Source organism: Halalkalibacter oceani, from assembly GCF_023715705.1.
Taxonomy (GTDB): Bacteria; Bacillota; Bacilli; order Bacillales; family Bacillaceae_D; genus Halalkalibacter; species Halalkalibacter oceani_A.
Genome location: NZ_JAMBOS010000001.1, coordinates 230,687 through 346,029, shown reverse-complemented (window position 1 = coordinate 346,029; position 115,343 = coordinate 230,687). Strand labels below are relative to the sequence as shown.

118 protein-coding genes (2 of these 118 running past the window's edge) are annotated in these 115,343 nt (G+C 48.7%); 2 read left to right on the top strand and 116 right to left on the bottom strand.

The window, feature by feature from the left end; translation table 11 throughout:
- The 92 genes from M3212_RS01765 to smc form a co-directional block, all read right to left on the bottom strand.
- Positions 1-1,238 carry the 5' portion of a DNA translocase FtsK gene (locus M3212_RS01765; RefSeq protein ID WP_251192201.1) on the bottom strand. 1,081 nt of this gene lie to the left of the window's left edge, so the window shows 1,238 of its 2,319 coding nt (coding positions 1-1,238); it begins with the start codon at positions 1,236-1,238; its stop codon lies off the left edge, out of view.
- A 118-nt stretch (positions 1,239-1,356) separates the two neighbouring features.
- Positions 1,357-1,578 carry a YlzJ-like family protein gene (locus M3212_RS01760; RefSeq protein WP_251192200.1) on the bottom strand — a complete coding sequence of 74 codons (222 nt, stop codon included), beginning with the start codon at positions 1,576-1,578 and terminating at the stop codon, positions 1,357-1,359.
- Positions 1,575-2,333 (bottom strand): ClpP family protease, encoded by a 759-nt coding sequence (locus M3212_RS01755; protein WP_434084029.1) that lies wholly within the window; start codon positions 2,331-2,333, stop codon positions 1,575-1,577. The genes M3212_RS01760 and M3212_RS01755 overlap by 4 nt, the downstream gene beginning before the upstream one ends.
- Positions 2,334-2,484: 151 nt before the next feature.
- A complete protein-coding gene (locus M3212_RS01750; RefSeq protein ID WP_251192199.1) occupies positions 2,485-4,152 on the bottom strand; it encodes a ribonuclease J in 1,668 nt (555 codons plus the stop codon).
- Positions 4,153-4,799: 647 nt separating this feature from the next.
- Complete coding sequence (gene dapA, locus M3212_RS01745; RefSeq protein ID WP_251192198.1) at positions 4,800-5,663, bottom strand: 4-hydroxy-tetrahydrodipicolinate synthase; 864 nt, start codon at positions 5,661-5,663, stop codon at positions 4,800-4,802.
- Between the two features lie 37 nt (positions 5,664-5,700).
- On the bottom strand, positions 5,701-6,921 hold the full coding sequence (gene dapG / locus M3212_RS01740; protein WP_251192197.1) for an aspartate kinase: 1,221 nt from the start codon (positions 6,919-6,921) through the stop codon (positions 5,701-5,703).
- Positions 6,922-7,014: 93 nt separating this feature from the next.
- On the bottom strand, positions 7,015-8,061 hold the full coding sequence (gene asd / locus M3212_RS01735; RefSeq protein ID WP_251192196.1) for an aspartate-semialdehyde dehydrogenase: 1,047 nt from the start codon (positions 8,059-8,061) through the stop codon (positions 7,015-7,017).
- Between the two features lie 145 nt (positions 8,062-8,206).
- Positions 8,207-8,800, bottom strand: a complete 594-nt coding sequence (gene dpaB, locus M3212_RS01730) for a dipicolinate synthase subunit B (RefSeq protein WP_251192195.1) — start codon at positions 8,798-8,800, stop codon at positions 8,207-8,209.
- A gap of 141 nt (positions 8,801-8,941) precedes the next feature.
- A complete protein-coding gene (dpaA, locus tag M3212_RS01725) occupies positions 8,942-9,814 on the bottom strand; it encodes a dipicolinic acid synthetase subunit A (RefSeq protein ID WP_251192194.1) in 873 nt (290 codons plus the stop codon).
- Between the two features lie 549 nt (positions 9,815-10,363).
- The gene (locus M3212_RS01720; RefSeq protein ID WP_251192193.1) at positions 10,364-10,603 is read right to left on the bottom strand and encodes a YlmC/YmxH family sporulation protein; all 240 of its coding nucleotides are present in this window, start codon (positions 10,601-10,603) and stop codon (positions 10,364-10,366) included.
- 107 nt (positions 10,604-10,710) lie between these two features.
- Positions 10,711-11,949 (bottom strand): M16 family metallopeptidase, encoded by a 1,239-nt coding sequence (locus M3212_RS01715; protein ID WP_251192192.1) that lies wholly within the window; start codon positions 11,947-11,949, stop codon positions 10,711-10,713.
- A 17-nt stretch (positions 11,950-11,966) separates the two neighbouring features.
- Positions 11,967-12,941 carry a polysaccharide deacetylase family protein gene (locus tag M3212_RS01710; protein WP_251192248.1) on the bottom strand — a complete coding sequence of 325 codons (975 nt, stop codon included), beginning with the start codon at positions 12,939-12,941 and terminating at the stop codon, positions 11,967-11,969.
- A gap of 211 nt (positions 12,942-13,152) precedes the next feature.
- Positions 13,153-15,267 carry a polyribonucleotide nucleotidyltransferase gene (gene pnp, locus M3212_RS01705; RefSeq protein ID WP_251192191.1) on the bottom strand — a complete coding sequence of 705 codons (2,115 nt, stop codon included), beginning with the start codon at positions 15,265-15,267 and terminating at the stop codon, positions 13,153-13,155.
- A gap of 195 nt (positions 15,268-15,462) precedes the next feature.
- Positions 15,463-15,732, bottom strand: coding sequence for a 30S ribosomal protein S15 (rpsO, locus tag M3212_RS01700; RefSeq protein ID WP_012959342.1), 270 nt, complete (start codon positions 15,730-15,732; stop codon positions 15,463-15,465).
- Positions 15,733-15,863: 131 nt separating this feature from the next.
- Positions 15,864-16,805, bottom strand: coding sequence for a bifunctional riboflavin kinase/FAD synthetase (ribF, locus tag M3212_RS01695; protein ID WP_251192190.1), 942 nt, complete (start codon positions 16,803-16,805; stop codon positions 15,864-15,866).
- A gap of 32 nt (positions 16,806-16,837) precedes the next feature.
- A complete protein-coding gene (gene truB, locus M3212_RS01690; RefSeq protein WP_251192189.1) occupies positions 16,838-17,755 on the bottom strand; it encodes a tRNA pseudouridine(55) synthase TruB in 918 nt (305 codons plus the stop codon).
- A gap of 113 nt (positions 17,756-17,868) precedes the next feature.
- Positions 17,869-18,219, bottom strand: coding sequence for a 30S ribosome-binding factor RbfA (rbfA, locus tag M3212_RS01685; RefSeq protein WP_251192188.1), 351 nt, complete (start codon positions 18,217-18,219; stop codon positions 17,869-17,871).
- Between the two features lie 24 nt (positions 18,220-18,243).
- Positions 18,244-18,522, bottom strand: coding sequence for a DUF503 domain-containing protein (locus tag M3212_RS01680; RefSeq protein WP_251192187.1), 279 nt, complete (start codon positions 18,520-18,522; stop codon positions 18,244-18,246).
- On the bottom strand, positions 18,522-20,621 hold the full coding sequence (gene infB / locus M3212_RS01675) for a translation initiation factor IF-2 (protein WP_251192186.1): 2,100 nt from the start codon (positions 20,619-20,621) through the stop codon (positions 18,522-18,524). The genes M3212_RS01680 and infB overlap by 1 nt, the downstream gene beginning before the upstream one ends.
- Before the next feature lie 18 nt (positions 20,622-20,639).
- Complete coding sequence (locus tag M3212_RS01670; protein WP_251192185.1) at positions 20,640-20,945, bottom strand: YlxQ family RNA-binding protein; 306 nt, start codon at positions 20,943-20,945, stop codon at positions 20,640-20,642.
- Positions 20,942-21,214 carry an RNase P modulator RnpM gene (gene rnpM, locus M3212_RS01665; protein WP_251192184.1) on the bottom strand — a complete coding sequence of 91 codons (273 nt, stop codon included), beginning with the start codon at positions 21,212-21,214 and terminating at the stop codon, positions 20,942-20,944. Before rnpM ends, M3212_RS01670 begins: the two co-directional genes overlap by 4 nt.
- Before the next feature lie 17 nt (positions 21,215-21,231).
- The gene (nusA, locus tag M3212_RS01660; protein ID WP_251192183.1) at positions 21,232-22,368 is read right to left on the bottom strand and encodes a transcription termination factor NusA; all 1,137 of its coding nucleotides are present in this window, start codon (positions 22,366-22,368) and stop codon (positions 21,232-21,234) included.
- 247 nt (positions 22,369-22,615) lie between these two features.
- A complete protein-coding gene (gene rimP / locus M3212_RS01655) occupies positions 22,616-23,086 on the bottom strand; it encodes a ribosome maturation factor RimP (protein ID WP_251192182.1) in 471 nt (156 codons plus the stop codon).
- A 191-nt stretch (positions 23,087-23,277) separates the two neighbouring features.
- The gene (locus tag M3212_RS01650; protein WP_251192181.1) at positions 23,278-27,579 is read right to left on the bottom strand and encodes a PolC-type DNA polymerase III; all 4,302 of its coding nucleotides are present in this window, start codon (positions 27,577-27,579) and stop codon (positions 23,278-23,280) included.
- A gap of 130 nt (positions 27,580-27,709) precedes the next feature.
- Complete coding sequence (locus tag M3212_RS01645; RefSeq protein ID WP_251192180.1) at positions 27,710-29,419, bottom strand: proline--tRNA ligase; 1,710 nt, start codon at positions 29,417-29,419, stop codon at positions 27,710-27,712.
- A 294-nt stretch (positions 29,420-29,713) separates the two neighbouring features.
- A complete protein-coding gene (rseP, locus tag M3212_RS01640; RefSeq protein WP_251192179.1) occupies positions 29,714-30,970 on the bottom strand; it encodes an RIP metalloprotease RseP in 1,257 nt (418 codons plus the stop codon).
- Positions 30,971-30,989: 19 nt separating this feature from the next.
- A complete protein-coding gene (gene dxr, locus M3212_RS01635) occupies positions 30,990-32,138 on the bottom strand; it encodes a 1-deoxy-D-xylulose-5-phosphate reductoisomerase (RefSeq protein WP_251192247.1) in 1,149 nt (382 codons plus the stop codon).
- 48 nt (positions 32,139-32,186) lie between these two features.
- Positions 32,187-32,984 carry a phosphatidate cytidylyltransferase gene (locus tag M3212_RS01630; RefSeq protein WP_251192178.1) on the bottom strand — a complete coding sequence of 266 codons (798 nt, stop codon included), beginning with the start codon at positions 32,982-32,984 and terminating at the stop codon, positions 32,187-32,189.
- Positions 32,985-32,999: 15 nt separating this feature from the next.
- Positions 33,000-33,767, bottom strand: a complete 768-nt coding sequence (locus tag M3212_RS01625) for an isoprenyl transferase (protein ID WP_251192177.1) — start codon at positions 33,765-33,767, stop codon at positions 33,000-33,002.
- Positions 33,768-33,882: 115 nt separating this feature from the next.
- Entirely contained in the window at positions 33,883-34,440 is a 558-nt protein-coding gene (gene frr / locus M3212_RS01620; protein ID WP_251192176.1) for a ribosome recycling factor, read from the bottom strand.
- The gene (pyrH, locus tag M3212_RS01615) at positions 34,440-35,159 is read right to left on the bottom strand and encodes a UMP kinase (RefSeq protein WP_251192175.1); all 720 of its coding nucleotides are present in this window, start codon (positions 35,157-35,159) and stop codon (positions 34,440-34,442) included. The genes frr and pyrH overlap by 1 nt, the downstream gene beginning before the upstream one ends.
- 374 nt (positions 35,160-35,533) lie before the next feature.
- Positions 35,534-36,415 (bottom strand): translation elongation factor Ts, encoded by an 882-nt coding sequence (tsf, locus tag M3212_RS01610; RefSeq protein WP_251192174.1) that lies wholly within the window; start codon positions 36,413-36,415, stop codon positions 35,534-35,536.
- A 385-nt stretch (positions 36,416-36,800) separates the two neighbouring features.
- A complete protein-coding gene (rpsB, locus tag M3212_RS01605; protein WP_251192173.1) occupies positions 36,801-37,535 on the bottom strand; it encodes a 30S ribosomal protein S2 in 735 nt (244 codons plus the stop codon).
- 164 nt (positions 37,536-37,699) lie between these two features.
- On the bottom strand, positions 37,700-38,188 hold the full coding sequence (locus M3212_RS01600; RefSeq protein ID WP_251192172.1) for a DUF6115 domain-containing protein: 489 nt from the start codon (positions 38,186-38,188) through the stop codon (positions 37,700-37,702).
- Positions 38,189-38,200: 12 nt separating this feature from the next.
- The gene (locus M3212_RS01595) at positions 38,201-38,509 is read right to left on the bottom strand and encodes a hypothetical protein (RefSeq protein WP_251192171.1); all 309 of its coding nucleotides are present in this window, start codon (positions 38,507-38,509) and stop codon (positions 38,201-38,203) included.
- Between the two features lie 34 nt (positions 38,510-38,543).
- A complete protein-coding gene (locus M3212_RS01590) occupies positions 38,544-39,926 on the bottom strand; it encodes a DUF342 domain-containing protein (RefSeq protein WP_251192170.1) in 1,383 nt (460 codons plus the stop codon).
- A gap of 17 nt (positions 39,927-39,943) precedes the next feature.
- A complete protein-coding gene (locus tag M3212_RS01585; RefSeq protein ID WP_251192169.1) occupies positions 39,944-40,735 on the bottom strand; it encodes a FliA/WhiG family RNA polymerase sigma factor in 792 nt (263 codons plus the stop codon).
- 15 nt (positions 40,736-40,750) lie between these two features.
- Positions 40,751-41,071, bottom strand: coding sequence for a hypothetical protein (locus M3212_RS01580; RefSeq protein WP_251192168.1), 321 nt, complete (start codon positions 41,069-41,071; stop codon positions 40,751-40,753).
- A gap of 2 nt (positions 41,072-41,073) precedes the next feature.
- Complete coding sequence (locus M3212_RS01575; RefSeq protein ID WP_251192167.1) at positions 41,074-41,562, bottom strand: chemotaxis protein CheD; 489 nt, start codon at positions 41,560-41,562, stop codon at positions 41,074-41,076.
- Positions 41,555-42,193: a chemotaxis protein CheC gene (locus tag M3212_RS01570; RefSeq protein ID WP_251192166.1), complete on the bottom strand. Its 639-nt coding sequence runs from the start codon at positions 42,191-42,193 to the stop codon at positions 41,555-41,557. The genes M3212_RS01575 and M3212_RS01570 overlap by 8 nt, the downstream gene beginning before the upstream one ends.
- 21 nt (positions 42,194-42,214) lie before the next feature.
- The gene (locus tag M3212_RS01565) at positions 42,215-43,276 is read right to left on the bottom strand and encodes a protein-glutamate methylesterase/protein-glutamine glutaminase (protein ID WP_349774161.1); all 1,062 of its coding nucleotides are present in this window, start codon (positions 43,274-43,276) and stop codon (positions 42,215-42,217) included.
- 108 nt (positions 43,277-43,384) lie between these two features.
- Entirely contained in the window at positions 43,385-44,245 is an 861-nt protein-coding gene (locus tag M3212_RS01560) for a MinD/ParA family protein (protein ID WP_251192165.1), read from the bottom strand.
- Entirely contained in the window at positions 44,238-45,383 is a 1,146-nt protein-coding gene (gene flhF, locus M3212_RS01555; RefSeq protein ID WP_251192164.1) for a flagellar biosynthesis protein FlhF, read from the bottom strand. The genes M3212_RS01560 and flhF overlap by 8 nt, the downstream gene beginning before the upstream one ends.
- The gene (gene flhA, locus M3212_RS01550) at positions 45,380-47,416 is read right to left on the bottom strand and encodes a flagellar biosynthesis protein FlhA (RefSeq protein WP_251192163.1); all 2,037 of its coding nucleotides are present in this window, start codon (positions 47,414-47,416) and stop codon (positions 45,380-45,382) included. Before flhA ends, flhF begins: the two co-directional genes overlap by 4 nt.
- A gap of 73 nt (positions 47,417-47,489) precedes the next feature.
- Positions 47,490-48,569: a flagellar biosynthesis protein FlhB gene (flhB, locus tag M3212_RS01545; RefSeq protein ID WP_285873910.1), complete on the bottom strand. Its 1,080-nt coding sequence runs from the start codon at positions 48,567-48,569 to the stop codon at positions 47,490-47,492.
- Between the two features lie 2 nt (positions 48,570-48,571).
- Positions 48,572-49,348, bottom strand: coding sequence for a flagellar biosynthetic protein FliR (fliR, locus tag M3212_RS01540; RefSeq protein ID WP_251192162.1), 777 nt, complete (start codon positions 49,346-49,348; stop codon positions 48,572-48,574).
- The gene (fliQ, locus tag M3212_RS01535) at positions 49,348-49,617 is read right to left on the bottom strand and encodes a flagellar biosynthesis protein FliQ (protein ID WP_251192161.1); all 270 of its coding nucleotides are present in this window, start codon (positions 49,615-49,617) and stop codon (positions 49,348-49,350) included. The genes fliR and fliQ overlap by 1 nt, the downstream gene beginning before the upstream one ends.
- Before the next feature lie 18 nt (positions 49,618-49,635).
- Entirely contained in the window at positions 49,636-50,331 is a 696-nt protein-coding gene (gene fliP, locus M3212_RS01530) for a flagellar type III secretion system pore protein FliP (protein WP_285873947.1), read from the bottom strand.
- Between the two features lie 8 nt (positions 50,332-50,339).
- Positions 50,340-51,026: a flagellar biosynthetic protein FliO gene (locus tag M3212_RS01525; RefSeq protein ID WP_251192159.1), complete on the bottom strand. Its 687-nt coding sequence runs from the start codon at positions 51,024-51,026 to the stop codon at positions 50,340-50,342.
- Between the two features lie 24 nt (positions 51,027-51,050).
- On the bottom strand, positions 51,051-51,413 hold the full coding sequence (locus M3212_RS01520; RefSeq protein WP_251192158.1) for a response regulator: 363 nt from the start codon (positions 51,411-51,413) through the stop codon (positions 51,051-51,053).
- Between the two features lie 16 nt (positions 51,414-51,429).
- The gene (gene fliY / locus M3212_RS01515; protein WP_251192157.1) at positions 51,430-52,638 is read right to left on the bottom strand and encodes a flagellar motor switch phosphatase FliY; all 1,209 of its coding nucleotides are present in this window, start codon (positions 52,636-52,638) and stop codon (positions 51,430-51,432) included.
- Complete coding sequence (gene fliM / locus M3212_RS01510; RefSeq protein WP_251192156.1) at positions 52,631-53,623, bottom strand: flagellar motor switch protein FliM; 993 nt, start codon at positions 53,621-53,623, stop codon at positions 52,631-52,633. The genes fliY and fliM overlap by 8 nt, the downstream gene beginning before the upstream one ends.
- A gap of 35 nt (positions 53,624-53,658) precedes the next feature.
- Positions 53,659-54,090, bottom strand: a complete 432-nt coding sequence (gene fliL, locus M3212_RS01505) for a flagellar basal body-associated protein FliL (protein ID WP_251192155.1) — start codon at positions 54,088-54,090, stop codon at positions 53,659-53,661.
- Positions 54,091-54,306 carry a flagellar FlbD family protein gene (locus M3212_RS01500; RefSeq protein WP_251192154.1) on the bottom strand — a complete coding sequence of 72 codons (216 nt, stop codon included), beginning with the start codon at positions 54,304-54,306 and terminating at the stop codon, positions 54,091-54,093.
- A gap of 67 nt (positions 54,307-54,373) precedes the next feature.
- Positions 54,374-55,222 (bottom strand): flagellar basal body rod protein FlgG, encoded by an 849-nt coding sequence (gene flgG / locus M3212_RS01495; RefSeq protein ID WP_251192153.1) that lies wholly within the window; start codon positions 55,220-55,222, stop codon positions 54,374-54,376.
- Positions 55,223-55,296: 74 nt separating this feature from the next.
- Positions 55,297-55,680, bottom strand: a complete 384-nt coding sequence (locus tag M3212_RS01490) for a TIGR02530 family flagellar biosynthesis protein (protein WP_251192152.1) — start codon at positions 55,678-55,680, stop codon at positions 55,297-55,299.
- Positions 55,681-55,695: 15 nt separating this feature from the next.
- Entirely contained in the window at positions 55,696-56,241 is a 546-nt protein-coding gene (gene flgD, locus M3212_RS01485) for a flagellar hook assembly protein FlgD (RefSeq protein ID WP_251192151.1), read from the bottom strand.
- Positions 56,242-56,250: 9 nt separating this feature from the next.
- Positions 56,251-57,531: a flagellar hook-length control protein FliK gene (locus M3212_RS01480; RefSeq protein WP_251192150.1), complete on the bottom strand. Its 1,281-nt coding sequence runs from the start codon at positions 57,529-57,531 to the stop codon at positions 56,251-56,253.
- Positions 57,532-57,561: 30 nt separating this feature from the next.
- Positions 57,562-58,122 (bottom strand): MotE family protein, encoded by a 561-nt coding sequence (locus M3212_RS01475; protein ID WP_251192149.1) that lies wholly within the window; start codon positions 58,120-58,122, stop codon positions 57,562-57,564.
- A 4-nt stretch (positions 58,123-58,126) separates the two neighbouring features.
- Complete coding sequence (gene fliJ, locus M3212_RS01470; RefSeq protein WP_251192148.1) at positions 58,127-58,573, bottom strand: flagellar export protein FliJ; 447 nt, start codon at positions 58,571-58,573, stop codon at positions 58,127-58,129.
- Positions 58,573-59,892 carry a flagellar protein export ATPase FliI gene (gene fliI, locus M3212_RS01465; RefSeq protein ID WP_251192147.1) on the bottom strand — a complete coding sequence of 440 codons (1,320 nt, stop codon included), beginning with the start codon at positions 59,890-59,892 and terminating at the stop codon, positions 58,573-58,575. The genes fliJ and fliI overlap by 1 nt, the downstream gene beginning before the upstream one ends.
- A complete protein-coding gene (gene fliH / locus M3212_RS01460) occupies positions 59,870-60,688 on the bottom strand; it encodes a flagellar assembly protein FliH (protein ID WP_251192146.1) in 819 nt (272 codons plus the stop codon). The genes fliI and fliH overlap by 23 nt, the downstream gene beginning before the upstream one ends.
- Positions 60,681-61,694, bottom strand: coding sequence for a flagellar motor switch protein FliG (gene fliG / locus M3212_RS01455; protein WP_251192145.1), 1,014 nt, complete (start codon positions 61,692-61,694; stop codon positions 60,681-60,683). Before fliG ends, fliH begins: the two co-directional genes overlap by 8 nt.
- Positions 61,695-61,712: 18 nt before the next feature.
- Entirely contained in the window at positions 61,713-63,293 is a 1,581-nt protein-coding gene (fliF, locus tag M3212_RS01450) for a flagellar basal-body MS-ring/collar protein FliF (RefSeq protein ID WP_251192144.1), read from the bottom strand.
- Between the two features lie 49 nt (positions 63,294-63,342).
- Positions 63,343-63,651 (bottom strand): flagellar hook-basal body complex protein FliE, encoded by a 309-nt coding sequence (gene fliE, locus M3212_RS01445; protein WP_251192143.1) that lies wholly within the window; start codon positions 63,649-63,651, stop codon positions 63,343-63,345.
- A gap of 12 nt (positions 63,652-63,663) precedes the next feature.
- Complete coding sequence (gene flgC, locus M3212_RS01440) at positions 63,664-64,125, bottom strand: flagellar basal body rod protein FlgC (RefSeq protein ID WP_251192142.1); 462 nt, start codon at positions 64,123-64,125, stop codon at positions 63,664-63,666.
- A 2-nt stretch (positions 64,126-64,127) separates the two neighbouring features.
- Positions 64,128-64,526 (bottom strand): flagellar basal body rod protein FlgB, encoded by a 399-nt coding sequence (gene flgB / locus M3212_RS01435; RefSeq protein ID WP_251192141.1) that lies wholly within the window; start codon positions 64,524-64,526, stop codon positions 64,128-64,130.
- A 707-nt stretch (positions 64,527-65,233) separates the two neighbouring features.
- On the bottom strand, positions 65,234-66,013 hold the full coding sequence (gene codY / locus M3212_RS01430; RefSeq protein WP_251192140.1) for a GTP-sensing pleiotropic transcriptional regulator CodY: 780 nt from the start codon (positions 66,011-66,013) through the stop codon (positions 65,234-65,236).
- A gap of 22 nt (positions 66,014-66,035) precedes the next feature.
- On the bottom strand, positions 66,036-67,430 hold the full coding sequence (hslU, locus tag M3212_RS01425) for an HslU--HslV peptidase ATPase subunit (protein WP_251192139.1): 1,395 nt from the start codon (positions 67,428-67,430) through the stop codon (positions 66,036-66,038).
- A gap of 37 nt (positions 67,431-67,467) precedes the next feature.
- Positions 67,468-68,010, bottom strand: a complete 543-nt coding sequence (gene hslV / locus M3212_RS01420) for an ATP-dependent protease subunit HslV (RefSeq protein ID WP_251192138.1) — start codon at positions 68,008-68,010, stop codon at positions 67,468-67,470.
- 24 nt (positions 68,011-68,034) lie between these two features.
- On the bottom strand, positions 68,035-68,928 hold the full coding sequence (xerC, locus tag M3212_RS01415) for a tyrosine recombinase XerC (protein ID WP_285873901.1): 894 nt from the start codon (positions 68,926-68,928) through the stop codon (positions 68,035-68,037).
- A gap of 69 nt (positions 68,929-68,997) precedes the next feature.
- Positions 68,998-70,305 (bottom strand): FADH(2)-oxidizing methylenetetrahydrofolate--tRNA-(uracil(54)-C(5))-methyltransferase TrmFO, encoded by a 1,308-nt coding sequence (gene trmFO, locus M3212_RS01410; RefSeq protein ID WP_251192137.1) that lies wholly within the window; start codon positions 70,303-70,305, stop codon positions 68,998-69,000.
- A gap of 186 nt (positions 70,306-70,491) precedes the next feature.
- The gene (topA, locus tag M3212_RS01405; RefSeq protein ID WP_251192136.1) at positions 70,492-72,567 is read right to left on the bottom strand and encodes a type I DNA topoisomerase; all 2,076 of its coding nucleotides are present in this window, start codon (positions 72,565-72,567) and stop codon (positions 70,492-70,494) included.
- A 122-nt stretch (positions 72,568-72,689) separates the two neighbouring features.
- Positions 72,690-73,580: a DNA-processing protein DprA gene (gene dprA / locus M3212_RS01400; RefSeq protein ID WP_251192135.1), complete on the bottom strand. Its 891-nt coding sequence runs from the start codon at positions 73,578-73,580 to the stop codon at positions 72,690-72,692.
- Positions 73,581-73,730: 150 nt separating this feature from the next.
- Positions 73,731-74,636, bottom strand: a complete 906-nt coding sequence (sucD, locus tag M3212_RS01395; RefSeq protein ID WP_251192134.1) for a succinate--CoA ligase subunit alpha — start codon at positions 74,634-74,636, stop codon at positions 73,731-73,733.
- 18 nt (positions 74,637-74,654) lie between these two features.
- Positions 74,655-75,815 carry an ADP-forming succinate--CoA ligase subunit beta gene (sucC, locus tag M3212_RS01390; protein ID WP_251192133.1) on the bottom strand — a complete coding sequence of 387 codons (1,161 nt, stop codon included), beginning with the start codon at positions 75,813-75,815 and terminating at the stop codon, positions 74,655-74,657.
- 295 nt (positions 75,816-76,110) lie between these two features.
- Entirely contained in the window at positions 76,111-76,299 is a 189-nt protein-coding gene (locus tag M3212_RS01385; RefSeq protein ID WP_251192132.1) for a small, acid-soluble spore protein, alpha/beta type, read from the bottom strand.
- 67 nt (positions 76,300-76,366) lie between these two features.
- Complete coding sequence (locus M3212_RS01380; RefSeq protein WP_251192131.1) at positions 76,367-76,636, bottom strand: EscU/YscU/HrcU family type III secretion system export apparatus switch protein; 270 nt, start codon at positions 76,634-76,636, stop codon at positions 76,367-76,369.
- A complete protein-coding gene (locus tag M3212_RS01375; protein WP_251192130.1) occupies positions 76,633-78,372 on the bottom strand; it encodes a hypothetical protein in 1,740 nt (579 codons plus the stop codon). The genes M3212_RS01380 and M3212_RS01375 overlap by 4 nt, the downstream gene beginning before the upstream one ends.
- Before the next feature lie 21 nt (positions 78,373-78,393).
- The gene (locus M3212_RS01370) at positions 78,394-79,155 is read right to left on the bottom strand and encodes a ribonuclease HII (RefSeq protein WP_251192129.1); all 762 of its coding nucleotides are present in this window, start codon (positions 79,153-79,155) and stop codon (positions 78,394-78,396) included.
- A gap of 174 nt (positions 79,156-79,329) precedes the next feature.
- Positions 79,330-80,181 (bottom strand): ribosome biogenesis GTPase YlqF, encoded by an 852-nt coding sequence (ylqF, locus tag M3212_RS01365; protein WP_251192128.1) that lies wholly within the window; start codon positions 80,179-80,181, stop codon positions 79,330-79,332.
- A gap of 10 nt (positions 80,182-80,191) precedes the next feature.
- On the bottom strand, positions 80,192-80,725 hold the full coding sequence (gene lepB / locus M3212_RS01360) for a signal peptidase I (RefSeq protein ID WP_251192127.1): 534 nt from the start codon (positions 80,723-80,725) through the stop codon (positions 80,192-80,194).
- Positions 80,726-80,959: 234 nt separating this feature from the next.
- Positions 80,960-81,304, bottom strand: a complete 345-nt coding sequence (gene rplS / locus M3212_RS01355) for a 50S ribosomal protein L19 (protein ID WP_251192126.1) — start codon at positions 81,302-81,304, stop codon at positions 80,960-80,962.
- Positions 81,305-81,427: 123 nt separating this feature from the next.
- Positions 81,428-82,162 carry a tRNA (guanosine(37)-N1)-methyltransferase TrmD gene (gene trmD / locus M3212_RS01350; RefSeq protein WP_251192125.1) on the bottom strand — a complete coding sequence of 245 codons (735 nt, stop codon included), beginning with the start codon at positions 82,160-82,162 and terminating at the stop codon, positions 81,428-81,430.
- On the bottom strand, positions 82,152-82,679 hold the full coding sequence (gene rimM / locus M3212_RS01345; RefSeq protein ID WP_251192124.1) for a ribosome maturation factor RimM: 528 nt from the start codon (positions 82,677-82,679) through the stop codon (positions 82,152-82,154). The genes trmD and rimM overlap by 11 nt, the downstream gene beginning before the upstream one ends.
- Positions 82,680-82,682: 3 nt before the next feature.
- Positions 82,683-83,081, bottom strand: a complete 399-nt coding sequence (locus M3212_RS01340) for a YlqD family protein (RefSeq protein ID WP_251192123.1) — start codon at positions 83,079-83,081, stop codon at positions 82,683-82,685.
- A 91-nt stretch (positions 83,082-83,172) separates the two neighbouring features.
- Positions 83,173-83,403 carry a KH domain-containing protein gene (locus M3212_RS01335; RefSeq protein ID WP_251192122.1) on the bottom strand — a complete coding sequence of 77 codons (231 nt, stop codon included), beginning with the start codon at positions 83,401-83,403 and terminating at the stop codon, positions 83,173-83,175.
- Between the two features lie 75 nt (positions 83,404-83,478).
- Positions 83,479-83,751, bottom strand: coding sequence for a 30S ribosomal protein S16 (gene rpsP / locus M3212_RS01330; RefSeq protein ID WP_251192121.1), 273 nt, complete (start codon positions 83,749-83,751; stop codon positions 83,479-83,481).
- Between the two features lie 131 nt (positions 83,752-83,882).
- On the bottom strand, positions 83,883-85,241 hold the full coding sequence (ffh, locus tag M3212_RS01325) for a signal recognition particle protein (protein ID WP_251192120.1): 1,359 nt from the start codon (positions 85,239-85,241) through the stop codon (positions 83,883-83,885).
- Positions 85,242-85,252: 11 nt separating this feature from the next.
- On the bottom strand, positions 85,253-85,582 hold the full coding sequence (locus M3212_RS01320; RefSeq protein ID WP_251192119.1) for a putative DNA-binding protein: 330 nt from the start codon (positions 85,580-85,582) through the stop codon (positions 85,253-85,255).
- Positions 85,583-85,679: 97 nt separating this feature from the next.
- Complete coding sequence (gene ftsY / locus M3212_RS01315; RefSeq protein WP_251192118.1) at positions 85,680-86,675, bottom strand: signal recognition particle-docking protein FtsY; 996 nt, start codon at positions 86,673-86,675, stop codon at positions 85,680-85,682.
- A 9-nt stretch (positions 86,676-86,684) separates the two neighbouring features.
- Positions 86,685-90,248, bottom strand: a complete 3,564-nt coding sequence (gene smc / locus M3212_RS01310) for a chromosome segregation protein SMC (protein WP_251192117.1) — start codon at positions 90,246-90,248, stop codon at positions 86,685-86,687.
- A 176-nt stretch (positions 90,249-90,424) separates the two neighbouring features.
- Here smc and M3212_RS01305 point away from each other — a divergent pair, with 176 nt between their 5' ends.
- Positions 90,425-90,646, top strand: a complete 222-nt coding sequence (locus M3212_RS01305; RefSeq protein ID WP_251192116.1) for a DUF1128 domain-containing protein — start codon at positions 90,425-90,427, stop codon at positions 90,644-90,646.
- A gap of 186 nt (positions 90,647-90,832) precedes the next feature.
- Here the strand turns inward: M3212_RS01305 and rnc are convergent, their stop codons facing one another.
- The 10 genes from rnc to M3212_RS01255 form a co-directional block, all read right to left on the bottom strand.
- Positions 90,833-91,555: a ribonuclease III gene (rnc, locus tag M3212_RS01300; RefSeq protein ID WP_251192243.1), complete on the bottom strand. Its 723-nt coding sequence runs from the start codon at positions 91,553-91,555 to the stop codon at positions 90,833-90,835.
- A gap of 168 nt (positions 91,556-91,723) precedes the next feature.
- Positions 91,724-91,957 (bottom strand): acyl carrier protein, encoded by a 234-nt coding sequence (locus tag M3212_RS01295; protein WP_251192115.1) that lies wholly within the window; start codon positions 91,955-91,957, stop codon positions 91,724-91,726.
- A gap of 98 nt (positions 91,958-92,055) precedes the next feature.
- Positions 92,056-92,799 carry a 3-oxoacyl-[acyl-carrier-protein] reductase gene (gene fabG / locus M3212_RS01290; RefSeq protein ID WP_251192114.1) on the bottom strand — a complete coding sequence of 248 codons (744 nt, stop codon included), beginning with the start codon at positions 92,797-92,799 and terminating at the stop codon, positions 92,056-92,058.
- The gene (gene fabD / locus M3212_RS01285; protein ID WP_251192113.1) at positions 92,799-93,749 is read right to left on the bottom strand and encodes an ACP S-malonyltransferase; all 951 of its coding nucleotides are present in this window, start codon (positions 93,747-93,749) and stop codon (positions 92,799-92,801) included. The genes fabG and fabD overlap by 1 nt, the downstream gene beginning before the upstream one ends.
- Complete coding sequence (gene plsX / locus M3212_RS01280) at positions 93,749-94,753, bottom strand: phosphate acyltransferase PlsX (RefSeq protein WP_251192112.1); 1,005 nt, start codon at positions 94,751-94,753, stop codon at positions 93,749-93,751. The genes fabD and plsX overlap by 1 nt, the downstream gene beginning before the upstream one ends.
- Positions 94,737-95,330 carry a transcription factor FapR gene (gene fapR, locus M3212_RS01275; RefSeq protein WP_251192111.1) on the bottom strand — a complete coding sequence of 198 codons (594 nt, stop codon included), beginning with the start codon at positions 95,328-95,330 and terminating at the stop codon, positions 94,737-94,739. The genes plsX and fapR overlap by 17 nt, the downstream gene beginning before the upstream one ends.
- Positions 95,331-95,490: 160 nt before the next feature.
- Positions 95,491-97,539 (bottom strand): ATP-dependent DNA helicase RecG, encoded by a 2,049-nt coding sequence (recG, locus tag M3212_RS01270; protein WP_251192242.1) that lies wholly within the window; start codon positions 97,537-97,539, stop codon positions 95,491-95,493.
- Between the two features lie 146 nt (positions 97,540-97,685).
- Positions 97,686-98,537, bottom strand: coding sequence for a DegV family protein (locus M3212_RS01265; protein WP_251192110.1), 852 nt, complete (start codon positions 98,535-98,537; stop codon positions 97,686-97,688).
- Positions 98,538-98,554: 17 nt separating this feature from the next.
- Complete coding sequence (locus M3212_RS01260; RefSeq protein WP_251192109.1) at positions 98,555-100,231, bottom strand: DAK2 domain-containing protein; 1,677 nt, start codon at positions 100,229-100,231, stop codon at positions 98,555-98,557.
- A 22-nt stretch (positions 100,232-100,253) separates the two neighbouring features.
- Positions 100,254-100,616, bottom strand: coding sequence for an Asp23/Gls24 family envelope stress response protein (locus M3212_RS01255; protein ID WP_251192108.1), 363 nt, complete (start codon positions 100,614-100,616; stop codon positions 100,254-100,256).
- A 221-nt stretch (positions 100,617-100,837) separates the two neighbouring features.
- On the opposite strand from M3212_RS01255, the gene rpmB reads away from it, so the two are divergent.
- Complete coding sequence (gene rpmB, locus M3212_RS01250; RefSeq protein ID WP_251192107.1) at positions 100,838-101,026, top strand: 50S ribosomal protein L28; 189 nt, start codon at positions 100,838-100,840, stop codon at positions 101,024-101,026.
- Positions 101,027-101,258: 232 nt separating this feature from the next.
- On the opposite strand, the gene spoVM is transcribed toward rpmB, so the two are convergent.
- From spoVM to M3212_RS01180, 14 genes are all read right to left on the bottom strand, one after another.
- Complete coding sequence (spoVM, locus tag M3212_RS01245; protein WP_010898652.1) at positions 101,259-101,339, bottom strand: stage V sporulation protein SpoVM; 81 nt, start codon at positions 101,337-101,339, stop codon at positions 101,259-101,261.
- Between the two features lie 639 nt (positions 101,340-101,978).
- Positions 101,979-102,623, bottom strand: a complete 645-nt coding sequence (rpe, locus tag M3212_RS01240; protein ID WP_251192106.1) for a ribulose-phosphate 3-epimerase — start codon at positions 102,621-102,623, stop codon at positions 101,979-101,981.
- Positions 102,620-103,507, bottom strand: coding sequence for a ribosome small subunit-dependent GTPase A (gene rsgA, locus M3212_RS01235; RefSeq protein ID WP_251192105.1), 888 nt, complete (start codon positions 103,505-103,507; stop codon positions 102,620-102,622). Before rsgA ends, rpe begins: the two co-directional genes overlap by 4 nt.
- A gap of 59 nt (positions 103,508-103,566) precedes the next feature.
- Entirely contained in the window at positions 103,567-105,573 is a 2,007-nt protein-coding gene (gene pknB / locus M3212_RS01230; protein ID WP_251192104.1) for a Stk1 family PASTA domain-containing Ser/Thr kinase, read from the bottom strand.
- Positions 105,570-106,325 carry a Stp1/IreP family PP2C-type Ser/Thr phosphatase gene (locus M3212_RS01225; RefSeq protein ID WP_251192103.1) on the bottom strand — a complete coding sequence of 252 codons (756 nt, stop codon included), beginning with the start codon at positions 106,323-106,325 and terminating at the stop codon, positions 105,570-105,572. Before M3212_RS01225 ends, pknB begins: the two co-directional genes overlap by 4 nt.
- 84 nt (positions 106,326-106,409) lie before the next feature.
- Positions 106,410-107,768, bottom strand: coding sequence for a 16S rRNA (cytosine(967)-C(5))-methyltransferase RsmB (gene rsmB / locus M3212_RS01220; protein ID WP_251192102.1), 1,359 nt, complete (start codon positions 107,766-107,768; stop codon positions 106,410-106,412).
- 1 nt (position 107,769) lies between these two features.
- Entirely contained in the window at positions 107,770-108,708 is a 939-nt protein-coding gene (gene fmt / locus M3212_RS01215; protein ID WP_251192101.1) for a methionyl-tRNA formyltransferase, read from the bottom strand.
- Positions 108,709-108,748: 40 nt separating this feature from the next.
- Complete coding sequence (gene priA, locus M3212_RS01210; protein ID WP_251192100.1) at positions 108,749-111,148, bottom strand: primosomal protein N'; 2,400 nt, start codon at positions 111,146-111,148, stop codon at positions 108,749-108,751.
- Positions 111,145-112,359, bottom strand: coding sequence for a bifunctional phosphopantothenoylcysteine decarboxylase/phosphopantothenate--cysteine ligase CoaBC (gene coaBC, locus M3212_RS01205; RefSeq protein WP_251192099.1), 1,215 nt, complete (start codon positions 112,357-112,359; stop codon positions 111,145-111,147). Before coaBC ends, priA begins: the two co-directional genes overlap by 4 nt.
- Positions 112,360-112,560: 201 nt before the next feature.
- Positions 112,561-112,779 (bottom strand): DNA-directed RNA polymerase subunit omega, encoded by a 219-nt coding sequence (gene rpoZ, locus M3212_RS01200; RefSeq protein WP_251192098.1) that lies wholly within the window; start codon positions 112,777-112,779, stop codon positions 112,561-112,563.
- Positions 112,780-113,394 carry a guanylate kinase gene (gene gmk / locus M3212_RS01195; RefSeq protein WP_251192097.1) on the bottom strand — a complete coding sequence of 205 codons (615 nt, stop codon included), beginning with the start codon at positions 113,392-113,394 and terminating at the stop codon, positions 112,780-112,782.
- 81 nt (positions 113,395-113,475) lie between these two features.
- On the bottom strand, positions 113,476-113,739 hold the full coding sequence (gene remA, locus M3212_RS01190) for an extracellular matrix/biofilm regulator RemA (protein WP_251192096.1): 264 nt from the start codon (positions 113,737-113,739) through the stop codon (positions 113,476-113,478).
- A 94-nt stretch (positions 113,740-113,833) separates the two neighbouring features.
- Positions 113,834-114,709 (bottom strand): YicC/YloC family endoribonuclease, encoded by an 876-nt coding sequence (locus M3212_RS01185; RefSeq protein ID WP_251192241.1) that lies wholly within the window; start codon positions 114,707-114,709, stop codon positions 113,834-113,836.
- 283 nt (positions 114,710-114,992) lie between these two features.
- On the bottom strand, positions 114,993-115,343 hold the 3' portion of the coding sequence (locus tag M3212_RS01180) for a calcium-translocating P-type ATPase, SERCA-type (RefSeq protein ID WP_251192095.1). 2,382 nt of this gene lie beyond the right edge of the window; the window shows 351 of its 2,733 coding nt (coding positions 2,383-2,733); its start codon lies beyond the right edge, outside the window; the stop codon is at positions 114,993-114,995.

Genomic DNA, 115,343 nt, shown 5'->3' with positions numbered 1-115,343 from the left:
GAATCAAGAACTTCGCGCAGGGTGACAATCGCCACTTCCTGATTGGGCACTTCAATGCCGATCGCCGACTTGCCTGGAATCGGCGCTTCGATTCTGATATCCTTTGCCGCGAGGGCCAGAGCCAGATCATCAGCGAGGTTGACAATTTTGCTTACTTTGACGCCGATGCTCGGGTTGACCTCATACTTCGTCACGGCCGGACCGAGATGTACCTTTGACACGCGGGCTTTCACGCCGAAGCTTTCTAATGTCTGTTCGAGCTTGCGCGCGTTTTCAGTCAGCTGGCGTTTTTCCCCGGATTGACTCGGATTATCGGGCAGCTTGAGCAGCTCGAAGCCTGGAAGCTGATACGCTTCATTCGTCTCCTCGGCTGTGACGAGCGCTTCCTGTACAGGCTCGTCCACTGCTCTGCTCTCTTCTTTCTTTTGTTCCACCTTTTGCTTCACTTCTGCCGGCGGATACAGTTTTTGGGTGAAATCGACAATTTCCGGCTCACCCTCGGGCTCCTCCTCCGTTGGGGTGATGACATCAGCCTCATCTGGCAGCGGCCGCTTTTTCTTTTTTTGCTCCTGGTTTTTCCGCTCTTCTTCCAGCTTTTCCTTCGTCCGCTCCTTCATCTGCTTTAGTTCAGCGCCGAATGAGCGAAAGCTGTCGCTTAAGAAAAGATAGCTGCGGCGGAACATTTTGCCGATCAGCTCCGAAAGCGACCGGCCGGTGATCAGAATTAAGCCGATCATAAACAGGACAAAGCATAAAAAATAAGTCCCTGCTTCGGCGAATAAAAAGTAGCTCATCGCAAAGGCCAATGAGCCGACCATTCCACCGCCCAAATCAGCCGGGGGGATCTCCCCTCTCATTTCCATCCAAAACAGATTCCACGTATTGCGAATGACCGACGTGTCTTGAAACCCTTCCTGACCGGCAAGCTGATTGAATAAACCAACATGGCTGAACAAGGCCATGGAAAGAAGAATCACATAGGCACCTGTCATTCGCCGTGTAAACAGCTTAGGCTGCTGACGCTTGACCATAATGTAGATGGAAATAGCCAATAAACCGAAGGCGAGCACGGCGAACCATTCCCCGAGAAAAAAACGGAATAATCGCACAAAGGTTTCGCCGACTGTTCCAAGGCGTGCTAATGTAACGACAGCAATGACAAGCAATCCGAGACCGATGAGCTCAAATGTTAGCTGGGATTTCCACTCGGTTTTTCTTTTTTTCTTTCGTCTTGCCATACGTTTCACCCTTTACTTCAATCACAATTTCCATTCAATACTTAAGAAGCAGCCTGCTGGCTGCTTCGACCATTCTTGGATGAAGTTAATTATAGCATAGACTATGCCTGTCTACATGCTAAAATTGCGGTTTTGCCTGGATGACTGTTCCGGGTGTATATTTTTCATTTAAATAATGCATTGGATCACCGCTCAGCAGCCGTACAATCCGGTATTCGGAGGCATTAAGCTGTTCGACGATCAGCTGACCGGCTTCACATGAAATCACTTGCTGGGACTTGTAACTTTGCTCCTCTTCCGGAAAAATGAATTCTGGTGGAACCATTGTATAGAGAATCATTGGATGACCTCATCCTTTCCGCCGGCCTGCTTCTGCCGATAATCATCAATCAGGCTGTTCAGCTTGCCGAGCGCCTGGCCGATTCCGCCAACTTCATTGATAAGGCCATATTTCACCGCATCCGTTCCGATCACATTCGTCCCGATATCCCTCGTCAAATTGCCTTTTGAAAGCATCAGCTCTTTAAATTTTTCTTCTGTAATCTGGGAGTGCTTCGTCACAAAGCTGATTACCCGCTCTTGCATCTTGTCCAAATACTCAAATGATTGTGGAACCCCGATCACTAATCCGGTCAGCCTTACCGGATGAATCGTCATCGTCGCCGTTTCAGCAATAAAGGAGTAGTCGGCTGCCACAGCAATCGGGACGCCGATTGAATGACCTCCTCCAAGCACCAGGGTAACAGAGGGCTTTGACATCGAGGCGACCATTTCAGAAATCGCCAGCCCGGCTTCCACATCCCCGCCGACCGTATTTAAAATCAGCAGCAACCCTTCAATTTTCGGGTTTTGCTCAATCGCGACAAGCTGGGGGATGAGATGCTCGTACTTCGTCGTTTTATTTTGAGGCGGGAGCTGCATATGTCCTTCAATTTGCCCGACGACCGTCATGCAGTGAATGTTCGATTGCGCCATATCAGGCACGTTCGTCTGACCTAACTCCTGAATCTTGTCCAAAATTCCCGATCCCTTCTCCTCTTTCGGAGCAGGTTGATTCGGCTGTGGCTGTTCGGCATAAGGTTGTTCCATTGTCATCGACCACACGCCTCCTTTCATCATCCTTCTTTTGCTAGTATGAACTTGTTTTTATCGTTTCATCCATCCTCCCTAAAACAAAGAAGAGATGCCGCAGCAGGTCTTTTACAACCTGATGCGGCATCTCTGAAATGGCGGTCATAGACCGCGCTTAAACTTCCATAATAATCGGCAGAATCATCGGCCGTCTTTTCGTTTTTTCAAACAGGAAGCGGCTTAATCCTTCACGGACATTGCTCTTCAGTGAAGACCATTCATTGACCTGTTCACTGACACATTTCTTCAAAATGACTTCCACAAGTGTATTCGCTTCTTCAAGCAGTTTTTCCGACTCACGCACATAGACAAAGCCGCGCGATATAATGTTCGGACCAGCAACAAATTCGCCTGTTTTCTTGTTTAACGTTACGACGACGACCAGAATACCGTCCTTTGACAATAAGCGGCGATCACGCAGGACAATGTTTCCGACATCGCCGACACCGAGACCATCGATTAATACGTTGCCGGATGGCACCTTGCCACTTTTGCGTGCCTGATTGTTCGTAAACTCAACGACCTCTCCTTTATCAACGAGGAAAATCGCTTCAGGCTTGATTCCGACTTGCAAAGCCAGCTTACGGTGGGCGTGCTGCATGCGAAATTCGCCGTGGATCGGGACAAAATATTTTGGCCGCATCAAGTTGAGCATCAATTTAAGCTCTTCTTGACTCCCGTGCCCCGAAGCGTGCACCTTGGCTTGTCCATAGACAACTTCCGCCCCGATTCGATGAAGCTGATCAATAATTCCCGAGACCGACTTTTCATTTCCCGGAATCGCCGATGCAGCGATGATGACCGTATCATGATTGGTGATTGTAATTTGTCGGTGAGCTCCTTTTGCCATCCGCGTTAGCGCCGACATCGGCTCTCCCTGACTTCCGGTCGTAATAATCACAAGCTGCTCGTCCCGGTATTTGCCAATTTCATCAATATCAATAAAAAGATCCTTTGGTGCTTCAAGATAGCCGAGCTTTGAGGCGATCGTGATGACGCGCACCATGCTTTTTCCGACAACCGCAAGCTTTCGTTTTGCTGCAATCGAGGCCTGGATCACCTGCTGAATCCGGTGGACATTCGAAGCGAATGTCGTGACGATGATTCGGCCTTCCGTCTTTTCGAATACTTCGGCGATCCCTTGTCCGACCTCAGTTTCGGACTTCGTCAGGCCGGGACGCTCTGCGTTCGTACTGTCAGAAAGCAGGCAAAGGACACCGCGCTGACCAAGGGCAGCCATCTTCCCGATATCGGCCTGCTTGCCGTCCACCGGGGTTTGATCAAATTTGAAGTCGCCGGTATGGACGACTGCTCCCTGCGAGGTTTCAATGGTAACCCCGACAGAATCTGGAATACTGTGATTTGTTCGGAAAAAAGAGACAGGGGTCGAACCAATTTTCAGGCGGCTGTTTGAATCAATCAACCGCAGCGTTGTTTGACGGAAAATCCCTGCTTCTTTCAGTTTCTCTTCAACTAGGCCAAGGGTAAGCTTCGTTCCATAAACCGGAACATTGATTTTCTTTAACACATATGATAAACCACCGATATGGTCCTCGTGACCATGGGTAAGAATGATTCCCCGTACACGTTCTTCATGCTCAACAAGATAGGATACATCAGGAATCACGATGTCGACTCCGAGCATATCATCATCCGGAAACATTAAACCGGCGTCGACGACGATGATGTCCTCATTCACCTCTACCACGTACATGTTTTTGCCGATTTCACCTACTCCACCGAGGGCAAATACACGCACTTTTTCATTATTTTCTTTTGACAATGGACGTTCCTCCTACTTTCATCAATCTCTATGTTGCTTTTTATCCGTTCTATCATCCTTGGCATAGATGATCTTCTATTCGTTTAAAATGGCAGAGCTGTCCCACTTACAGGAACAATGCCGCGTGACGCTTCAACCGTTGCCCACCTGAACAGGCCAACGGCTTTCTCCATGACGTCATAAAAAGGTGTCCCACCGGCAACTCCGGTCTTACTTGGGAACCTCGCTTAGTATGTGGAGCCGCCGCAAGATCGTCAAAGCCTGCTAACTGGCTTCTCCATTGCAGGTGGACAGCGCGCCCATCATCATTGCCCCGCTTTCGACACAGCCCCATTCTTTATCCGAACAAATCATTGCTTTCAGTATACCTTATTTATAATTTGAAACACAAGCTGAACTTCCTCATCTGTCAATATTACCTAAAGATATCCAATTTTTGAGATGAAACGACATCTCTCGCAGTCCGACTGAATCATCGCCAGAGTAAGAGCCTGTTGCTCACCTTTCTGTGAGCCCTAGATGATCTTTCCGCTTTTCTCCGAATCCGTTTTCACGTCTCTTAAATCGAATAAAAGCCTGCTTCAAAAGGACAGGTATACCTCCTTTTGAAACAGGCCTGGTTGCCTTCTGAAAGCTTTGGGCACCCTTCAGATTAATACGGCATCGATCGCTTTTTTCTGCTGTTCATCAAGCGGAACGAGCGGCAAGCGTACGCTGCCGACTTCAATTCCCTTGGCCTCAAGCGCATATTTGACGCACGTCGGGTTCGGCGCGGAAAACATCGCCTGCATCGTCGGCAATAGTCGGCGATGGAGCGCTGCCGCCTCGCTGACGTTTCCATCTAAAAAATGAGCGATCATCGTCTGCATCTCCGCCCCGATAATATGGGAAGCGACGGATACAACACCCCTCGCCCCGATCGCCATCGCCGGCAGCGTGTTACCATCATCCCCCGTATAGAGAATGAAGTCATCTGCCGTTTCGGTGATCAGCTTTGCCATATGTTCGAGGTCCCCGCTCGATTCTTTTACCGCTGTTATATTTTTTATGTTCGATAAGGCGATCACCGTTTCAGCCTCCATATGGAGGGCTGTGCGCCCGGGAACGTTGTAAAGCATAACCGGCAATGTCGTACGCGAAGCAATCGTTCTAAAATGCTCATACAGACCTTTTTGCGACGGCTTGTTGTAATAAGGCGTGACAAGCATGATGCCATCAACACCGAGCGCCGCCGCTTTTTCCGTTAGCTCCACAGATCCCTTTGTATCGTTGCTTCCCGTACCGGCGATCACCGGCACCCGCTTTTTCACATAATCCACACAATGCTGAAAAAGCTCAAGCTTCTCCGAAGGCGATAACGTTGGTGATTCTCCCGTCGTCCCGGCCACCACCAATGCATCCGTCCCGTTAGCAAGTAAATGATCGATCAGCTCCTCCAGCCGCTTAAGGTGAAGAGCCCCTTTTTCGTCAAAGGGCGTCACCATCGCTGTATACACATGACCAAACTCCATTTCTCCCAGCTCCTTCTTTAGGGAATTCTCCGACGTGTTATCCTTGCTGTTGCCCTAATTGATCAAGATGAAACATATGATGGAGTGCATTAACAGCTTTACTCATATCCTCTTCCTTCACGAGAACCCAAATCGTCGTATGAGAATCAGCTGATTGGAGAATTTGGATATTTTGCTGGGATAGAGCGCTAACGATTTTCGCCGTCACCCCCGGCACCCCTGTCATTCCTGCTCCGACCGCCGAAACTTTGGCGCAATGTCGGTTGACTTCCGGCTCAAAACCAAGGTCATTCAGTACTGCAATCGCTTTGTCGGCAACCTCTTCCATCACCGTGTAGACGACTGCGTTAGGATTGATATTAATAAAATCAACGCTGATTTTTTGCTGGGCCATCGCCTTGAAAACTTTCTCCTGCAGGTCGTATTGCCCTTCTTTCGCCGTGACTTTAATCTGCGTCACGTTGGCGACGTGGGCGATACCCGTGATCAGCCGTTCATGAACATCCTTCGTCTGCCCCGCTTCCATTGTCACCAATGTGCCGCGGCTGTCTGAATACGTTGAGCGGATATGAATCGGCAGCTTCGCCTGCATGGCGATTTCGACCGCGCGCGGATGAATGACTTTCGCGCCTTGATAAGCCATATTGCAAATCTCATTATAGGTCATCGTATCAAGAGGACGCGCCTCCTTGACAATTCGCGGATCCGCGGTCATGACGCCTTCGACATCGGTGAAGATATCGACCCATTCAGCCTGGAGAGCAGCCCCGAGCGCCGTTGCCGACGTGTCGCTGCCTCCCCGACCGAGCGTCGTAATTTCACCCGTTGCGGATTGGCCTTGAAAGCCGGCAACGACGACAACATCGTGGGTCGCCAACTCTTCCTTGACCCTATCACAGCTCATTTCGATAATTTTCGCCTGGGTAAAATCATCGTTTGTGCGAAAGCCGGCCTGCGCCCCTGTCAATGCGACAGCGGACAGACTCTGCTCATTAAGTAAATTAGAAAAGACCACTGCTGAAATAATCTCACCACTTGAGACGAGCAAATCCTGCTCACGCTTCGTCAGCTGCTTCGGCTCAATTAAGCCGAGTAACGTGTCAGTTGCGTAAGGTTCGCCGAGACGTCCCATCGCCGAGACGACAACGACCACCTTGTAGCCTTCCTTGACCGTCTTTTTGACATGTGCAGCTGCCTGCTGTCTGCTTTCGTGATTACGTACGGATGTACCACCGAATTTCTGTACAATAATTTTCATCGGACACCTTCTTTTTCTCCACACAGATTAAAAGGGTGCTCCACCCCTGTCTCCTGATCGGAGAAGGAGGGAGCTGATCCGCCTGTTAGGCGTTTATGACAGTAGACCTAACTTTACGAGGCTTTCCGCAATTTGTACGGAATTCCACGCCGCTCCCTTTAATAAGTTGTCGGACACAATCCACATATGATACCCGTTGTCGCGATTCAGATCATGACGAATCCGGCCGACGAACACGTCATTTTTGCCGACGCATTCTGAAGCGAGCGGATAGACCTGGTTAGCCGGATCATCCTGCAATGTGATGCCAGGCGCTTGCGCAAGCAGGTCTTTCAGCTCCTGGACGGACGCTCCGCCTTGCTCTGTCTCAATGTAAACAGATTCAGAATGACCTGTTTCAACAGGGAGACGCACGCATGTCGCGGCGACTTCAAGGTTGGCCATATGCATGATTTTCTTCGTTTCATTTATCATTTTCATTTCTTCAAATGTATAGCCGTTATCCTGGAATAAATCGATCTGCGGCACCGCGTTAAATGCAATCTGATAATGCTTTTTATCGCCGCTGACCGGCAGGATTTGCGGGGTGAATTCCTTCCCGTCAAGGATATCCCTAGTTTGCTGCTTCATTTCTTCAATCGCTTCAAGTCCCGCTCCGGATACTGCCTGATACGTGGAGACGATGACTTTTTTCAGTCCGTATTTTTCCCGGATCGGTTCAAGTGCGACAACCATTTGAATCGTTGAGCAGTTCGGATTGGCGATGATGCCGTTATGATCCTTTAGATCCGCTTCGTTGACTTCCGGTACGACAAGCGGTACAGTCGGATCCATCCGGAATGCACTCGTGTTGTCAACGACAATCGCCCCGCGCTTAACAGCTTCCGGCGCCAGCGCTTTGGAGACAGAGCCGCCCGCACTGAACAAGGCGACCTGCACCCCTTCAAACGCTTCAGGCGTTGCCTCTTCCACTGTATATTCTTCCCCTTTAAAGGTTACTTTCTTTCCTGCAGACCGTTTTGATGATAAAAGCTTTAAGCTCGCAATTGGAAATTGACGCTCCTCTAATGTTTTGAGCATTTGTTGTCCGACTGCGCCCGTTGCTCCTACAACGGCCACGTGATAATTCGCTGTTGTCATGATTCTCGTAATCTCCCTTCCAAATTCTCTACAGTTTAAGTGTTAACGATGAGTGGCTGGATTGATTATACCATATCCTGACCTGTTCGTTTCCTCTATTAAACTTTAAGGGAAATATTTCTTTTGTGCAACCGCGCCTATCGGGTTAATCCCTGAATTTTTCCACGAGGACTGGCTGAATTTGCTTGCCAGCTATAGCAGCCTCCACAGTGTCCACTAATGCTTCCATTCTGGCGACTAACGAGTTTGGCTTTTTGACCGGGTCATCCTGACCAAATGGAATGAAGTAAATGTTTTTCGTCGCCATCAGCTTCATCACGTTGACCCCGTTCAAGCCGAGCGCATCGTTGGTTGAAATACCGAGCACAACCGGACTGCCGGTACGCAGTGTGGCTTTCGCTCCCATTAAAACAGGCGAATCTGTCAACGCGTTGGCCAACTTGCTCGTTGAATTGCCGGTGATCGGTGCGATGACCATACAGTCAAGCGGTGTCGCCGGGCCAAAAGGCTCCGCCTTGACGATCGAATCAACAATCGGCTCGCTTGTAATTTCCTGAATCCGCTTCAGCCAATCGGCGCTGTCGCCAAACTTTGTATCCGTTGTTTGCACCGTATAGGAGACAAACGGCGTCACCTTCGCTCCGAGCTGAACCAACTTCTCCATTTCCGGCATGACCGCGTCATAGGTGCAGTGAGATCCCGTCAACCCAAAGCCGATATGTTTTCCTTTTAAGCTCATTCCTTCTCCTCCTCTATGAAGTTAAGAAAGCCGCGCAGCCGATCCCTTTGAAGCGACGTACGAAGCGGGCGCGGCCTTTTCTCAAATCCACGCGAAAAATTCTTTCCCTGTTTAAAACCGTGCCTGTGAAAATTGCCCTTCTTATTCTTCGAGCAGGACGGTCAGCACGTCAGCGAGAATTTGCCCGGCCGTTTTTGGGGCGACAATGCCAGGCAGCCCCGGTGCCAGCAATGCTTTCATTCCTCTTTTTTCGGCATAGCGAAAATCTGTGCCCCCGGGTTTACTTGCCAGATCAATGATTAAAGCATGCAGGGGCATCTCAGCCAGCACATTGGCCGTCAGTACGAGAGCTGGTATTGTATTTATACAAAGGTCAACATTGCGCAGCGCTTTTCCGATGTCCTCGATATAAAACGGTTTCAACCCCATTTCGGTAATCCGGGCGATATCCCGCGATTCCCGCGCTCCGACAGAGACCTTTGCTCCGAGGGCGTCAAACGTTCTGGCAACCGTCATCCCAATCCGACCGAGGCCGAGAACCGCCACTTCTGCACCGTGAATCGTAATCTCCATATGCTGAATTGCCATCATGATCGCGCCTTCGGCTGTAGGAATTGAATTATAAATAGCTATATCATCCCGGTCCATCAGGAGCACAAGTTCGCGCTTTGCCTCGTTAACACAGCTGTCGAGTCTGCTGTTTGTAATCCCTGAATAAACGACGCAATGATCAGGGGTTTCTTTCAATTGCTCTCCGGTCAGTTCAATCGTTTCATCTGAAAAAATCGTATCCACTTTGCCTTCCATGCTCATTCCGCTGATCGGCAGAAAAATCGCATCGACTGTACTCCAATCGACTTCATTGATCGTCTGCTTTGAGGCACCGATAAAACCGTCATTAAGCTGATCGAAGCCAACAAGCGTAATTTTGGCATCCAAGGCCGACAGCTTGCGGATAATCTCCAGCTGCCGGGCATCCCCGCCGATCACGACGATATGTTTGTCTGTTAGCATGTGCTCTTGTTCTCCTTTCTGCGACTCCCTTCCCTTTAGACCCCATTCGAACATTCAACCATAGTTTATGTGGTACGGCGGGGAAGGGTGAATATCTTTATGGCTGAAAGAACGTGCATCCCCGGCTGTGGCAAGGCTTGCGACGGCTTCGCGGCTCCCGCCCCATTTTCAAAAGATAAAAATACAAGTCAGGCTGCACTTTCCCCTTCTTTCCAGCACAAAAAGAGCCTGTCCAAAAAGGAGATGCTTCCTTTTCAGACAAGCTTGAGTCGTTTACACTGTTAGGATTGAATAGAGATGGTGTGTCAAATGGCAATGGACCCGTTGACACACCGGTGAAAGTCTCCGACCGGGCAGCAAATAAAGCCACCCTCACTTAAGAAGTTGCTAAAAAAATACGATTTTCACTTTTTCAGCAGCTTTTTCGTAATGAGCGTAGCCGTTGCCTGATTTTAAAAGCCTTGCTTCGAGTGGGTTTCTCGAAGCAACGCGCGGAGCCATTACTCTTCTTCGAGTTACGAAAAAGGAAGTTTTTCAGCGGCCTCTTGCTTAATACTCCTCTAAATCAATGATAATCATATCCTCGCCGATCTTTTTAATTTGCTGCCAATGCACCGTGACTTCGCGGTCCTTCTTACCCAGGCCGAACCATTTCATCGTCGGGATAATAAAGGCTTCGATTTCCCCCGTCTGTTCATTAATGAGTAAATCGGTCTGCCCTAAGATGCCAAGGCGCTCTCCTTTTTGGTAGTCAATGATTTCCTTACTGCTTATCTCACTTAATCGCATGCGACGCCCTCCCCTCGTACAGCTTTTTTACATAGGTATGTGGCAATTCGTAAAAAAAGAAGGGGCTGTGCCAAAATTTTGACACAACCCCTTCCTAGCTCTCCAGCCTATTGAAGATTGGCCGGCAGCGTTCCTGTGCTGTTAATTAAAGAAATTGACGGTTTCGCCTGCAGAATTTGTTCGGCGAGGGAATTAACCTGGCTGACTGTTACCCCGTTAATTTCTTCAAGCATATCATCGAGCGTACGATGCTTACGCAGCAGCAGCTCATTTTTGCCGTTGCGGCTCATGCGGCTGTTCGTGCTTTCAAGGCTCAGCATCAGACTGCCCTTCAGCTGTTCCTTGCCATTTTGCAATTCTTTTTCCGACATCCCCTCTTCGGCAAGCTGACCCGTCGTCTCAAGCAGGGCCGAAGTCAGATCCTCAAGCTGTTGATGAGCGGTTCCGGCGTAGACCGTCAGCATGCCACTGTCCTGATAAGAGGAATGATAAGAAAAGACGGAATAGCAAAGCCCGCGCTTCTCCCGTATCTCCTGAAACAGTCGGCTGCTCATGCTGCCGCCAAGCAGGTTGTTTAACAAAACGAGAGCATAAATATCGCTGTTGCCGACGGCCAGACCCGGATAGCCCAGACAGAGATGAGCTTGTTCCGTTTCTTTTTTGCGGACGATTGTTTCAGAAAAGAAGGCAGGTGCCTCAAGCTTGAACGAGCCCGTTGAAGGCTTTACTTTCGAAAACACGCTCTTTAATTGTTCAATTACCTCAGCTGTCACATTGCCGGCAATCGACACGACGACATTGCTCCCTGTGTAAAAGCGGTCAATATAATCACGCAGCGTATCACTGGTGAACGTTTGCAGCGTCTCGACCGTTCCTAAAATCGGCAGGCCGAGCGGGTGCTTCCCGTAGCTCGCTTCACTTAACAAGTCATGGACGATATCATCCGGGGTGTCATCGACCATTTTGATTTCTTCAAACACGACATTTTTTTCTTTCTTCAGCTCTTCTTCATCAAAAACCGAGTTGAAAAACATATCAGCGAGAATATCAACCGCATAACCGGCGTGTTCGTCGAGAACCTTTGCATAGTAGCACGTATATTCCTTTGAGGTGAAGGCATTCACCTGTCCGCCAATCCGGTCGAATGATTCGGCGATTTCCGCCGCGCTGCGGAAGGTCGTCCCTTTAAAAAACATATGCTCAAGGAAATGCGAGATGCCGTTTTCCTGCTTTTGTTCAAAACGAGAGCCTGTGCCGATCCAGATTCCGATCGAGATGGAACGGACAGTCGGAATTTGCTCTGCTAAAATGCGCACACCATTATCTAGTTCAATTCTGTTTATCAATCTTCATCCCCCTATATCTACTCAAGCGGTGTTTGTAAGGTCACCCGTTTTTCGGAAAGCAATTCAGAGACAGGACCAATGCGGTAGCCCTCGGCCTGAATGCCTTTAATCAACGCCTCCAGGCCGGCCGCGGTCGGCTCGGTCGGATGCATAAGAATCATCGCCCCATTATGGAGCTTTGAAAGAACACGGTTCACCATTTCATTTGGATCAGGCTTGCGCCAATCAACTGTATCGACAGACCACAGAATCGTTTTCATTCCATGTTTGGCCGCCTGCTCGACGACTGTCTGATTGTAGCTGCCGCTTGGCGGAGCGAACCATTCCGGCGTCAAATCAAGCGTCGCCTCTATCACTTCATTCGTCCTGCTTATTTCTTCCTCAATTCTTGCAACGGTTAATGTACTCATATCCGGATGAGAGTAGGCGTGATTGCCAATCTCATGTCCCTCTTCCACCAGCATCATCGCCAAGCTTGGATTCTTCTTGACCCATGAACCGTCGAGAAAAAAGGTCGTCTTCAGATCATACTTCTTTAACACTTTGACGATTTCCGGCAAATATTCATTCCCCCATGCCACATTGACTAAAAATGTGATCATCGGTTTTTGCTCGTTTCCTCTATAAATACCGGCTGGCGGTAAATCTTCTAAATGGACGCTTGGACTCGTTTCACGGAAGATTAGTCTTTCTTCGGCAAAGCTTCCCAGCTTCTTCATCTTATCAAATGAGGCGTCAATATCCACTTCACGTCCGTTATAGCCTGGTACGGCCTTCCACACTCTATCAATTCGCGCATCAATCGCCGCTTCTTTGTATTCCTCTGCCCGGGCAGCAATTTCTTCATAGAGGGGATCCTGCTGCTTTATGACCATTTGGCTGTCATCTTTCAATTCTCCAATATAGTGAAGCGAAAATGGGTTTTGGACGGCGCCGACTGATAGCACAACTATGAAAAAGAAGACACAAATATGAACGAGCTTTTTCTTCATCACTACAGCCCTCCTCTCATGCCAGTTTATGCATGAGTCGGACAGGTTAGAAGAAATTTATGTAAGATAAGTACTGTTGCAGGCGCTCCAGCTTTTAATGCCTAGGGGGCGCATCAAAAAGGAATCATTTCCCCTTTGATACACCCCCCGAAGCCATCGCCGGCACGATCGGGAGATTATGAAACCTCCTCTTCACAGCCAGCCTCAACCATTATTTTTGCGCTTGTTCCTGGCGCTCTTTCTCTTCCTTTAAAATGACCTTCCGTGACAGATTCACGCGGCCCTGGTTGTCGATTTCCGTGACGCGAACGAGAATTTCGTCGCCGATCTTCACCACATCTTCGACTTTGTTCACCCGCTCTTCCGCCAGCTGGGAAATATGGACGAGTCCGTCCTTCCCTTTAAAGAGCTCGACGAACGCACCGAACTTTTCAATCCGTTTTACTTTTCCAAGATATGTTTGCCCGACTTCCACTTCGCGGACAATATCCTCGATAATCGCGCGGGCCTTTTCGTTCATCTTCATATCAATCGAAGAAATATAGACGGTTCCGTCCTGCTCGATATCGATTTTCACGCCGGTTTCTTCAATAATTTTATTAATAATCTTACCACTTGGTCCAATGACATCGCGAATCTTGTCAGGGTTGATACGCATCGTCATAATCTTAGGAGCGTATTCAGACAGCTCCTTACGAGATTCCGCAATCGCTTCAAGCATATTATCGAGAATAATCATCCGGCCGCGCTTCGCCTGGGCAAGCGCTTCTTCTAAAATGTCGCGGTTAATACCGGCAATTTTTATATCCATTTGTAAGGCGGTTACCCCGTCTCGGGTTCCGGCCACTTTAAAGTCCATATCGCCGAGCGCATCTTCCATTCCCTGAATATCGGTTAGCACGGATACATGCTCACCTTGCTTGACAAGCCCCATCGCGATACCAGCAACCGGCGCTTTAATCGGCACACCGGCATCCATCATTGCCAGTGTACTCGCACAAATACTGGCCTGGGACGTTGATCCGTTTGACTCTAACACTTCAGAGACGAGACGGACGGTGTACGGAAATTCATTTTCATTCGGAATGACCGGCTCCAACGCCCGTTCTCCAAGGGCGCCATGTCCGATTTCCCGGCGACCCGGGGCGCGAATCGGACCAGTCTCCCCGACACTGAACTGCGGGAAATTGTAGTGATGCATGAAACGCTTCGATTCTTCGATTCCCAATCCGTCAAGAATTTGTACGTCACCTAATGCGCCTAATGTACAAATGCTGAGCGCCTGAGTTTGGCCGCGTGTGAACAGACCAGAACCGTGCGTCCGCGGCAGTAAGTGAACCTGTGAAGCCAGTGGACGAATTTCATCGACTTTTCGGCCGTCCGGGCGGATCTTTTCGACCGTAATTAAACGGCGGACCTCTTCTTTGACGATTTTATTCAACACTTCTTCAACGTCGCTCTTCTCGACGTCTTCGCGATCTTCAAATACCACAAGCGTTTCTTTCATTATCGCGTCAATCGCTTCAGCGCGCGCGTGCTTTTCGGCAACTTGAACCGCTTCCTTCAGCTTCGCTTCCGCCAGCTGACGAACCTCCTGATCAAGTTCAGCATCGACCTGCTTCAGCTTGATCTCGGATTTCTCCTTACCAACTGCCGCGATGATCTCTTCCTGGAAGGCGATAAGTTTCTTGATTTCCTCGTGTCCGTACATGATCGCTTCAAGCATCACTTCTTCGGGCACTTCATCGGCACCTGCTTCAACCATATTGATGGCGTCCTTCGTTCCTGCGACGACAAGATTGATATCGCTTTTATCAAGCTGCTCAGTCGTTGGGTTAATAACGAAATCTCCATCAAGACGTCCAACCGTCACGCCGGCAATCGGTCCTTCGAACGGAATATCAGAAATCGATAATGCCAATGATGAGCCGACCATTGCCGCCATTTCAGACGAACAATTTTGATCAACACTCATGACGATGCTGATTACCTGCACCTCATTACGGAAGCCGTCGGGAAATAACGGACGAATCGGCCGGTCGATTAGACGGCTCGCCAAAATCGCCTTTTCACTCGGGCGTCCTTCACGTTTAATAAAGCCTCCCGGAATTTTTCCGGCTGCGTACAAGCGTTCTTCATAATTCACTGTCAGCGGAAAGAACGGAAGGTCCTTTGGTTCCTTTGAAGCTGTCGCCGTTGACAACACGGCTGTATCACCATATCTGATAAGAACGGCGCCGTTTGCCTGCTTGGCTAGCTGACCCGTTTCTACTGTCAGCTCGCGACCAGCCCAATCCATTTTAAACTCGTGTTTCGTTTGTTCCATTACGCGTACTCCTCTCGTACACCAATATTCATTCATCTATCATGTATTATTCCCTATTTCAGACTAAAATAAAAGAAGAAATAGGCAATAACCGCCCTCTGCATTCAAAAACAGACATAATTTGGCTGAAATATGTTTGTTTGCCAATCTTTTGAAATCAAGAAAAAAGCGGGAAAACTCCCGCTTTCTTCATGATTATCGGCGTAAGCCAAGCTTATCAACAAGATTACGGTAACGAGTAACATCCTTATTACGTAAGTATGTTAGCAGGTTACGGCGTTGACCAACCATTTTAAGAAGACCACGACGTGAGTGATGATCCTTCTTGTGAGTACGTAAATGCTCATTTAATGTGTTGATTTGCTCAGTTAGGATAGCTACTTGAACCTCTGGAGAACCAGTGTCCGTATCATGCGTTTTGAACTCAGCAATCAGTTCGTTCTTACGCTCTTGTGTTAATGCCATCCAATCCACCTCCTTTATCATAATCTCCTCATCCCGAGCAAACGTCGGTGAATCGCTTTGCCAAGGACAGGATCTGTACATAGAAGTACAACTATCACTATACTCTTTTTTCGCGTCGAAATCAAGTGCTGTTATTGGCGGAAGTAATCCATTGCCTGCTGTTTGTCCTTTTCAATTTGCGAAACGAGCTCTTCGACCCCATTAAACCGTTGCTCCGGACGGATAAACGAATGAAATTCCACTTCGACCTCCGCTCCATAAAGATCCCCGGAAAAATCAAACAGATGGACTTCAATTGTCGGCTCTTCCGCCCCTTCCTGATGAAACGTCGGCTTAACGCCAATGTTGCACACTCCTTCAAGCAGCTGGTCCGCTGTCCGCATTGTCACGGTATAGACGCCATTTTTCGGCAGAAGGTACCGTTCGCCAAGCGCAACATTCGCCGTTGGAAAGCCTATCGTTCGGCCGCGTTTCTCCCCGTCGACAACCTCTCCTTTTACCGTGTAATGCGTCCCGAGATAGAGCGGCACATCCTGCACCCGCCCTTCAGCCAACAGATTTCGGATCACGGTTGAGCTTACCTTTTGCTGATTCCGTTCAAATTTGTCGACGACCGTATAGCTGAATCTGTCACGGGCATGAAAAGGCAATGTTTCCATCGTCCCTTTCCCCAATGAGCCGTAAGTAAAATCAAAGCCGGCGACAACATGAACAACATCAAGGGCGATTAAATAGTGATCGACAAACTGCTGTGGGGTCAAGCGGGCAAACTCCTCTGTGAACTGCACGACATAGAGCGTATCAATACCGAGGCTTTCAATCCGCTTTACTTTATCAGGTAAAGGCGTTATATACTTCAGCGGCGTTTGCGGCTTGCGCAGCACCTCTTTCGGATGGGGATGAAAGGTCATGACCGAAGTCGTGACGCCTAAATCGCGTGCGACCTCCTTAGCTTTCGCCATCACCTGCTGATGACCGCGGTGCACGCCGTCAAAATAACCTAACGCCATGACGGTTGGCCGCAGCTTCAAAGTGGACGCTTCAATTGGATGATGTAAATAGATGGTATCCATACGAATCCTCTTTTCCCTACACATTTCAAACGTTATGAGCCTGTCCAAAACATTTTCTCAGGCTTGATTAAGCCGGCCTTTGTCGGATGCTTCTGATAAACAGCTAAACATTCACCATCTTCATTATAAACGGTAAAGCGGTTTTGATCTAATCCTTTCTCTGCCGGAAGAACGGCACCATTTTTGATCTGCTGTTCGGTTTGACGGTCGACCGTGCAGACGGGAAACTGGGTCAGCGCCGACTCAAACGGCAAAAGAATCTCCTCAAGCTGATCGGTTTCCTGTTTTTGTTCAAGCTCGCTAAACGTCAGGCTCTGCTCCAGAGAATAGGGTCCGGCGGCGGTACGGACAAGTGCCGACATATGCGCCGGATAGCCAAGCCGCTCGCCGAGGTCGACCGCCAGCGTGCGGACATACGTCCCTTTGCTGCAGTGAACCCTGAAGGAAAACGCCGCTGTCGTTTCCGTGTAGCTTACCTCGGATATAAGGTCCAGTGAATGAATGGTGACCTCTCGCTTTGGTCGTTCGACCTGCTGATTCGCCCGGGCGTATTCATACAGCTTGCGTCCGTTGACCTTCACCGCGGAATACATCGGTGGCACCTGGGTAATCACTCCTTCGAACGACCGGAGAATGTCCTCAATCTGGGCCTTCGACCATCTTTCATTGACCGCCTTTTCAGCGACCGTCTCCCCGCTTTTGTCCTCCGTCGTCGTCGCGATGCCAAGCGTTACTTCCCCTTCGTACACTTTCGAATGATCGGACATATACTCGACAACCTTCGTCGCCGTGCCGATACAAATTGGCAGCACCCCGTTCACATCGGGATCGAGCGTCCCGGTGTGTCCGACTTTTTTCGTCTGGAACAGCCTTCTGATTTTTGCGACACAATCATGTGAAGTCATTCCTCTTGGCTTATGTAAAATTAAGATCCCACTTGGATCATTCATTGCATTTGTCCCCCTTTTCCTCTCTGCTTGTCCAACAAAAGGAGGGGCTGTACCAAAAGGGGTTTTCCCCTTCTGAAACAGCCCTGGTTTTCTTTCATCTCTTCCTGATTTTCTTACCGGTCACCTTTGTTTAAATCCTGCAGCAATGTTTCAATCCGGTTGCCATATTCAATCGATTCATCGAACTCGAAGGTCAGCTCAGGTGTTTTGCGTAAACGGATCCGTTTGCCGATTTCCGAGCGGATAAACCCTTTCGCTTTCGACAAGCCTTGAAGCGTTGCCGCTTTCTGCTCATCGCTCCCAAGAACCGTAATATAGACCTTTGCCTGCTGAAGGTCCCCGGTTACATCGACACCCGTCACCGTCACAAAGCTGACGCGAGGGTCTTTAAGCTCCCGCATAATAATATCACTTAATTCTTTTTTCATTTGTTCACCAACACGGTGTGCACGAACATTACTCATACCCTATCACCTCTGCTCTTTTCACTATAGCCATTCATATTCGGTAATCGTACGTTCTGCCTCTGGCTGACCATCAATGAGGGAAAGCGCCCGCTGCAGTTCCCGCTCACAGACAACCCGGTCATTCGCGACAGTTACCAGCGTCAACTCCGCACGCTGCCAACTGTCATAATAGGCTGTCTCAGCTACGGAAAGGTTATACCGCTGCTTTAATTTCGTCTGGATGCTTTTTAAGACCGAACGTTTTTGTTTGAGTGATTGGACGTCATAAATCAACAGTTCACAACGCACTGCACCAATCATTATTTACGTTCAATCTCTTCCATAACGTACGCTTCGATGATGTCGCCTTCTTTGACATCATTATAATTTTCGAGGGTAATTCCGCATTCATAGCCGGCGGAAACCTCTTTTGCATCGTCCTTAAAGCGTTTCAGTGCATTGATCGCTCCTTCATAAATGACGATGCCGTCACGAATCAAGCGCACGGTGGAATCCCTTGTGATTTTTCCATCTGTCACATAAGCACCGGCGATCGTTCCGACCTTCGAGACTTTAAAGGTTGTTCTTACTTCGACCTGCCCAATGACTTTTTCCTCGAATTCAGGATCAAGCAGACCTTTCATTGCCGCTTCAATTTCGTCAATCGCGTTATAGATGACGCGGTGCAGACGAATATCGACCTTTTCGGCGTCGGCTGTTCGTTTCGCGTTGACATCAGGACGGACATTGAAGCCGATCACAATCGCATTCGATGCTGAAGCAAGCATCACGTCATATTCGGTAATCGCGCCGACACCGGTATGAATGACGTTGATTTTCACGCCTTCGACCTCGATCTTTTCGAGGGAGCCGCGCATCGCTTCCACGGAACCTTGGACGTCCGCTTTAATGATGACGTTGATTTCTTTGACATCGCCTTGCTGGATTTGATCAAATAAATCATCCAGGCTCACGCGTGACGTTTTCGCCAAATTCGCTTCACGATGCTTCGACATCCGCGCTTCCCCGATGTGACGCGCTGTCTTTTCATCGGCAAAAGCCCGGAATTGGTCCCCAGCCTGAGGCACATCACTTAAGCCAGTAATTTCAACAGGTGTTGACGGCCCGACTTCTTTGACACGGCGGCCAAGGTCATTGACCATCGCCCGGACACGACCGAATGTCGCACCGACAACGATTGGATCGCCGACTTTAAGCGTTCCGCTTTGGACAAGCAACGTCGCGACCGCCCCGCGGCCTTTATCGAGCTCCGCTTCAATAACGGTTCCCGAAGCGAGCTTATCCGGATTCGCTTTTAATTCCTCGACTTCAGAAACAAGCTGAATCATTTCGATTAATTCGTCAATTCCCGTTCCATCGAGCGCCGAAACATTGACAAAAATCGTGTCGCCGCCCCATGCTTCCGGAACGAGTTCAAACTCGGTTAACTCCTGCATGACACGATCAGGATTCGCCGCTTCTTTATCAATTTTGTTGACGGCGACAATAATCGGTACACCGGCAGCCTTTGCATGGCTGATCGCTTCCTTCGTCTGTGGCATGACACCATCATCAGCAGCAACGACGAGAATCGTAATATCAGTTACTTGCGCCCCGCGTGCCCGCATCGTTGTGAAGGCGGCGTGCCCAGGTGTATCAAGGAAGGTGATTTTCTTTCCATTCGCTTCGATTTGATACGCCCCGATATGCTGGGTGATCCCACCGGCTTCTCCTTCCGTTACTTTCGTATGACGAATCGAGTCAAGCAACGTCGTTTTCCCGTGATCGACATGACCCATGATCGTCACAACAGGAGGACGCTCTTTTAAGTCTTCCTCTTTATCCTCGTCTACATAATTTTCAATATCTGTCTTATCAATAACAATTTCTTCCTCTACTTCAACCCCGTAATCCGTACCGATTAACTCAATCGTATCTTTATCCAGCTCCTGGTTGATCGTGGCCATCACGCCAAGTGCCATCAGCTTCTTAATAATTTCCGACGGTTCTCTATGAAGCTTTTTCGCCAATTCGCCAACCGTCAGCGATTCAACAAATGTGATTTTTTCCGGAAGCGGCTTCGCTTTAGGCGGTTCCTGACGCTGCGGTCTCTGCTGCTGCTTAGAACGGGATTGATTTGGCTTTTTCGGTCCTTTCCGGTTTTGCCCGCCTTGATGCTGCGGACGTGCGTTTTCTTTCTTCTTAGGTGGATTGGAAGGACGGTTCGCTTTTGCAGGCTCATTCGGTTTTTCTCCACCTGCTCCGTTTGAACCCTTTCCTTCCAGCACTTTGACCATCTGTTCATCAAGCACTGACATATGGTTTGAGACTTCAATTCCGGCCTGCTTTAACTTGTCGATAATTCCTTTGCTTGTTGCATTATGTTCTTTCGCATATTCATATATTCGCATCTTCCTCATATATACATTCCTCCAGAATCATTGGTCCAATAGCGCAGTCATCTTTTTCGCAAAGCCTTCATCCGTAAGAGCAATGACGACTCTTTCTGCTTTACCTATTGCTTGTCCTAACGTCTTACGGTCAGCGATCAGACGAACCGGGACATTGTAGTAACTGCATTTGTCCAATACTTTTTTCTTTGTCTGTTCTGCGGCATCAGCTGAGAGAAGAATCAATCGCGCTGACCCTCTCCTCACTTCTTTCAACACAAGCTCTTCCCCTGTTACGAGTTTACGCGCTCTGGCGGCAAGCCCGAGAAAGGAAACCCACGGCGGCTGGCTCATTTCGTTCCCCGCTTGCTTGCTTCTTTTAACTGATCGTAAATCTCCGGACTTACCTTTGTTTGCAAATGCCTTGAGAGGACATCTTTTTTCTTAGCCAGCTCAAACACTTCCTCACTGTTGCTAATATAGGCGCCACGGCCGTTCTTCTTCCCTGTAGGGTCGACGGATACGACTCCTTCAGGCGAGCGGACGATCCGGATAAGCTCTTGCTTTGGCTTCATTTCATTTGTTACAACACATTTTCGAAGAGGAACTTTGCGCTTGTTCAACGGCTCCATCTCCCTTCTTATTCTTGCTCGTCGCTTTCTATCGCGGTAAAGCTGTGATCTTGATTGGACGCTTCCTGCTCTTCGACGGTCACAAATCCTTCGTCATCAAAGATGCCTAGCTCTTTCGCATCCGATTCACTCTTAATGTCGATCTTCCAGCCGGAAAGCTTTGCTGCCAAGCGAGCGTTCTGACCGCGCTTGCCGATCGCGAGTGACAGCTGATAATCAGGTACGATCACCTGGGTCATTTTATCCTCTTCGTTCACTTTTACTTTCAGCACCTTTGACGGGCTTAACGAATTGGCGACATATTCAACCGGGTTCTCAGACCAGCGGACAATATCAATCTTTTCCCCTTTTAGTTCATTGACGATCGTCTGGACACGCTGACCGCGCGGCCCGACACAGGCGCCAACCGGATCAACCTCGGGATTATCGGCATGAACGGCAATCTTTGACCGGTCACCGGCTTCCCGTGATACCGACTTTATCTCAACGGTCCCATCGTAAATTTCCGGTACTTCAAGCTCAAATAAACGCTTTAACAAGCCTGGGTGCGTACGGGAGATTAAAATTTGCGGACCCTTCGTCGTTTTTTCGACTTTCGTAATATATGCTTTGATCCGGTCATTATGCTTGTAGGTTTCATTCGGCATTTGCTCATTTAACGGAAGTAATGCTTCCACCTTGCCAAGATCGACATAAATAAAGCGATGATCCTGTCTTTGAACAATTCCCGTCATAATATCCTCTTCACGATCAATAAAATCAGAATAAATAATTCCACGCTCCGCCTCACGGACCCGCTGCGTCACCACTTGCTTCGCTGTTTGCGCGGCAATCCGCCCAAAATCCTTCGGAGTGACTTCAATCTCGACGACATCATCGACCTCGTAATTCGGATTGATTTTTTTTGCTTCGTCAAGAGAAATTTCGAGTCTTGCATCGAACACTTCTTCGACGACGGTTTTCCGTGCAAATACGCGGATCGTGCCCGTATCGCGGTTCACGTCGACACGAACGTTTTGAACCTGATTAAAATTACGCTTATAGCCGGAAATTAGCGCCGCTTCGATCGCTTCGATAATAACCTCTTTTTGGATCCCCTTCTCCCTTTCTAAAGTTGCTAATGCATCCATAAAATCGCTGTTCATGGATTATGCTTCCCCCTTTCAAAATTGGCTCTTTTTATAAGAAAACCGCCGGGCGGTTTTTTAAAAGCAATGCGCGGAACCCGCTGCCTTGTGTTACGTTCATCATCACGTGCAGCGTGTTTGAGTCATTGCCCTCCTTGAATAAGCCTTACCCGCTCCTTTTAGACGTGCTAAAGAATGGCCTTATCGGCCTGTTTATCTTTTTAGGGAACGGTACAGCTGCTTTTAGTATAAAGACTTCCTTCCCCTATAAAATAACGGCTAATCTGGCCTTTGCCACTTTTTTATAAGGAATGGTGAATGTCTTTGTTCTTGTCTTGATTTTGACACTGATTTCAAGCTGTTCTCCATCAAAGCTCGTCAATGTGCCTTCAAACATTTTCTCACCGTCAACCGGTTCATAGGTAGTTACATGAACCGCCTTGCCGATCGCCTTCATGATGTCCTTTTCATTTTTTAGCGGTCGTTCAGCGCCGGGCGAAGAAACCTCAAGAAAATAAGCTTGATCGATCGGATCAAGCTCGTCAAGCTTTTCACTTAGTCGCTCACTCACCTGTCCGCAATCCTCTAGATCAACGCCTCTATCAGAATCGATAAAGACGCGCAGAAACCAGTTCGGTCCTTCTTTCTTGAATTCAACCTCGACAAGCTCTAAATTCAGCTCCTCGACAATCGGCAACGTCATCTCGCTTACTAGCTCAGTTACTTTCTTACTCAACCTGTACCCTCCTTGCTGCATCGATAATGGCTGTATACTGGAACATCTATTAGTGCTTTGATGAAACAACAACGAAAGAGTGGGTTTCCCCACTCTTTTAGCATCACGTATTCTAAGTATTACCATACATACAATACCATATTCTCACAGGCTTTGCAAATCCCCTTTCCAATCCAAAGCCGCTCGTTCTGTTAAAACAGCGACAGCTGATTGGACTCAGGCATACCCTCGAGGCAGCCGTGTTCGTCCAAGTGCTCCAACACGGTTTTTGTCAGCTTGCTGCGCTGCTGCAAATCTTCCTTCGAGAGAAATTCGCCATCTTCCCGTGCTTTGACGATGTTCAAGGCGGCGTTTGTACCGACGCCCGTCATCGCGTTAAATGGCGGCAACAACGTATCTCCCTCTACCTGGAACTCGGTCGCACTCGAACGGTAAAGGTCGACCTTTTGGAAGGAAAAGCCTCGCTCTGTCATTTCAAGCGCGAGCTCCAGCACGGTGAGAACCGCTTTTTCCTTCGGCGCCGCGTCGAGTCCCTTGGCGTTGATTTCTTCAATTTTCGCCCGGATTGCGGTTGACCCTTTGATCATTGTATCCAAATCAAAATCATCGGCGCGCACCGTGAAATAAGAGGCGTAATAAAGAATCGGATGATGCACCTTGAAATAGGCGATCCGCACGGCCATCAGTACGTAGGCGGCGGCATGCGCCTTTGGAAACATGTATTTGATTTTCAGGCAGGAACCGATGTACCAGTCAGGGACATCATGCTTCTTCATTTCTTCGATCCATTCAGGCTGGAGCCCTTTTCCTTTTCGGACAAATTCCATGATTTTAAAGGCGAGAGAAGGCTCAAGCCCTTTGTAAATCAAGTAAACCATAATATCATCACGGCAGCCGATTACATCCTTCAATTCACATGTACCGTTGTATATCAGCTCGTTGGCGTTATTCAGCCAGACGTCGGTGCCGTGTGACAGGCCGGAAATTTGCACGAGTTCGGAAAACGTGCTCGGCTTTGTCTCCTCAAGCATCTGGCGGACAAAGCGGGTTCCGAACTCAGGAATGCCGAGCGTCCCGGTTTTGCACATAATTTGCTCCTCGGTCACGCCAAGCACTTCAGGTCCGCTGAAAATTTTCATCACTTCCGGGTCATCGGTCGGAATCGTCTTCGGATCAATCCCGCTTAAATCCTGCAGCATCCGAATGACCGTCGGATCATCGTGCCCGAGAATATCGAGCTTCAGCAAATTATCGTGGATCGAATGGAAATCAAAGTGCGTCGTCTTCCACTCGGAGTTTTTGTCATCGGCCGGAAATTGAATCGGGCAGAAATCGTGAATATCCATATAGTCGGGCACTACGATAATCCCACCCGGATGCTGGCCGGTCGTCCGCTTCACGCCGGTACAGCCGGCGACAAGCCGGTCAATTTCGGCTCCGCGCATATGGAGATCATGATCTCCCTGATAGCCTTTGACATAGCCGTAGGCTGTTTTTTCGGCGACGGTACCGATCGTACCGGCACGATAAACAAAATCCTCTCCGAATAATTCCTTCGTATAATGGTGGGCGCGCGGTTGATATTCCCCGGAGAAATTCAAATCGATATCCGGTACCTTGTCTCCTTTGAAGCCGAGGAAGGTTTCAAACGGGATATCCTGCCCATCTTTAATGTAAAGTGTGCCGCATTCCGGGCATTCCTTATCCGGTAAATCGAAGCCGGAGCCGACTGAACCGTCATCAAAAAAGTGAGAATGATGGCAGTTCGGACAGACATAATGCGGCGGCAGCGGATTGACCTCGGTAATTTCCGTCATCGTCGCGACGAGCGACGAACCGACCGAGCCCCGCGACCCTACTAAGTAGCCGTCTATCAATGATTTCTTTACGAGTTTATGAGAAATGAGATAAATAACGGCAAACCCGTGACCGATAATGCTCTTCAGTTCTTTTTCGATTCTCGCCTCAACGATTTCCGGCAGGTTTTCGCCGTAGATGCGGCGCGCCCGTTCATAGCTCATCTGACGGATTTCTTCATCAGCGCCTTCGATTTTTGGCGTATAAAGCTCATCTGGGATCGGGTGAATTTCGTCGATTAAAGAAGCAATATGCTGCGTATTCGTCACGACGACTTCCTTGGCTGTTTCCTCACCCAAAAAGGCAAAGGCATCGAGCATCTCATTCGTCGTCCGGAAATGAACCGGCGGCAATGTTTGCTTATTTAACGGATTCGCCCCACCTTGGGAGGCGATCAGGATTTTGCGGTAAATATAATCCTCTTCTTGCAGGTAGTGAGCATTTCCTGTCGCTACGACCGGCTTTTCAAGCTTTTTGCCAAGCTCGACGATGTTTTTGACGATCTCCTGGAGCGCAGTTTCGCTTTTCACGAGCTCTTTTTCAATTAAATGCTGATAGGTTGCCAGCGGCTGAATCTCAAAATAGTCGTAGAATCGGGCGATTTGTTCGACCTCATCCGGCGACTTCTGCATCATCGCTTCAAATACCTCACCTTTGTCACAGCTTGAGCCTACGAGCAGCCCGTTGCGATGCTTTTGCAGCTGCGAGCGCGGGATCCGCGGCGTCCGGAAAAAGTAATCGACGTGAGACATGGAGACGAGCTTATATAGGTTTTTCAGCCCTTCCTGTGTTTGCGCGAGCAAAATGCAGTGAGACGGGCGCTGACGATGGAAGTTTCCCTGTCCCATGTTGTCATTTAGCTCGTCGTGGTAATTGATTTCCTTCGCGTGGGCATCCTTGACCATTTTCCAAAGCAGGTAACCAGTTGCTTCTGCATCGTAGATCGCGCGGTGATGGCTGACAAGCTCAATGTCGAATTTTTTACAAAGGGTGTTCAAGCGATGGTTTTTCAGCTCAGGATAGAGAAAGCGTCCTAATTCCAACGTATCAATGACTGGATTGGGTGCTTCGGACAGCCCGATCTTTTGATAGCCGACATTCAAAAAGCCCATATCAAAGCTGGCGTTGTGGGCTACAAGAATCGCGTCGCCGACGAATTCCCTGAACTTACGGAGCACCTCTTCCACTTCAGGCTGCCCCTTGACCATATCATCGGTGATCCCGGTTAATTCAATAATCGTGTTTGTCAGCGGCTCATGCGGGTCCGCAAACGATTCAAACCGGTCGATAATTTCCCCGTTTTTCACTTTGACCGCCGCCAGTTCGATGATCTGGTTGTAAACAGCGGACAGTCCCGTTGTTTCGACGTCAAAGACAACATATTCATCCTCCATTAACAAGCGATGGGCTTCGTTGTAGGCAATCGGGACCCCGTCATCAACAAGGTTCGCCTCAATGCCAAACAGCACTTTAATTCCGTGCTTCTTTCCGGCAGAATATGCTTCAGGAAACGCCTGAACGACTCCATGATCGGTGACTGCCACCGCCGGATGGCCCCACTTCGCAGCCTGTTCAACATAGCGTCCGGCACTGGTTACTCCGTCCATCTGACTCATCGTCGTATGAAGGTGAAGCTCGACTCGCTTTTCTTCAGGAGGTGCTGTATCCTGGCGCTCCTCCGGCGTCAGCTGATTGACATCATTGGCGATCATCACTAGATCGCGGACAAACGTATCATTCTGAATGCCGCCCCGGACTTTAAGCCACATCCCTTTTTTCACCGCCTGCAACAGCGGAACATCCTCTTTGTCACGCGAGAACATTTTGACGAGAATCGAATCGGTGTAATCGGTGATTTTAAATGTCAGCAATGTTCGACCGCTTCGTAATTCCCGTGTTTCGGCGGCGAAGACGTACCCTTGGACGGTGACTCTTCGTTCCTCGTCCACAATCGCTTCCAATGGAATCGGATCATCTTTAATCGGGTAACCAAGAACAAGGGCTTTCCCTTTGATTTCTTTTTCGGCCTGCTGTTCGAGCTTCTTCTTTTCTAGCATCGCTTCAACGACCTTCGAGTGATCCTCCTGCTCCCTTTGCTCGACAAATTTATCAAATTCCTGCTTTGATTCACGAATATCGGTTTCAAACTGCACGGCCGGCAAACTTAACAGCTGCGTGCTTTGCTGCAATGGCTCCGTCAGCTTGCGCTTGAGGGCGACCGCTTCCGTTTCGTTGCGAACCTGGATAATGAGCCGCTTGCCGTCATAGCCCGGCGTCTGCTGGGACAGCATTGAACGCAACCCATCTGAAATTGGTGAAAGCTTTGAAATGATCAGCGGCCAATAATCAACCCAGTGCGCCTCCTCCATCGCAATCGACTCGTAATGAAAGGTAAACGATACCGACGCAATATGTTCAAACGTATGCTTCATCCGCGACAGAAACAATTCATAAACAGCAGACGGAACAATCAGCGGTAAATTGATATGAAAATGCCAGGCGCGTTTTTCCTTAGAAATGACAAGCTTGCGAATCTGTCCTTCTTGAAAATGCGCTTGCTTCACTTCTTCAGGAATTTGCAGCTGTTCCAGCAATAATTGCAGCCGTTCCTTTCTCACCTGTTCGTCAAGTGACATCGATCTCCGTCCTTTCCTTCTCGTTCATTTCACCGGTAAGAAACCGTCCGGCTTTACTCTTAAGAAAAGACTGAATCTCGTCGTAGAAATAACTTCGAGTCAGTCTTTTGCTTTTTTATAAGGAAGCGGGCTAGTTGTTCAGCTTCGCGATCATTTCTTCAAGTACATGCGGAAGCTTTGCCACCTCTGCTTCAATCATTTCCCCTGTCTTACGGACCTTCACTTCAACGATGTCTTCGGCTGCTTTCTTTCCAACAGCAATCCGGATAGGCAAACCGATTAAATCGGAATCCTTGAATTTCACGCCGGCGCGTTCTGGACGGTCATCAAAAAGGACGTCGTAGCCAAGCTGCTTCAATGTTTGATAAAGCTGCTCGCCCAGCTCTTTTTGTGCCTCATCCTTCACGTTAATCGTCACGAGATGGAGATCAAACGGCGCGACTGCTGGCGGCCAGACAATTCCGTTTTCATCATGATGCTGCTCGACGATAGCCGCCACCGTTCGTGAAACACCTATCCCATAACAGCCCATAATCATCGACTGCGTTTTGCCATTTTCATCGAGGTACGTCGCTCCAAGCGCTTCACTATATTTCGTGCCGAGCTTAAAGACATGACCGACTTCAATTCCCATCGCAAACTGGATCGTCCCATTGCCACAAGGAGAAGGGTCGCCCTCCTGGATCAGGCGCAAATCGGCGTATGTCGCCGTAAAGTCACGGCCCGGGTTGACATTCTTGTAGTGCTTGTCCTTTTCATTTGCCCCGCAAATGCCGTTAACGACAGCCTCAACCGCGTGGTCGGCAATTACGGTAACTTCGGCAGGCAGGTTGATCGGCCCGATGTATCCTGTTTCACAGTTTAACAGGCGCACTGTTTCTTCTGCCGAAGCCAGCTCGACACTGTCTTTATCGAGGACATTTTTTACTTTTATTTCATTTACTTCATGATCACCGCGAACGAGAACGAGTACAGGCTCTTCATCGGCGATAAAAAGCAGCGATTTGATCGTTTGACCGGAGCTTACCTTGAAGAAGTCCGCCACTTCCTCAATCGTGCGGATGTTGACCGTATCGACAAGCTCCTTTTCCTTTACAGACTCGTTTGATTTCGCATATGTCGTCACGACCGGCGCGATTTCAATGTTGGCGGCAAAATCAGACTGATCGGAGTAGGCAATCGTATCCTCACCTATTTCACTTAACACCATAAACTCATGTGTATCGGTTCCACCGATTGCTCCTGAATCGGCCTCCACAGCGCGGAAATTGAGCGCGCAGCGGGTGAAAATGTTTTGATACGCTTTGTACATTGCCTGATAGCTCTCGTCAAGACCTTCCTTTGACGTGTCAAACGAATAGGCATCCTTCATAATAAATTCTCTTGAACGCAGTACGCCAAAGCGCGGGCGCCGTTCGTCGCGGTATTTCGTCTGAATCTGGTACAAGTTGACAGGCAGCTTCTTGTACGACTGAAGCTCATCGCGGACAAGAGCGGTAATGACTTCTTCATGTGTCGCGCCCAGTACAAAATCGCGCTCATGGCGATCCTTCAACCTCATCAATTCAGGACCGTATGCGTGCAAACGGCCGGACTCCTCCCATAATTCAGCTGGCTGAATTGCCGGAAGAAGCACCTCTTGCCCACCGGCTTCATTCATTTCTTCACGAATAATTTCTTCCACTTTTCGTAATACTTTTTTGCCTAATGGCAGATAAGAGTATATCCCTGATGCCGTTTGCCGGATTAAACCAGCACGTAACATAAGCTGGTGGCTCTTAATTTCCGCGTCAGCGGGTACATCCCGTAAGGTAGGTGCTAAAAAAGTACGTTGTCTCATTCGCTTAAATCCTTTCCCACTTCAATCTCAATTGTTTATATAGTAACACAGATCAGAAAAGCGTCATAGCATTTCCATTCCACCGCGGCTCCGTTCTACACAAAGTGAGTAGGAAAGAAAGTTCACTTTCCTACTCACTTTTAAACCAGCAATGGCTTCGCCCGCCACAAGTCCGTTGTGAGAAATCCACTCTCATCAGACTGTAAAAGATCGTGGCGGCTTTTAGCGGCGGTTCCGCTCTACACAAAGTGAGCAGGAAAGAAAGTTCGCTTTCCTGCTCACTTTTCAAACCTCTTACATAAAGAATTTGTTGATGTCGTTCCAGGTGACGACGATCATCAGGAGCATGAGCAAAGCGAAGCCGACGAAGTGGACGAGTCCTTCCTTTTGCGGATCAATCGGCTTGCCGCGTAATGCTTCCAGTCCGATAAAGATTAAACGCCCGCCATCCATGGCCGGGATCGGCAGCAGGTTAATAATACCCAAGTTGACACTTAAAGCAGCCGCCCACTGCATGAGAACAAAGATCCCCATCGCAGCTGCTTCCCCGGTATAATTGTAAATACCGACAGGACCGGCGACGTAATCCAGCGAAAACTGGCCGGTGACGATCATGCCGAGCACTTCAAAAATCATCGTCATAAATGTATAGGTTTGCGTAAAACCAAAGGCAATCGAACCGAGAAGATTGAATTCAGTCGGCCGGGCAATGCCGACAAATCCTTCCGCATCACCAAACTGTCCAACACGCTCCTGTGGCGTGACCGGCAGCGAAAGCAGCTCGCCATTTCGTTCCACTTCAAACGTAATCGCCTCGTTCGGATGCTGTTGAATAATTTCTGTCATTTCCACCCATGTATCAAGCGGCTGACCATCAATCGAGACAACCTGATCCCCTTCTTGCAGGCCGGCATCAGCTGCGGCGCTATTTTCCGTCACCTCGCCGATGCGCGGCTCGTCAATCGGCATTCCCTGTAGCAGGGCGAACGCAATTAAAATCCCAACAGCAAGGACAAAGTTCATCATCGGTCCGGCAAAGATCGCCAGCGCGCGCTGCCCCACTGTTTTCGAACCAAATTGACGATTCCATGGAGCGATTTGCGTCGCCTGTTCATCCTTGATCAGATGGGCTTTCGGATCAATTTGATACTGCATCCGCACCCCTTCATCGTTATAAGCTTCCACAATCAGGTCATGTTCTAAATCGATTTTTTCCACCTGAACGACATGGGCTTCGGGATGCTTTGATTTATTGTTAATAATCAGTTCACTTACGCGATTGGATCGGTTAAAAACAAGTCCAATTTCATAGCCTGGCTTAATCTCGACAATTTCAGGGTCCTCCCCCGCCATTCGGACGAACCCGCCAATCGGAAGGAGGCGGATCGTATAGACGGTTTCCCCTTTTTTAAACGAGTAGATTTTCGGCCCAAATCCAATTGCAAACTCACGGCACAGGATTCCGGCACGCTTGGCAAAATAGAGATGCCCCCATTCATGAATGAACACAAGCAGGCCAAATATAATAATGACAGATAGCAACGTATTCATGGCTGACGTTCCACCTTTCTTAATTTACGGTTGAGCGGATAAAAGCCCGTGTTTCCTCATCTACAGCTTTAATTTCTTCAAGAGTCGGTGCTGCGATGACATCGTGTCGTTCGAGTGCCTGTTCGATGACGGACTCAATCCCTAAAAAGGAAAGCTGCTTATCAAGGAATAAGGCAACAGCCACTTCATTAGCGGCGTTCAACACCGTCGGCATCGTCCCGCCGATGCGCCCCGCTTCGTAAGCAAGCGCCATACAGCGAAAGCGCTCCATATCCAACTGGGAAAAATGAAGCTTGCCAACCTCGGCCAGGTTTAAGCGTTCCTCCGATTGACCGGCAAGACGCTTCGGATACGTTAACGCATATTGAATCGGGACGCGCATATCCGGCGTTCCAAGCTGAGCTATCACACTATGATCAACAAATTCGACCATTGAATGAATGATGCTTTCTTTATGTAGAACAACTTCTATCCTCTCATAAGGGATGTCAAAAAGCCAATACGCTTCAATCACTTCCAGTCCCTTATTCATCATTGTAGCAGAATCAATTGTGATTTTGGCGCCCATCGACCAATTAGGATGGTTGAGAGCCTGCTCTACCGTTACTTCCTTGAGCTCGTCTCTTGATAGATCGCGGAAGCTGCCACCGGAAGCAGTTAAAATTAGCTTCTCGATCTCCCGTTTATTTTCTCCATTTAACGCCTGAAATATAGCCGAATGCTCACTGTCAACCGGTAGCAGGGAAACCTGATGTGCTTTCGCTGCGGCAGTAACAATGTGCCCGGCGGTGACGAGCGTTTCCTTATTGGCAATCGCAATCGTTTTACCGGCCTCGATCGCCGCCAGCGTTGGAACAAGTCCTACGCTGCCAAGCACCGCATTAACAAGGATCGCACTTTCAGGATACGTCGCGACTTCCAACAAACCTTCATCTCCGTAAACAACCTTCGTTTCTGCCGGGACGTTGTGGCGCGCCTTTTCGTAATCATCCTTTGACTGGACGGATAACAGCTTCGGCTTAAATTCACGGGCTTGCTCGCAGGCGAGGTCAATATTTTTTCCTGTCGACATCGCCACAATCTTGAATTCTTCACGATGATGCCGGACGACATCAAGCGTTTGCGTGCCGATTGAGCCGGTGGCCCCTAATAAACTTATTAATTTCAACATACTCACCTACTATTTGAATTATACTTGTCTTTTTTTGTTTTCGCGCTAGATTAGGTGAAGCAGATGCAAAATCGGCATCACATAAATCAAGCTGTCAAAACGATCAAGGATACCGCCATGTCCGGGGAGGACGTTGCCCGAATCTTTTACCGCATAATGCCTTTTCAGCGCCGACTCCACTAAATCACCAAGTTGTCCAAAAATCGAAGCAACGATAATGACAAACAAAGCAACGAGATAGCTTGAAAAGATCGGCACAACCGCATAAAATACCGAGCCGACAATAACGGCGGCAACCACACCACCGATGGAGCCTTCAATCGTTTTCTTCGGGCTGATATCCGGCCACAGCTTCTTTTTTCCCCATTTTCGTCCAACAAAGTAAGCCCCTGAATCAGTTGTCCAAATAATAAACAGCACATAAAAAACAAGCAGCATGCCATAATCCGGAATGTCTCTTGTCATGATTAAATAATGAAAGCCGAAGCCCACATAGACGGAGGAGAGAATGACAAAGCCGACTTGATCAAATGTAAATGAGTTTTTTGTAATAACCGTAAACATTAGCAAAACTAAAATCATAAAGACAAAGATTTCGACCTTTGTAAAGTAAGAAGGGATAATGACTTCGAACCAGTTTGTCGGCACAAGCAACAGCCACATGGAAAGTAAGCTCAGGACTCCCATTAAGGAAAGCGGAGCGATTTTCTTCATTTTCAGCAGCTCGATCATGGCGATGGAGGCGACGATTGAAATAAACAAAGCAAAGATCCAGCCCCCGATTAGAACCATACCAACAAAAAGGGCGCCCCCGATTAGACCCGTCACAATTCTTTCTCTCACATTCGTTGCCCCCTTTTAAACGCCCCCATACCTTCTTGCTCTTTTTTGATAGACGGCAATTGCTTCGGTAAAGTGCTGTTCGTTAAAGTCCGGCCAGAGTACATCCGTGAACCAGAATTCGCTGTAGGCAAGCTGCCATAGCATAAAGTTACTCAGCCGTATTTCCCCGCTCGTTCGAATCAGCAAATCCGGGTCGGATAATTCCGCCGTCATCAGGTGCTGCTCAAATAATTCATCGGTGATTTCTTCAGAGCGTAAGCTTCCTTCTTCTATCTGTTTTGTGATTTTCTTAATCGCTTCGATCATTTCGAAGCGGCTTCCATAATTCAAGGCAAAATTTAAAATAAGACCATTATTATGTTTTGTCTCTTCCACGGCATGATAAACCGCTTTTTTTGTATGGTCAGGTAAATCTTCCGGACTTCCCATTAAACGCACTTTCACATTTTCTTCCTTTAGCTTTGGCAGTTCCATGCCAAGAAATCGTTCTGGAAGCTTCATTAAATAATCGACTTCTGTTTTCGGGCGCTTCCAATTTTCCGTTGAAAATGCGTATAATGTTAAGACTTCGACACCAAGCTCATTTGCTCTGCGGACAATTTTATTAATAACCTTCATACCTTCTCGATGACCGGCAATTCGCGGCAAGCCTTTTTGCTGCGCCCACCGGCCATTTCCATCCATTATTATGGCGATATGCTTAGGGATATTGACCAATTCAATATTCTCCGTTCCTTCTTGCGAGGATAGAGAAGACTTCCATTTCGTAAATTTTTCAAGCATGTATACGCCCTCCATCTATGTAGCAGCAGGTCTTTCGCCTAACAAGTAAGAAAGTGTAAAAAACCCCCTATAATAAAGAGGGTCTTTTACTACGTCTATTTTACATGGTATTGGCTTACACTTCCATGATTTCTTTTTCTTTCTTCTCCGCTGCTACATCTGCTTGAGCAATCTGTTTATCAGTCAACTTCTGCACTTCATCAGTCAGGCGGCGCAGCTCATCTTCTGTCATCTCGCCGTCCTTTTGCTGTTTCTTCAATTCATCATTGGCGTCGCGGCGCACGTTGCGGATCGCGACTTTGGCATCTTCAGCAGCGCGCTTGACGAGCTTCGCCAGTTCTTTACGTCTTTCTTCCGTTAATGGCGGGATCGAAATTCGAATAACCGTGCCGTCATTTGATGGCGTAAGTCCGAGGTCAGCCTTTTGAATCGCCCGTTCAATATCATTGATCGACGACTTGTCAAACGGCTGAATCGACAATAATCTTGCTTCCGGTACCGTAATCGTTGCCAGCTGGTTCAACGGTGTCTCTGCTCCGTAATACTCCACGGTCACACGATCAAGCAGCGCCGGGTTTGCCCGTCCGGCACGAAGCTTTGCTAATTCACGATTTAACGCATCGATCGCTTTTTCCATTCTTTCCTGAGCGTCTTTCATCACTTCTGTTGACATTATGAATTCCCCCTTACAATTGTTCCGATTTCTTCGCCAAGGACGGCTCGCTTAATATTTCCTTCTTCCATGATTGAAAAGACAATCAGCGGAATGTCGTTATCCATACAAAGTGAAGAAGCGGTCGTATCCATGACAGCCAGCCCTTCTTTCAACACATCCATGTAAGAAATCGAACTGTATTTCTTCGCATTTTGATCAACCGATGGATCGGCGCTGTATACGCCATCGACATTGTTTTTCGCCATCAGAATGACCTCTGCTTCAATTTCAGCAGCGCGCAATGCCGCTGTCGTATCTGTTGAGAAATAAGGGTTACCTGTACCCGCTGCAAAGATAACAACACGTTTCTTTTCCAAATGACGAATCGCTTTGCGGCGGATATACGGTTCAGCAACCTGCCGCATTTCAATCGAAGATTGAACCCTTGTTTGAACACCTATGTCTTCCAGGCTATCCTGCAGTGCTAAGGAATTCATTACAGTCGCCAGCATCCCCATATAGTCCGCTGTTGCCCGGTCCATTCCCTTTGCACTTCCTGCCATTCCACGCCAAATGTTGCCTCCGCCTACGACTACAGCGACTTCTACCTCTAATTCTACGATTTCTTTCACTTGTCTCGCTACTGATTGAATCACAGTTGGATCAATTCCATACCCTTGCGCACCAGCTAGTGCTTCTCCGCTTAATTTAAGTACAACCCTTTTATATGTTTTCATGAAAACCTCCGTCATGGCATGAAGTTAGCAATAAGAAAACCGATACGCGGCTTTTCTTTAATAGTGAGGCGCGGAGCCGCTACGATCTTATCTGCTTGATTGAAAGCGGACTTTTTTCAGTCAAGCGTGTAACGCGCGGAGCCGTCGCCCTTCGAATTACCCGCACACATGTTTTACTTTCTTGACTTTTGAAAAAAGGGCTGTCCCAAAAGGTTGTTTTTTACCTTTTGAGCACAACCCTGAAGCAGTGAATGGAGCCTGCGCATAGTTTTACCGGCGAGAAGCAGAGTGGATTGCTTTTTAGCTGCCGTTCATCAGAACCATTGCCCAACTTCCATGTTATGTAAGGAGCGTTAATGCCGCTCCCCCACTCATTACTTCTTCACTTGAGACATTACTTCCTCAGCAAAGTTATCTTCACGCTTCTCCATTCCTTCTCCTACTTCATAACGGATAAAGCTTTTTACTTCTGCCCCTTTGCTTTGGACATACTTTCCAACTTTATGATCGCCATCTTTGACAAACGGCTGATCGAGAAGACATACTTGTTCAAAGAATTTGCTTAGACGGCCTTCCACCATTTTCTCAACGATATTTTCCGGCTTTCCTTCGTTAAGAGCCTGCTGCTTAAGAACTTCGCGCTCGCGCTCAACTTCTTCCGCTGCCACTTCATCACGGGAAACATAGGTGGGCTTGATCGCCGCCACATGCATCGCAATATCCTTCGCTAATTCTCCGTCCTGGGAGTTGCCAATCACTGTTAAGACGCCGATCCGTCCGCCCATGTGCAAGTACTCGCCAAATACATCGCCATCCTGCTTTTCAACGATTTCAAAACGGCGCAAAGAAATCTTCTCGCCGATTTTCGCGATAGAGGAGCTGATATAATCCTGAACTGTTTGGCCATCTTTGAAGCTTTGTCCAAGCGCTTCTTCAACGGAAGCCGGTGCATTTGTTAAAACATGGCCAGCTAGCTCGTCAACTAATTTTTGGAAGTTTTCATTTTTAGCAACGAAATCTGTTTCAGAGTTCACTTCAACGATTACCGCTTTGTTTCCTTCTGTCTTCACGAGAGCAAGACCCTCTGCCGCTACGCGATCTGCTTTCTTGGCCGCACTTGCCATTCCTTTTTCGCGCAGGAAGTCAACTGCCTTTTCCATATCTCCGCCGGTTTCAGTTAATGCCTTTTTACAATCCATCATACCAGCGCCAGTTTTTTCACGTAATTCTTTTACCATGCTTGCTGTTACAGCCATCAAAAACGCCTCCTTGAAATATCAGTATGTACGCATTATTCCGTACGCAAACGTCGCTACTGGGGCTTTGTCCCTTATTAGAGACAAATCGTTTCAAAAAAAGTGGATAGGGTCAAAAGTATTTACCTATACGACTATCCGAACAAATGAAAAGAGGGTAATCCGCCGCTCCTGAAATAGAACTCCGCTTTCTGCGGGAAGCTGGTGAGCCTCCTCGTCCTGCTGAAAAAGTATGGGTTCCCTTTTTAGCAGCCTTTAAGTAATGAGCGTGCCGTTGCCTATTTTTAAAGTTCGACATTCAGGTAAACATATTAGTTATGCCCAGCCCTGTTTCAAAAAAAGTGGTAAAGGGTAACCCCCTTTACCACCCTTTAAGTAAATGAAATTAAGCTGTTGTTGTTTCTTCCTCTTCTTCTTCCGCTGCTTGTACTTCCTCTTCAGCAGAAGTTGCTTCGATGACGGCATCCGCCATTTTGCCGGTTAAAAGCTTAACCGCACGGATCGCATCATCATTTCCAGGAATGACATAGTCAATTTCGTCCGGATCACAGTTCGTATCAACAATCGCTACGATCGGAATGTTCAGCTTGTGAGCTTCCGCAATCGCGATGCGCTCTTTGCGCGGATCGATGACAAACAGTGCATCTGGTACACCTTGCATATCTTTAATACCGCCCAAGAACTTTTCAAGACGATCCATTTCCTTCTTAAGAAGAATAACTTCTTTCTTAGGAAGAACATCGAATGTACCGTCTTCTTGCATTTTTTCCAAGCTCTTCAGACGATTAATACGCTTTTGAATCGTTTCGAAGTTTGTTAGCGTACCACCTAACCAGCGTTGGTTAATGAAGTACATGCCGCAACGCTCAGCTTCATCTTTAACTGAGTCCTGCGCCTGCTTTTTCGTACCGACGAATAGAATTTTCCCTCCGTCAGCAGCCAAGTCACGCACAAAGTTGTACGCTTCCTCAACTTTCTTTACCGTCTTTTGCAAGTCGATAATGTAAATACCGTTACGTTCTGTGAAGATGTAGCGATCCATTTTTGGGTTCCAGCGACGAGTCTGGTGACCGAAGTGTACCCCTGCTTCAAGCAATTGCTTCATGGAGATTACTGCCACATCAAACACCTCCTTCAATTTTGGTTTTTTTTCCTCCGCTTTCCTCATCTTTGTCCAACACTGATCAATCAATCAGCACCCTTGAACAAATTAGAAAACGTGTGTGATTAACACCGTTGATTAATATATCATATCACTTTATGCGTTGCAAGTAGTTTCCCCGATCAGCGGTAAAATTTTAACAACAGTTCAACTTCGCCCTTACCGACGTTCAATGTGCGGGCAATTTCTTCGGCGCTTTTCCCCTGTTTAGCGAGTAACAGCACCCTCGCCGTGTCGGATTGTTCAAAGGAGACCTCTTCACCGTCGTCAACCGGGGGCGGCTGATAATCCTCGTATCCGGATGGTGACGGCGGCTCTTTCTCAGTCTGGACGGTTTCTTTGGCGGCGTTCGCAACGGAAGCCTGGCTTTCGACAGCGCTTTCGTTTTTCGGCGCTTCAGTCTGCTTTTGCCGGAGTTGCGCCAGTAGCCGCTCATTTTCTTCCTTCATTTCGGCTGTATAGGCGAGCAAAATGTCTTCAATTTCCTGCTTGAGCTGTTCACTGTCTTCAATGGTGTGCTCGGCGATTGAATTACGTTTCATCAATGTTAAAATCCACAGAAACGTTACCCCGTGCAGGAGTAAACTAATGATTAATAACGTCGTCGTCATCTCTTCCCTCTCTTACCCTGAAAAATCAATAAATTTACCCTTGTAAGGGTGTTTCGCTTCAGGCTGTTTTTCCTCCTGCTTTTTCGACCGCTGCTGCGACTCCTGATCCTGCCCCCCGGCTTCGCCATCGTGATGAAACCTGGCTTGCTCGGAATCACTTGCCTCATTGACCTGTCGCCGCTTTTGCAGTTCCTCATCCTTTTGCTGCTGAGTCAGCAGTTCCTGGCTTACTTGGCCACGCTGCTGCAACTGGTCCTGGAGTTTGCCGGCTTTTTGTGATTGCGGAATCGAACCTTGCACTTCAATTGGACGGACACTCACCTTTTTCCCCTCACTTTCGCACGTTTTTCCGGAACTACTTAGTCGTTATCACGATTTCAGAGTCAACCAACGAAATATACGGGTAACGATAGATGGACATCAAATTTCGTTTATATTTGCCAAAATGAACATCGACGTTGGGATGAATTACGTTTTCCGCCTGAATAAAGCCGTCCTTTGACTGCGCCTCACTTAGCAGCTCCTGCTGCTTTTCTGTCAGCAGCTCAATCGACTGCTTCACTGTTTGAAAAGCATGGAGCGCCTTCAGCTTCGACAGCTTGTCCTTTCCGGTTAACGGACCGTTTACCCGTTCTTTTTCAAGGTAATTCTTGAGCAGCTTCGCCAGCTTGGTGAATTCATCCTGCGCTTTCTCTAACTCTCTCTCTGTCTTCTGCTGTTGCTGCAGGATCTTTTCATGAACGCCAATAAATAAGGAGGTTTTCGTTTGCATGCTATTGCCGATTTCTTTTGCCTGAATGCTTTTCAATGCGGAAAGGGAACCGCCGACAATTGTGCCTTTTCCCGTCAGGCAAATAATGCTTCCCGCTGCGGAGCAGGTGCTGTGAAGAATGGTCTGCTTGACGATAATGTCACCGCCGACCTCAACATGACCTTGATTGATAAAGGTGGTCTCAAGATCGCCTGCCGCCGAAATGAAGCTGCGATTTTGTCCGACTACACCGGCACCGATATAAATCGACCCGCCGGCTTCAAGCTTGGCTCCCTCTACGGTTCCGCCAATCCGGATGTCACCGCCTGCCTTCACTTCAAATCCGGCCGGGACACCGCCACGCACCGTTACATTCCCGACAAAGGAGATGTTTCCCGTCTTCATGCTAATATCGTCATTCACTTCGTAAGTCGGCAGGACATGAACCGTATACTTATCCATACTGATCTGACCATCAACAAGCGAGTAAAGCGTTTGATTCTTTTCATCAAGCCGCGTGTTCTTCCCTTTTCGTAAAGTGAAATCACGTCCTGGTTTAGCCGCTACCTTCTGACCAAGGACATTTGTTCCGTCCACCCCTTCAGTAGCAGCGACCTTTACTGCAATTTTGTCCCCGGCGCGGATCGTCGGAATATAAAGAATGTCCTTTAAATCCACCCTGTCGCTTTCCGGCTCCATCAGAGAAGGATCCACACTGGAATAGGCCACAAGATCCAAATAAGCATGACTGCCGTGCTCCGGCGGTTTCCCGGTCGCAATGACCTGTTGCTGCTTGCTGGAAAGCTTCACGACTTTCTCCACAGCTTTCTCATCAATTCCAAATGTAATTCCCTTTTCGTTAATAAACTGCTTTAGTTCCTCAACTGTAGGGTGCTCGTCATCGGGTAATTTTGATTGCTGAATAATAGAAGCTTCCATTTTATCTGGTGATATGACTACTTCATAGAACTCCCCTAATTCAATCATAACATCATTCCCTTAGTTTATTCGTCGAATGAGCGAGCCCGTTTCTCTCTTTCCGGTCTCATCGCCTGCTGCAGCCGAAAGATCGATTTGGAATGGATTTGTGAAATACGTGAGGTCGAGAGCTGTAAGATCTGCCCAATCTCCGTCAATGTCAATTCTTCAAAATAGAACAGGCTGATCACGAGCTGTTCCTTCTCTGATAGACCTTCGATCAGCCTCGCAAGCTCCTGCTTTGTCGCGAGCTCCATCGCATGCTCTTCAGGGGTTTTCGTTTGTTTATCCTCAATGACAGAAGCGTAGGTTTCATTTCGCTCGTCCTCCTGAGTCGGCTCATAAATCGAGAGGCGGTGGGAGGCAAGCTGTTCAGCAATCAGCTGTTCAACCTCCTGACTGTCCATCTCAAGCTCAGTCGCCACTTCTTCACTCGTCACATTCCGGCCGTAGCGTTGCTCTAGCATTTCGGTCGCGGCATCAATTTTCTTAATTTTTTCCCGCATCGTTCTCGAAAGCCAATCCTCTTTCCGCAATCCATCGATGATCGCTCCCCTGACCCGAAAGGAAGCGTATGTATCAAATTTCAGATCGCGTTCCGGATTAAATTTTTCAAGTGCGTCATACAGTCCCATCAACCCGTGACTGATCAAATCATCTTTTTGCACACTGCGCGGCAATCCGACTGAAATTCGCTGAACATGGTAATGAACAAGCGGCAAGTAGCGGCGGATCAGTTCATCGCAAGCATCATGACTTCGTTCCTCGAACCACTGTTTCCAAAGTCTTTTTTCTTCTGTTGAATCTCCTCCAGCCATCTCTTACCTCCTTCTCTATTCGGACCGCAGCAGGTCTTTTATCATTTGCGATGCCTGTTCAGTATCGATTTCTTCTACTGTCTGCTTTTCCTCCGGCTTTGCTGCTTGACGATCTTCCAGCGGCTCGCTTTCTTCCCCGGCTTCTTCTTCGCCAACGTCACGAGAGGCAAGCTGCCATAAAAAACGAAACACATATGTAAGGACCCAGCCGGCAACAAATGCAAGACAGAAACGGACAAACGAGGTCAAAAGCAGATTTGTCGTAAGAGAAGCAACAAAAACAAGTATTCCGGAAAAGCAGGCTACGATAAAATGAATAAGCAATGGATGAAACAAGATTATATCTCCTTTATTCCTTGGTTCACTGTACGAATGTGCAGCTTTTTCGATTGTGGGTCGAATTCGATTGTCCGGCCGCTACTTCCTCCTACATCTTCCGCTATAATAGGAATTCGCAATTGATTGAGTTTTTCCTTTATTGCTTCTACATTTCGCGGCCCGATACGCATCATGTCATTTCCCGTTGAGAAAGAAAACATTTGCGCGCCGCCGGCCAGCTTCGCTTTCAGGGAGAACGTCCTCGCTCCCTCGACTTCTAGGCAGTGTAGCAGCGCTGGAATAGCCGTGTCCGCATATTTCGCCGGATTAGGACGATCCTGCCGGCAAAGTGACGAGCTTGGCAGCATCACATGAGCCATGCCCGCCACGAGCCTTACTTCATCATATAAGACAAGTCCGACACACGAACCAAGCCCTGAGGTACGAATTGTATCCGGGGGGCATACCGTATTTAACTCCGCCATTCCAACTTTAATGACATTACTCATTTTCTCCCACCCCTAATACCGAAAAAATCACCTCAAATGAATCAGGATCTGGTAAAAGAAAGAAGTGACCCTTCATTTGCTCTTCGTCCCCATCAAGCTCTTTTATTTGTGTATCAATGACGATTGCAGAATCGCCAACCTGTGAAAGCTCAATCAAACCATAGCTTAAAATCGCCCCAGCCATGTCGACACTGAAGCCTGGTACAGACGGCTGCAAACTCAATTTCGTAAAATCTGAAAACGATGACAAATATGAGCCGGCCAAAATATTGCCGATCTCCTGAAAAGCCGAAATTCCAACTTCATGATAAGGGGGGGACTGCAGTTGAAAAGAGGTGATCCCCGTCAGCTGACGTACGATTTTTTCAATATCTTCAATTTTCGAGATGAAAAACAGACTTCCCGGAGCCTCTCCCTCAATTCTTAAAAAAATGGCCGCCACTTCAGTTTCAGCACCTCCGACCTGCTCTGGCAGCTCCTGAAAGGAAACGATCCGTACCGCAGGCACGCTCATTTCAATCGTTTTGTTCAAAAGCTGGGACAAAGCAGTCGCCGCATGACCTGCGCCAATGTTACCGATCTCTTTTAACACATCAAGATGATAAGGCTTGAGCCGTTGCAAAAAATCCATCGTCATCCCCCTTCCTTTTTCTTAGTGAACTTGACGTATAATCCGGCCGGCAATTTCCTGAATATGAACAACCTCATCAACTAATTTCGTACGGATTGCGACCTTCGGCATTCCGAAGACGACGCATGATTCCTCCGCCTCGGCAATCGCGTAACAGCTGCCGGATTGCTTCAGCTTCATTAATCCTTCAGAGCCGTCAGCGCCCATGCCCGTCATAATCACGGCAATCGTTTCAATGTCATCGATCGCCGCAAGCGATTCATACATCACATCAACCGCCGGGCGGTGCCCACGCCTCGGTTCCTCCAAATGAGTCTCGATCACATAGGAGGAATGCTGTTCCCTGACCGATAAATGATAGCCTCCCGGGGCAATATACGCGATTCCGTCTTGTAAAACATCACCATTCTCCGCTTCTTTTACCGTTATTTCTGACAGTGAATCAAGACGTTCCGCCAGCGAACGGGTAAAGCCGGCCGGCATGTGCTGGACGATTAAAACCGGCGCTTTCAACGAGCCCGGAAGCTTCGTAATAACATCCTTCAGCGCTTTCGGTCCTCCGGTTGACGTTCCAATGGCGATCATTTGCCGAGCCGGAGACGACGAGGCCCGTTTTTGCCTTGTCGCAAACTGGGTTTCGCGCGGCTGAATAATCGGCTTCGGTGAAGAGCGGCGGAGACGTGCCCTTGCCGCATACACCACCTTTTCAACGATTTCATTTTCAACGCGGTCAATATCAAGTGAAATCGCGCCGGAAGGCTTCGTGACAAAGTCAACCGCGCCATATTCCATTGCCAACAGCGTATTTTCTGCCCCTTGCTTCGTTGTGCTGCTGATCATCACGACCGGGCAAGGGTCGTCATTCATTACATGCTTTAATGTTTCCAATCCATTCATAATCGGCATTTCCACATCAAGAGTCATGACGTCAGGGCGAAGCTGCTTCCGTTTACGAAGTGCATCTTCCCCATTACGAGCGGTGCCAATAACGTGGATACGCGGATCCTGATTAAGCATATCTGAGATTACTTTCCGCATAAATGCAGAATCATCAACGACAAGTACTTGAATTTTCCTTTCCACGTTTATCCCTAACTTTCTCCAAAATTTTCTCGTCTGTACGTCGAGCTCTTTTTCGAATCGCCGCCAAACCCGGCAAGCTTTCAACCTTTGGCGCTGTTCCTTTGACGCTTAACCTTGCTTTTCCTTGAAAAGATGCTTAACCCTTGAAATTAATTGACTGAAACCGGCAGCTTTCTTCGTCGTTTCTCCTAAATAAAGCGCCGTCAGTTTATCCATTGCCAAACTGGCCTTGGCATCCTTTTTGTAAAGGACAAACGGAACCTGCGCTTTAACAGCTTTTTGCACGATCGGATCTGCCGGGATATAGCCTAAAGGGTTCAGCTCTTTTTGCAAAAATTGGCTGGCGACACGTTGAAAACTGGCCAGCGTTCGCTTTCCCTCTTTATCTGAATCGGCTCGATTGACAACAATATGAAGAGGCATCTTCCCCTCATTTAAGTAAATATACTTGACCATCGCATAAGCATCGGTCATCGCCGGCGGTTCCGGCGTCGTCACAACTAGCACGTCATCCGCCGCCAGAATAAACTGAATGCTGTCTTTCGTAGCCCCTGCTCCCATATCCAAAATAATATAATCAAAATGCTGTCCGATTATTTCAAATTGAGAGAAAAAGCGTTCCATTTTCCGATCGTCCAGCTCGACAAACTTTGAGAAACCCGAGCCGCCGCCAATATAGGCAATGCCTTCGGGTCCCTGCTCGATAATATCCCAGATCGACAGCTCGGAATCAAGTAGATTCATAATATGATAGCGCGGCGAAAGCCCCATCAGAATATCGACATTTGCCATCCCGATATCAAGGTCTATAATCGCCACACGCTGTCCCTTCTTCGCAAGCGAAATCGCGAAATTGAGACTAATATTGGACTTGCCAACGCCTCCTTTGCCGCTGACCACGGCGATCACCTTCGCCTCGGCATTCGGAGCATCCATCATCCTGCGTAAGCTTTCAGCCTGGTCATACATGCTTATCCACCCCTAGCACAGAGCGGATCACATAAGGAACCGTTGCTTCCATTATATCATCCGGTACGTTTTGCCCGTTCGTAATATAAGCAATTCCTTTCCCATGCTCCAATGGAATATTGAGCAGTGCTCCCAAGCTCGCTGTTTCATCCTGCTTTGTTAAAATCACCTTTTCGATCTGAAGTAAAGAAAACTGGTGGATGATCTCATTCATATCCTCATATTTTGCCGTTAATGAAAGAACGAGAAAAGTCTCTGCCTGCTGTTCAAAATCAATAACCTTCGCCAGCTCCTCGATATAAAGCGGGTTGCGAAAATTTCTCCCGGCTGAATCAACCAAAATATAATCGTACTGTTCAAATTGCGAGACCGCCCGTGAAAAGTCGTCAATCGAATAGGCTACCTCCAGCGGGATATTTAAGATCTTCGCATAGGTTTTAATTTGCTCAATCGCGGCAATCCGGTACGTGTCTGTCGTAATCAGCGCAACTTTCTTTTGCTTTTTAAGGAGGAGATGGGCAGCAAGCTTGGCAATCGTCGTCGTTTTTCCAACACCCGTCGGTCCAACGATGTTAATCATTTTCTTCGAAAAGGAAAGACCGCCAAACGGTACGCCGGCCAATTCATGCTCAAGGTAACGGCCAAGCTCCTTTTGCACGTCCAGCCCGGTCCGTTCTGCTTCGGGCTGCTCGTACCACTCTTTTAAGGCGTGCTTGAGCAGTTGCAGACGGATCTGCTTAGAAACACCCTGCTTTTTCAACTGATCCTCAACCGCCTGAAACGGGCGAGGATACTCATGACCCTCGCTCTGATTGGCCTGTTCTTTTGTCGCCAGCTCACCGATCATCGCTTTCAACTGATTCATTTCCTTAAGAAGACGTTCCTGCTCGGCCGGCTTAACCCGTGCGGGGGGAGGTGTGACCGGAGCGGCAGTCTTAATCCGTCCTTCCTTACGAATTTTCGCCGGACCCGGGTCCACCGCAGCGACTACCTCCAGCTGTTTCTTCGCAAACAGGCCGAACACTCCGCCTGTTTTCACTTCCTTGGAATGGAGGATAACAGCCTCATCGCCTAATTCACCGCGGATCCGTTTCATCGCTTCCGGCATCGTCGCTGCGAAATACTTCTTTACTTTCATTCAACATTCACCACCCCTACACTTTGCACCTCGACATCAGCCTCAAGCTCATTGTATGACAGGATCGGAACATGAGGCAAATACCGTTCAAACATCTGTCTAACATACATTCGTACAGCAGGAGAACAAAGGACAACAGGCGTTTGTCCCATTTGTGAGAGACGGTCGGTTTCCGTCGCGGCCGACTCAAGAATTTGCTGTGAAAGCGCCGGATCCATGGAAATAAAGTTGCCGTGCTCGGTTTGCTGGACCGCTTCAGCGACATTCTTCTCCACACTCCCGCTTAACGTAATCACATAGAGCGGTTCACCCGGAGTCGTCACCTGCTTCGAGATTTGACGGGATAATGACTGGCGCACATATTCAGTAACCAAATCCATATCCTTCGTCATTTGTCCATAATCAGCCAATGTTTCAAAGATAATCGGCAAATTCCGAATCGAAATATTCTCCTTCAGCAGGTTCGTTAATACTTTCTGGATGTCACCAATCGAGACCGTATTCGGCGTCACTTCCTCGACAAGAGCCGGATACGTTTCCTTCAGATGATCGACGAGCTGTTTCGTTTCCTGTCGTCCCAGAAGCTCATGAGCGTGGCGTTTAATCACTTCAGTCAAGTGAGTCGAAACAACCGACGGCGGATCAACGACCGTATAGCCCGCCAGTTCCGCCTGCTCCTTCATCTCTTCCCCGATCCACAATGCCGGAAGTCCAAACGCCGGCTCAATTGTCTCAATACCGACAATGGATTCATCTTCAATCCCAGGACTCATCGCCATATAATGGTCAAGCAGCAGCTCTCCCTTCGCGACTTCGTTTCCTTTTATTTTAATCGTATATTCGTTCGGCTGCAGCTGGATGTTGTCACGAATCCGGATCACAGGCACGATCATCCCGAGCTCAAGCGCCATTTGCCGCCGGATCATCACGACCCGGTCAAGTAAATCGCCGCCCTGATTCGCATCGGCTAGCGGGATTAATCCATAGCCGAACTCAAATTCAATCGGATCAATTTGCAAGAGGTTGACGACACTCTCCGGCGATTTCATATCGTCTGTCTCGTCTTCCTCCTCCTCACTCGCTTCTTCCGTCAACAGCTTCGTTTCCTGCTTCGAAAGCAGGTAGCCGCCAATTACTAAAATAAGGGCAATCGGCGTCGTCAGGAGCATGTTGATCGGCGTCAAGACTCCTAAGAGGAAGATCGTTCCCCCGGCAATATAGAGCATCTTCGGATACGCGAAAATCTGCTTCGTAATATCATGACCCAAGCTTCCTTCGGATGCCGCTCTTGTTACGACGATCCCGGTTGCCGTTGAAATTAACAGCGCCGGAATCTGACTGACAAGTCCGTCCCCGACCGTAAGCAGCGTGAACGTATTCGCCGAATCACCTAAACTCATCCCCATTTGCATCATTCCGATCACAAGACCGAAAATAAGATTAATAATCACGATGACGATACCGGCGATCGCATCCCCTTTAACGAATTTACTCGCCCCGTCCATCGCCCCGTAAAAATCAGCTTCCCGCTCGATCTTTTCCCGTCTTTCCTTCGCTTCAGCATCGGAAATCATCCCGGCGTTCAGATCGGCATCAATACTCATTTGCTTTCCTGGCATCGCATCTAGCGTGAAGCGCGCCCCAACCTCGGACACCCGCTCTGCCCCTTTAGTAATCACGACAAACTGGATGATGATCAAAATTAAAAAGACGACAAAGCCGACGAGCGCATTTCCCCCGACGACAAAGTTCCCGAACGTATCGATCACATTTCCAGCCTCGGCATTTCCTAGAATCGATCTTGTCGTCGATACGTTCAGACCTAATCGGAATAATGTAACGAGTAAAAGCAAGGTAGGAAAAATAGAAAATTGCAAAGGCTCGCGCGTATTCATCGCCACCAGAATAATAATAAGAGCAAGAGAGATATTGATGATGATTAACACATCCAGCATCGCCGGCGGCAATGGGATGATAAGCATGGCGACAATTAAAATAACACCTAATAATACAGATAGATCTCTTGCTCCCACGACGGTCTCTCCTTCATAAATAAATTCATTCCTGACTGGATGTCTCTCTTATCCAACGTTAAATATTCGCTTTTTATGCTTTTTTGTTTTTCAGACGGTACACATAGGCAAGCACTTCGGCAACAGCTTTAAACAGTTCTTCCGGAACTTGCTGACCGATGTCGGCCTGTTGGTAAAGCGCCCGCGCCAACGGCTTGTTTTCCACGGTGACAACCTCGTGCTTGGCCGCCACCCCTTTTATTTTTTGAGCGACAAAGTCAACACCCTTTGCCACGACGACCGGGGCATCTGATTTCGTCTCATCATAGCGCAACGCAACCGCAAAGTGAGTCGGATTTGTAATGACGACGTCAGCTTTAGGGACTTCCTGCATCATCCGCTGCATCGCCATCTCCATTTGCTTCTGCTTCCGCTTCGATTTGATTTTCGGATCGCCCTCCATATTTTTATGCTCATCCTTAATGTCCTTCTTCGACATTCTCATTTGCTTCTCATGATCGTAGCGCTGATACAGATAATCCGGCACCGACAGGATTAAGAGCAGAATCGCCACTGCGACCCCTAATGTAGCGGTTAACTGTGCCACGACATAGAAGCCGTCAGCAACACTTTTTTGCGATAAGAGCATGATATCTTCTAGGCTTGTCCAAATGATGACGAAAACCACGACGCCGACGAACGAGATTTTCAGCATTGATTTTAAAAATTCAACAAGCGCGCGCACGGAAAAAATCCGTTTTGCCCCTTGAATCGGGTCGAGTTTCGACAGCTTCATTTTGACCGCTTCCGGCGCAAAGAGGAAGCCAACCTGTATATAGCTCGCCGCCACTCCGGCAATCAGCGCAATCAGCATAATCGGCAATAAAACCATCGCTGATTCCATCGTCAATTCATAAAAGATGCTGCCGAAGCTCGATCCTGTTATATCCATCAGCAAATACGTTTGAAACGTATGCTTCAATAAATTAATCAGCGTTTGACCAAGCATGCCGCCAAATAGCCAAAGAAAGAGGAAAACCAAAAGCAGGATAATCGCCGTATTGACGTCTGTACTTTTGGCGACTTGTCCTTTCTTCCGCTGATCCATCCGCTTTTTCGGTGTTGCTTTTTCCGTTTTTTCTTCGGCAAAAAATTGCAGGTTCAGCCTAATCATGCTTATGCTCCTCCCAGCATGGCGAGCAATGTGCGCATTGCTACGATTACTTGATCAAACAATCCCCGGACGACCATCATAAATGCTCCCATATAAACCGTCAGCAGCAGCAGCCCGACGAGTATCTTCAATGGTAAACCGACGACAAAGACATTCATCTGTGGAACGGCTCTGGAAATCATCCCGAGCCCGACATCGACGAGAAAGAGCGAGCCGACGATCGGAAAAGCCATTTGAAAGGCGATGACAAACATCGCATTAAACGTCGACACGGCATGCCAGACGATGTTCTCCTGGCCAAGCGGCAGAAACGCCTGCTCCATCGGTACATATTGATAGCTGTAATAAATGCCGTCAAGCAGCAGATGATGACCGTTAACCGCAAGTAAAAATAATAAGGCAAATGTATATAAATACCCTCCGATAAGCGGACTTTGCGCTCCCGTCTGAGGGTCGACAATATTCGCAATTAAAAAGCCCATATTATAATCAATGAACCCCCCGGCCACCTGAATGGCATAGAGGAGGATCGTCGCCAGCAGACCGACAAGTAAGCCGACAAGAACTTCCTTAATAATAAGTAAGAAATAAGTGCCATCAAACACAAGCATCGGTGCGTCAATCGTAAAAATCATGATCCAGGCAAGAAACAAAGAAATGCCGACTTTGAACGTATTCGGTACTGTACGATGGGCATACAGCGGCAGGACGGTGAAAAAGGCCAGCACGCGGACAAACACAAGCAGAAAAGCAGGTAATAGTGATAAAAATTCAGTCATTAGCCAATATACCGATGCAGATTATTAAAAATCTGATACGCAAAATTTGTCATATACGACAGCATCCACGGGCCAAAAATCACCAAGGCGACAAGTACTCCGACAATTTTCGGGATAAACGCCAATGTCTGCTCTTGAATTTGCGTCGTGGCCTGGAAAATACTGACGAGCAAACCGAGTCCTAAAGCGATAATTAATAACGGTCCTGCCACGAGTAGAACAGTCCACACTCCACTTTCAGCCATGCTGATCACAAATTCAGAACTCATACCCTACACACCATCCCTCTAATTAAAACTAATCAGCAGTGATTGAACAATCAAATACCACCCATCCACTAACACAAATAAAAGTATTTTAAACGGTAACGCAATCATGACCGGAGGAAGCATCATCATTCCCATTGACATCAGCACGCTGGCGACGATCATATCAATCACGAGAAATGGCACAAAAATCAGGAAGCCGATTTGAAAGGCCGTTTTCAGCTCGCTGATCGCAAAAGCGGGAACGAGCGCCGTCAGCGGAATATCATCAAGCGTTTCCGGACGATCATAGCCGCCATATCCCATAAATAACGCCAAATCCTTCTCACGCGTGTGCTGCGCCATAAACTCCTTCATCGGTGCGGCGGCAAGATCAAATGCTTCTGCCTGGTCAATCTCACCATTAAAAAATGGAGTTAACGCCTGCTCATTCACTTCGGCAAAAACCGGCGCCATAATAAAAAAAGTTAAAAAGAGTGCAATGCCGATCAACACCTGGTTCGGCGGCATCGATTGCGTTGCCAGTCCCTGCCGGACAAACGACAGCACAATCACGATTCTCGTAAAGCTTGTCATTAAAATCAAAATCGATGGAGCCAGTGACAAAACTGTTAAAACGAGCAGCAATTGGAGCGTTGTCGCCACATTGGCCGGATCATCAGAAAGAAAGTTGCCAAAATCGATGCCCGGAATGTTGGTGATTGCCGGTATGATCATAGTATCTATCACGTTTTGTCACGCTCCCTTACAGCATCGTGCAGCTTATCCTGTGAGTGCGAAACATCTTGCAGCTGCTTGGCAAGCAGTTGTTTGAACGCGTCCCGATTCGTTTCCGCAGTTGCCGGAGCTTGTTTACCACGCCCCTTAATTGTGGAGACGAGACGGTTAAACGGCTGATTCAACTGGGCAAACTGTTCCTCTCTCTGCATAAGAAGCTGCTTCATTTCATCTTCATTGTCAATTTCTTTTAAAAGCTGGATCGTCTCACCCACCCCGACAACAAGCAGGCGATTTCCGACCTTGACGACTTGTACGGAGCGATTGGCTCCAAGCGGGACGCCGCCGATATTTTGCAGCATCTGATTTGATTGAAATGCCTGGGAACGCTTTGAGAAAAAGCGCAGCAGCACATACATCAACAAAACAACAAAAGAAAGCGCCGCGATCATCTGAACGAACATGAGAAACGTGTTCGGCTCCGAAAATTCCGCGTTCGGTTCCGACTCTGAAATGACCGTTTCCACTTCGCTTTCTGCGGTCCCGGCTTCTTCCTCAGCTGCTTCCGTTTCAGGTTGCTGGAGCGACTCCGTTACAGTGCGGTTTTCATCTGGTTGCTCCGCCAGGGCAAAAGCTGGTTGAAGGCATGTGAGGAGAAGGAGAATTACGAAAGCGATGATTCGTCTTTGCTGCATGAAAACCCACTCTCCTCTTTCTGCTTACCCAATGGTCTTTTTGATCGCTTCCAAGACGCGATCAGCCTGAAATGGCTTGACGATAAAATCCTTCGCACCGGCCTGGATGGCATCAATGACCATCGCCTGTTGCCCCATCGCGGAGCACATAATCACCTTCGCCTCAGGATCAAATGATTTAATTTCCTTCAAGGCAGTAATGCCATCTTTTTCCGGCATTGTAATATCCATTGTTACAAGTTCAGGCGACAGCTCCTGATATTTTTCAACCGCTTGGGCGCCATCATTGGCCTCGCCAACGACATCAAACCCGTTTTTCGTTAAAATGTCCTTGATCATCATTCTCATAAATGCTGCATCATCAACGATTAACACTTTAGCTGACATGTTTCTCCCTCACTCCTTATCTCAAGTTTCTGATTCGTTCTTCCTGGCTGACAATCTCTGTCACGCGAACGCCAAAATTCTCATCTATGACGACAACTTCCCCTTTGGCAATCAGCTTTTGATTGACCAGAATATCAACAGGTTCACCAGCAAGCTTATCAAGCTCGATAATTGAACCTTGTGTGAATTCAAGAATTTCTTTAATCGATCGCTTTGTCCGTCCAAGCTCCACAGTCACTTGGAGAGGGATGTCAAGCAGCATATTCAAATTATTCGCTTCAATCTGCGTAAGCTGAGGTGCTTCAAAGCTGGAAAAAGCGGCCGGCTGAATATCGACGTCCCGTTGCTGCTGGTAGGACACTCCTCCTAAATGCTGCTGCTCACGAGGAGGCGGTGGTGAACTTGCTGCCCGCTCACGAGGAGGTGCTTCTGCCTGCTGCGCCTGAGGTGCTGATGCTGGCTGTTCCGCCTGCGGACGAGCTTCTGGCATTTCCAGAACAGCTGCCGTCTCCGCAACAGCTTCCGGCGTACTTGGATTCATCAATTCTTCAACAAGCTTTTTTGCAAACGGCACGGTAACAAGCTGCATAATATTCGAATCAATTAACTTGCCAACCTTCAGCCGGAAAGAGATTTTTACGAGAATGTCATCTTCGGGTACATTTTCGGTACCTTCATCTGTGTTGAAATCAAGTAAATTGATTCCCGGCGGAGAAATGTCGACCTTTTTATTAAAGATCGTTGACATCGATGTGGACGCTGACCCCATCATTTGATTCATCGCTTCCTGAACCGCGCTAATATGCATCTCGCTTAATTCCTCGGATGGGGAGGTCCCGTCGCCGCCAAGCATTAAATCAGCGATAATCGCCGCATCCTGTGTCTTAATCACAAGTAAGTTCACACCTTGGAAGCCTTCAGTATACTGAACATGGATCGCCACATGAGGCTGCGGAAATTCCTTTTCCAGTTTTTCTTTCAAAATTAAGGAAAGCTCCGGTGTCGTAATATCAACTTTTTGACTTAATAACGTAGACAATGCTGTAGCGGCACTTCCAAATGAAATGTTACCAATTTCACCAAGGGCGTCTTTCTCGATATCAGAAATATAATCGGCTACACGTAATTCGTCATCGCCGTCTGCCGGCTCATCAGCCTCATCTTCCTGCGTAACGCCTTTCAGCAATTCATTTATCTCCTCTTGGGAAAGCATATCATCATTCATTCTCTTCAGCCTCCTCAATCAATTCCGTGACTTGCACAGCCACTTGATTTTTCATTTTACCGGGTTGGGCGTAATATTTAAGCTCTCCCCCGACCTTCACAAGAAGCGGTTCATGAATGGATTGATCCAATTCAATGACATCCCCGACTCCTAAATGCAGAAACTCCTGAATGGAAATTTCAGATGTACCCAGCTCCGCCTGAACAAGCAATGGTGCCCGGTTCAGTGTCCTCTCAATCGTCAGCAATTCGCTAGGAGCGCGCTGTTTCTTCTTTTCCTGCATCCAGTAATGAACCGATAACTTCGGTAAAATTTCTTCTAGTACCACATGAGGAAGACAAATATTAATCATTCCTGATGTCTCCCCGATCGTTGTCGACAGGGAAATGACGACGACCGTCTCATTCGGAGAAACCATCTGTAAAAATTGGGGATTCACTTCAATCTCTTCCATGACCGGTTCAAGCTCGATCACAGAGCTCCAGGCATCCTGGAAGCTGTCCAACGTCCGCTGAAACAGCTGTGACATAATTCTCGTCTCAATTTCCGTCAGGTTTTCCACCTTGTTAATACTGTCACCCTTGCCTCCCAATAAACGATCCAGCATTGCATACGCAATATTCGGATTCACTTCCATTAACAGCCGACCATCGAGCGGATAAGGCTCAAACACATTGAGGATCGTCATTGTTGGAATCGATCTGATGAATTCTTCATATGGCAGCTGATCAACTGATGTCACTGTAATTTGGACATAGGTCCGTAATTGGGCTGAGAAATAAGTCGTAAGCAGCCGGGCGAAATTCTCGTGAATTCGCGATAAACTCCGAATCTGATCCTTTGAAAATCGCAGCGCGCGCTTAAAATCATAGACTTTGACTTTTTTCTCGGTTTCTTCTTTTTTTAGTTCATCAGCATCCATTTGTCCCGTGGAAATAGCCGATAACAGAGCATCTATTTCCCCTTGTGATAGAACATCAGCCAAGAACCTCACCTCTCAATCTCAAATACACCACAAAATTATTGAATGACCCAGTTCGTTGTATACACTTGAATCACTTGCCCCTCCTGCATCAGCTCATTAAGCTGATCGCGCACAGTTTCCTCAAATGCTTCAATTCCTTCAGGACCTGCCAAATCAGAGGACTGCATCCCTGAAAGGGCGCGTAATAAAATATTGTTCACCTGAAAATCACGCTTTTTGATTTCGTCAAGTGCCCGTTTGTTTGTCACATGAATCATAAAGGATGCCCGAATAAAATCATCGGATAATAAGTTCGTTGTTATCTCTTCCGTTTCATACGATTGGGCGATAATTTCGTCAATCGTCGGCGGAGCATACGGATCAGGCTGATTCGTAAAATGATTAACAAGGACAAAGGCCACTACACCGACCAGCGTCAAGGTAACTAATATAATGAACATAATGGTAACCAGCTTATTCTTAAACAATCAGGAACCCTCCACATCTCTATCTCTATTCGCCAGCAGTCCGATCTGCGCAAACTGCTCGTTGACACGTGCCTTTACATCCTCAATATCATTGCGCACGACTATTTTCTTTCCGCTTTGTAACGTAATGGTTGTATCCGGTAAGGCTTCGATTTGTTCAATAAGCGTCGCATTCAACAAAAACAGATGACCGTTTAAACGAATTAATTCAATCATTAGATTTGGGAGAGCCAGGTATTCGCTCCTGGCTCCAACCTCCTTGATTAGTAGATTCTAAGTCAGATTATCGCTTCAGGTTCACAAGCTCCTGCAAAATCTCATCAGATGTCGTAATGATCCGTGTATTCGCCTGGAACCCGCGCTGCGCCACGATCATCTCAGTAAACTCTTCAGATAAATCAACATTGGACATTTCCAGCGTCCCGGCTACGAGTTCACCGGCTCCATTTTCACCAGGGGCCCCAATTGACGGATCCCCTGAGTTAGCAGATATCGTATAAAGGTTGTTTCCTGCTTTTTGCAGACCCTCAGGGTTGCTGAATTTCGCAAGGGCAATTTGAACATTCGTATCAACTAATTCCCCCTCATTATCAATAATATTAATACTTCCATCCGCTCCAATGCTGAAGCTTTCGATGTAATCAATCCAATTTTCTTCATCAATATTACCGCTTAATTCAGCATTTAAAATCTCGTGAAACTTAATTTGATCTCCGTCCATATCTAACACCCGCATTCCATTAGAATTGACGAGATTCCCCTCTGAATCAAGATAGAAATTCCCAGCTCTCGTGTAATAAGTTGTAGTCCCATCACTGACCATAAAGTATCCATCCCCTGAAATCCCTAAATCAAGCTCACGGTTCGTATTTTGCAAGCTGCCTTGCGTATGAATCGTATCAATAGAAGCTAGCTGCATTCCAAGCCCTACTTGGCGGGCATTGACTCCACCACGATTATTACCATCAGGTGCTGTCGCGCCGGCGAGCTGCTGGCTGACTAGGTCCTGAAACGTCGTTCTTCCTTTTTTAAAGCCGAATGTGTTGACGTTGGCGATGTTGTTGCCGATGACGTCAAGCTTTGTTTGCATGTTGCGCATCCCTGAAATTCCTGAGTACATTGAACGTAGCATACTGATTTTTCCTCCTTTAGTAGCTGCCTCTGTCAGTCGGCAGTGTGTGAGGCCTCCCTTTTCGGGTCCAGCCTTTAATCGATCACAATCGTCCCATTAATGTTCGTAAAAATTTGTGACTTTGCTTCCTCCCGATCGAGCACGGTAATGACGGTGTTGTTTTTCGCGCTGACGACAAGAGCGGCGTCACTCGTTAGCACAAGTGAATCGTTGACTCCCTTTGCTTTCGCTTCCTTCACCTTATCGTGGATCGCCATCCACTGTTCGGTGGAAATGTCAATCCCGCGCGTATCCATCCGCTGCTGGGCATGCTTGCTGATCTTTAGTTCAGCTGGTGCCTGTAATTCCGTTCGCAAAAGCTGCTGGAAGCTGCCTGGCTGCTGAGTGGACCTTTGTGCGACATGCCGTGCAGGTGTAGGAAGGCTTTGTAATGAATGGCTCTGAATCCTTGGATCCATCGTTGCTCACTTCCTTTATTGGTCACCCGGCTCTTCATTTTCTTCAGGCGCCTCTACCGGCTCTTCTTCCGGATCGGTTTCCTCGTCCGGATTTGGCTCTACCGGCTCATTTTTCTGGCTCACTTGGTAAATCTGTTCATTGCTGATCCAACGGCCGTCATCGAGCTGGATTCGAATTTGACCATCCAGTTCGAGCCGGACGGCTTGAACGGTATTATCGACATATTCGATCTTCTGACGGTATTCATCGACATCGACAATTCTCATCCATGTGACTTTTTTGCCGATCAGCTCACTGTGCTGCACCAAGCTTTGGCTCGTTTGCAAATTGACAAATTTCTGAATCGAATTATTCATATTCGTCATTTGCTCAAGCGTGGAGAATTGCGCCATTTGCGCGATGAATTCACGATCATCCATCGGATTGGACGGATCTTGGTTTTGCAGCTGCGCGATCAGGATTTTCAGGAAATCATCCTTGCCAAGAATGCCTTGATTTTGCTGCTGGGCTGTCTGCCTTTGCTGATTTGGCAGCATATAGTTTTCCGAAATCGTCGTCATGATTATCACCTACACCTGTTCATTAAATGTTAACTCACTTAATACATCCTCAAATGCAGCCGCTTCGTCTTCACCCTGTTCAGGCTGATTCTCGTTCGCCTGCTCTTCCTCACGCTTGTTTGAAGACTCGTCGCGCTCCTTTTGCAACTGTTGCTCCGTCACTTCAATCCGTTCAACTGAAATCTGCTGTTGCGCGAAAGCCTGCCGCAGCTGGGCCAGTTGCGCTTCGATTAGCTCGCGTGTCGCCGTCGAGCCAGTCATGATCTTCGCCACAATCGTTCCTTCCATTTGCACGAGCTGAATATCAAGTCGGCCTAAATGCTCCGGATAAAGCTTGACTGAAAATGTTTGCATGCCCTGCTGATTTTGCGTAAGGGCTCCCCGCTGGAGAATCATCTGGAACTGCCTTAAAAACTGTTGCTGCTGGACGTCGCGTGGCAATTTATCACCTATGTGAATCGTCGCCTGCTCGGCCCTGGTCATCGTCTGCTCGTTCCCTGTCTGGGTCAGTGTCAAGCCGCTGTTAGAGCCTGAAGCTTCGCTCGCAGACAGCTGTCCAAATCGTTGTTGTGGAGTGAATGGACTCGTTGTCGCCTCTGTCGCAACCGGCATTGAAAACGCCTGAGGCAGTTGCAAAGTCGACGTTGATTTTGCTGTGACCGCCTCTAAAAATGCTCTCGGCTCCACTCCTGTCGTCTGCATGCTTACCGGGAGCTTGCCCTCTAGATGCTTGACTACTTCATCGACTAACACAAAGCTGCTTTGCCCTTGCTTAGCCTGTGAAGAAAAGCCAGGAAACAGTTTGGTCAGAAGGAGTTGGAGGATAGTCGCCTGCTGCTCACTTTTGACTGGTATGGCATTACTTGCACTCTCCTGCCGGACAGCTGCCAATAAGACGAATAATGCCTGCTGTTCTTCAGGCCAGCTAATCAGCTCGGCCAGCTGGGCATCCTCATTTTCCAAAGAAAGAAGATGTTCAACATCCGCTTGCCATTCAATGGGAAGGAGATGGAACAGCTGCTTTGCTTCTTTTCCTTCGAGCATGTCTGGATTCAGTTCAAGACCGCTCTCTTTGAAAAGCTGAATCAGTTCAAGCAACAGTTCGGTTGCCGCTTGTTCCTGCTCTTCACTGCTTATTTCCGTTGCCAATGTCTTGACCGTATCCTCTGATAGTAACCCACCAAGCAATTGTAAAAAGGATGCATCAGCGGACATTGACGCTTGTCCTTTGGCAGAACTTGCAGATCCTTGGGCAGGTGCTGCATGTGCCAACATCATAATCGGATTCATCGTTTCACCTCCTTTCAATGCTGATTAGTATTATGAATTAGCGAGCCGGCTCATCATCTCGGCAGCCAAGTCGCTTTCCATTTTTCCTAAGATATCAGCCCTGACGTCGATTGAAACTTGTGAAATATGGAGAAGTGCTTCCTCAATAGGCAGCTCCGAAATAATCGCAGCCGCATTTTTCGCGGACATCGCTTCATATGTTTTCGCGATATCTTCCAGCTCCTGTTCCTCCCTTGCCGCCAGCTCCCGTTCAATCGTTTGGCTTTCTGCCAGCTGGACAAGCTCCATTTCCAATTCGCTGATTTCTTCCTCTTTTCTCGTCAACTCGCTTTGCAGCCGCTCCATTTCCGCCTGCTGCTCGGCAATCGTCTGCTCATAAGCAGCGACATCAACCGGTTCTTCCTCTTCTTCAGGAGCAACATAGTCAGCGACGATCGGCACATTTGCTGCGACATTCTTTGCTTTTTCGATAACATTGAATCCGAGCAGAGATAAAATCACTCCGGCCAATATTGCTGTAAACACAATTGGAATAAAAATTACAAGAAAGAACCATTGGATTTTGCTATAGGATTTTTCTTTTTCAGTCATATCCTCACCTAATTTTTACGTTGGCATATAAACGGATGGAAAGTTCATCCATCTGTTGTAATTCGAGCCGTTTCGCTTCTTCTTCGTATTGATTTTGCTTGACCTGTCGCATCTTTTCATACTTTTTAAACTCAATGGAGCGACTCAACAAATCCTGCTTCTTCCGGTTCATCTTTTCTCGCGCCAGATGGGTCTGGCGCTGCTGCTTCTGGATTTCCTGCTGCAGTCTTAAAAGCTTTGACTGGTGCTGCTGCAAGGCGTAGATCGATGTTCCATTCGCAATTTGAGAGCGGGCGCTTTCCTCCAGCTCCTCTTTTCGCTTAAGCATTTCATAAAGCTCGGTCGCCACTGACTCAAAAGAAGCAACAGCTTGTTCATATTCTGCCTGGATATTGTGCTTCTCTCTTTCCTTCAGCTCCATCACCTTTTGCAAGGCAAATTGGAATGACATTAGTCGCCACCTCTTCCAAATTCGTTGATCAATCGCTCAACCGCTTCCTCGACGGAACTGCTCTCCTCGGTACTCTGCTTTAAAAATGAAATGATTTTTGGATAAATGGCGATCGCTTGATCGATGTCCGCAGAAGAGCCGCGCTTGTACGCGCCAATATTAATTAAATCTTCATTATCATCGTGAACGGCCAAATAATGGCGAAGCCGTTCAGCCGCCGCGCGGTGTCTGTCATCGACGATATCGGCCATTACCCGGCTGATGCTTTTCAGAACGTTGATTGCTGGGAACTGTCCTTTATTCGCCAGCTTCCGGTCCAGCACGAGATGCCCGTCTAAAATTCCTCTTACGGCATCGGCAATCGGCTCGTTCATATCATCACCATCGACGAGTACGGTGTAAAAGGCTGTTATACTTCCTTTCTTCGCTGTGCCCGAGCGTTCAAGCAGCTTCGGCAGCATCGCAAATACCGATGGCGTGTACCCTTTTGATGTCGGCGGTTCCCCGACTGCTAAGCCAATTTCGCGCTGAGCCATCGCAAAGCGGGTGACCGAATCCATCATTAAATTGACATCGAGACCCTGGTTACGAAAATATTCGGCAACAGCGGTGGCTGTCATCGCCCCTTTGATCCGCATTAACGCCGGCTGGTCTGAAGTGGCGACGACTAAAATCGTTTTCTTCAAACCTTCCTCACCGAGGTCGCGTTCAATGAAATCCTTCACTTCCCGGCCCCGTTCACCAATTAAAGCTATGACATTTAAATCAGCCGCTGAATTTTTGGCAAGCATCGCCAGCAACGTACTTTTTCCGACCCCGCTCCCGGCAAAAATCCCGATTCTCTGTCCCTTGCCGACTGTAAACAGCGCATCAATCGCCCGGACCCCAAGCGACATTTTCTCTTCGATTCTTGGACGAGCCAGCGGATTTGGAGGGTCATTATCAGTTGGAAACGGGCGCAGTCCTTTCGGCAGCTGTTCTTTCGACAATGGTTCGCCGCAGCCGTCAATCACGCTTCCGATCAAGCCGGAACCGACCTTGATTTCCAACGGTTTCCCGGTCGCTTCAACTAAGCTGCCCGGAGCGATTTCCGTCGTCCCGTTTAACGGCATCAGCAGCACAAATTCATCCCGGAAGCCGACGACCTCGGCCTTAACTTTTATTTTTTTTGCCCGGCCGACGATGATGTAACAAAGATCGCCGATGGAGGCCTGTGGACCTTTTGACTCAATCGTTAGCCCGACCACTCTCGTCACCTTGCCGTACCATTTATAGGGGGATAAGAAAGGAATATCCTCAATCAGCTCCTGCACGCTCATCTGGACCCTCCTTCCACTTTTCCAGCAGTTGAACCTTTAATTGCTCCAGCTGCCGATCAAGCGTCGCGTCAATCCGGCCATATTTTGATTCAACGACACAGCCGTTTTCCGGCAACCCGGAATCCGGGTAAATATACAGCTGTTCGGTATGGCTGAGCAGCTGCTCAAGCTCGGCTTTTTGCTGCAGCGTATGGGTATACCAGTGCGGGTGCACATAAATTTTCACATGCTCATGCTCCCTCACTTCAAGCATCACCTGCTTAAGCAGAGCCGCCCAGTTCTCATGATCCTCTTCAAGCTTTTTGCCGAGAATCCGCTGCGCGAGAGCGACGGCTAAATCAATCATCACCGGCTCAGCCGACTCAATCGTCCGCGCATAATCCGCCTGCGAATTGGCGATAATTTCCTGAGCCTCGGTAATGAATCCATCGTACGTCTGCCTACCTGCCTCCTGACCTTCTGAAAAGCCGGCGTTATAGCCCTGCTGACGCGCTTCCTCAAATGCTTCCTGCAGCTGCTGTTCAGCCTGCTGCCTCTCTGCTTCGATCTGGCTGCGGACCTGCTCCGCATAATCATCTGCTTCAGCGACAGTTTGCCTCGCCTTGCTCTCTGCCTGCGAAAGCTTTTGCTCCATTTCCTTTTCAAGCTCAGCCGCGCTTCGCTGTTTTGTCAGCTCGTTATCCGCTTCGCTTTCTTCTACTGCCGGCCCATCTTCTTGAAAAAGTTTTTTTATTGAAATGATTTTACTTTGTTCCGATGCGGGTATAGTGTTATGTGACTTAATAACCCTAGACAATAACATCGTCTCCTCCGCGGGCAACGACGATTTCACCAGCTTCTTCTAAACGTCGAATAACAGCGACGATTCTTGATTGCGCTTCTTCGACATCGCGAAGACGAACAGGACCCATAAATTCCATTTCTTCCTTGAAGGTTTCAGCCATTCGCTGCGACATATTGTTAAAGACAACTTCTTTAACTTCTTCGCTTGCCACTTTAAGCGACAGCTGCAAATCTTCATTCTCGACGTCGCGGATGACACGCTGAATCGAACGGTTATCAAGCGTAACAATATCTTCAAAGACAAACATCCGCTTTTTGATTTCTTCGGCAAGCTCCGGATCCTGAATTTCCAGCGCATCGAGGATCGTTCGTTCCGTGCTGCGGTCAACGCCGTTAAGCACTTCGACGACTGCCTCAATACCGCCGGCATCCGTATAATCCTGCGTCAGTGTGGATAACAGCTTCTGTTCAAGAATCGATTCGACTTCATTAACAATTTCCGGCGACGTGCTGTCCATTAAGGCAATTCTTCTCGCTACATCAGCCTGCACCTCCTGTGGAAGTTCGGATAAGATTTGCCCGGCCTGCACCGATTCCAAATAAGCCAAAATTAAAGCAATCGTTTGCGGGTGCTCATTTTGGATAAAATTCAAAATCTGCGAAGGGTCAGACTTGCGCGCGAAATCAAATGGTCTCACCTGTAAAGTCGAGGTAAGGCGGTTAATGATGTCCATCGCATTTTCTTCCCCGAGCGCTTTTTCTAAAATGCTTTTGGCGTAGCCAATTCCGCCTTGAGCAATATAGTCCTGGGCCAGCACCAAGGAATGAAACTGCTCCAGAATGTCTTCCTTCATCTCACTGTCGACCTTGCGCACATTAGCAATCTCAAGCGTGAGCTGTTCGATTTCTTCTTCTGTAAGGTGCTTATATACCTGGGCAGATACATCAGGCCCTAAGGAGATGAGGAGAATTGCTGCTTTTTGTCTTCCATTTAATTCTTTTTTTGCCGCAGTAGCCATTCGTTCTCCCTCCTAATGTTAATCTTCTGAAAGCCATGTTCGTAATAATTTCGAAAATTCTTCCGGTTTCTCTCTTGCCATCTTTTCAAGCTGCTTGCGCTTCGTCGCGGAAATTCCGGTTTCTTCATCCGGTAAATCAGGAACTTCTTCAATGGCTTCTTCAATTGGTAATTCCTCTTCTTCCTCCGTTACCTGATTACGTCTTCTTAGTAACAGGAAGAGAAGAAGTAGAATAACGGCGATCAATACTCCGCCAACAACATAGAGCCAAACTGGAATCACTGTCGACGGCTCCGGCTCAAGCTCAATCTTGCCATCAAACGGCCTTGAAGCCACTACAATCTTTTCATTAAGGTCATCCTCGGTGAGTTCATCAGCATAAACCCCGGAAATGCTCGTTCTTACAATCGTTCCTAATATTTGCTGAATGTCATCAAGCTGCTGTTGCGGCAGCTCTTCCATTCCTTCAGGAGGTTCAACCATGACCTGAATGCCTAAATCACGAATTTTATAAGGACTTTCCACGATATCGCGGTTGATTCGATTCACTTCATTGTTAATCCGTTCCTCTGCCCGCTCCCATTCGGATGGACCTTGAGCGACTCCGCCTGGAAAGTTTGGAATTTCATCGCCGACTCCGGCGACTCCGCCTTCCACTGCTCCTTCGCCACTGTACGCCTCTTCAATCCGCTCCAGGCTGACCGTCAAGCCTTCCATGTTCTCTGGATCCACCGGCTCAACCAACGCTTCGGTCCGGTTCTCCTGCGTGAAATCAATATCGGTTGAGACTGATATTAAAACTTTATCCCGCCCGACCATTGTTCCGAGCATTTGCTGCAGATTGCGCGTCAAATCGCGTTCAATATCCCGCTGAATCGAACGCTGCTGTTCATAGGCTGTTAGAGTCGTATTACTTCCTTCTGCATTTTCATAAACATAATCGTTAAACATTTGATCCGAAATGACGATATTATCTATAGGGAGATTCGGCACACTCTTTGAAACTAGATGAAACAAGGCATTTACCTGGCCCTGTTCCAGCTGATAGCCTGGTGCCAAATCGAGCACCACAGCAGCCGTCGCGAATTCCTGCGGGTCATTTGCCCAAACATTATCTTCCGGAATCGTAATCATCACCCTAGCCTGGTTAACCCCATTTACATTGCGGATCAGCTCAGCCAGCTCTGTTTGCATTGCCGCTCTTTCCATGACCGAAAATTCATTGTCGGTCATCCCGAAGCCCATCTGCTCCTGAAAGAAGGAATAATCAATACTTCCACTTCGCGGCAGCCCTTCCGCAGCCAGTTCGACCTTTAATGCGTCCACTTGCGTTTCAGGGACAAGGATCGTCGTTCCGTTATCGGAAATGGTTGAAGAAATCCCTCTTGCATCTAGTGTTTCTTTAATCTGCCCTGTTTCCTGAAGTGTCAGATTACTATAAAGAGGTTGATAGCTTGTTCTCGTCCCTAAGAATGTAAAAAGAATAATTAGTGCAATAATGCCTAGGGTAGAACCGGCTATTATTCCTTTCTGCATACCAGAACGTCCTGCCCAAAATTCTGTTATTCGTTGTTTATATATTGATAGTTTCTCGTTCATGTGCCCTCCTACATCCAACAACTACCGTGAGACTCAAACAGAACAAGCATTACACTTGCATTCTCATGATTTCTTGGTATGCTTCAATCACTTTATTCCGAACCTCTACCGTTGCCTGTAACGTAATACTTGCTTTTTGACCCGTAATCATCACGTCGTGCAAATCATCAATTTCCCCACTTGCCAGTCTTTCTGTTTTTTGTGCCGATTCCTGTTGCAGGCTGTTCACATGCTCAATTGCTTCGTTCAAAGCAGTTTTAAAAGATTGATGAGCCTCCCCCGCGGACATTCTTGATCCATTTTGATTATGTATTCCACCTTGAAAAACAAAAGGAGATTGACCTATTTTAATATCCAACTTTTATCACTCCTATCTACCAATTTCTAGTGCTTTCAGTAACATATTTTTTGATGCATTGAGCGTGGTGACATTCGCTTCATACGAGCGCGTTGCACTCATTAAATCAACCATCTCCCTTAATGGATCAACATTAGGCAGTTGTACGTATCCTTCTTCATTCGCATCGGGATGCTCGGGGTCATACATCTCCTTGAACGGTGTTTGATCATCAACGATCGCCGAGACCTTTACCCCATGGCCGATTTCAGAATTTGTCGAACGGCCCATCGCCTGATGCAAAAAAGCTGAGAACGGTTGTTTTTCGTTCGGTTGCATCACGACCATTTTCCGCCGGTACGGCTGCCACTCCCCATCCACCATCCTCGCTCTCGTCGATTCAGCATTTGCCATGTTGGCCGAGATTACATCCATCCGCAGCCGCTGCGAGGTAAGAGCCGAGGCGCTCGTATTAAGCCCATGAAAAATACTCATTTTTAACTTCCTCCTCTAATGACCGTTTGCAAGCTTGAGAAGCGGCCATTCATTCTGTCGATTAGCGCATTGTAATAAATTTGGTTTTTCGCCAATTCCGCCATTTCCAGATCAATATCGACATTATTCTGGTTATGGTTATACATCGTGTTTCTCGTTGTCTCGATTACAGGTCCCTGGCTTGTTGTTGAAAATTCAAGATGCTTTTCATTCGTCCGATAAGCCTTTAGTTTCGGTTCATTCATCGCCTGCTGCAATGTCTCTTTGAAGGAAACATCCTTCGCTTTGTAATAAGGTGTATCGACATTGGCGATGTTTTGCGAGATTGCATTTTGTCTTAACTGAGCTCCATCAAGCCCGCGCTCAAGCACTCTGAACGTCGAGCCGCCAAAAAGATCCATCTATTATTCCACCTTTCGACAGTATCTTATAGATTTATTCATATTTTCACATAAGCTCTCAATGAAATTGTAAACAAAGTCACAGGAAAAGTCTAATACCGTTTGTAAAAATAGGAAATTCGATATAAAAGAACTAGAGTAAATTGTGGACTTTTGTCGCAAAACTATACAAAAACTATCATCCATAATCTACATTATAGTACAAATACCGACACATACGCACTATTTTACTAAGAACTTATATGAATTTTTAGATAAAGCACAAAAAACGACAAATAAATTACTATTTTAACACTGTTGTAATATTTGTATCATATTTGTTACGTCCAGGCTACACAATACAGAAAAAATCTACCAATAATCCCATTCAAAAATCCTTTACAACTGATTTCTTTTATCAAAACAGTCCGCCTATCTCTTCTTCCTCTCTCCCCTATGTCTACTCTTGAGATGTTGATGACCACCACGAACCCGAGCCAAACAAAAAAAGTGCGTCAAAAGGTTGTTTTCCCTTTTGACGCACCCTTTACAAGCAGCGATGAAGTCTAACTATTGTTTGAACAGAGCGCAGGAGAGCTTTTCCCTCCTGCGCCACACAGAAAACGTAACCGCCGCCTCCCATTTAAAACGGTTGTGAAGCAGTTGAAGTTTTCACAAGCTTAACGGCTTATTGAAAAAATTTTTTCCCTTTTGCTGTATAGTCCTCTTTATTTCGCCTTCAGCTTTTCAAGCTCGACGAGGAACTTATCATTCAACACTTTGATATAGGTTCCTTTCATACCGAGTGAACGCGATTCAATAACGCCGGCGCTTTCCAGCTTGCGGAGAGCGTTGACGATGACCGAGCGCGTGATCCCGACGCGGTCGGCAATCTTACTGGCGACAAGTAAGCCTTCCTTGCCATCGAGCTCGTGGAAAATATGCTCAACAGCCTCCAGCTCACTGTAGGATAGCGAGCTGATCGCCATTTGCACGACCGCCTTGCTTCTTGCTTCCTCTTCAATTTCCTGCGTCTTCTCGTGTAAAATTTCAATGCCGACTACCGTTGCGCCATATTCAGCAAGGATGAGATCATCATCGCTGAAAGAGTCATTCAGGCGCGCTAAAATTAACGTACCAAGACGCTGTCCGCCGCCTTGAATCGGGACAATCGTCGTTAAGCCACTTTGAAACAAGTCCTTATTCTCAACAGGAAACGCGGTGAATTCACTGTCGATATCCAGATTGGCTGAAGTCTCCTCAATTTTAAAGAGATTATCTGTGTATTCCTCCGGAAAACGTCTGTCCTCGAGCATTTTTTTCATGCGCTCATTTTCAATCTCCTGCTTGATTGCATACCCAAGCACCTTCCCACGTCTGCTCAGTACGAAAATATTGCAGCTGATCGTATCGCGAAGCGTTTCCGCCATCGCGCGGAAGCTGACGTGCTGTCCTCCTGACTTTTGCAACATCTCATTGATTTTTCTTGTCCTTGATAATAAATTCATTTTTTTCTCTCCTCCTGTTTTTTTACAAAATGTATTGACTTAAATCTCGGTTCTTGGCAATAGATGCTAGTTTTTCGTCGACGTATTCTGGTGTGATCACGATTTCTTCCAACGTAATATCAGGAGCTTCGAATGATAAATCCTCCAATAGCCGTTCCAGCAGCGTATGCAACCGTCTCGCGCCGATATTTTCCGTCTCCTGGTTGACCTCTGTAGCAATAGTCGCAATCTTATGAACAGCTTCGTCAGAAAATTTGATTTTTATACCTTCTGTTTCAAGAAGCGCACTATATTGCTTAATGAGCGCATTATTGGGCTCGACCATAATCCTGACAAAATCATCAACTGTCAGATTCGTCAGCTCCACACGGATCGGAAAGCGGCCCTGAAGCTCCGGAATCAAATCAGAAGGCTTGGCGATATGAAAGGCCCCCGCTCCGATAAAGAGGATATGATCGGTTTTCACCGGGCCGTATTTGGTCACAATCGTCGAGCCTTCGACAATCGGAAGGATGTCACGCTGAACACCTTCGCGTGAAACATCAGCCGATTGCTGACCTTTGCCGACGACCTTGTCAATCTCATCAATGAAAATGATGCCAAGCTGCTCCGCCTTTTCGACAGCTTCCTGCGTCACCTCATCCATATCGATCAGCTTCTGTGCTTCTTCCTCCGTCAGCACTTTACGCGCGTCGGAAATCGGCAGCCGTCTTTTTTTGCGCTTCTTCGGCAGCATCCCACCGAGCATTTCCTGCATGTTCATTCCCATCTGCTCCATGCCGGCGCCCTGAAACATATCCATAAAGCTTTGCGACTGCTCCTCCACCTCAATCGTCACCATCCGGTCTTCAAGCTCACCTAACGCAAGCTGGTGAGCAAGCTGCCGCCGTTGCTGCTCTCTCGTATTTTCCTGCGAAGCATCCGGTTCGGCAGGCTGCTCCGCTTCCTGCTGACCGAACAGCATTTCGAAAGGGTTCTTATAGGTGGACTGCTTTTTTTTCGAAGGAAGCAGCAAATCAATGATGCGCTGATTCGCCTGCTCTTCGGCCTGGGCACGCACCGCCGCCATCTTTTCCACCTTGACGATGCGGACGCTTGTTTCGACGAGATCTCTCACCATCGACTCGACATCGCGCCCGACATAGCCTACTTCAGTGAATTTCGTTGCCTCCACTTTGACAAATGGAGCGCCGACCAGCTTAGCGAGCCGCCGGGCGATTTCTGTTTTCCCGACTCCCGTCGGTCCAATCATTAAAATATTCTTCGGGGTGACTTCGTCTTTTATTTTGTCATCAAGCAAGCTGCGGCGATAGCGATTACGGAGGGCAATGGCTACCGACTTCTTCGCCTGCTCCTGTCCGACGATAAATTGATCCAGACGTTCAACAATTTCACGTGGGGTAAAGGCTGTTTTCATAACGATCACTCTCCATAGGGAATTAATTGCTTACGGCTCAGCTTAGTTCCTCAACAACGACGTTATCGTTTGTGTACACGCAGATATCTCCCGCTGTCTCGAGCGCGGCTGCGGCAATATCCTTCGCTGACAAAGCAGGCGCGTGTTTTTTCAATGCACGTCCTGCGGCAAGCGCATAATTGCCTCCCGAGCCAATCGCCAGAATGCCGTCATCGGGTTCAATCACTTCCCCGGTTCCCGAAACGAGCAGCAAATGTTCCCGGTTCATCACAATCAGCATCGCTTCCAGCCGTCTAAGCACTTTGTCACTTCGCCATTCTTTTGCAACTTCTACAGCGGCCCGCTGCAAATTCCCGTTATATTCTTCTAACCTGGATTCGAATTTTTCAAACAACGTAAAAGCATCAGCGACTGAACCGGCAAAGCCTGCCAGCACCTTCCCCTGATAAATCGTTCGTACTTTTCTCGCTGTATGCTTCATCACAACAGCATTGCCAAACGTCACCTGACCATCACCGGCCATCGCGCAGGCTCCGTTGTGCTGAATGGCAAAAATCGTCGTTGCATGGAATTGACTCATATCCTTCCTCCTTCATCTACTTCGTTATGCCCGAGGATGATGCGCCTGATAAACATGCCGTAGTCTCTCCTTTGTCACATGGGTGTACATCTGCGTCGTTGACAAATGCTCATGACCGAGCAGCTCTTGTACTACCCGCAAATCAGCTCCATTATTAAGCAGGTGGGTCGCAAAGGAATGGCGGATATCATGCGGACGCAGATGCTTATGCTGAGCGGCCTGCTCCATCCGTTTTTTGACAATCGTCCGGATGCTGCGATCCGTCAGCTGTCCCCCTTTGTAATTGAGAAAAAGCGCGTCGGGTGATGTCTTTTTTTCGAGCTGCCGCCGCCCGTCATTGATGTAACGCTCAATCGCCTCAAGAGCGAAAGAACCGACAGGGAGATAGCGTTCTTTCCGTCCCTTCCCATGGACAAGCACCGTGCCGATCGACAAATCGAGATCATGAACGGCAAGACCTGCGCATTCACTTACGCGCATCCCCGTCGCATACAACAGTTCCAGCAAGGCGCGGTCGCGTTGATCAAGCGGCTTATGCCCCTGCAAGGAATAAAAGAGTTCCTGGATTTCTTCTTCATAGAGGAACGTCGGCAGCCGACCTTCATGTTTGGGAAGGAATACAGTGGAAAAGACATTCTCCGACACACGTTTTTCACGCATGTGAAAATTATAGAGGCTTCTTAATGCAGAAATTTTCCGTGATACCGTTTTTCTCGCATAGTTCTTCTCATATAGCATCGTTAAATAAGCGCGAACATCAGCTCTTGTCACATCCGGGAATTCTTGGACTCCCTTGGCTTTCATAAACTGATAAAAATCATCAATATCCCGCTTATAACTCCGGATCGTATGTAAGGAGCTGTTTTTTTCCATTTGTAAATAGACGATAAATTGCTCGAGCCAGGACTGCTTTCCCAACACAAAACACCCCTCTCGCCTCTAGAGCTACTAAATTCTAACATGATTTAGTAGCTCTGACAACGATGTTTACATTTTTTTCACAAAATTCTGAATTGTGCCCAATGCGCGCCCAGCGAGTTGCTCGTAACGTTCCTGTTTATTCTTAATTCTTACCTCTAATGGCGGAAGTAAACCAAAATTCGCATTCATCGGCTGAAAATTTTTCGCATTGGCCGTTGTAATATAAGCAGCCATACTGCCGATGACCGTCTCGTCTGGGAATGTCAGCAAATCCTGCTGCTGTACATAGCGCGCGGCATTGATTCCAGCAACCAGTCCGGCCGCCGCTGATTCCACATAGCCCTCGACACCAGTAATTTGCCCGGCGAAAAATAAATCATCGCGCTGCTTGTATTGATAGGTCGGTTTAAGCAAATTTGGCGAGTTGATGAACGTATTGCGGTGCATCACGCCATAGCGGACGATTTCGGCATTTTCCAAGCCTGGAATCAGACGAATCACTTCTTTCTGCGGTCCCCATTTTAAATGTGTCTGAAAGCCGACAATATTATATAGCGTTCCGGACGTGTTATCCTGTCTCAGCTGGACGACGGCGAACGGACGCTTCCCTGTCTCCGGATGTTCAAGGCCAACCGGTTTCATCGGCCCGAAGAGCATCGTCTTCCGTCCGCGCTTCGCCATGACTTCAATCGGCATACAGCCTTCAAAAAAGATCTCTTTTTCGAATTCTTTCAGCGGCACCGTTTCTGCGGAAATGAGCGCTTCATAAAAACGGTCGAATTCCTCCTCCGTCATCGGACAGTTTAAATAAGCCGCTTCTCCTTTGTCATAGCGCGATTTCAAATAAACCTTATTCATATCAATTGAGTCTGTTTCAATAATAGGCGCCGCCGCGTCATAAAAGTATAAATACTCCTCGCCGGTTAATGCCTTTAATTCAGCGGAAAGCTCAGCCGAAGTTAAAGGACCGGTTGCAATAATCGTCGGTCCTTCCGGAATGGAGGTCACCTCTTCAGTAAACACCGTCACATTCGGGTGATGCTTGACCTGCTTCGTCACCGCTCCAGCAAACTCATGGCGATCGACCGCAAGCGCTCCGCCGGCCGGAACGGAGGCTTCATCCGCCGAACGGATAATGACGGAATCCAACTGGCGCATTTCTTCCTTCAGCACACCGACGGCGTTCGTTAATGAATTGCCGCGTAAAGAATTGCTGCAAACCAGTTCTGCGAATTTATCTGTATGATGAGCGGGTGTCTGCTTTACCGGACGCATTTCATAAAGATGAACCTGAATGCCGCGCTTCGCCAGCTGCCAGGCGGCTTCACTGCCGGCCAGCCCCGCTCCTATTACGTTTACATGTTGTTGTGTCACGTCGTCTAATCCCTCCAACTTAAAAAACCGCTTGCTTTTCAAACAGTAGAAATGCCTTCACCGTAAGGTGAAGGCGATTGTCTCTTATCCGACTACCATCATAATACGAGCCGGTCTTTTTTTCAACTATTTTGCTTTTTATGTTTTTTACGTCCTCTGCCCGGGCGGGCCACCAGCGTACAACTGCTAATTGGCTTCCTCTTTATAATCGCAGGCCGAGCATTCTACATGGACGCCGTTTTTCGTTTTCTTCTCCACCAGCATTTTTCCGCATTTCGGACATGGTCTGGCGATCGGCTTATCCCATGAAATAAAGTCGCATTCCGGATAGCGGTCACAGCCGTAAAAGACTCGACGTTTTTTACTTTTCCGCTCGACTACATTGCCTTCTTTACATGTCGGGCATTTGACGCCGATTTCTTTGACGATCGCCTTTGTGTTCCGGCATTCAGGAAAATTGGAGCAAGCCATGAACTTACCGAAACGGCCCATTTTATAGACCATTTCATGCCCGCACTTCTGACAATCCTCGCCGGCCGGCTCATCCTTGATTTCAACTTCCTTCATTTCCTCTTCCGCATGGGAGAGGCGTTTTTCAAACCCCTGATAAAATTCATCAATAATCGAAATCCAGCGCTGCTGGCCTTCCTCAATGGAATCAAGATCATTTTCCATCTTCGCCGTGAATTCGACATCGAGAATCTCCGGGAAAAATTCGACGATCATCTCAAGGACAATTTCACCTAGCTCCGTCGGGACGAACCGTCTGTCCTCCAAGGCGACATATCCTCTTTTTTGGATCGTGTCGAGCGTCGGCGCATAGGTGGATGGGCGGCCGATTCCAAGCTCTTCCATCGTTTTAACAAGACGTGCCTCTGTATAACGCGGCGGCGGCTGGGTGAAGTGCTGGTTCGGCTCAATCTCAAGCTTTTTCACCGACTGTCCTTCCTGTAAGTTCGGAAGCAAACGGTCCTCTTCTTTCTTGCCGTCGTCATTGCCTTCGATGTACACCTTCATGAAACCAGGAAACTTTACTTTCGAGCCTGTTGCCCGGAATTGAACATTGTTTTGTTCGATGTCAACCGTCATCGTGTCCATGATCGCCGGCGCCATTTCACTGGCCACCATCCGTTCCCAAATCAGCTTATACAGCCTGAACTGATCTCTTGATAAATAGCTCTTGACCGTTTTCGGTTCTTTCCAGACTGATGTCGGCCGGATCGCTTCATGCGCATCCTGCGCTTTTTTATCTTTTTTGACGACCCGCTTTTCTTTACGGCTGTAGTCCTCGCCATATGTTGAGGTAATGTATTCCTTCGCCTCCGCCTGCGCGGTCTCGGAAATCCGGGTGGAATCGGTACGCATATACGTAATTAACCCGACTGTCCCTTCCTTCTTGCCAAGATCAATCCCTTCATATAGCTGCTGGGCGATCATCATCGTTTTCTTCGCGCGGAAGTTTAATTTCCGGGCCGCTTCCTGTTGCAGCGATGATGTCGTAAACGGAGTGACCGGATTTCGTTTCCGTTCCTTCTTTTTGACGGATGTCACTTGAAACTGGTCGGATTTCAGCCGCTCGAGTACTTTGTTGACATCCTCCTCGGAAGCAAGCTCCTGCTTCTGTCCGTCGACTCCGTAAAACCGTGCTTCAAACGGCTCGTTTTCAAGTGAAAACTGCGCCTGAATGCTCCAGTATTCTTCAGGAACAAACGCTTTAATCTCTTTTTCCCGCTCGATAATCATCTTAACGGCAACGGATTGCACACGCCCGGCGCTCAACCCTTTTTTGACTTTCTTCCATAGTAATGGACTTATATTGTAACCGACAAGCCGGTCCAAAATCCGTCTCGCCTGCTGGGCATCGACCAGGTCCATATTAATCGAACGCGGACTTTTAAAGGCATCCTTTATTGCCTGCTTTGTAATTTCATTAAAGACGACCCTACATTCCGAATTCTCGTCAATATTTAAACTGTGAGCCAAATGCCAGGCAATGGCTTCACCCTCTCTATCGGGGTCAGCCGCTAAGTAAACTCGTTTTACTTTCTTGGCAGCTGATTTCAACTCTTTTAATACAGGGCCTTTTCCGCGAATAGTAATATACCTTGGTTCAAAACCTTTTTCAACATCTACTCCCATTTGACTTTTTGGTAAGTCTCTAACATGTCCCATTGAAGCCTTTACAATATATTTTTTGCCTAAATACTTTCCAATGGTCTTTGCTTTGGCGGGAGATTCCACGATTACTAAATAATCGGCCATGTAAGCAGCTCCCTCTCTCGAAGAATATATTAAAATCTTCCCTATTATTAAACAGACTTTCTCCATTTGTCAAACGGCAGCTTAAATTCTTTTCCGAAAAAAGGGCATTCAAAGAGGCGCAGTCAGCTTTTTTCAATGATGTTTGGCAGCTCCTGAAGCAGGTCGTCTTTCGTGACAATCAGCTTTGCACCTTGTTGAATAAGACGATTCGTCCCTTCTGATTCAGCGGAAAAGATCGAGCCCGGCACGGCGAACACGTCCCGTCCCTGCTCAAGCGCCTGATCCGCCGTGATCAGGGAGCCGCTTTTTTTCTTCGCCTCTATGACGACAACAGCCTGCGACAGGCCGCTGACAATCCGGTTCCGGATTGGAAAATGCCATTTGCGTGGTCTAACCCAAGGAGGATATTCACTGACAAGCAGCTGGCTTTTGGCCATATACTGAAATAATGATTTGCTTTCTTGCGGGTAAGGAAAGTGAAAGCCGGAGGCGAGTACGGCGATCGTCCGGCCATTCGCCCGGATCGCCTGTTGATGGGCGAGCATATCAATTCCGCGGGCCAGACCGCTGACAATTGTCCAGCCGTCTTCCGCCAAAGCCCGAACAAAATAGGCAGCGCTTTTCACGCCTGCCCCGGTCGGCTTTCGCGTGCCGACGACAGCGACTGTTCGCTTATTGGTCAGAATATGCTGCAAGCCTTGCGTATATAACACAAACGGGGGATCGTAAATATGTTTCAGCAAAAATGGATAGGTTGGATCATGGAAGGTGAGTGGGATAATGCCGTGTTCTTGAAAAAACTGCTCGAGCTGAGCCGAAGAGATGTGATGGAGGGCTTGATGAAGCATTATTGCTTTAGTAGGGGGAAGAGAAAATGCTTTCTCGAAGTCGGGCGGTCTATACTGGTAAATTAATTGAAGCTCTGGATCCTCGTCGATTATTTTCTTAAAAAGCCTTCTGTTCGTGCCGAAGCAGCTGTGAAGATGAATCCATCTCGTCCGAAAGCTGGTCATGCGCCGCATATCCCTCCTTTTTATAGGCGGAACGTTATGACAGAGGCTGGGCCAAAAGGTTAAGTTCTCCCTTTTGCCCGGCCTCGATGCAACGTTTGTCTTCCTTCTCAAAATGAAAAATCGACAATTTTATGACAATTTCTTCACGGATTAGCTGTGTGTCTTACACTTTTCCAGAATACCTTTTTCTTCCAAAACAGAAATTAACGTCTGACCCATAACAGATGGAGTCTCGGCTACTTTTACGCCGCAGCTTTCCAACGTTTTGATTTTTTCAGCCGCCGTTCCTTTTCCGCCAGAAATAATCGCGCCGGCATGACCCATGCGCTTTCCTGGAGGGGCTGTTTGTCCGCCAATGAAGCCGACAACCGGCTTTGTCATATTTTCTTTGATCCACTCAGCAGCTTCTTCCTCTGCTGTTCCGCCGATTTCACCAATCATGATTACCGCATATGTGTCCGGATCTTCATTGAAAAGCTTAAGAACGTCAATAAAGTTTGTTCCGTTAACCGGGTCTCCCCCGATTCCGACAGCGGAAGATTGTCCAATTCCGTTCGTTGACAATTGATGAACCGCTTCATACGTTAATGTACCGGAACGTGACACAACGCCGACATGACCTTTTTTATGAATATAACCAGGCATAATGCCGATCTTACATTCTTCAGGAGTAATAACACCAGGGCAGTTCGGACCGATTAAACGCGTCTTTTTGCCTTCCATGAAACGCTTGACTTTCACCATATCAAGCACCGGAATGCCTTCTGTAATACAAATCGCCAAATCAAGCTCGGCGTCGACAGCTTCCATAATCGCGTCAGCAGCGAATGCTGGTGGTACATAAATAACCGTTACATTAGCTCCTGTCTCTTTCACAGCCTGCTCAACAGTATCAAATACCGGAATACCTTCTACTTCCGTGCCGCCTTTACCCGGTGTTACACCGCCGACAATCTTCGTTCCATATTCAACCGCCTGCTGCGTATGAAACAGACCGGTTGCTCCTGTAATCCCTTGAACGATTACTTTCGTATCTTTATTAATAAGGATGCTCATTATCGTGTCCCCGCCTTTCTATTTCACTAATGAAACAATTTTTTGTGCGCCGTCAGCCATTGAATCCGCAGCCGTAATATTTAAGCCGGATTCTTTAAGAATCTTCTTCCCTAAGTCAACATTTGTACCTTCAAGACGTACAACAAGTGGAATTTCCAAGCCTACCTGCTTCGTCGCTTCCACTACGCCTTCCGCGATAATGTCACATTTCATGATTCCACCGAAAATGTTGACGAAAATTCCTTTTACGTTATCATCGGAAAGAATGATCTTGAATGCTTCCGTTACTTTCTCGGCAGTGGCACCGCCACCTACATCAAGGAAGTTGGCCGGATCACCATTGTAATGCTTGATGATATCCATCGTTGCCATCGCCAACCCGGCACCGTTAACCATACATCCGATATTGCCGTCTAATGAAATATAGCTTAAGTCATATTTAGAAGCTTCGATTTCCTTTGGATCTTCTTCTTCCAAATCGCGGTACTCAAGCACATCCTTCTGACGGTAAAGCGCGTTGGAGTCAAAGTTCAGCTTCGCATCAAGCGCCATTACCTTTCCGTCGCCAGTTGTTACAAGCGGGTTGATCTCGGCAATCGAGCAATCCTTTTCAACAAAGGCTTTATACAAGCCCATCATAAATTTAACAGCTTGACCAACAAGCTCCTTTGGAATGTTAATGTTAAAAGCGAGTCGGCGAGCCTGGAAACCTTGCAGGCCAACAGCCGGATCAATGATCTCTTTAAAGATCTTTTCCGGAGTTGCTTCCGCTACTTCTTCAATTTCCGTACCGCCTTCTTCTGAAGCCATCATCACGACGCGTGATGTCGCGCGATCAAGAACAAGCCCGATATAGTATTCATTTTTAATATCGCAGCCTTCTTCGATTAGTAAGCGCTTTACTTCCTTACCTTCTGGACCTGTCTGGTGAGTGACTAGCGTTTTACCAAGAATATCAGCAGCATATGTACGTACTTCGTCAAGATTTTTTGCAACCTTGACTCCTCCAGCCTTACCACGGCCACCTGCATGGATTTGTGCTTTCACCACACAAACGTCTGTTCCTAACTCTTTTGCTGCTTCTACTGCTTCTTCAACAGAGAACGCTACTTTCCCATTGGGAACCGCAACGCCGTATTGACGAAGGAGCTCTTTTCCTTGATACTCATGGATATTCATTCTCTCTCCAGCCTCCTATCAATGCATGTAATTTAAGCCGTCTGATAAAAATCGATCATGTCCGGCAAAATCCTCTTCTATTTTAGCACTTATTTCATCTTTTTGGGAGGGGAAATCCAAGGAGATGACAAATAAATTAAAGCGCTGTTTCAAAAAGGAAGTGGGGTCTTTTGGCGCCGGTCTCGGAAGGAATGATCTGCCACTCAAAAAAAAAAGAGACAGCGGCCACGCTCGTCCCAGTTTACCATTTGTCGAGGAGAGGCTGAGTCGACGATCGTCCAGCCCCTGTCTCTGCTTATTGCTGCTTATCGGCTTTCTTCTTGGATTCCTTATTTTGTTCTTTACGTACTTTCTTTGTCATGTCCTTTGCTCTGGCATCTGTCTCCTGGACGGAAAAATGAATGCCGAATTCCTGTGCGAATTCCTCCTGATAGCTTTCCATAAAAGAGATTGCTTCAGGGACAAGCAGTTTATTTTCCTTCATCGACCAGCCCTCCTTCGGTAAGACGTTACGGGCATAGTATATCCTGATCATTCGTCCACTATTAGACTTATTTCTGGTGCTGGTCAATTTTATAAATAAATGAAAACACTTCGGCTACGACTTCATAAAGCTCAGGCGGAATGGTTTGATTAACCTCAAGCTGTGCCAGCATTTCAACGAGGGAAGGGTCCTCCTGAATCGGAACGTCGTTCTCCTGCGCCTTTGCAATCAATTCCTCCGCGACATAGCCCTTCCCTTTCGCCACCACTTTCGGCGAAACATCTGTTTCAGCCTGATAACGGAGGGCGACGGCCTGCTTCTTGCGTTCCTGCTTCATATTCTCACATCCACTCCCTGATAATGCACATGGGGCTTGTACACTTGATTTGCCTGTTGCGGGCTCGCCTGTGCATCCTTCATCTTGCGCCATTTCACCGAAAGCAATTGATAGTTATGCTCGGCTAGACCTGTTTTTAACCCAGGTAGCAATAAATGGATCAGCGCTTCGGGACTTTCCTTTTCATTAAAGACAGTCACGGTCACAACACGGTTTTGAATCTGAACATCGACGATCGTCTCCTCAAGCTGTTCCAGCGTTAAGTAAAAAAGAATGCGGCAGTAATCGGGATTTAGCTCTCCATTCTGCTGCTTTTTTCCTTCCCACTGTACGGTCATGTCGGTCTGCCACGCTCCTAGCGTTAACGGGAGCTGGAGAACCAGTTGCTGGTAAGGACCGTTTTGCTCCTGGGCAAGCAGCTGCTGGCCGGTCAGACGCTGAAGGGTTTGATTGACCTGCTCCTTCAGACTCGCCGGTAGATCCTGCTGCTGGAGCTGGAGCAATTGCGCCTTTAAACGATCTGTCATCACCGTCTCTCTCGTCAGCTCTCCCTGCAGCAAGCGGCTGACATCGCGCTCATGTTGATAACCAAGCAACTGGAGCAGATTTTGCAAATGTCTGGCAGGTCCGCCTTTCTCTTGCGCAAACGGCGTGGCTGATTCAAGCACCTGAAGAAAAGCCGATCTCTCACTCGCCGACAGTTCCTGCTGTGGCAACGCCAGCCAGCGGGTGTTCAAATTCGCCGCTGGTTCTTTGATTTGCAAAAGCTGGAGCAGCTGCTGCAAGGCCGGCTCACCGGCTTTCCCCGCCGGTATTGTCAGACGGGCGAGCATCGTTTCGAGAAATTGCCGCGGTTCCATCCTGCTCAATTCAGATCCCTGGCCGCTCCTTATATCCGGCCAAAGAGAAGCGGCGATTTCTCGATTCGCTGGATGAAGCACCGCGGCCTGAAATTGTCTGGCAAGCTGCGAACTGTCTGTTCCTGCCTGAATGATGCCAAGACGAGCGAGGAGTTGGCCGGCGCCCCGGCCTGCCTCTCCCTCCCCTTCGGCGGCAAATTGGCTCATTAGCTGGACAACCGGCGACGGCCTGGCCTGCTGATCGCCATGAACAAGTGAAGCGGTGAGCTGTCTGAGCTGAGCGGAGGCGGAATGATTGCTTTGTTCTAGCATTTGACTTAGCCGTTGCAGCTGTTGAGTCAATGAGGGGCCGGCTGTGAGCGCCTGGTAAGCCTGAAACGTCTCCTTCGTTAAAGGAAGCTGGCGTTGGATCATCTCGATCAAAGTCTGGAAGCCCTTCTGATTAAACTGCTGCAGTTCATTCAACAGCTGCGAGCCTGCGACGACTGTTTGCCTGGTAAACGGCTGCTGCTGTTCTGTTAATTGCCGGACAAAAGCCTCTGTTTCCTTCGAAGCCGGGAGGGAGAGCTGCTGAATCAGCTTTTGGACCGACGGCTGGTCACCAAGCCCTTCTCTCTGTCTGATCGCGTTATCATCTAAAACGCGCAGCCGCGGAATCCCCGCGCTTTCCTGGACTTCAAACCAATAGCGCTGACCCGCTGTCAAAGCGGCTTCCAGACGGGCTGTTACCGTCATCCCGCGTACCTGCAAAGCGGCCATATTCTGGGGATAGAGCTTAGCGATCCGGCCCTGGAACACCTGGCCTTGGGTAAGCTGTAATGATCGGGGCTGGGCCGACTGACCGATCCCTTCATTATGAATGCGCGACTGTATCATCTTCATCCCTCCTAGCTGTTCTTACGCTCTTTCCTGTACCGGTTTGAACGAACGGCGATGCTCGGGTGTCACGCCGAGTCGGTCAATCGCCGCCAAATGCTCCTTTGTCCCGTACCCGGCGTGGCGTGAAAAGCCGTAGCCCGGATATTTCGTTTCCAGCTCAGCCATATATGTATCACGGGCCACTTTGGCGATAACGGAACTGGCGGCGATCGTAATGCTTTTTTCATCGCCTTTGATCAGGCTTGTTTGCGGAATATCGAGCTGAAGGCTCATTGCATCAAGCAAAAGATAGTCCGGCTCCTTATGTAACGTCGAGATCGCTGCCTTCATCGCCATTTTCGTAGCTTGATAGATATTGATCCGATCAATTTCATCCGCATGAACCATTTCAATGGAATAAGCGACCGCTTCCCGCTTGATTATTTCAGAAAACGCCTCACGCTTTTGTTTCGTCAGCTTTTTTGAATCGGTCAAGCCGAGCAGCCTGAAGTCAGGCGGAAGAATGACGGCCGCTGCGACGACCGGCCCGGCGAGCGGTCCCCGTCCGACTTCATCGATCCCCGCCAGCGCGTGATAGCCCTGAGATCGCAACTGGCGCTCGTACTCGTTCATTTGGTCATGCATGGCGAGCAATTGGTGACGCTCCTCTTGCCGCTTCCTGTACTGCTTTAGTAATGTTTGAACCCCTTTTCGTTCGTCCCCGGCCAGCTTGTCGAGCTGCTCCTGTTCAACTTCCGGCTGTTCAAGCAGTTGTCTGATTTGGTGAATCGATTGTTTCATTTTTTCTCCTTTATTGTTCCGTGCCACTGAATCGCTATTTTTCTTCTTATCATCTATATCGGCCCTTTTTTGTTAATCTAAAGCAGGGAAGGCCTAAAACAAAAAAGAGAGGACGGCGCAAAGCCTGCCAGCCTGCGTCCCCCCTCTTTTGCAGCCGGACAGCTGCGCGTTCCTTTACTCCTGTTCAGGCGTTTCCAAAGAAATCCGGCCAATCGTTCCTGCCCTTGTTTCCCGCAGAATGATTTCGGCCGCCTTGTCATAATGAACCTCGCCACCAGGCAGCAGGCAGCCGCGCTTTCGCCCGATCTCATCAAACAGGGCGAGCCCGTCTTCCGGAATCTGATCAAGCTTGTACCGGCTTTGAATTAATGTCGGATAGGCATCCTTCATATAATTTAAAACAAACAGGGCGATATCCTGAAAATCAAGGAGCTCATCCTTAATCGCTCCGGTTGCCGCCAGGCGGTAGCCAATCACCTGATCTTCGAATTTGGGCCATAATATTCCCGGCGTATCGAGCAGCTCGAGCTCTTTACCCACTTTGATCCATTGCTGCCTTTTCGTTACCCCTGGACGGTCCCCGACCTGCGCTGTCCGCTTTTGCGCCAGCCGGTTAATAAGCGTTGACTTCCCGACATTCGGGATTCCGAGAATCATCGCTCTGATCGCTCTCGGCTTCATTCCCTTCGACCGCCATTTCTCAATGAGCGGCCGTGCCAGCTTTGTGCAGGCGGCGGCGATCTTTTCGGTGCCTTTTCCCGTTTGCGCATTGATCGCCAGCACGAGCGCTCCTTTTTCTTCAAAATACTGTTTCCAGCGCTCCGTGATCGCCGGATCGGCTAAATCGGCTTTATTTAACAAAACGAGCCTCGGTTTATGCGCGACGATTTCATCAATCATCGGATTTCTCGATGCAAGCGGAACACGCGCATCTAACAGCTCAATAATGACATCGATAAAGCCGAGCTTCTCCGTTACTTCACGACGCGCCTTGGCCATATGTCCGGGAAACCACTGAATCGTCATGCTGCTTCACCTACTTTGCAATTCGTATATTTGAGATCGGCCAAAACACGACATTGGCCTTGCCGATCACTTCATCGATATGAACCGTGCCGATATCGCGGCTGTCACGGCTGTGCCAACGGTTGTCTCCAAGGACGAACAGCTCATCCTCCGGTACGACTCCATCGAGCTCGAAATCACCGGTCAAGCCATCCTCATACAAAGGCCGCAGCTCATCTAAATAGGGTTCCTCAAGCGGCTCTCCATTAATATAAAGCGTATCATCGCGATACTCGACCCGATCCCCTGGCAGGCCGATTACCCGTTTAATATAGTCTTTGCCGGCCGGAGCATGGAAGACGATAATATCAAAGCGTTCCGGTTCGCCGAACACGTAGCCGATTTTATTGACAATTAAACGGTCGCTGTTCTCCAGTGTCGGAAGCATTGATTCCCCATCAACGATCACCGGGGCAAACAAAAACTGTCGAATCAAGAAAGCGAGAACAAGGGCAACAACTACCGCTTTTAACCATTCCCATGATTCCTTTTTTTTCTCACTCATACCCATGCCTCCATTACAAACATTTACCTGACTATGCCATAGTTTATCACAAGCTTGCTTCCTTATGAACAATAACTCTCTTCAAACAAAAAGAGGGTGTCCCAAAAGCCTTGGCTTTGGGGGACACCCTCTTTTTGTATGGGAAAACCCCAAGGGAAACAGCGGTCCTCGCTCTGCATCGCAGACTCGACCCGCTGCTTCGAGGCTGCACATCAGGCCGCCTCTTTTCGTGTGTTATCGAATTTCTTTAATACGGGCCGCTTTACCGCGCAGATTACGCAAGTAGTAAAGTTTCGCACGACGTACTTTACCGCGACGCTTCACTTCGATCTTATCGATCTTTGGTGAATGTAATGGGAATGTACGTTCAACACCTACACCGTATGAGATCTTACGCACTGTGAAAGTTTCACTTACACCAGTACCACGACGCTTGATCACAACGCCTTCAAATACCTGAATACGCTCACGAGTTCCCTCAACAACCTTTACGTGTACACGTAATGTGTCACCAGGACGAAACGCCGGCAGGTCACTGCGAAGCTGATCATTTGTAATTTCACGGATAATGTTGTTCATCGTATAATTCCACTCCTTCCATACAGATGCTCATAACAGGCTGCCTGCAGCGGAACATCGTAATCACTGGCTATTAGCCACAAAGACTATAATAGCATAGAGCAGAGCCTAACACAACTCCCTTTAATGCTTTTCTCGAAACTCCTTCAGCCAGCGCTGCTGCTTTTCAGATAAGGTCTCCTGCTCCAACAAATCAGGCCGCCTTTCCCATGTCCGGCGGAGCGCTTCTTTTTCACGCCATTCTTCAATGTTTTTATGATGGCCGGACAGCAGAACGTCAGGCACCTTCATCCCGCGAAAATCAGCCGGACGTGTATAATGCGGATGCTCAAGCAGGCCGGTCGAAAAGGAATCCGTCACCGCCGACTCCTCATTTCCGAGCACGCCGGGCAAAAGGCGGGCGACGCTGTCAATCAGCACCATCGCTCCGAGCTCGCCGCCTGTCAGCACATAATCGCCAATCGAGATTTCATCGGTAACGAGATGCTCGCGAATCCGCTCATCATAGCCTTCGTAGTGGCCGCATAATAGGATCAAATGCTCCTCAGCGGCCAGCTCCTCGGCTTTTTGTTGGCTGTAGCGCTCTCCCTGCGGGCAAAGAAGAATGACGCGGGGCTTTGTCCCGCTTTCTCTTTTTAGCGCATCGACGGCGTCGAACAGCGGCTGCGGGCTTAACACCATTCCCGCTCCACCGCCATACGGATAATCATCGACTTTCCGGTGCTTATTATCAGCGTAGGTGCGAAAATCAACGACCTGAATCTTGACCGCTTCCCGTTCCTGCGCCTGCTTTAAAATCGACGTGTTGACAACTCCCGTAAACATCTCCGGAAAGAGTGAGAGGACATCAATCTTCATCGACAAGTCCCTCTAACAGCCGAACCGTGATCTGCTTTTCTTCGATATCGATCTCCCTGACGACATCTTCAATATAAGGCAGCAGAATATCCTTGCCTCCAGCGGTGCGCTGCACGACCCAGACATCATTCGCCCCAGTTTCAAAGATTTCTTTCACCTTCCCGAGCTTTTCTCCCTCTTCTGTGACGACAGTGCAGCCGATGATTTCATGGTAATAATATTCGTGCTCATCGAGTTCTTCCAGCTGCTCCTCCGAAACAAACAATGTCGACCCTTTAAACGCCTCAACGTCATTAATCGAGTCATAGCCTTCAAATTGAAGCAGGTCAAAGTTTTTATGACGGCGATGATGCTTGACGACGACCGGCGTTCCCTCTCCGTCGGCAGATTGACCGATCAGAAGGCCGACACCCGGCGCATAGCGCTCCTCGGCAAAGTCCGTCGAGGAAATGACGCGCACTTCTCCCCTGATCCCATGTGTATTGACGATTTTTCCGACTTTATACCAATTTGTCATTGTTCATTCCTTCTTTCTACGAATTTGCTCCACCACTCCGTCTTTGACGACAATCTCCATCTCCGGAGCTGGCCAGGGATCCCCTTCTTTGATTTCAACAATCGTCTCGACGGTTCCATCGCGAAGCTCTGTTCCAAGTTCCAGCTTGCTCAGCTGCTCGACCTTAAATGACAGCTCAGCGAGCTTTTCTTTACGCTGCTTAATTTCCTCTTTATAGCGTGCTCGAAGTGTTTGTTGTTCATGCTTGCTGGCGACATCCTTCGTCGCTTTATGTAAATGAAAAGTAAGCTGCTCCAGTTCGCGCTCACATTGCAGAATTTCACTTTTAAACTCCTGCACGATGCTCTGCTTTTTCGCTTCAGTGACAACTTGTTTGACAACGACCGTCCGAAGTATTTTCATTTCCTTCGCCCTTCCTTTTCAAATTGTTGCAATAGCAAAAGGAGCTGTCCCAAAAGCTAGGCTTTGAGACAACTCCTCCTTTTCTGCGTTGCTAATCCACGATGTCTACTCGCACTCGCTTGTACGGCGAAACAGCAGCGGCATAAACAACCGAGCGTATCGCTTTCGCGGTCCGACCTTGCTTGCCGATGACCTTCCCGACATCATCGGGATGGACCATCAGACGCAAGCATAGGGTTGCTCCTTCTTGCACCTCTTCAACTTGAACATGCTCAGGCTGGTCAACAAGTGCTTTTACAATGTGTTCAACTAACGCTTTCATACGATTCTCCTTTTCACTCATCATCAAAAAGGGAAAGGCGCAATAGCTTCATCGCTAGAGAGTTGTCACACTCTCTTACTTTTGGTTTTTCGCGTTATGAAGCTTTTCCATTAAGCCCGCTTTTGAGAACAGGTTGCGAACCGTGTCAGACGGCTTCGCTCCTTTAAGCATCCAGTCAAGAGCTTTCTCTTCTTCGATATTCACTTTTGCTGGTTGAGTTAATGGGTTGTACGTTCCAATCTCTTCAATGAAACGACCGTCACGCGGAGCGCGAGAATCTGCTACTACTACACGATAGAATGGGGCTTTGTTAGAACCCATACGCTTTAAACGAATTTTTACTGCCATTCGTGGGACACCTCCAAAAATAGTTCACACAATTTTTTATATTATCATCAATTCTCCTGGTAATCAACAAAAAGATAAATGGCTGTCCATTAGCTTTCTTGCCCGCCTCACCAGGAAAAGCGACTTCCTTCTTAAAATGGAAGCTTAAAGCCTCCCAGACCTTTGCCTCTTTTCTTCCCTTTGCCGGAAGCCATGCCGGTCATCTGCTTCATCATCTTCTTCATGTCTTCAAACTGCTTCAGCAGCCGGTTAACATCCTGAATCGTCGTTCCACTGCCGGCGGCAACGCGGCGGCGGCGGCTGGCATTCATAATACTCGGCTCCTGCTTTTCCTTCTTCGTCATCGAACGGACGATCGCTTCGACCTTGCCGATTTGCTTATCATCGACCTGCAAATCCTTCATGCCCTTCATCTTGTTCATGCCGGGCATCATGTTCAGGATTTCATCAAGCGGTCCCATGCTGCGAACCTGGTCAAGCTGTTCAAGAAAATCATCAAAGGTGAAATCCATATTCCGCATTTTCTTTTCAAGCTCGCGCGCTTTTTCGGCGTCGACATTTGATTGGGCTTTCTCAATCAATGTCAGCACATCACCCATTCCAAGAATCCGCGAAGCCATCCGCTCCGGATGGAACGGCTCGAGCTGGTCGATTTTCTCGCCCATCCCGACAAACTTAATCGGCGTATTCGTGACAGACTTGACGGAAATCGCCGCACCCCCACGTGTATCACCGTCGAGCTTCGTCAGTACAACCCCGGTAATATCGAGCTGTTCATTAAAGCTTTCGGCAACGTTGACAGCATCCTGCCCGGTCATCGCATCGACAACGAGCAAAATTTCATCAGGGTTGGCAAGTTCCTTTACCTGCTTAAGCTCATCCATTAATGTTTCATCGATATGAAGCCGTCCGGCCGTATCAATTAATACATAATCATGATGATCTTCCTTTGCCTTGGCAATCGCCTGTTTGGCAATCTCCACCGGACTCACCTGATCGCCGAGTGAGAACACCGGCATATTCAACTGCTTTCCAAGCGTTTCAAGCTGTTTGATCGCCGCCGGTCGGTAAATATCGGCGGCAACGAGCAACGGCTGACGATTATGCTTTTTGCGCAAATGATTGGCAAGCTTGGCTGTCGTCGTTGTCTTACCAGCACCTTGCAACCCAACCATCATCACGACGGTCGGCGGCTTTGAGGCAACGGCGATCTTGCTTTGTTCGCCCCCCATAAGCGCGGTCAGTTCTTCATTGACGACCTTAATAATCTGTTGCCCCGGCGTTAAGCTTTTCATCACTTCCTGCCCGAGCGCCTTTTCTTTGACGCTGGCGATGAATTGCTTCACCACTTTAAAGTTAACATCCGCTTCCAGTAAGGCAAGGCGAACCTCGCGCATCATTTCCTTGACGTCCTGCTCACTGACCTTTCCTTTGCCACGGATTTTTGTTAATGTATCCTGCAGTCGCTCCGCTAAACCTTCAAATGCCATGTTGTCGCCTCCTAGTCCAATTTCTCAAGAGAGTCAAGCATCGACATGATCTCTTCAGGAGTCGCATTGCTTTCGATTGCTTCCTTGATCTGAGCCAGCAGTTCGGTACGCTGCTCGAATTTCGCCAGCAGCATCAGCTTTGCCTCATATTCCTCAAGCATCGCCTCTGTCCGCTTAATATTATCGTACACCGCCTGGCGGCTGACTTCAAATGCTTCGGCAATCTCGCCCAAAGAGAAATCATCAAGATAGTACAAGGACATGTATTTCCGCTGTTTTTGTGTTAGCAAGGATTGATAGAAATCATATAATAGATTCATTCGGAGCGTCTTATCTAACACATCACCAACCCCTTGTTAAGTGATTTCCCTTTACGAGATATCATATTACAACATGCTCCGCCTAACTGTCAAGTTTTTTTCTTAACAAAGCAAAAAGCTATTCCTGTTCGGTCTGCTCCGCTTCCAAAATATCTTTAAACAGCCCGTAGACAAACTGCTCGGCCTGGAATGGCTGGAGATCATCCATCTTTTCACCAAGCCCGATGAACTTGACCGGAATGTCAAGCTCATGGCGAATCGCCAGCACGATTCCACCCTTCGCCGTGCCATCAAGCTTCGTTAGGACGATGCCAGATACTTCCGTCGTCTCGCCGAACGTTTTCGCCTGCGACATTGCATTTTGTCCGGTTGTCGCATCAAGCACAAGCAGCACTTCATGCGGCGCTCCCGGTACTTCTCTTTCAATGACGCGCTTGACCTTCTCCAGCTCTTTCATCAAATTGACCTTGTTTTGCAGCCTGCCCGCCGTATCGCAAATTAACACATCGATCTGACGCGCCTTTGCGGCTTGCAGCGCATCATACATCACCGCCGCCGGATCGGAGCCGGACTGCTGCTTTATCACATCGGCGCCGACGCGCTCGCCCCATACTTCAAGCTGTTCGATCGCCCCTGCCCGGAACGTATCGCCCGCCGCCAGCATCACCGACTTGCCCTCCTGCTGCAAATAATGAGCGAGCTTGCCGATGCTCGTCGTCTTCCCGACTCCGTTCACACCGACGACAAGGATCACCGTCATGCCATTTTCCTGAATGGCCAGCGTGGTGTCTTCGCCGTCTTTCTCAAGCAGTTCGGTCAGCTTTTCGGAAATGACCGGCTGAATATCGGCCGTATCCTTAATATTGCGCAGACGGACCTCATCCTTTAGCGTATCGATCAATTCCATCACCGTCGGCACACCGACGTCGGCGCTGATTAACAGCTCCTCCAGCTCCTCGAAGAAATCTTCATCGACTTTGCGGTAGCGGGACACTAGCTCGTTCATTTTGCCGACGAAGGAATCTCTCGTCTTTTCAAGCCCGTTTTTAAACTTATCGGTTACTTCTGACGTTTGCGTCGTAATTTTTTCTTTCAGTTTTTTAAAAAAGCTCATCTGCTTCACCTAGCTTTCGATTAATTCTTTCGTTTCTTCCAGTTTAACCGAGACGATGCGCGAGACACCAGACTCCTGCATCGTCACGCCGTATAAAACATCGGCTTCCTCCATCGTCCCTTTGCGGTGCGTGATCACGATAAACTGCGTCTCGGAGCTGAAGCTTTTCAGAAAATGAGCAAAGCGGCTGACATTGGCCTCATCAAGCGCCGCTTCCACTTCATCAAGCACGCAAAACGGAACGGGACGGACATACAAAATCGCAAATAACAAGCCAATCGCCGTCAACGCCCGTTCTCCTCCGGAAAGCAGACCGAGATTCTGCATTTTCTTTCCCGGCGGACGGGCGACGATATCGACCCCTGATTCAAGCAAATGATCCGGTTCAGTCAGGACCAAATCGGCCTCTCCCCCGCCGAACAGCTGCTTGAACACCCTCTGAAAATGAGTGCGAATTTGCAAATACGTCTCATAAAAACGCTTTGTCATTTCCTCATCCATCTCAGCGATCACATCGTGGAGCGTCTGCTTGGCTTCCATTAAATCCTCGCGCTGGCTGCTCAGAAAATCAAACCGTTCACGGACGCGTTCGTATTCTTCGATTGAGCCGAGATTGACAGTGCCGAGCTCGGCAAGCGCCAGCTTAATCAGCTTGACCTTCGTCCGCGCTTCGTCGGCATCAATCGTCAGCTGATAGTTCGCGCGGGCCGCTTCAAACGACAGCTCGTATTCCTCCCGAAGCTGCTCAAGCCGATTGTCAAGCTCAACATCCATCCGGTTGACCTTTACTTCAATTTTCCGGCAGTCGTCAGCAAGCAAAGTATGAGCGTCCTGCTGCTTTTTCAGCGCCGCCTCAAGATTGACATACGCCTGATCGAGAGATGCCCGCTTCTCTTTCATCGCCGCAATCTGCTCCGTCAGTTCCTGTTTTTTCCGACGATAGGCGTCAATCTGCTCCGCAAGTCCGCTTTCTCCGTTTGACCGGTCGGTCATTTCACCAGTGAGCAATTGCAGATGCTCTTTAAGCTCGGACACCTCTTTATCGAGTGCCGCTTGTTCTTTTTTCAGCCGCTGCTCCTGCTCTTTGACGGCGGCGAGCCGTTCCCTGGCGGTCGCCAAAGCAATTTTATCGGCGACAAGCTCCTCCTGCATCGTTTCTTTCGAATGACGCTCGGCAACCTGAAGCTCCTCCAGCTCCTTCACTTTCCGCTCGAGCTCTTCCGCCTCGCTGACAGCCGTCTCATAGCGTTGATCCAGCTCCAGCTGCTTCGCCTTAATCCGTTCCACTTCATCGGTAAATGTCGCTTGCTCCCGGTCAAAGCGGGAGAATTGATCGTGCGAGCGCTCAAGCTCCTTTTCAAGCTGCTGAACGGCTGTTTTCGCCTCCTGCAGCATGTAGCGCGCCTCTTCACCCTGCTGCCGAAGCTGCTCAAGCTCCTGCTCCAGCTGCTTCATCGCCTCTTTATCCTGCCGGACCTCCCGCTCGAGCTGAACCGTCAGCTCTGTCAGCTTCCCAAGCTTTTGCTTCAGCTCCTCAAGCTCGCGTTTTCTTCCTAATAACGGACTTTGCTTTTGTTTGAGCGCCCCACCTGTCATCGAGCCTCCCGGATTGACGACATCGCCTTCGAGTGAGACGACGCGAAAGCGGTGACCCGTTAAGGCGGCAAGCTGGTTGGCTCCTGGCAAATCACGGGCGATAAGCACATGCCCGAGTAAATTGGACAAAACAGCCTCATAAGTCCGCTCATAGTTTACTAAGGAGGCAGCAACGCCGATGAAGGCCGGATGTCCTTCCACCTGTTGCAGCGCCGAAGCTGGAAGATGGCGTGGTTTGATAACCGGCAATGGCAGAAAGGTCGCCCGCCCGCTGCGATTTTTCTTTAAAAATTGAATCGCCTTGCGCGCGTCCGCTTCAGACTGTGTCACGATATGCTGCGAAGCACCTCCTAAAGCAATTTCGATCGCCGTCTCATAATCCTTTGGGACTTCAATCAGCTCGGCCACCGCCCCGACCACACCGGACAGTTTCCCGCGCGCTTTGAGCACTTCCTTTACCCCCTGGAAGAAGCCGGAAAAATCAGCCTCCATTTCCGTCAGGACATCGGCTCTTGACTGGAGGCGCTGCACCATTTGATAGCCTTCATACAGCTTCGCCTCCTGCTTATGATATCTGTCCTTTAGAGTCTCATATTCACGCTGTTTTCTACGGTACGCTTCACCGGCCTGTTCAAGCGCCGCTGTGCGCGCGGCAGCCTGCTCGGTCGCCGCGGCCAGCTCCTCTGCCAGCTTTTCCCGCTCAGCGACAAGACCTTCATTTTCCTGAAGTAAGCGTTCCTGCTTGACCTGCTGCTGACGGAGCTGCTCTTCGAGATACCGCTTTTCATTGCGAATGCTCGCCTGCTCATTCAGCACCTCGATATAATCAGCTTTGTATTGCTCCATTTCTTCCTCGCTCGTCGCGTCGAACTTTGCCAGCAGCTGCTCTTTGCCCGTCACTGTCTGTTCGAGCTCCTTGACGCGCTCTGCTGCCTGCCTGAGCTGCTCGGCTTCCTGCCGCCAGTTGGCTTCTACCGCTTTCAGCTGGGCTTCTTTTTCCTGGGAGGCCAGTTCAAGCTGCCTCTTGTTTTGCGAGGCATGCTTTTTCCGTTCATCGAGCAGCTGGCGCATTCCTTCCTTTTTTTCCAGCTCCTCGCTGGTAACGAGCAGCTCCTCCTGGGCGCTTTGGTAGCGTTCATTCAGTGCTTCCGTTTCTTCCCGTAAAGCAAGCCGTTCCTCTTCAAGAGCGGCCAGCCGCTGCTGATGCGCTTCATAGCTGCCCCTGAGCCGGCCGAGCTTGTCCTTTTCTTCCTCCCATTGACCGTGCAGCTCATGAATTTCATGGACGAGCAGCGCGATTTCCACCTCTTTCAACTCTTCACGCTTATGTAAATAATCTTTGGCGATCGACGCCTGAATTTGCAGCGGCTCGACCTGTCCCTCGAGCTCGTGCAGAATATCTTCAACTCTCCATAAGTTTTCCTGCGTTTCCGCAAGTCGCTTTTCAGCTTTTTCTTTTCGCGTTTTGTATTTGAGCACTCCGGCCGCTTCCTCAAAAATGACACGGCGGTCGGCCGGCTTGCTGCTTAATATTTCCTCGACCTTTCCCTGACCGATAATTGAATAGGCTTCACGGCCGAGGCCGGAATCCAAAAACAGGTCGACAATATCCTTTAAGCGGCATGCCTGCTTGTTAATAAAATATTCACTATCACCCGAGCGATAGACGCGGCGGGTCACACTGACCTCGCTGTAATCAATCGCCAGATGCTGGTCTTCATTATCCAATACGAGACTTACCTCAGCATAATTCAACGGCTTCCTGCTGTCACTGCCGGCAAAAATGATATCTTCCATTTTGCTGCCGCGTAATGATTTGGCAGATTGCTCACCAAGCACCCAGCGAATGCTGTCCGAGATATTGCTTTTACCGCTGCCGTTTGGTCCGACGACCGCCGTGACCCCTGAGACAAATTCAATATTGACCTGTTCAGCAAATGATTTAAATCCTGCAACTTCCAGTCGCTTGAGGAACATCTTTTTTCCCCCTAACTTCAATTAACAACTTTACTATTTTATCATATCAAACGCTTTGTTCCTATTCGTCATTTGAAATGGGTCCTGCCGCTCGGAATCCCGGCAAAATGCAGCTTCGACATTGCTTCTCCTCTATGATACGATAGGAGAAACGGGAAGCAAAGAGGAGTGAAGAAATGGATTTATCGAAGCAATCACGTGAAAATATTGAATTTATGCTTGAAGAAATGAAAAACAAGCTGCAAATTGTCAATGCCGGTGCCCTGAATGCCAAAAGCTATGACACCGATCAATATGAGGATCTTCGCGATATTTATGAATTAGTGGAGAAAAAGCAATCGTTTTCTGTCAGTGAACTTGACGCGATCGTTTCCGAACTGGGCCGCTTACGCAAATAAAGACTTGTCCCAAAAGGTCGACTTTCACCTTTGGGACAAGTCCGCAGGAGCGTGTGTAATCTGCGCAACGGTTGCAAAGCTGGAAGGAAAACAGGCTTCTTTCCTTCCAGCTGGGCGCAGGCCACCATCGTCACGCTTTTTCTCGATTTTGTACGTCTTTACATAGTACCGGGCCATCCCCGCTCTTTATTTCAGCTTCCCCTGTTCGCTCAGCTTCATCAGCGCCTGCTGTGCGGCGTGCTGCTCGGCTTCTTTCTTCGAGCGCCCTGTGCCGACACCAAGACCGACTTCGTTCAACTGAACCTCAGAGACAAACTCACGGTTATGGGCGGGTCCCTTCTCTTGCACAATCAAATATTTGATTTGACCTAAATTATCCCGTTGAATGTATTCTTGCAGCTGACTTTTAAAATCCATCATATGCGAAAAAGCACCATCATTTATCTGTGGATACATCGTTTTATCAAGAAATTGATAAACAGCCTCAAGGCCCTGATCCAAATAGAGCGCGCCGACAAATGCCTCGAACACATCGGCCAGTAACGCAGGCCGTTCCCGTCCTCCGGTCATCTCTTCCCCTTTTCCAAGCAGAACAGCTTTTCCGAATTCAAGCTCCTCGGCAAACCTGGCAAGAGACGGTTCGCAGACGATCGAAGCGCGCAGCTTTGTCATATCCCCTTCGCTCATCGTATTAAATTTCTTAAATAAAAATTGGGATACAGCGAGCTCAAGAACGGCGTCACCCAGAAATTCCAGGCGCTCATTATCTTGAAACGAATAAATACGGTGCTCATTCACATAGGATGAATGGGTGAAAGCCTGGGTCAACAGCTTTCTATTCTCAAAAGTCAGCTCCATTCGTTCTTGCAGCTTAACAAATTGTTGCTTTTGATCCTCGGTCAGAACCATCTTTCTCGGTCCGCGTCTACGCTCATTTGATTGATAGACTCTTGGCTTCCGCTGATACTTTGAAGATTGTGGCATGATAACCTCCAACATCATAATAGAGATGAAAAACATGTAAGGAAGGATATCTCCTTCACCCTAAAGGGGCGGCAAGAGATATCCTCTTAATCGTTACTGACGGCTGTTTATGTAATTAACGACATCAGCAACCGTAGAGATCTTTTCAGCCTCTTCATCAGAGATTTCTAAATCAAACTCGTCTTCAAGCTCCATTACTAGCTCAACGACATCCAATGAATCTGCTCCTAAATCATCTTTAAACGATGCCTCTTCTGTTACTTCCGCTTCTTCGACACCAAGACGATCAACAACGATTTTTTTGACACGCGATAATGTATCTGCCATATCCGTTCACCTCCTCTCAAGGGTTGATGAAAGCTAGGAGAATTTTACCGATGAACGTCTCATCTGTCAAGCCTTCTCCTTGTACTTTCGTAACGCTTTTACGGCATGACCATGCCGCCATCGACATGCAACGTCTGTCCGGTCATATAATCGGCATCCGGGCTTGCCAGGAAACGGACGACATTAGCAATATGTTCAGGACGACCAAGCGTCGCCAGCGGGATTTGCCCGAGCAGCTGCGCTTTTGTCTCTTCGCCAAGTTCATCGGTCATATCCGTCTCAATAAATCCGGGCGCAACTGCGTTGACGTGAATATTGCGGTTCGACAGTTCACGCGCCAGCGTCTTCGTTAAACCGATCACCCCGGCCTTCGCCGCCACATAGTTCGCCTGCCCGGCATTGCCAAGCACACCGACGACCGATGCGACATTGATAATCCGTCCATAGCGCTGCTTCATCATCTGTCTTGTGACAGCTTTCGCACAATTAAAGACACCCTTTAAATTCGTATCAATCACGTCGTCCCATTCGTCTTCCTTCATTCTCATGATGAGGTTATCGCGGGTAATCCCGGCATTGTTGACGAGAATATCGACGCGGCCGAATGCGGCGATCGCTTCCTTGACCATATTCGTCACCTGCTCCCCGTCGGCGACATTGGCCTGGATCGCGAGTGCATCAACGCCGAGCTCCTTTGCAGCGGCCACGACTTCTTCCGCGCGCGCCTGATTCCCAGCGTAATTAATGACGACATTAGCGCCATTTCGGGCCAATTCCAATGCGGTCGCCTTTCCAATTCCACGGGATGCCCCGGTGACAATCGCTGTTTGTCCTTGCAGCATTATTCGTCCGCCCCCTCTGTTATTTGTTTTACTTTGGCAATCCCTTCACGGTTGCTGACCGCCACCGCCTTTGCCCTTCTTTCTACCTTCCGTACCAATCCGGTTAGGACGTTTCCTGAGCCGACTTCAACAAAGGTGTCGACACCCTGTGCCAATAAAGTCCGAATTGTTTCTTCCCAACGGACGGGAGAATATACCTGCTCTATTAAATTTTGACGGATTTCCGTAGAATCCTGCACAGCCCGCGCACTAACATTGGCGATTATCGGAATGCTGGCGTTGCTGATTTCAAGTTCGTCGAGAACGCCTTCAAGCTTGGCCGCCGCCGGCTTCATTAACGACGAATGAAACGGCCCGCTAACCTGCAGCGGAATCACGCGCTTCGCTCCTGCTTCCTTAGCCTTCGCACCCGCTAATTCGACGCCTTCCGCCGAGCCGGAAATCACGATTTGACCAGGGCAGTTCAGATTCGCCAGCTCAGCCGTCTGACCGCTTTCCACAGAGGCAGCTGTACAAATATCCTCCAGGACTGCCTGCTCCAGACCAAGAATGGCTGCCATCGCCCCTTCGCCGAACGGGACAGCCTCTTCCATAAACAAGCCGCGATTATGGACCGCATAGACAGCGTCCTCGAACGACATTGCTCCGGCCGCCACGAGGGCGCTGTACTCTCCCAGACTGTGACCGGCCACATAATCCGGGCGAATGCCTTCCTCTTCCAGCAGCCGCAGGACGGCGGTGCTCATCGTCACGAGTGCCGGCTGGGTATTTTCCGTGCGTCTGAGCGTCTCTTCCGGACCTTCCAGCATGATGTTTGATAATGAATAGCCGAGCCTGCTGTCGGCGCGCTGAAAAATATCCTGACTGCTCGTTTCTGTCTCCAGTAAGTCCTGTCCCATTCCGACGGCCTGTGAACCCTGACCCGGAAATAAAAAGGCGATTTTCCCCATCATACTCTCTCCTGTTCTTGTCCTAATTTTGCTACTTCATTTTTCATAATCGTCACGACCTGCTGATCAACCATTTCCTTCGCCTGGCGAATCGCATGAAAAACTGCCGTCCGGTCAGACGAACCATGCGCTTTAATGACCGGAGCCTTTAAGCCGTATAAGCCCGCTCCACCGTACTCTGAATAACTGAGCTGCTGATGAATATTTTTAAAGCTGGCGCGCAGGACACCGGCCGCCATTTTATTAAACAGCGAGCTGGTTAATTCTTTTTTCAGCAGTGTAAATAACGTCCCCGCTGTTCCCTCGATTGTTTTTAAGACGAGGTTGCCGGCAAAGCCGTCACAGACCACGACATCGGCGACTCCGTTCAGCAGTTCCCGCGCTTCGACATTGCCGACAAAATGAATATCAGCGGCTTCCAGCAATGGAAACGCTTCTTTCGTCAGCTCATTTCCCTTGCCATTTTCCGTTCCTACATTTAATAAACCGATACGCGGCTGCTTGACCCCCCGTACCATTTGTAAATAGGTATGACCCATGACAGCATACTGCAACAGATGCTCAGGCTTCGCATCCATATTCGCCCCGACATCAAGCAGCAGAAAACCTTGTCCATCAATCGTCGGCAGCATCGGTGCGAGCCCCGGACGGTCAATGCCATTAATTCGTCCGATATGCAGCAACCCGGCTGTCATCAAAGCCCCGGTGTTGCCGGAAGAAATCACCGCATCGGCCCGACCCTCTTTTACTTCGCGGACCGCAAGCACCATCGAGGAATCCTTTTTACGGCGGACGGCGGTTGTCGGCTGGTCCGTGTCTTCAATCTTTTCTTTCGTATGTAAAATGCTGATCTGTGTCTCATCCTCGATATGTTTCTTAATTTCCTCTTCGTCACCAACCAGCACCACTTCTAATTCGGGAAAAGCTTTGATGGCATCCTGACTTGCTTCGACCTGGACCTTCGGAGCATGGTCACCACCCATAGCGTCAATCGCGATTTTCATTCTGTCTCTCTCCTTTTTTGCTCTTTTCATTCGTGCGATACATCACGAACTCCCCAGAGAAAACAAGCTCCTGTTCTACATAGCTTTTGACTTCAACTGTCGTAAAGCCTGAATCACTGCTTCGCACCTGCGCTTTTGCGACTACTCTTTCCCCAGCCTGCACTTGTCTTGTGAAACGAATCGTTGCTTTGGCCGTTAATGCCAATTCATCGTTTATGATGGCCACAGCAAGAGAATTGGCCTGGGCAAACAAATGATGGCCTCTGGCAATTCCACTACGAGAGAAAACATGTTCACTCTTCACATCTAAAATCGAGATCGCTCTTTTGTCCAATTGCAGGTCGACAATTTCCCCAATCACTTCATCAGGCGAAAGCGCCTTAACGTCATCAAGCTGCTGCTTGGCGACATCCTTGATCCGTTCTCTTAATTCCGGGATGGCCAGTTCCATCCGATCAAGACGAATCGTCTGGATACTGACCGCAAACTGCTCGGCCAATGCTTCATCCGTCATAAACGGGTTCGTCTCAAGCGTTTTCTTTAATAATCCTTGGCGTTCCTTCTTTTTTCGTTTCACGGCATGCACCATCCACTTATTATATGACTAGGTACTAAGAGTAGTATATAATTGCTTGCCAATCTTTTCAAGAGCATGGGCAGGCAAAAGCAGCTTTTTCCCTCTTTTCTTGCTGGTCACCAGACCTTGTCCTCGACATTCAAGCAAACCTGTCTTTCTCTTAATCTAGCTTTTCCCCATCAAACACGCCTTGCTCCTCTAAATAGTGGCGTAAGCCGGCAAAGCGCTCCTCCGACCAAAAGTGAGGCGAGTCAAGCAATGTTTTGGCATCCTGCCGCGCCACTTCGAGCGCTCGGTAATCATGGACGACATCAGCCACTTTGAAGTCAGGGAGCCCGCTCTGTTTTGCTCCAAAAAAGTCTCCCGGCCCGCGCAATTCGAGATCACGCTCGGACAGGACAAAGCCATCATTGGTCTCTGTCATAATTCTCATCCGCTCCTTGCCGACCTCTGATTTCGGGTCAGCCAGAAGAATACAATAGGATTGCTGATCACCGCGTCCGACCCGGCCGCGAAGCTGATGAAGCTGGGCCAGTCCAAACCGTTCTGCATCATAGATGACCATCACGGTCGCATTCGGCACATTAACCCCGACTTCAACGACCGTCGTCGAGACAAGAATTTGTACATCATTCTTACTGAAAGCGTCCATCACCGTTTCTTTCTCGTCCGCAGACAGCCGTCCGTGCATCAGCCCGACCTCACATCTCCCCTGGAAGTATTGCTGAAGCAAATGATAAACATCGATCGCGTTTTGCACATCAATTTTATCCGATTCCTCAATCAACGGGCAGATCACATAGGCTTGCCGGCCGGCCTCGACTTCCTTGGCGATAAACTCCAGTACCCGATCCAGCATATCAGGCTTGGCCCAATAGGTTTCAATCGCTTTCCTTCCTGCCGGCATCTCATCGATAATCGAAACATCCATATCGCCGAAGACGGATATCGCCAATGTCCGCGGAATCGGTGTCGCCGTCATAAACAGCACATCCGGATTTTCCCCTTTGCTGCGCAGAATCCGGCGTTGCTCGACTCCGAAACGATGCTGTTCATCGGTGATGACCAGACCGAGATTATGAAAGCGGACATCCTCTTGAATAAGCGCATGGGTGCCAACGACAATCTCCACCTCTCCTGCTTCGATTGCCGCCTGCCGCTCCTGACGCTTTTTCCCTTTGACAGAACCGGCTAAAAGCTCTACGCGAATGCCGAGCGGCTCAAACAGAGCTTTCATTGAGCCGACGTGCTGCTCTGCCAGAATTTCCGTCGGAACCATCAGGGCCGCTTGATAGCCGGCTTCAATCGCGGCATACATGCAAATTGCGGCGACGACGGTTTTCCCCGAGCCGACATCCCCCTGCAATAGGCGGTTCATCCGATAGGGAGACGAAAGGTCGGCAAGAACCTCGTCGACAGCTTTTTGCTGGGCATTCGTCAGCGGAAATGGCAGCTGACGAATAAAGGATTTGACCTTTTCAGTCGCAATCACAATTTCGCGGCCCTCCCCCTGCTCACGATTCGCTTTTTTAAATGCCTGCATTTTAAGCTGAAAACATAGAAACTCTTCATACACCATTCTGCGGCGCGCGTGCTTCATCGCCTCGCCGTCATCGGGAAAATGAAGGGCTTTTACCGCATCAGCCTTCGGCGGAAGCTTATAGGCATTGCGCTGCTCTGCCGGTATCAGCTCCGGTAAATAGCCGCCGAATTGAACGAGCGCTTGCTTGATATACTTGCGAATCGCCTTCGTCGTTAAACTGCCGGACACGGAATAAATCGGCATAATCGTTTCATCCCGCTCGACTTTTCCTTGACGCAGTTCGCTGCCGGCAATCGTCATCCGGTGCTGATCCCATTTTCCTGTGACGGTCACCTCTTCTCCCGGACGAATTTGATTTTTTAAAAAAGCACGGTTAAAAAAAGCGACGGTCACGAGCACCTGATTGACGAGAAGGCGAAAGGTCAGACGGTTTTTCTTTTTCCCGTAATAGCGGATAGACGGTTCACTTTGCACGCGTCCGACGACCGTCACCCGTTCCTCATGCTTGACGTCATGAATATCCTTATGCTTGTAATCTTCATAGCGAAACGGAAAGTGATGAAGCAAATCTTCCACCGTATAAATCCGGAGTCCTTCGAGCAGTTTAGCTGTTTCTTCGCCAATTCCTTTCACAGCCGTGACCGGCTGTTTACACATCTGATTCATTTTTTTCTGTAGCGACACCCGTTATTTCAACCCTGTCCAGTGTCGCGGCCCTCCTTTCCTCACGCCGTCTCCAACTGATACACGCAGTAAAAAAAGCCAGAAGCGAGGCTATGGTGTCGCTTCTGACCTTGCACATGGTAAGGCGGCTAGGCTTTTGTCATCGTAATTGCAATCGTCCCTGGACCGACATGTGCGCCGATCACGGCGCCAATGGCTGTAATAACCGTTGATTCAACCGTAAACTCCTGCTTGAGCCTCTCTTCCATCTCGTTAGCGAGCGACGGATTGACCGCGTGGGAAATCCCAAGATGTACCGGTGCTGATCCATATTGATCCTTCAATAGTTCGACCAGTCGGCTGACCGCTTTTTTCTGCCCGCGCGCCTTTTCGGACGAATAAACCTCTCCTTCTGCCGTCAGCGAGAGAATCGGCTTAATTTTCAACATAGAGCCAAGAAGGGCAGACGCTTTGCCGATCCGGCCATTCTTTTGTAAATAGTCCAATGTATCGACAAGAAACAAGACGGTCGTCTCTTTAAGTAATTGATCAATCCTTGCGAGACACTCTTCCTTCGTTTTCCCGGCCTGGACCATTTTCGCCACTTCGACGACGATGATTCCGACCGCGTATGACGCTCTCTTCGAATCAATAACCGTAATCGCCTGCTCCGCTTCCATTGACTGCACCGCGATCGTAGCCGCCTGATACGTTCCGCTCAGCTTGGAGGATAAGTGGATCGACAAAATGTCGGTATTGTCCTCAAGCAAAGAACGATACACTTCCTCAAATTGATAAGGGGTTGGCTGGGACGTCGAAGGAATAACCTGCCGCTGCCCGACCTTGCTATAAAACTGCTCCGCTGATAAATCAACGCCATCCTGATATGTTTCTTCCTCTGAAAAGATGACATTTAACGGAACTACCGTGATATTCAGTTCTTCAGCCAGCTCTCGCGGAATATCCGCCGTACTATCTGTCACAATCGTTACTTTCGCCATCCTTTTCCCTCCTCCGTTTACTCTACAGAGATGATATAGGAGTATAGCGGCTGATCGCCGACATGGGCATCCACCTCAAGCTCCGGATAATGCTCTTCGAGGTACGCAACGAGCTCCTCCGTTTGCGCCGAAGTGACGTCCTCACCTTGAAGCAGCGTCACGATTTCGCTCTCCTCTGTAATCATCTTCGCTAACAGCTCCTTCGTTACATCAAGCATATCCGCGCCGGAGCTGACAATTTTCTTCTCAATGATCCCCATGAAATCATCCTTTTTGATTGTGACACCGTCAATCGCCGTATCGCGGACGGCAAAGGTTACTTGTCCAGAGGTGACAACGGACATCGCTTCCTCCATATTCGCCGCATTTTCCGCCAGCCCCTGGGCCGGATTAAAGGCCAGCAATGCCGACAGCCCTTGCGGAACCGTCTTAGATGCAACGACCACCGCATTGACATCCGCGACTTTTGCAGCCTGATCGGCCGCCATCACAATATTGCCGTTGTTCGGCAGGATGATAACGTTTTCGGCATGAACCTCCTCAATCGCCTTGACGATGTCCTCCGTGCTCGGATTCATAGTTTGTCCACCGGAAATGACGACGCCGGCTCCAAGCCCTTTAAACAATTTCGCCACCCCTTCACCCATCGATACGGTGACAATACCAAATTCACTTTTTTCCTGTTTTGGCGCAGGCTCCGTCCCGTAAACAGCCTTTGTTTCATCAAGCAGATGGGTGTGCTGCTCGCGCATATTTTCAATCTTAATATTGATTAGTTCACCGAAGCGCTGCGCTTTGGTTAACACTTCTCCAGGCTGTTCGGCATGGATATGGACCTTCAGCAAATTCTCGTCCGAGACAACGAGCAGAGAATCTCCGAGCATGCTTAACTCCTGGCGGAAGGCGCCCTCATCAAATGGCGAGCCGGACAGCTTTTCTTCGTCAAAGCGGACCATCACCTCTGTACAGAAGCCAAACTCAATATCCTCTGTCGCAATATGACTTTGGGCATGATGATGCTCAACCTTGACCAAATCCTCCATGGAAGGAGCTTCGATCACCTCATCAGAAAGCTTCTCTCCCGTTAGCACGGCGAGAAAGCCTTCATAAATATAAACGAGTCCTTGTCCGCCTGAGTCAACGACTCCGACCTCTTTTAACACCGGGAGCAGGTCTGGTGTCCGCTGAAGCGATGCTTTCGCTTCCTTGACCGTTTCAGCCGCCACTTCCACCAGCGTTGTATCTTTGTGCGCGACCTTCTTCGCCTGTCTGGCCGCATCCTTCGCCACGGTCAAGATCGTCCCCTCAACAGGCTTCATAACAGCTTTGTAGGCTGTCTCCACTCCTTTTTCCAACGCTTTTGCAAAATCGATTGCTGTAATCTGCTTCTTCCCTTCTATTTGTTTGGAGAAGCCACGGAAGAGCTGTGATAAAATCACGCCTGAATTTCCTCTTGCTCCCATCAGCAGTCCCTTTGCAAAAGCAGCAGCTACCTTGCTCGCGTCATCCTGAACATGCTGCTTCACTTCCTTTACTCCTGATGTAATTGAGAGGTTCATATTAGTTCCTGTGTCCCCGTCGGGTACAGGAAACACATTTAATGAGTCAACCACTTTTACATGCCTTGACAGATTGGATGCTCCCTCAATAAACATTTGAGCGAGCATCTTTCCTTCTAATTGTGTTATTGCCACGAATAGTTCCTCCTCACTGCCACTACGGATTCGTGACGCGGACTCCTTGAACGAAGATGTTCACGGAATCAACATCAAGCCCTAACATTTGTTCTAACTGATACTTCACTTTTGTTTGAACGTTATAAGCCACTTCAGAAATCTTCGTCCCATAGCTTACGATAATATACATATCGATATGAATCTCGTCGTCTTCTTCCCGAATTACGACACCACGACGAAAGTTTTCCTTCCCTAATAAATCTGTAATGCCATCTTTAATTTGTTTTTGTGAAGCCATTCCAATAATACCATAGCAGTCAATTGCCGCTCCGCCTGCAATCGTGGCAACGACGTCTCGTGAAACATCGACAAGACCAAGCTGGGTTCTCATTTCAATTGCCATATCAATTCCTCCTTCAATAAGCACAAACTGCATGCGTTATCGCCATTTTACTATAACATATCTCAATTTAAAAGCGGTTTCCCATCATTCCACTGTCAAGCCAGTTTACTTGATAAACTTTCCTCCAGACTCTTGCAATCTCCGGGGTGCTATGCTACTATATCTAAGTATGATTTCGAGAGTGGATCGTATTGGACTGTCGGATAAGGAGGTGCATCGAATTGGCACGTAAATGTTACATTACAGGTAAACAAGCTCGCAGCGGCAACAAGCGTTCACACGCACTGAATAAAACAAAACGCCGTTGGGGTGCTAACGTTCAAAAAGTACGCATTTTAGTTGACGGAAAGCCAAAGCGTGTTTATGTATCTACACGCGCACTTAAATCAGGTAAAGTAGAACGTGTTTAATCCGGGCCTGTCTTAAAAAGCCGCTTTTTCTTTTTAAGACAGCCCGTTCTGCGTTACCGTGCTGCAGTGGCTCCGTTCATTGCTTAGAGGGTGGCCTAAAAGCTTTTTCGCTTTTAGGCCACCCTCTTTTTACTAGAGATCGGTCTTTACCCGCTCCGACCATTGCTTTGGGGCGTCTCAAAAGGTTTAAAACGAACCTTTGACACACCCCTGTTGAGCCATGAATGCTCCATTACCCCTTTTTGAACGAATTCAATACCGCTCTGACAACTCCACCCAGAAATTTAGGCAGCTTGATCGTGTAGAATTTCATAGCTCCTCCTCCTCAACGTGAATAGCCCGGAGAATCGTTAACATGACTCACGACCAGAGGGCTTCATGTGGCTACATACTCACTCGCATCAACTTATTCATGAAGGATAATGATTAGTGCTCTTTTTAACTAATATATGCAAAACTGATAAACTATTCCTCTTTTTTATTGTTTCACTGCACTTCCTCATATTAGTGACCATCATCCTTGTCTTCTTACCTTTATGTTATGCCTTCCTCCTCAATATATGTCATAAGAATGTTGCATGTGCGCATTGGGCGGATGTTTCATAAAAAGGATGGAACGGGGCTTGTTTCCAAAGGGCGTTTTTCAATGCGTTTGACGTTTATGAAGGAGAGATCCGACGCTCCTGAAATAGACTTCGCTTTCGTTGGTGTTTTGTTCAAGATTTCAAGGACATATCTTAGTGATGCTCGGTGTATGTGACGATTTCTAAGCTGGTCGGCCTCCCTACCCTTCGACGATAAACAGAGCTAGAGGCTGGGCAAAAGGTAAAAAAACAACCTTTTGTCCCAGCCTCAATGCGTAAACTCACGTGTCACGTTCGATAATTTTTCAAATCTATTTTTTTCGAGCAGGTCGGGCAAAAATGAAAGACTTCCTTTTCATCCTCTGTCCCTATCCACGAATCGCAGCAATGGCCGCGGCGCGGTCCTGCTTGTTATAAATCGCTGAGCCGGCGACCAATACGTTAGCACCCGCAGCGATACAGCGCTTCGCCGTTTCCTGGTTGACGCCGCCATCCACTTCAATTTCGACATCCAGCCCCTGCTCATTAACGAGCGCGGCAACCTGCTCAATTTTCGGCAGGACTGATTCAATAAAGCTTTGACCGCCAAAGCCCGGATTGACCGTCATTAACAGCACTAAATCGAGGTCGGGCAAAACTTGTTCAATCATCGCGACAGGAGTAGCCGGATTTAACACAACCCCTGCTTTTTTACCCTGCTCTTTAATCAGATGAACCGTCCGGTGCAGATGGGGACATGCTTCGGCATGCACAGAAATAATATCCGCTCCCGCCTTGGCAAACTGCGGAATATACAGATCAGGGTTTTCAATCATTAAATGGACATCAAGCGGAAGCCTGGTGACGGGCCGGAGCGCGTCGACAATTAACGGGCCGATCGTAATATTCGGGACGAAATGTCCATCCATAACATCAACATGAATATAATCGGCACCACCTTGTTCAACTTCCTTTACTTCTTGCCCCAATTTTGCAAAATTGGCTGACAGTATCGAGGGGGCAATCTTTATCATGAATCATACCTCCGTTTTTGATTTTTAATTTCCTCTAAAAATTGTTGATAGTGCTTATATCTTGATTCCTCAATCTCTCCTGCCTCCACCGCTTCTTTCACCGCGCAGCCCGGCTCGGCGGTGTGCGTACACCCTCTGAATTTGCAGTCTGCGGCGCGCTCCTCCATTTCCGGAAAGCAGGGCGCTAAATCCTGCATGTCCATCCCGGTAAAATCAAGCGAGCTAAAGCCGGGAGTGTCAGCAACGAGCCCCTCACCGATTGAAAGCAGCTCGACATGTCTGGTTGTGTGCTTTCCGCGGCCGAGATGAGTTGAGATATGATTCGTTTCAATATTAAGTCCCGGCTGAAGACTGTTCAGCAGGGAAGACTTGCCGACGCCGGATTGTCCGGCGACGACACTGACCTTTTTGGCGATATAGGGAAACAGGGCTTCCATTTTATTCATTTCAACCGTCGAAGACAGCAGGACGGGATAGCCGATTTGCTCATAGCGCTTCTTTACCTGCTCCATCTTCTGCTTCAGAGCAGCATCGGCTAAATCCATCTTGCTAATGACGATTAACGGCTCGATCCGGTTGACTTCAATATGAACGAGAAAGCGGTCCAGCAGCAGCGGACTGAAATCGGGCTCAATCGCTGAGAAGACAAGAATGGCCTGATCAATATTCGCGATAGGCGGCCGTATGAGCTCATTTTTCCGCGGGAACACGTCAAGAATATAGCCGTCAGTCCGGTTCTCTGCCTCAAATTCGACCTCATCTCCAACAAGTGGTTTAATTTGCCGCTTCCGGAAATTGCCTCGGCCCCGGCATTGAAACAGCCCTTCCTCATTTCGAACATAATAAAATCCGCTTAATGCTTTCACAATCATTCCTTTTGCCACTGAACCTGAATTCCTCCTTCATTTGCTGTACCTTTCATTTACATTGAGACAGCGCTGGTTTATTCGTACGTGTATTGTCTCGATGTATGAATTTGCTGCCCATTGGCGTACACTTCGAACGAGCCACCCTGGGAAGGGCTGACGCGAAGAGGCACGGCATAGTGCTTCGTTTCCTGAATGGTCTCCTCGACAAACACTTGATCTTCCCCGTTCGTTGTCGCATCGCGGTAGACTATGCGAATCTCAAAAGTCTTCCCAGCTTCCTGGTCTTCCTCTGTCACGACAACCTCCTGGTTCACTTCAAACAGGCGCGTCGGTTCCTCTTCCTCCTGCGGCGGTTCAGGTGCCCGCTCCGGCTCTCGTCCCTGCGAAAGCACAATCGTGACTTCATCACCCGGCTTCAGCATCGTATAAGGACCCGGCGTTTGACTAATGACTTCACCGGCAGCGACTGACGCATGGTACTGCGACTGGAAGCGGCCGACTAAGCCCGTTGATTCAAAATAGGAGCGAACCGCCTCCTCCCGCTCACCGACAAGGTTGCGCAGGCGGATTTCCGACTCGACGCTGTACGTTAAATAAATCGTCGTTTCCTCCGCAATCACTCGCTCGCCTTCTTCCGGTCGTTGGGCGAGAACAATACCCGGCGGCTGTTCATTCGTCTCCTGCTCAATTTTTTCGATTGTGAAGTCCAGATCGGTTAGCAGCTGCTCCGCCCGCTCAATCGGCAGGCCGACATAATTATCAAGCTCCACTTCCTCGACGCCGAGGCTGACAAACAGTGTGACGGTCGCATTTTCCTTGACGACCGATCCAGATTGTGGGTTTTGCCTTACGACATGATCGCGCGGAATTGTATTATCCTCGATATCCTCCCGTTCGACAGTCAAATTCCATTGACTTAGCTCCTGCTCGGCCTCTTCAAAAGGCAGCTCCGTCACATCAGGCACCTGCACTTCAGCGACACGGAACAGGCTCGGCAATACGGTAAAGGCAGCAGCGACCGCCCCGGCAAGCAAAGCGAAGGCAATAATCAGAACGATCAGCCATTTGCGTTTTCGTTTCTTTTTTGGCTCCTTACTTGCTGGAGGGATCGTCGCTTCGTCATCATGTTGTCCGGTTTTCACCGGCGGTGCTTCCACCGTCTTTTCCAGATCCTTCTCATCCGGAATGTCGCGAATGATCGGAATCGCTTTTGTTGCTTCCTCATCTACCTTTGTTTCCTGAAGCGGTGCTTCATTGATCCGCTCGGGAGACAGGGCGGTCGCGATATCCTCTTCCATATCATGGACCGTTTCATAGCGTTTCAGCGGATCCTTCATCGTTGCTTTGCAAATAATGTTCTCGATACTTTGCGGCAGGGAGGCAATCACCTTTTTTGCCGGAGGTACATCATTTTGCAAATGCTTAATCGCGATAGACACCGCCGTATCACCTGAGAATGGAAGAAGCCCTGTCACCATTTCATAGAGGACGATTCCTAATGAATAAATGTCAGATTTATACGTGACATGCCCGCCGCGTGCCTGCTCCGGTGACAGGTAGTGAACCGAACCCATCACCGAATTTGTATGCGTGATCGTCGCCGCGGATATCGCTCTGGCAATTCCGAAATCCGTCACTTTTAATGTGCCGTCATGGCTAATTAAAATATTGTGCGGTTTAATATCCCGGTGAATAAAATGATTGGCGTGGGCGTGGGCAATCGCCGCAAGCATCTGTTCCATATAATCAACGGCTTCTTCAACCGGGAGCGGACCATTTGACTGAATCAGCTCTTTTAATGTCTGGCCTTCGACATACTCCATCACAATATAATAAATATTACCTTCCTCACCAACGTCAAAAATATTGACAACATTCGGGTGGGCAAGGCTCGTTGCCGCCTGAGCTTCCCGACGAAAACGCTTGATGAACTGCTCATCATCAGAAAACTGCGGCTGAAGAACTTTCACGGCGACAAAGCGGTCCAGTATGACATCAAGCGCCTTGTAAACATTGGCCATGCCGCCTCCACCGATGGCTTCCAGTATTTGATAACGACCACTAATACGTTGCCCGATCATGCCTCGTTCTCCTCAATAGAAGGCGATGGGTAATCGACAAGCGCCACGGTGATATTGTCTTCTCCCCCGCGTTCGTTCGCAATTGCAATCAACCGGTTGGCGATCTCATCAATCGGCTCTTCGCTTTGCACATAGGAACGAAGCTCTTCCTCGGTTACTTTATTGGAAAGCCCGTCGGAGCATAATAGAATTCGCTGCTGTTCCTCCACCTGAAGAGTCACGACATCAATCTCGATTTCCTCTTCTGTACCAAGGGCGCGCAAGAGCACATTTTTTCGTGGATGATCTTCCGCTTCCGCTTCGGTCAGTTGGCCTTTACGTACCAATTCCTGGACAAGTGAATGGTCGGCTGTTTTTTGTTGAAAGCCTAGCTGATTGCTAATATAGGCGCGCGAATCACCGATATGGGCAATCGTGACAAATTCCTCGGTACAGACTGCGATGACAAGCGTTGTCCCCATTCCCTGACAGTCTTCATAGGTCTGCGCATGACGGTACAGGCGCTCATTCAGCTCCAAACATTGCTCATGTACCCACTTTTCCACTTCAGCAGCGGAAGAAAATGCCATATTCTTTTCCCATACGGAGTGGAAGTAGTCGGTGGCCATCGAACTGGCGACATCCCCTGCCCGGTGCCCTCCCATTCCATCGGCGACGATTGCTAAAATCCCGGTTTCGTTTTTAAAAACTCCGCCGCTATCTTCATTATGAGGCCTGCTTTTGCCAACATCCGTTCGAAACGTAAAATCCATAAACGCTCACCCCGTTTCTTCTTTTTACCTCTGTTCTATCATACAGCCTGCTTTCAGGCGAAATGACGAAATCATTCTTCCTCATTATTGGACAGGCGGGCGCTTGCGTAAACGCGAAATAAAAAACCCGTCGGTTTGAAAATCTGAAGGGAGAATCGTCACATAGCCATTACGGTATCGTCCACCGTCCACTACGCGCTGCGGCAATCGTTCAGATAAGGAAGAATCCAGCTGAAAATCAGGATGAGCCGCTAAAAAGTGCTGGAGCTGCTCTTCATTTTCCTCTTTTTCAATCGTGCATGTACTGTAAACAAGCGTCCCTCCGCTTTTGACGAGCGGGGCGACAGCCGATAAGATTTCGGCTTGTACGGCTTTGATCTTCCCAATATCCTCTTCTTTTTTCGTCCATTTAATATCAGGCTTACGTCGAATAACGCCCAGCCCTGTACACGGTGCATCAACGAGTACACAATCAAATTGCTCCGGACCGGTCCGTTGCCCCAGCACCCGCGCATCACAGGGCTCCGCTTGAATCGAGCTTAGTCCGAGGCGAGTGGCCTGTTCGCGGATCAGCTTCACTTTGTGCTCGTGCAAATCATAGGCAAAGACGGTTCCTTCATTATTCATTTGTTCGGCAAGATGGGTCGACTTTCCTCCCGGAGCCGCGCAGGCATCTAGAACCTTCATTCCCGGCGCAGCGCCGACAGCTGCGGCGACAAGCATCGAGCTTTCATCCTGAATCGTGATATGCCCTTCTTCGTAAAGAGAGCTGGTGAACACATTCCCCTTTTCGATCACTAACGCATCGGGAGCGAGATCGCCTGCTCTCACCTCAAGTCCTTCTGCCTCAAGCCGGCTTACCACTTCGGCGACAGTCGTTCGCACCCGGTTGACTCTGACCGTGACAGCAGGCGGCCGCAGGCTCGTCTCACACATCTTTCTCGTTTCTTCATAGCCATACTGGCTTTCCCAGCGCCGAACGAGCCATAACGGAAAGCTCGTTTCCAAAGCAAGCCGCTCAAGCGGCTCTTTGATAACAGACAGCTCCGGTACTCCCTGGCGCAAAAAGGAGCGCAGCACGCCATTGACCATTCCGCTGATTCCACGGTGTCCTCTTTTTTTGGCGATTGTGACCGCTTCATGAACGACGGCCCGTTCCGGGATCCGGTCAAGATAGACGATCTGATAAATTGAAAGCCTAAGCAGCACCTTGACCCAGTCATCAAGCGAGTTGACCCCTTTTTTGACAAAGGGCTGCAAATAATAATCGAGCGTATCTCTTCGTTGAATCGTCCCGTAGACGATTTCAGTCAACAGCCCAACATCCCGGCGCTCAAGCTTTGTCCGCTTGACCGTCTGGTTCAGCAGCAAATTGCTGTAAGCCTGATTTTTTTCAATTTGAAGCAGCACTTCCAATGCCACCTCGCGAATCGTTTTGTTCATCTCATTCTCCTAGCTTCATTCCGATTGTTAAATGAGCCCCCGCGCCTCTGATAAAAGATTCGGCCGGCATTTTTTTCTTCCCTGCAGGCTGCAGCTCGGTTATTTTGAGAGCAACTTCATTTCCGGTTGAAACGACGATTCCGTCTTGCTCAAGCGCGATAATCGTTCCCGGCTCCGCTGCTTGTCCACTCACCTTTTCAGCCTTCCATACTTTCAGCGGTTTTCCTTCGAGCAACGTAAAGGCGACCGGCCAAGGGTGCAGCCCGCGGACGTGGTTGTAAAGCGCTTCGCCCGATTTCGTCCAATCAAGCTGTTCCATGTCGCGCGTAATGTTGCGGGCAAATGTGACTTTGCTTTCATCCTGCTCCTGTGGAGTAAGCTCGCCCTTGACAAGACGCGGCAATGTTTCAAGCAGCAGCTTCGCACCGGCTTCGCTTAGCTTATCATGCATGCTGCCGACATCGTCCTCCTCTTCAATCGGTACGCTCACCTGACTGAGAATCGCGCCGGCATCGAGCTTTTCGACCATGTACATGATCGTTACGCCCGTTTCCTGCTCGCCATCGATAATCGACCGATGAATCGGGGCCCCGCCGCGGTATTTCGGTAAAAGCGAAGCGTGGACATTAATGCAGCCATACGGCGGAGCATCGAGCAGCGCTTTCGGCAACAGCTGGCCAAAGGCAGCCGTCACAATCAAATCCGGTTCGTAAGCCAGCACTTCCGCCAGCTGACCGGGCTCTGATACCTTCGTCGGCTGCAAAACCGGAATGCCGTGTTTTTCCGCCTCGCGTTTAACCGGCGGCGGCGTCAGAACGCGCTTGCGGCCAACCGGGCGATCCGGCTGGGTCACGGCGGCAACCACTTCGTAGCCGTGGTCAAGCAGCTGACTTAAAACCGGTACCGAAAAATCCGGCGTTCCCATAAACATGATCTTCATAGTTGGTTCCTGCCTTTCTTTTCAAACACTGTTCCTTTCCTTACGCGAACAGATAAGGGTGCATGTCAATCGACACTTGCAAGTGCCCCTGATTGATGTCACGCATGAAATGCTGCTGGATTTCCCGCAGCGTTTGCCGTAACTCTGGTTCATTCCTGTATTTTATCATGCATTGATAGCGATATCTATCTTTTATCCGCGCCAGAGGGGAGGCGACGGGACCGAGCACGATCGTCTCGTCTGCCAGCTCCCGTTTCAGAAAGGCGACGATTTTTTCCGTGACATCGATCACCTTCGTGATTTCCGGATGAGAAACATTAATCAGCACAATAAAGACATACGGAGGATACAGCCCCTGTCTGCGGTGAACCATTTCCACCTGAAAGAAATGCTCGTAATCATGAGCTTTTACATGCTCAATGCTGTAATGGTCCGGAGTATAGGATTGAATGACGACTTCCCCTTCCAAATCGTGGCGTCCCGCGCGGCCACTGACCTGCTCAAGCAATTGAAACGTTCGTTCCGCCGAGCGAAAATCAGGGATATGCAGCATCGCATCGGCCGCCAATACGCCAACGAGCGTAATTCGTGGAAAGTCCAGCCCTTTCGCGACCATTTGCGTACCGAGCAAAATATCAGCCTCTCCCCGGCCAAAAGCGGACAGCAGCCGCTCATGTGACCCTTTTCTTCTCGTCGTATCGATATCCATCCGAATGACGCGGGCCTCCGGTAAAACCTTCGCCAGCTCTTCCTCGACCTTCTGTGTACCCGAACCGAAGAAACGGATATGTTCACTGCCGCATGAGACGCATGTTTGCGGCATTCTCTCCTCATGCCCGCAATAATGGCATTTTAACGCGTGCTGACTGCGATGGTAGGTCAGCGAAATGTCACAATGCTCACATGTCGCGACATAGCCGCAGTCGCGGCACATCACAAATGTCGAATAACCTCTGCGGTTTAAAAGAAGGACACACTGCTCTTTTTTCGCAAGCCGGTCCTTCAATGCTTCAAGCAGCCGGACGGAAAACATCGAACGGTTGCCGCGGCGCAGCTCCTCGCGCATATCGACAATTTCGACCTCAGGCATCGCCCGGCTGTGAACCCGTTCGGTTAACGGCAGGAGATGATACACTTGCTTCTGCGCCCGCGCGTATGACTCAAGCGATGGCGTCGCACTTCCCAAAATGACCGGGCAATTGTAATAGTGTCCGCGGAAAATCGCGACATCGCGGGCGTGATAGCGCGGGTTTTCTTCCTGCTTGTAGCTCGTTTCATGCTCTTCATCGATAATAATGATACCGACATTCGTAAAGGGGGCAAACATCGCCGACCGGGCACCGACGACGACCTGAACCTCCCGACGCTGGATTTTGCGCCATTCATCGTATTTTTCGCCGACGGAAAGGGCGGAATGCAACAGGGCGACCTTCGAACCGAAGCGGCCTTTGAACCGTTGAACCATTTGCGGTGTAAGTGAAATTTCCGGGACGAGGACGATCGCTTCTTTTCCCTGTTTCAGTGCATGATCGATCGCCTGCAAATAAATTTCTGTTTTGCCGCTTCCGGTAACCCCGTGCAGCAGAAATGTTTCATGCCGCTCTTCATCGAGCGATGAAAGAATCGGCCGGATGACAGCAGACTGCTTTTCCGTCAGCTGCAAAGGCTCTGTCCGCTCGTACTCGACATGAGCGAGCGGATCGCGGTACACTTCCTGCTCGCTTTCCTGCAAATACCCTTTATCAAGCAGCGCTTTCACTGTCTGTCTCGTTGTTTGTCCTTCTGCCAGCACTCTGGCCATGGAAAGCGGGCCGGATTGCCGCTCCATAAATGCAAGCAGCTCAGCCTGCTTGAGCGCCCGCTTTGGCAATGGCTCAAGCTCTTCGTAATTGGCGGCAAGCTGAAGATAGCGTTCGGTTTTTTTCCGTCCTTTTTCCTCGACTTGATAATGAACCTCGATTTGTCCTGCTTTAATCGCCCGCTGCAGCTCCTTCGCCAGCGCTTTATTTTGTCCGACCGCCTCGGTCCAGGCAATGACGCTCTGTTCCTGAAACAGCGGCCGCAGTGCCGGTGCCAGCTGAGGGAGTTCATCCGCAAGCTTTAGTTCCTTTTTGACCTTCGTCCGCAGCGCCGCCGGAATCATCAGCTGGTAGGCCGACACCTTAAAGCAGAGCGTTTGCTCTGACAGCCAGCTGCCGAGCGCGAGCAGCTCCGTTGTCAAAACCGGGGTCGCATCGAGCAAATCAAAAATCGGCTTCGGCTTTTCAACGGTTGTCGTCTCCACCAGCCCGATCACAAAGCCTTGAATTTTGCGGGGACCGAACGGCACAACGACTCTCATCCCAGGCTCGATCACTCCCTCCCATTCTGCCGGAATCAAATAATCAAACACGCGATCCGTTTGCGAGCTTGGCACATCGACAATAATTTGGGCAATCATGACCGCGCTTGCCTTTTCATGTAGTCAAGCAGTTCATCGAAAATCCGCCGGGCTGCTTCCTGCTTCGACAGCAGCGGATATTGCTTCGTTTCGCCGTCACGGGTAAGAATCGTTATAATATTCGTATCTCCCTTAAAGCCCGCTCCGCTGGCAGAAATATCATTGGCGACAATCAGATCAAGGTTTTTCGACTCCAACTTCTTGGCCGCATACTGCTCAACCTTTTCCGATTCAGCGGCGAAGCCGACGAGCAGCTGAGAGTGTTTTTGCTCTCCCAATGTTTTCAGGATATCGATCGTCCGCTCCATTTCAATCGCCCATTGACCGGGCTGCTTTTTGCGCTTCTCTGTAAATACTTCCTTCGGCCGGTAATCAGCTACGGCCGCGGTTTTAATAACGATATCGGCATCGGCAAACCGGTCGATGACCGCCTCATACATCTCCTGCGCCGTTTCAACCGCCACCCGTTTAACGCCCTTTGGACAAGGAAGCGTCGTTGGACCCGATATTAATACGACATCAGCACCTTCCCGCTGCGCTTGTTCGGCAATCGCATAGCCCATTTTCCCTGAGGAATGGTTCGTAAAATAACGGACCGGATCAATTTTTTCCTGCGTTGGACCGGCAGTGACCAGCACTTTCTTTCCTTTAAGGCGCGGTTGTTCGAGCATCGCAAAATGGTTGTCGAGTACTTCGAGAAAAACATCCGGCTCCGCCATTCTGCCGCGGCCTGTCCAGCCACAGGCCAAATAGCCGGCTTCGCCTTCAATGAGACGATACCCGTCCTTTTGCAGCGTTTCCAAATTGCGTCTCACAGCCGGGTGCTCATACATATTGACATTCATCGCCGGTGCGAGATAAACAGGAGCCTTCGTTGCCAGTAAGGTTGTCGTCACGATATCATCGGCGAGCCCCTGGGCCAGCTTAGCGATCACATTGGCCGTTGCCGGCGCGATCACAACGACATCGGCCCAATCAGCAATGTCGATGTGAGCGATTTTTTCCGGATCTGGTTCCTGAAACGTATCAAGATAAACCGGCTGACGTGACAGAGCCTGAAAGGTTAATGGCGTGACGAATTCCTGAGCGGATTTCGTCATCATTACCTTCACCTCGGCACCCGCCTGAACGAGCTTGCTCGTCAGCGCAGCTGCCTTAAAAGCGGCAATTCCTCCACTTACCGCAAGTACTATCTTTTTCCCTTTAAGCATAGCATTTCCCCCTACTTTCCTTATCTTCCTCTAGTCAAGAAAAAGAAGAGGCTGTCTCAACAGGTTATATGATACCCTCTGAGACAACCTCAAATCAGCGCATAAAGCCTGCGAGTCTAGCATCATCAAGGCTTCCGGCGATCCGCTTCGATGAACGTCCAAGCGGCAAAACGTTGCAGGTAGACAATCGGACGCGGACTGCTATTCGTTGTCGTTTGCTGATATTCTTTCATACTTTAAGTGATCGCCGACAATTTCCTCGAGCGCTACGCCGACCGGCTTATGAGAAACCGGACGTTCGATCATCGGTCCGCGTGCGGCATTTTCGCGAATTTCACGTGCCCGTCTTGAGGATACAGTCACCAACGTATATTTTGAGTCAAGCTTTGATAGTAATGAATCAATTGAAGGGTATAGCATTTAGTCAACCTCCACAAGTTGTTTATATTTTTCGATTAAGCGTTCCCGCTTGCAATGCTCGGCCGTGACAATCGCCTTAATGCGGTCAACCGCCAGATTAACTTCATCATTCTCGACGACGTAATCATATTTCTCCATCATCTCAATTTCTTCGCGCGCCACGGTCATTCTTTTATTGATGATATCCTCCGTCTCCGTTCCTCGTCCAACAATACGATTGCGAAGCTCGGCCAGGCTCGGCGGCATTAAGAAAATAAAGACGCCTTCCGGGAAGCGTTCCTTTACCTTCAAGGCACCTTGCACTTCAATCTCCAGAATAATATCATGCCCTTTGTTAATCGTTTCTCTGACATATTCGATCGGCGTACCATAATAATTGCCGACATATTCCGCCCATTCAAGCAATTCATCCTGCTCAATCATTTTTTCAAACTGCTCCCTTGTCTTGAAAAAATAATTGATTCCATCGACTTCTCCGGCACGGGGAGCTCTCGTCGTAGCCGATACTGAATACTGAATCGCTGTTTTTTCTTGACGCAACGCCCCACAGACAGTCCCTTTGCCAACTCCTGCCGGTCCCGATAATACTAGTAATAGACCTTTCTCCTTCTTCATGGGAACCTCCTACACCATCCTTCACGCTCTATCTAAATATGTATTCTAGCAAAAGAAACGCTGATTAGCGAATCAATGCGCTCAGGCCTCTTCTGCCCCGTCTTCCTTCGTAGTCAGGCGCTGAGCAACGGTTTCCGGCTGTACCGCACTTAAAATAACATGGTCGCTGTCGGCGATAATCACCGCTCTTGTCCGTCTGCCGTAAGTCGCATCAATCAGCATATTGCGGTCTCTCGCATCTTGAATAATTCGTTTAATCGGTGCTGACTCTGGGCTGACTATTGAAATAATCCGGTTGGCCGAAACGATATTTCCAAAACCGATGTTAATTAATTTAATATTCATGGGTATACCCTCCACTTCAGAGAGCAGCAACACTCTCAACAGTATTATCCAAACTAATCTTACTATATACGAAAATTCGTTCGAATTCTAGCGTCTATTCAATATTTTGCACCTGCTCTTTGATTTTCTCAATAAAGCCTTTCATTTCTACAACATGCTGCCTGATTTGCGTGTCAAGCGCTTTGGAACCGATCGTATTCACTTCGCGGTTCATTTCCTGGACGAGAAAATCGAGACGTCTGCCGACGGCCTCATCAAGCTGACAGTAATGGTCAAACTGGGAAAGATGCGAACGCAGTCTGACAATTTCCTCGCGGATATCCGCTTTATCAGCCAGCAAGCCAACCTCGGTCAACAGGCGATCCTGATCGAGCTCGACCTCTTTTAAATACTCCTGCAAACGGGTCTTGATTTTTTCCTGATAGTCGCCTACCATTTTTGCCGCCTGGCGTTCCACCAGATCACAAAGACCGGCAAGCTGCCACAGCGATTCCGTAATATCTTGGAAGAGATGCTCTCCTTCCTGCAGCCGCATTTCATTTAAAGACGCCAGGGCGAGCGCCACAGCCTCCAGGATCGCGTTCTCCATTTCCTCGGCCTGCTCACCCGTATCAAGAGTCACAGTGGCGATCTCCGTCTGTAAGAGCAGGGATTGGGCATCGAGTCGCGCCGGTTCGCTGTGAGGGAGCCTGTCGGCAATCAAATTCGCCGCTTCGATATACTGATCAAGAAGCGCGGTATCTACGGTCAGCTTCTTTAGGCTGCTTGCATCGTCCTCAACCGCCACAAAAAGATCGACTTTCCCTCGCAAAATCTGCTTTTTCACCTGCTTCCGAATCGCTTCTTCACATTTCAGCAAGTAGTGGGGCAGACGAATATGACATTCCTGAAAACGCTGATTCACCGCTTTCAGCTCCACCGTCACTGTACCGAAGCTCGTTTTGACCGAGGCAGTGCCATAGCCTGTCATACTTTTCACATTATCACATCCACAGCTGTATTTTTTTTGAACAAGTGGTAAAGAGCTGGCTCATCCTACAAGGAGTTTACCATATTGCGCCAGTCGGATAAATCCTTCTGCTCGAAAAGCAAAAAGAGGATGAAAAAAGGTTGGCTTTCCCTTTTTTCTCCCCCAAGAAGCAGTGTGCGTAACCGTCATGATCTTTTAAAGTTCGGTGTGGAAGCTGCTGAAAAAGGACGTTTTTCACTTTTTCAGCAGCTTTTTCGTAGCGTAGCCATTTCTCTTCTTCGCGTTACGAAAAAGAACGTTTTTTAGTCACCTTGCTTCTTTGCATGAACTGAAAGCCGCCGAGGACGACGGTTGGAATCGAAGCCATTGCCAGAACGAGCAGCCATTCACGCTCTGTCAGAGCGACCGTATGGAAAATCATCTGCAGTGGCGGATAATAAATGACAGCGAGCATCAGCAATGTCGATATCAGCACTGCCCCGACCAGGTAGCGGTTTTCAAAAAGATTGCGATGATAGATTGAATACTCGCTGCGGCAATCGAATACATGAATCAATTGCGCCATCACAAGCGTGACGAAGGCGACCGTTTGCGCGCGAATCAGCTCGTCCGGATGGGCCGCAAGCGTCAGCGA

Coding starts and splice junctions, on each gene's coding strand:
- fliI (WP_251192147.1), bottom strand. CDS start 59,892: ATGAGCGTGCAGGAGCTGATTGAGGATATTCCTTTCTTATCCCCCTAT.
- M3212_RS01255 (WP_251192108.1), bottom strand. CDS start 100,616: ATGGCAATTGAAATGAGAACCCAGCTTGGTCTTGTCGATGTTTCACGA.
- fliQ (WP_251192161.1), bottom strand. CDS start 49,617: ATGAGTTCTGAATTTGTGATCAGCATGGCTGAAAGTGGAGTGTGGACT.
- M3212_RS01710 (WP_251192248.1), bottom strand. CDS start 12,941: ATGAAGAAAAAGCTCGTTCATATTTGTGTCTTCTTTTTCATAGTTGTG.
- rplS (WP_251192126.1), bottom strand. CDS start 81,304: ATGAACAACATTATCCGTGAAATTACAAATGATCAGCTTCGCAGTGAC.
- gmk (WP_251192097.1), bottom strand. CDS start 113,394: ATGAAGAAGGAGAAAGGTCTATTACTAGTATTATCGGGACCGGCAGGA.
- M3212_RS01225 (WP_251192103.1), bottom strand. CDS start 106,325: ATGGATTTTACGTTTCGAACGGATGTTGGCAAAAGCAGGCCTCATAAT.
- M3212_RS01525 (WP_251192159.1), bottom strand. CDS start 51,026: ATGCAGCAAAGACGAATCATCGCTTTCGTAATTCTCCTTCTCCTCACA.
- M3212_RS01475 (WP_251192149.1), bottom strand. CDS start 58,122: ATGACTGAAAAAGAAAAATCCTATAGCAAAATCCAATGGTTCTTTCTT.
- M3212_RS01720 (WP_251192193.1), bottom strand. CDS start 10,603: ATGCGATTAAGTGAGATAAGCAGTAAGGAAATCATTGACTACCAAAAA.
- nusA (WP_251192183.1), bottom strand. CDS start 22,368: ATGAACAGCGATTTTATGGATGCATTAGCAACTTTAGAAAGGGAGAAG.
- rpsP (WP_251192121.1), bottom strand. CDS start 83,751: ATGGCAGTAAAAATTCGTTTAAAGCGTATGGGTTCTAACAAAGCCCCA.
- rimM (WP_251192124.1), bottom strand. CDS start 82,679: ATGACAAATTGGTATAAAGTCGGAAAAATCGTCAATACACATGGGATC.
- dapA (WP_251192198.1), bottom strand. CDS start 5,663: ATGGAGTTTGGTCATGTGTATACAGCGATGGTGACGCCCTTTGACGAA.
- M3212_RS01305 (WP_251192116.1), top strand. CDS start 90,425: ATGGATTTATCGAAGCAATCACGTGAAAATATTGAATTTATGCTTGAA.
- M3212_RS01500 (WP_251192154.1), bottom strand. CDS start 54,306: ATGATTGAATTAATTCGTTTAAACGGTCATCTGTTTTTGTTGAATGCG.
- flgG (WP_251192153.1), bottom strand. CDS start 55,222: ATGCTACGTTCAATGTACTCAGGAATTTCAGGGATGCGCAACATGCAA.
- dprA (WP_251192135.1), bottom strand. CDS start 73,580: ATGACCAGCTTTCGGACGAGATGGATTCATCTTCACAGCTGCTTCGGC.
- M3212_RS01650 (WP_251192181.1), bottom strand. CDS start 27,579: ATGTCACTTGACGAACAGGTGAGAAAGGAACGGCTGCAATTATTGCTG.
- ylqF (WP_251192128.1), bottom strand. CDS start 80,181: ATGACGATTCAGTGGTTTCCCGGACATATGGCCAAGGCGCGTCGTGAA.
- rseP (WP_251192179.1), bottom strand. CDS start 30,970: ATGAATACGTTGCTATCTGTCATTATTATATTTGGCCTGCTTGTGTTC.
- ffh (WP_251192120.1), bottom strand. CDS start 85,241: ATGGCATTTGAAGGTTTAGCGGAGCGACTGCAGGATACATTAACAAAA.
- sucC (WP_251192133.1), bottom strand. CDS start 75,815: ATGAATATCCATGAGTATCAAGGAAAAGAGCTCCTTCGTCAATACGGC.
- pknB (WP_251192104.1), bottom strand. CDS start 105,573: ATGATCGGGCAACGTATTAGTGGTCGTTATCAAATACTGGAAGCCATC.
- recG (WP_251192242.1), bottom strand. CDS start 97,539: ATGAATCAGATGTGTAAACAGCCGGTCACGGCTGTGAAAGGAATTGGC.
- M3212_RS01520 (WP_251192158.1), bottom strand. CDS start 51,413: ATGTCAGCTAAAGTGTTAATCGTTGATGATGCAGCATTTATGAGAATG.
- fliJ (WP_251192148.1), bottom strand. CDS start 58,573: ATGTCATTCCAATTTGCCTTGCAAAAGGTGATGGAGCTGAAGGAAAGA.
- ribF (WP_251192190.1), bottom strand. CDS start 16,805: ATGGATACCATCTATTTACATCATCCAATTGAAGCGTCCACTTTGAAG.
- pnp (WP_251192191.1), bottom strand. CDS start 15,267: ATGGAACAAACGAAACACGAGTTTAAAATGGATTGGGCTGGTCGCGAG.
- fmt (WP_251192101.1), bottom strand. CDS start 108,708: ATGAAGATCATGTTTATGGGAACGCCGGATTTTTCGGTACCGGTTTTA.
- fliG (WP_251192145.1), bottom strand. CDS start 61,694: ATGGCTACTGCGGCAAAAAAAGAATTAAATGGAAGACAAAAAGCAGCA.
- M3212_RS01335 (WP_251192122.1), bottom strand. CDS start 83,403: ATGAAAGCGTTAGTTGAACACATTGTAAAAGCACTTGTTGACCAGCCT.
- lepB (WP_251192127.1), bottom strand. CDS start 80,725: ATGAGTGAGAAAAAAAAGGAATCATGGGAATGGTTAAAAGCGGTAGTT.
- fabD (WP_251192113.1), bottom strand. CDS start 93,749: ATGGGGAAAATCGCCTTTTTATTTCCGGGTCAGGGTTCACAGGCCGTC.
- M3212_RS01670 (WP_251192185.1), bottom strand. CDS start 20,945: ATGAGCCAGCCGCCGTGGGTTTCCTTTCTCGGGCTTGCCGCCAGAGCG.
- pyrH (WP_251192175.1), bottom strand. CDS start 35,159: ATGAAAACATATAAAAGGGTTGTACTTAAATTAAGCGGAGAAGCACTA.
- asd (WP_251192196.1), bottom strand. CDS start 8,061: ATGACAACAGCGAATTATCACGTGGCCGTTGTAGGAGCAACGGGCGCA.
- M3212_RS01590 (WP_251192170.1), bottom strand. CDS start 39,926: ATGATTGAATTAGGGGAGTTCTATGAAGTAGTCATATCACCAGATAAA.
- M3212_RS01755 (WP_434084029.1), bottom strand. CDS start 2,333: ATGACAATGGAACAACCTTATGCCGAACAGCCACAGCCGAATCAACCT.
- M3212_RS01585 (WP_251192169.1), bottom strand. CDS start 40,735: ATGGCTGGAGGAGATTCAACAGAAGAAAAAAGACTTTGGAAACAGTGG.
- ftsY (WP_251192118.1), bottom strand. CDS start 86,675: ATGAGCTTTTTTAAAAAACTGAAAGAAAAAATTACGACGCAAACGTCA.
- topA (WP_251192136.1), bottom strand. CDS start 72,567: ATGGCCGATTATTTAGTAATCGTGGAATCTCCCGCCAAAGCAAAGACC.
- M3212_RS01600 (WP_251192172.1), bottom strand. CDS start 38,188: ATGACGACGACGTTATTAATCATTAGTTTACTCCTGCACGGGGTAACG.
- M3212_RS01570 (WP_251192166.1), bottom strand. CDS start 42,193: ATGGATTTTTTGCAACGGCTCAAGCCTTATCATCTTGATGTGTTAAAA.
- M3212_RS01370 (WP_251192129.1), bottom strand. CDS start 79,155: ATGAAACAATCGATTCACCAAATCAGACAACTGCTTGAACAGCCGGAA.
- M3212_RS01490 (WP_251192152.1), bottom strand. CDS start 55,680: ATGGATCCAAGGATTCAGAGCCATTCATTACAAAGCCTTCCTACACCT.
- priA (WP_251192100.1), bottom strand. CDS start 111,148: ATGATTGCCCAAATTATTGTCGATGTGCCAAGCTCGCAAACGGATCGC.
- hslU (WP_251192139.1), bottom strand. CDS start 67,430: ATGAAAACAGCCTTTACCCCACGTGAAATTGTTGAACGTCTGGATCAA.
- rpe (WP_251192106.1), bottom strand. CDS start 102,623: ATGATAAAGATTGCCCCCTCGATACTGTCAGCCAATTTTGCAAAATTG.
- plsX (WP_251192112.1), bottom strand. CDS start 94,753: ATGAAAATCGCGATTGACGCTATGGGTGGTGACCATGCTCCGAAGGTC.
- flhF (WP_251192164.1), bottom strand. CDS start 45,383: ATGAAAGTAAAGAAGTATTTCGCAGCGACGATGCCGGAAGCGATGAAA.
- rsmB (WP_251192102.1), bottom strand. CDS start 107,768: ATGAACAAAACGATTCGCGAGGTGGCATTGGAAGTGCTGCTTCAAATT.
- M3212_RS01340 (WP_251192123.1), bottom strand. CDS start 83,081: ATGAAAATACTTCGGACGGTCGTTGTCAAACAAGTTGTCACTGAAGCG.
- M3212_RS01645 (WP_251192180.1), bottom strand. CDS start 29,419: ATGAGACAACGTACTTTTTTAGCACCTACCTTACGGGATGTACCCGCT.
- infB (WP_251192186.1), bottom strand. CDS start 20,621: ATGAGGAAGATGCGAATATATGAATATGCGAAAGAACATAATGCAACA.
- flhB (WP_285873910.1), bottom strand. CDS start 48,569: ATGATTAGGCTGAACCTGCAATTTTTTGCCGAAGAAAAAACGGAAAAA.
- M3212_RS01295 (WP_251192115.1), bottom strand. CDS start 91,957: ATGGCAGATACATTATCGCGTGTCAAAAAAATCGTTGTTGATCGTCTT.
- rnc (WP_251192243.1), bottom strand. CDS start 91,555: ATGGTTCTGACCGAGGATCAAAAGCAACAATTTGTTAAGCTGCAAGAA.
- frr (WP_251192176.1), bottom strand. CDS start 34,440: ATGTCAACAGAAGTGATGAAAGACGCTCAGGAAAGAATGGAAAAAGCG.
- M3212_RS01625 (WP_251192177.1), bottom strand. CDS start 33,767: ATGCTTGAAAAATTTACGAAATGGAAGTCTTCTCTATCCTCGCAAGAA.
- dpaA (WP_251192194.1), bottom strand. CDS start 9,814: ATGCTAACAGACAAACATATCGTCGTGATCGGCGGGGATGCCCGGCAG.
- M3212_RS01385 (WP_251192132.1), bottom strand. CDS start 76,299: ATGAAGGAAAATAAACTGCTTGTCCCTGAAGCAATCTCTTTTATGGAA.
- fliY (WP_251192157.1), bottom strand. CDS start 52,638: ATGAATGATGATATGCTTTCCCAAGAGGAGATAAATGAATTGCTGAAA.
- fliF (WP_251192144.1), bottom strand. CDS start 63,293: ATGAACGAGAAACTATCAATATATAAACAACGAATAACAGAATTTTGG.
- M3212_RS01560 (WP_251192165.1), bottom strand. CDS start 44,245: ATGTATGACCAGGCTGAAAGCTTACGCAGGATGATGGATGCTCCGAAT.
- tsf (WP_251192174.1), bottom strand. CDS start 36,415: ATGGCTGTAACAGCAAGCATGGTAAAAGAATTACGTGAAAAAACTGGC.
- truB (WP_251192189.1), bottom strand. CDS start 17,755: ATGAATGATCCAAGTGGGATCTTAATTTTACATAAGCCAAGAGGAATG.
- dpaB (WP_251192195.1), bottom strand. CDS start 8,800: ATGAGCTTAAAAGGAAAACATATCGGCTTTGGGTTGACGGGATCTCAC.
- rbfA (WP_251192188.1), bottom strand. CDS start 18,219: ATGAGTAATGTTCGTGCACACCGTGTTGGTGAACAAATGAAAAAAGAA.
- M3212_RS01760 (WP_251192200.1), bottom strand. CDS start 1,578: ATGATTCTCTATACAATGGTTCCACCAGAATTCATTTTTCCGGAAGAG.
- M3212_RS01480 (WP_251192150.1), bottom strand. CDS start 57,531: ATGAATCCGATTATGATGTTGGCACATGCAGCACCTGCCCAAGGATCT.
- smc (WP_251192117.1), bottom strand. CDS start 90,248: ATGTTCCTCAAGCGACTGGAAGTTGCAGGATTTAAATCATTTGCTGAA.
- M3212_RS01380 (WP_251192131.1), bottom strand. CDS start 76,636: ATGAAGCAGGAACGCAAGAAGCAGGCCGTCGCCCTCCGTTATCAGGCT.
- hslV (WP_251192138.1), bottom strand. CDS start 68,010: ATGAGTCAATTCCATGCAACGACGATTTTTGCCATTCAGCACAACGGA.
- dapG (WP_251192197.1), bottom strand. CDS start 6,921: ATGAAAATTATTGTACAGAAATTCGGTGGTACATCCGTACGTAATCAC.
- fabG (WP_251192114.1), bottom strand. CDS start 92,799: ATGCTGCAAGGACAAACAGCGATTGTCACCGGGGCATCCCGTGGAATT.
- remA (WP_251192096.1), bottom strand. CDS start 113,739: ATGAATATTAAATTAATTAACATCGGTTTTGGAAATATCGTTTCGGCC.
- fliR (WP_251192162.1), bottom strand. CDS start 49,348: ATGACTGAATTTTTATCACTATTACCTGCTTTTCTGCTTGTGTTTGTC.
- rpsO (WP_012959342.1), bottom strand. CDS start 15,732: ATGGCATTAACACAAGAGCGTAAGAACGAACTGATTGCTGAGTTCAAA.
- flgB (WP_251192141.1), bottom strand. CDS start 64,526: ATGGATCTTTTTGGCGGCTCGACGTTCAGAGTGCTTGAGCGCGGGCTT.
- flgC (WP_251192142.1), bottom strand. CDS start 64,125: ATGAGTATTTTTCATGGGCTTAATACGAGCGCCTCGGCTCTTACCTCG.
- M3212_RS01265 (WP_251192110.1), bottom strand. CDS start 98,537: ATGGCGAAAGTAACGATTGTGACAGATAGTACGGCGGATATTCCGCGA.
- M3212_RS01185 (WP_251192241.1), bottom strand. CDS start 114,709: ATGACAGGCTATGGCACTGCCTCGGTCAAAACGAGCTTCGGTACAGTG.
- M3212_RS01680 (WP_251192187.1), bottom strand. CDS start 18,522: ATGATTGGTGCAGTGCGTTGTGAACTGTTGATTTATGACGTCCAATCA.
- rpoZ (WP_251192098.1), bottom strand. CDS start 112,779: ATGCTATACCCTTCAATTGATTCATTACTATCAAAGCTTGACTCAAAA.
- fliP (WP_285873947.1), bottom strand. CDS start 50,331: ATGATCATACCGGCAATCACCAACATTCCGGGCATCGATTTTGGCAAC.
- codY (WP_251192140.1), bottom strand. CDS start 66,013: ATGAATTTATTATCAAGGACAAGAAAAATCAATGAGATGTTGCAAAAG.
- M3212_RS01375 (WP_251192130.1), bottom strand. CDS start 78,372: ATGATACAGTCGCGCATTCATAATGAAGGGATCGGTCAGTCGGCCCAG.
- M3212_RS01575 (WP_251192167.1), bottom strand. CDS start 41,562: ATGAGTAATGTCATTAAAGTTGGAATGGCGGAGTTAAATACGGTATGC.
- trmD (WP_251192125.1), bottom strand. CDS start 82,162: ATGAAGATTGATGTCCTCTCACTCTTTCCGGAGATGTTTACGGGAGTT.
- spoVM (WP_010898652.1), bottom strand. CDS start 101,339: ATGAAATTCTACACGATCAAGCTGCCTAAATTTCTGGGTGGAGTTGTC.
- sucD (WP_251192134.1), bottom strand. CDS start 74,636: ATGAGCATCCTTATTAATAAAGATACGAAAGTAATCGTTCAAGGGATT.
- coaBC (WP_251192099.1), bottom strand. CDS start 112,359: ATGCTTAAAGGGAAAAAGATAGTACTTGCGGTAAGTGGAGGAATTGCC.
- flgD (WP_251192151.1), bottom strand. CDS start 56,241: ATGACGACGATTTCGGAAAACTATATGCTGCCAAATCAGCAAAGGCAG.